The sequence below is a fragment of the Acinetobacter sp. genome, from assembly GCF_036666595.1.
In the GTDB taxonomy this organism is placed as follows: domain Bacteria; phylum Pseudomonadota; class Gammaproteobacteria; order Pseudomonadales; family Moraxellaceae; genus Acinetobacter.
Window position 1 is genome coordinate 173015 of record NZ_JAVWVO010000003.1, and the last position, 115343, is coordinate 288357.

Consider the following 115343-nt stretch of genomic DNA (forward strand, 5'->3'; position numbering starts at 1 on the left):
CGAAACCGTAATTCAAAACTTAATTAAACAGTTTGATATTAGTCTCAATATCCTGTTTGCCAACATGATTGAAATTGATGGCCATGTGATTGGGCAAATGTTTGTTCAGCTCTTGGGCGATGAAAGCCTGATCGCTGAAGCGGTTGCGTTTTTAAAACAACATGGTGTGGCTGTTGAACAATCAGGAGAGCTGGCATGAGAGATTTAATTGTCCAGTGGTTAACTCAAATCACAGCACCTTTTTGGAAAAGCTCTTTATCGATTGATCAGTTTATTACTGCTTTGCAAGAAACATTTCATATGGTGTTTTTTGCAATGCTGTTCGGCTGTATTTGGGGCTTTATTCAGGCCATCATTTTATTGGTCACACGTCCTGATGGTATTTTGCCCAACAAAGCGATTTATCACAGCCTGAACCCGATTGTGAATGCTCTACGCTCTCTGCCCTTTATTATTTTGCTGATTGCGGTTTTACCTTTGACCAAACTCATCGTCGGCACATCGATTGGCACGTGGGCTGCGATTGTTCCGCTCACCATTTATGTTGGACCATACATTGGTCGTTTGGTGGAAACTTCATTACTTGAAGTGAATGAGGGGATTATCGAATCTGCACAAGCAATGGGTGCAACGCCACTACAAATCATCTTCAAATTTATTCTGCCTGAAGCACGCAGTTCATTGATTTTAAACTTAACCACAGCCACGATTAGCTTAATTGGTGCAACCGCGATGGCCGGGGCCGTGGGTGCAGGCGGTATTGGTGACCTTGCTATATCTTATGGTTATCAACGTTTTGACACTAGTGTCGTGATACTCACAGTGATTGTGCTGTTGATCATGGTGCAAATTGTACAATCCGTTGGCGATTGGCTGTCTAAACTACGCTAACAAAATTAAGCTCTCAATATTGGGAGCTTTTTTTCAGGTCTCAATTTTATATAATCTGGCAAACAAAACTTTTAAAAGCTATAACGATGAAAATAACAACTCTATTGATCAGTCTAAGTCTTTTGCCGATGCTCAGCCATGCAGCTTCAAATCCCTATAACTACGTCACCAGTGTGAAAGTGAATCAGGTTGAACTCAATGCACCTGTGACAGCACATCAAGTCAGTCAATTACTCGCTCCTCCGAATGGAAAAGCCAGCAAACAATATGCCGAATGTACAGGCAACTATGAATACAGTATTACAAGTGCCCAACCCAAAACCCTAAAATTTGAGATTTTTAGCGAAGATAATCCCAAGATTCAGGCTGAAAAATTCTATAAAGACAAAGCGAATTTCAAACAACTCGGTCAAACCAAAGGCCGTGTTTGGCTTGACTGGAAAAGCACTCAAGCGATGAGCGAAAACATACGCGTGCAAAATATTCAGATCACACCGAATTATACTTTACAGCAGTTTAAACAAGACTTTAAATACAGTGCACAAGGTATGGCAGCATCAGGTCAAGCCCAAGTTTTGCTCTTGCAGCCAAATGAAATCAAAGCATTTCTGAAAGAACCGCAAGACTTTGCCCCACCCTACACGGCTTATCTCAACTTTGGTTTTAAAAATGGCCGTTTAAGCAGCTTTGCCATTCAGCAAGCAATGGCCTGTTAAAAGCTTTTTATACCAAGAAACAATGCGACAGACATTGTCTTTTCTAAGTCGTTTTGAACTTACTGACAATAAAATAAACAGTCCAAACACTGTGTGCTATTAAATTTTGCCAATTCATTTGAATCGCACTCAGAATCGCAACAGAGCATGTTAAACTATTCAGCGGTTTTTGCAGGGACTCACTTATGCACTTTGTACATCTTGGTATTCATACAGAATTTTCAATCACAGAATCAATTGTACGTATACCTGATTTAGTCAAAGCTGCTAAGGCAGAAGGTATGCCAGCCCTTGCCATTACTGACTTATCTAACTTACACGCTGCTGTAAAATTTTATGGTAAATGCTTAGATAATGGCATCAAACCGATTATGGGTTCAGAAGTTCGCTTGAATGATGCTGAACATCGCGTGACTTTATTAGCAATGAGCAATGTTGGCTGGCGTAATCTAACCGAACTGGTTTCAGAAGGTTTTATCCGTGGTCAACAGCTTGATATTCCTTGCGTTGCAAAAGACTGGATTTTAGAACAAAACCATGACCTGATTGCGCTACTTGGCATGCGATCTGATGTCGGCAAAATGCTCTGTACATCGAATCCACAAAAAGCCGAACCTTTACTCGAAGAATGGATTGCAAAATTTGGCAATCGTGTTTATTTGGCTTTATGTCGAACAGAGCGCTCAGGTGAAGATGACTTCAATTATGAAGCCTTAAAACTGGCTAAAAAATATAATATTGGTGTAGTTGCACACAACGATGTGCACTTCATGAAAGAAATCGACTTTGAGGCACACGAAGCTCGGGTCTGTATTGCCGATGGTTATGTATTAGGGGATAACCGCCGACCAAAAAATTACTCTCCAGAGCAATATTTTAAATCTGGCCAACAAATGGCGGAATTATTTGCAGACATTCCATCTGCAATTGAAAATACTTATCAGATTGCCAAACGTTGTAACGTCACGCTGCAATTAGGTAAATATTTCCTGCCTGACTACCCTATTCCTGAAGGCCATACCATCGACACCTACTTTGCACATTTATCCAAAGTAGGTTTAGAAGAGCGTTTAGACTTTTTATATCCACCTGAAACGCGTGATGAATACTGGCCTGAAAAACGTAAAGAATATGATGATCGTTTAGAGTATGAAATCGGGACCATTCTTAAAATGGGTTTCCCAGGTTACTTCTTGATTGTCATGGACTTCATCCAATGGTCCAAAGGTAATGGCGTTCCGGTTGGTCCAGGCCGTGGTTCAGGTGCAGGTTCACTTGTTGCCTACAGCTTAAAAATTACGGATCTCGATCCTCTCCCATACGGACTACTTTTCGAACGCTTCTTAAACCCAGAACGTGTTTCAATGCCCGATTTCGACGTCGATTTCTGTATTGCTGGTCGTGATCGTGTGATTGACTATGTAGCGCGTACATACGGACGCGATGCAGTATCACAAATTGCCACTTTCGGTACCATGGCAGCCAAAGGTGCCATTCGTGACGTGGCACGTGTCTTGGGTAAATCCTATGGTTTGGCAGACCGAATCTCAAAAATGATTCCGACCAAACCTTTAGGTTTAAGTCTCGAAGAGTCGATTGAAGCAGAGCCACAACTTAAAGACATTGTCACCAACCCATCCAACCCTGACAATGACGATGCGGCTGAAATTTGGGAAATGGCATTAAAGCTCGAAGGCATTACCCGTAACACAGGTAAACACGCAGGTGGCGTGGTCATTTCCCCAACTAAAATTACCGACTTTTCTGCCGTCTTATGTGACGCAGATGGTACAGGCCGTGTTGCGCAATACGATAAAGACGATGTTGAATCTGCTGGTCTAGTGAAGTTCGACTTCTTGGGTCTGCGTAACTTAACGGTCATTGAAGATGCCGTCAAGAATATCAATAGGCGCATTCAGCTCGATGTGCCTTTAGACATTGCTTTCATTCCGCTTGACGACAAAGATGCATACCTTATCTTTGCCAATGCCAACACCACAGCAGTATTCCAGTTTGAATCCGTGGGCATGAAAAAAATGCTCAAGGAAGCACGTCCAAGCAAATTTGAAGAAATTATCGCCTTCGTATCTCTTTACCGTCCGGGTCCGATGGACCTGATTCCAGACTTTATCCACCGTATGCATGGTGGCGAGTTTGAATATCTCCATCCCCTACTTGAAGGTGTACTTGAACCGACTTACGGCATTATGGTTTACCAAGAACAGGTAATGCAGGCAGCACAGTATTGTGCGGGCTATAGCTTGGGTGGTGCGGACTTACTTCGTCGTGCGATGGGTAAGAAAAAGCCCGAAGAAATGGTCAAACAGCGCCAAATTTTCACGGAAGGTGCAGCGAAGAAAGATATTGATGAAGCCACTGCCAACCATATCTTTGACTATATGGAAAAGTTCGCAGGTTATGGCTTTAACAAATCGCATGCTGCAGCTTATGCCTTAGTGGCCTATCAAACGGCATGGCTCAAAGCGCATTATCCAGCTGAATTCTTAGCAGCAGTGATGTCATCAGAAATGCAAAACACCGATAACGTGGTGTTCTTGATTGATGACTGTCGACACAATGATATAGAAGTCCTGCCACCTTCGGTCAATATGTCTATCTATCAATTCCATGCTTCGGACGACAAAACGATCGTTTATGGACTTGGTGCAATTAAAGGCGTCGGCGAAGCAGCGATGCAGTCGGTCATTGACTCGCGTATTCAAGATGGGCCGTATCGTGACTTATTTGATTTCTGCCATCGTATTGATCTGAAAAAAATCAATAAACGGACTTTAGAAGCATTGATTCGCTCAGGTGCTTTAGACTGTCTCGGTATTGAACGCTCAAGCCTAATGGCGCAGCTTCCTGAAGCGGTACAAGCGGCGGATCAAGCTCGATCAAACCGTGAAACAGGCATCATGGACTTGTTTGGGGAGGTTGAAGAAGTACAACGTAAACCTGCCAAACCTGTTAAGCCATGGTCAGATGAAGTCCGTCTCAAAGGTGAAAAAGACACCCTAGGGTTGTATTTAACAGGTCACCCGATCGATGTCTATCGCACTGAGTTGAAAGCGTTTATTCCGAACAAAATTAATGAACTTACCCCAACCCGTCGCGGTGTCACTACCGTTTTTGCTGGTCTTGTGGTTGATGTAGCCAACTTCCCGAACCGAATGATGGTGACCTTAGATGATGGTACCTCACGGATTGAAGTCTCTGCGAATCATGAACGCTTTATGCGTTTTAAAGACATCATTCAAAATGAAAAAGTGGTGGTGATTGAGGGTGAAATTTACGAGCGTGAAGGTTTTGACCGCCCAATGGGGCGCTTAACCAAAGCATTTACGCTGAATGAAATTCGTCAAAAACGGGCCAACTGTATTCAAATTCGTCTCGACCCAACACACAGCACAAAAACACTAAGCCAAGATTTAAAAAATATTCTTGCACCCTTTTGTAATGTCGATATGTGTAATCACATCCCGCTGCAATTGCTGTTGGACTACCCGTATGCCACGGCTGAATTACACTTAGGGATTAATTGGAAAGTGGCACCGCAGGATGAACTGCTTTCTAAACTCCGTGACTATTTTGGTAAAGAAAATCTTCATGTGGAATATCAAGTCAAATCCAAAGCAGCCAAAGCGGTGAGCTATGAAGAAGCCAAACCGATAGATGTACCACCGCCACCTGCGGATATGAGCATGGATGATGCCATGGACTTATATCAAGCTGAAGTCGGTCAGTTCTCTTAATTATTTAAATTTTAAAGATTCATTGGAAAAATCATGAGCCAATTTGACAATGCCGCTGTTTCAGCGCATCTCTCCCATGTGCGTATTGTCATGGTCAATACTACACTCCCTGCGAACATTGGTAGCGCACTGCGTGCTATGAAAACGATGGGACTCTCAAAACTGGTTTTGGTTTCGCCAAAAACCTATCCGCATCCCAATATTGATGCTTTGGCTGCAGGTGCAACGGATTTAATCGAGCAGATTGAAATCGTTGAAACCCTTGCCGATGCCATCAAAGACTGCCATTTAGTGTTTGGTACGAGTGCACGTAGTCGTACCATTCCTTGGCCTTTGCTAGACGCACGCCCTGCGGCTGAAAAATCAATTTCAGCAGTGGTGAATGATCAGCAAGACGTTGCTGTTGTATTTGGCCGTGAAGACCGTGGACTGACCAACGAAGAACTGGCCATGGCCAACTACCATGTCACCATTCCTGTAAATACAGACTATGGTGTACTGAATGTGGCTCAAGCGATTCAAGTGATTTGTTATGAAATGCGTATGGCCACACTGGCTGCTGTGGAAAGCGGTGAAGATGAAGCTGCAACCATGCCTGTAACAGATACTGAATCTATGCAGTGGGATGAGCCTTTGGTCACCCATGAGCAAATGGAACAGTTCTACCCGCACATTGAAAAAATGTTGGCCGAGATTGAATTTTTAGATCCAAAAAATCCTCGATTACTGCCTTTACGCTTGCGTCGTCTTTTTGGACGTATACAATTAGATCGTATGGAATATCATTTACTTCGTGGTATTTTTAGTCGTGTACAAGCTTTAAATAACGGCACATGGAAAAAGTCAAATACGGATCAAACAGAGGATCAATCTAATGCTTAAACAGCTCAAAGAAGATATACAAGCTGTATTCGCGCGCGATCCTGCGGCACGAAACACTTTAGAAGTTCTAACCACATATCCAGGCATTCATGCCTTGATCATGCACCGTATGGCGCATGAGTTATGGAAAAAAGAATGTAAAGGCTCAGCACGTTTATTGTCTTCTTTTAGCCGTTTTGCAACAGGTATTGAAATTCACCCAGGTGCTAAAATTGGTCGTCGTTTTTTTATTGACCATGGTATGGGCGTCGTGATTGGTGAAACCGCTGAAATTGGTGATGATGTGACCCTATATCACGGTGTCACTTTAGGTGGAACCACATGGAATAAAGGCAAACGTCACCCGACACTAGAAGACGGTGTAGTGGTTGGTGCTGGTGCTAAAATTTTAGGCCCTTTTACTGTCGGTAAAAATGCGAAAGTCGGCTCAAATGCAGTCGTCACCAAAGCTGTTCCAGCCGACACCACAGCAGTTGGTAACCCTGCACGCTTTATTTCTAAAGATAAACCGAAAGATGAAGCAGAAACACGTCGTCGCGATTATGCAGAAAGTATTGGTTTCCAACCTTATGCTGCAACGCAAGACCAGTCTGATCCAATTCTTGAAGGTATGCGTGTTCTACTTGACCGTATTCAGCTGAATGAGAAAAGGATGAATACCCTATGCCAACGTTTGTCTTTGCTTGATCCAACCTTTAAAAAGCAACAACAAAATGAACAACCCTTTAGTGCTGAAGAATTGAAAATTTTGGAAGATGTACGCCGCGAATGTGAAGCTCAAAGCCTGCCATCCAATGACTAAACATGAAAAGTGTTAGTTTTTGAAAACCTGCCTATAGCAAACCTTGCATGTTCATCAGAGTTTTTTTAGACTGACGGACATGCCTTTTATACCACTTCTTAAAATAATGAATGGATGAACCTTATGATGCTTAAACCCTTAGCGGTTGCTGTTCTTGCTGTCTCGTTTTTAACAGCGTGTAGCTCAAACCCAACGAAGAACAATAGCGATACCATCGTTTTTACAGAGCCTGAATTAACTGCACCATTTTATGCACTCAATCCATTTAATTATGATGCGCCACCTCCATTTGAAATTAACTTAAAAAAAGCAGCGGCTCAACCCGTGACCAAAATGGAAGTGACTCGCTCTGACGACCCATCTAAAAAGCTGGTTTTAGACACTAATAAACTGATTATCCCAACCGTAAACAGCAAAGATCGTCAGTTGAAGTTTGCCGTACTGGCGGGCGACAATGAAGTCGACATTACTGAAATTGATGACTTCTTACAGTTAGTTGAAGGCAAAGCACGTCACTACCCACCGCGCTTTACAGAACGCCAAGAACGTAAAGGTTTTGAGTTAAAACTAAAAGAAGTGACACAACAGCTCGATACGTTAGCGTCGAAAGACAATGCTTCTTTTGATGTACTGGTTCGTGCTTTCAAAGCCAGCGTTATGGCACGTAATTTAGACCTCGGTTCAGTCTATACCACCAAGTCTTTGGCTTATGCACAGCGTATTTTAAAAATTAATAAAGAAGACCCTGAAGCAAACTTCTGGTTCGGTTTTGCCTTGTCTGAAGGTGGTGGTCAACGCGAAGCGATGCCATACCTCGATAAAGCAATGAAATCTGGTGTTCAAGAAGCCTATTTAGTGACCGCAAATAACTATATCGCGATGGAACAAAAGAAAAATGCGGTGCAGACTTTGAAAAACTACAAGCTGAAATATCCACAAGAAGCTGAAGTTGCGGATCGCTTGATTAATGAAATAGAAAAACAAGGCCGTTGGAATGTTTGGCAAGTTCTAAATACTGCAAAATAATTCCATCGCTTATGATGTAAATAAAAATAGACCGAATTTTCGGTCTATTTTTATTTTAGGCGAATTGATAAATCCGAGAATTATCGTATGATTTAAAAAATTCAAAAGAATAAACGGTAGTCGACGCTTTCTATGCCTAAATACATCCGTAGCACCTTGATGATGACCACTCTCGTTTCGTTTTTGAGTGGTTGCCAAGTGGTCAGTGTGAAAAATCAATCACTGAACGTCACGATTACCAATGAGCGTGAGAGTATTTTAACGCGGGATAAGCTCAGTGAAGCGAGTCTAAACGTGCTGTCTATGACAGGTCGAGAAGCCAAAATCTGTTCAGAGCAACCTGAAGAATGTGTCAGCGAACTCAAACAAATTCCACAAATTCAAGATGAACAACTGCTCTCTACTGCCAGCGAGCTATATCTCGCTAAAGCACTTTCATTAGAAAAATCATCTGCCTGTAAAGTCAGTATTTTAGCCAAGACACAGTCTGAAGAAAAACAGGCGCTACAAAAACAAAACTACCAAAGCTGCCTAGATCAACAACTCGGCATGCTAGATAAAAGCATTCGCTATAGTTATGCCTACATGTTTAACACCAAACGTGGCCCGCAAGACCGTATTTTTGATAACCGACAAGTCCAACTGCGTGACTTTTATAACCAAGCTATCGCTAAACTTGTAAATAGTTATGGCTTACGCCATGGACCAGCAGAAGTTGGTAATCAAATAAAAGTGGGACAAAGTATTTACCGCATAAATTATGATAACTACCCACTTTTAAAAAACCGTCAAGTTGAACAACTGATGTCAACTTACAATATGAACTTTTCAGGCCTGCGCTCTATCACACGTCGCGATGGTTTTGGTTCAGAGTTTCTGATTGTCCTCCCACCCGAGCACAACGACACCTCACCCGAAAAAGCCAAATATATTGTCGATCCACTGCATTATCAGTATACCAATGGTCGTAATCCCAACATTCACAATGCCCGTTATTTGGCGGCAACCATTACCGCACAGCCACGCTCTGCATCCAGTATCGATGAGATCTTAAACAACCCTGAGTTTGAAATCTCAGCTTATGATCCCTATAAGTTTGAATCTGCGAAAATTGCAGGCAAAAGCTATCCTCTTGCTGCAAACTTTTCTGCACCTTATGGCTTATGGTTAGCACAGAACAACTTAGGCAAAGCCGCGTATCTATCACTGATTGATCGTGACGCACGTCTCACCATGCCGCACCTATACATGCTTGAGCCTTACAATCCAAATAAAAAAGTGGTGGTACTCGTCCACGGACTAGCCAGCAGTCCAGAGGCATGGGTTCGTCTGACGAATGATGTCATGGGTGATCCCGTACTACGTGAGCACTATCAAGTCTGGCAAGTGTTCTACTCGACCAATATGCCAATTTTAGAAAGCCGTTTTCAAATCTATGCAATCATTCAACAAAGTTTTAATTTGGTCGACAGCAAAGCGCCTGCCAAAAAGGATGCCGTGCTAGTGGGTCATAGTATGGGCGGTATTATTGCGCGGCTTTTGGTGAGCGATGCTGACTTAACCCCTGCTGCAATGAAACTGCTACCCAATCGACGTGCACAACAATTTAAAAATGACCCTCTGTTTAAATCACGCCTCGACATTCAACCGATTCCAAACTTTAGTCGGGCCATTTTCTTGGCAGCGCCACATCGTGGGACAGAGTTTGCTGACCGCTGGTTTACCCTTGCGGCACGTAAAGTCATTCGTCTACCGGGTGCGTTTTTGGGGGCACTGACCGATGTCATACAAAGTAGTGACCCTGACCTACAAGAGTTTATTAAAGATGTCGATAATGGGCTTATTCAAAATGGGCCCAGTGATCTCAGCAAAAACTCTAACTTTACTCGGTTAACTAAAAACGTCGTTCCATACAAAGGCATTAAATTCCACAGCATCATGGGTAATGCGACCAAAAGTGATGACCTCAATATCATTACAGACGATGTTGTGCCTTATACTAGTGCGCATCTGGATGGTGCATTGTCTGAAAAGATTATTAAAGGTGGACATTCTATTCAAGAAACGCCTGAAGCCGTTCTTGAGTTACGTCGTATCCTACGGTTGCACCTGACTGAACTCGGTCTATATAAGCCTTAAATCTTAAAAAGCCTAAACAGATGTTTAGGCTTTTTTATTTTTGCTTTACGCCTAACACCTACAGCAATAATCACTTGGCTGTTTAACAACTGTTCGCTTTATAGATGATTTATTGTTTAGTCGTTTTCAATTTTGCTAAGATATTGCCATTCATACAATAGCTGTTCATAGCGCATAAATACACACGGTAAGCGGTGTCGCTCGGTCTATTTTTATATTGTGCATTTTCAAAGATTTAAGGATTTCACCTACATGAGCAATTCGGGAATCATAACTGATTTGTCCACCCTCACTCCCATGATGCAACAGTACATGGGCGTCAAAATGCAACATCCGCACTCTTTGATGTTCTATCGTATGGGAGACTTCTACGAGCTGTTTTTTGAAGATGCACACAAGGCCGCTAAACTTCTCGGGATTACCCTGACCCATCGTGGCAAAGCCAATGGTGAACCCATCCCTATGGCAGGTGTTCCTTACCATGCAGCTGAAGGCTACCTTGCTCGCTTGGTGAAAAAAGGCGAAACCGTCGTCATCTGCGAGCAAATTGGTGAGGTTACAGGTAAGGCCCCTGTTGAGCGTGGCGTTGTCCGGATTATTACACCGGGTACGCTGACAGATGATGCCTTACTGACTGCACATCAAAGTTCAAACCTTGTGGCGCTTTGCGTACAACAAAACGAAATTGGTATTGCATTGTTAGATTTAAGTGCGGGGTTATTCAAAGTTCAGCAACAAGAGTTTCAACTTGAACAACTCGGTATTGAACTGTCTCGCCTCATGCCAAGTGAAATTTTGGTCGATGAAAATATTGTCGACCCCAACATCATTGAACACATTAAAAAACTGCTCGACTGCCCTGTAACACGCCGTCCAAATGTCGACTTTAATTTAAACAATGCACAAAAAACCTTATGTGATCAGTTTACTGTATCCACGTTAGCTGGTTTCGGTATTGACCATTTGCCACTTGCCAAAGCAGCAGCAGCATCCCTAATTCATTATGCCAAAGAAACGCAAAAGACTGCCTTACCACATATTCGCTCTATTCAGCTTGAACAAAGCGGTGATTTCATTGCGCTTGATCCTGTGACACGTAGAAACTTAGAGTTGGTTGAGCCTCTGTTTGAACACGGCACGTCATTATTCCAACTCATCAATGACTGTCAAACAGCAATGGGTGGACGTTTACTCAGCCGTACGCTGATGCAACCGTTACGTGATACCAAGCTCTTAGACGCACGTTTAGATGCCACCAAAAGCCTTGTGGATGGTTACCATGAATCGCCAGTCCGTTTAGTATTAAAAGAAATTGGAGACATTGAACGTGTTCTCAGCCGTGTGGCTTTAGGCAGTGCCCGTCCACGTGACTTAGTGCAGCTGCGTCAAGCCTGTGCGCAAGTCCCTTATTTACGTCATGCCATTCAACCCGTGATCCAAAGCAAACAGTCCGCACTCATTACCCAATTGAATGAGGAATTGGGTGATTTCCATGGCTTACATCAACGTTTAATGTCTGCCATCGTTGAACATCCACCTGTGCTTTTACGAGATGGAAATGTAATAGCGGAAGGTTTCGATCATGAACTCGATGAACTCCGTAAAATCCGAGATCATGCAGGACAGTACTTGATCGACCTTGAAATTCAAGAACGTCAAAATACTGGAATTTCGACCTTAAAAATTGGCTATAACCGTGTCAGTGGGTACTACATTGAACTGACCCGTGCGCAAGCCGAGCAAGCGCCTGATCACTACATTCGTCGTCAAACCTTGAAAAATGCTGAGCGTTATATCACCCCTGAGCTAAAAACCTTTGAAGACAAGGTGCTTTCGAGTGAATCCCGTGCATTAGCTCGCGAAAAAATGCTGTTCGAAATGCTTTTAGATGAACTCCGCGCCGACATTGGTCATTTACAAATGATGAGCAGTGCTATTGCGCAGATCGACCTCTTAGCTAACTTTGCACATCAGGCTCGCTTACGCAATTGGTCACGTCCTGAGTATAGTCCAGAAATTGGGGTTAAAATTATTGCTGGACGTCATCCAGTGGTTGAGGCTTTGAATAAGGCCACATTTACACCGAATGACACGACGCTTGATTTCAACCACCGTATGGCCATTATTACTGGTCCTAACATGGGTGGTAAATCAACCTTTATGCGCCAAACAGCTTTAATTAGCCTATTGGCCTATTGTGGCTCATATGTACCAGCCCAATCGGCAGTATTAGGTCCTATTGATCGAATCTTTACCCGTATTGGTTCTGCAGATGACCTATCTACAGGCAAATCGACCTTTATGGTGGAAATGACCGAGACCTCGCAAATCCTACATCATGCAACCAATCAGTCTTTGGTTTTGATGGATGAAGTTGGTCGTGGCACCAGTACTTATGATGGTTTATCTTTAGCATGGGCTTGCGTACTTGACTTAACCAAACGCATTAAATGTTTATGTTTATTTGCCACACACTACTTTGAACTGACCGAGCTGGCCAAAGAAACTGCTATTGATAACTACCATGTCACCGCAAAAGAACTCAATGGCAACCTCATTTTGTTACATAAAGTCCAACATGGGCCAGCGAGCCAAAGTCACGGCTTACAGGTAGCAAAATTGGCGGGTATTCCTGCCAGTGTGATCAAAGAAGCACAAAATCGTCTAAGAATTTTAGAGAAGCAACAACTGCAAAAACCTAAAGTCGTTCAAAATGATTTGTTTGCTGCAATAGAAACACCTGAACTTGAAATTATTGAGCGTGTAATCGAAATTGAGAAACCTTCTGCCGCACTTGAACTACTCAAAAGTATTGATGTCGATAATTTAAGTCCACGTGAAGCCTTACAGCAGCTTTATGCATTGAAAGATCAGTTACATTCATAGTGGTTTTCTATTTTTGTAACCCATTTAGACCGTCAAAATGACGGTCTTTTTTATTGTCAAAAGCCGTTTTCAGCAGAATATTCAGTTTTTATTAAATTTAACAGCCGTGCATATAACAAATATCAATAAAAGCAATTGTTAGTTGGTGCTGTTTTTGCCTAAAATACACATTAGTTATTAGAACCATATTTTTAGGTAGCCTTCGCCATGACCTTTGTTGTCACTGAAAATTGTATTAAATGTAAATATCAAGACTGCGTAGAAGTTTGCCCAGTAGACTGTTTCTATGAAGGTCCAAACTTTCTAGTGATCAATCCAGATGAGTGTATCGATTGCGCACTGTGTGAACCTGAATGTCCAGCAAATGCAATTTTCTCTGAAGATGAACTGCCAGAAGGTCAAGAAGTATTTATTGAACTAAATGCTGAGTTATCACAAACTTGGCCGAACATTACCCAGATTGGTGACCAACCTGCTGACCGTGAAGAATGGAACGGTAAAGCAGATAAGTTACAATTCTTAGAAAAGTAAGCCAGAAAAAGATCAGCATAGGCTGATCTTTTTTTATACCTAAAACACACATTTGATTGCAATATTTCCAATTTTTCCTCACAAATTTGGATTAAAATAATAGGCGTATTTTTTAAATATTTGATTTCTATAATGAAGAAATTTTTAAAGGGATTATTTGCGGTTAGCATAATCCCCTTGGTGATGATTGGCTGTACGACTTCATCTCACAAAGGCAAGACCATCACCACTCCTGATGGAAAACGTATTTTTATCCCACAAGAGAAAATTAGTTTTGACCGCCCTGCTCCACCTAAAATTATTCCTTATACCTACAATTCATGGATGTCTGTCGGTGACACGCTAGCACGCGTACGTGAGTATGAAGTTTTTCTTGAACGCAATGGTGTGGGAAATATCATCCCAAGCTTTGAACTGCTCAGAACAGCGCGTGATTGGCAAAAATGTGGTCGTTCACAGTACATGATTCCAAACCGTGAACTTTGGAAAAACCAAATTGCGACCTTAAAAGTTTTTAAATACTTAGTTGCAGCCAAAGTACTGACCGATTTTGAAGTCACTTCAGTTTATCGAGATCTGCCTTTAAACCAATGTGCTGGCGGTGCAAACTCGTCACGCCACTTATTCAATTCTGCCATCGATTTTCGAATTGGGTCTGAAAACCCGCAACCCGAAGATTATGCTTATATTGAAAATACAAAATATCGTCTATGTCAATTTTGGACCCAACATGGTCAGAGCTTGAACATGGGCTTAGGTTTATATGCTTCTGGCCAGATTCACATTGATACTCAAGGATATCGTACATGGGGCCCAGACCTCAGTCGCAATTCTTCGATGTGTAGTTACTAATCTTTAAAAATTAAAAGGGGTCAATATGACCTCTTTTTTTTGAGCATTGATTTCAACAAATATGGTCGGAAAAATTGCACTCTGAAAATAAAAGTTTAAAATGCTCCACATCGCAACCAAGGTGAACATGCTATGCAACAAATGTGGACAGAGATTGATAACTATATCGATGCACATTTAATTCCTGAAGACTCCATTCTACTGCAAACTTTAGAAAATACAGAGAAGCATGGTTTTCCAGATCACTTAGCTGTTGCACCGAACCAAGGCATGCTTTTACAAATGCTGATTCAAATGAATCAGTGTAAGCGTGTACTAGAGCTCGGCACTTTTGCTGCCTATAGCACCATGTGGTTAGCGCGCGCTTTACCTGAAGACGGTTATATTTTAACGATTGAAGGGCGTGATACGCATGCCGCGATGGGTCAAGAAAATATCGACAAAGCTCAGCTCAAACAAACGGTTGAACTCAAATGTGGACGTGCAGCAGATATCCTTAAATCACTGCCCACAGACATTGAACCTTTCGACTTTATTTTTATTGATGCCGATAAACAAAGCTACCCAGAGTATTTGGAATTAAGCCTGAACCTATCGCATTCAGGTACTTTGATTTTCCTCGATAACGTGATTCGTGCAGGCGATATTATCAATCCTGAAAATCACAAACCAAGTATTGAAGGGATTCGAGATATGTTCAAAGCGATGCAAAACCATCCGAAAATTTTGTCGTGCACCGCACTTCAAACGGTCGGTAGCAAAGGACATGATGGCTTTGCCTTAGCCATTGTAAAATAAGCCAAAACTTAGATTAAAAAACAATCGATTAATTTAAGCTTATATAAATTATAAACTTACATTTACTGTCCATATAGTTATCCACAATTAATGCGGATAACTATGGATAAAACAGTTCCAATTTAGAGAAATCACTCTAAATTAACGGGCGACCAGTAAGGGAACTTTGGCATTCCTAAAAATGGTGGTTGCAATACTGCCCAAGAAGAACTGATGAATTTTACTGTGGCTGAATGCACCGAGCACAATCAGTTGTATGCCATGCTCATTTTGGTATTCCAGAATATTTTCAGCCACGTCGCCATAACGATATTCTGTAATCACATCCAAATTTGCATCTTTCAAATATTGTTCAGGCTCTCTTAAAATTTCAGGGTGGTCACCGACATAGACCAAATGGCATTGTAAGAGGCGCAGTAGATCACTTTGCGCAATCCGTTTCATCATCTTCACACACGTCGGTGAATACTCGTAAGCAAAGATAAAGCGCGTAGGTGGCTTAAAGCTATCACCTACCGTCATGACGGTACAGTTTGCGCCACGAATAAAGTTCTCGACATTACTACCCAATGGTTTATTGCGTTCAGCCGATTTCTCACCCACACGGCCAATCACCACAATGTCATCTTCATGCAATAAGTTAAAACTTTGCTCTAGAAAATCACCTTTTTCTTGAATATGCGTCGTATGCAGGCCATGCGTTTCGAGAATGAGTTTCGAAATATGATCGAGTAGATTATTGCTGTAACTGAGCGCAAGTTCACTTTGTTTTTGCTCTAATTCAGCCAGCTCTTTGAGCAACATTGCATTGCTTTCAAATCCAATTACCCCACTAATTTCACCTAAGTGATAACTTGCAGGATAATAATCCAAAACTTGTAAAAGGACCAATTCCCGCCCCGTCTGTTTTGCAATCCACGCCGCAGCTTCTGCTAGGGCATTGATACAAGGGGAAGAATCAATACATGCAATGACTCGTTTCATTCTCGCCTCTCATTACACCGCATTTGGTATAAGGTCTCATTGTTGTTCTAAACTTAGCATATCTTTTTTTTTGATGGCAGGTTTTTATGTAATTAAGTATTGATAAATGTTCAATATTCTTTGATATCTTAATCACGTAAACGAATAAACTGAGCAGGATTGCCAGCAACAATCGATTGCTCAGCGATATCTTTGGTCACCATGCTATTCATCCCCACCACAGCATGTGCACCAATTTTCACCCCATCTTTCACGCCCACATGTGCACCTAACCAAACATCCCGACCAATTTCTATCCCTTGTGAACGCACAGGTTGTTGATAAATCGGATCACTGAGCGCCATGCCATGATCAAAGGCATATAAGTGACAATAAGCCGCAATACGCACTTGATCATGTAACTTAATCCCCACACGACCACCATCTAAAATACAATGATGGTTGATCGCGACTTCGCTGCCAATCTCTAAAGGCCCATGCAAAGTACAATCGGCAGCAATAAAAGTGTTGTCCCCAATGACAATTTTACGACCAGGCTCTGCAAATATGTGTGCCAATGGAGAAATAAAACAGTTTTGACCAATTTCAACGGTTTCCATTTCCATTAGATAAGCTTGGTATTCTTGCTGCCATGCTTCAGCCCACACACGGTTTTTAGGCTTGAGTGACCAATATAACCAGGGCATATAGTTTAAGCGATGCTTATGCTGCTCACGATATTTTAATAAGGGATCAGTCATGATGGTCATCCACAATTTTTAACGCTTCACGCCCACGGGTTACGTCTTGTATTTTAAGTCTGAGCGCTTCAATCTGATGCACTTGTAATAATGCTTCTACAAGTACGCCATCAGCAGTATATTGCTCATTAAACTCAATCTGCTGGCTATTCAGCTCGTACTGGAAAATTGCCCATTCATTAAATTGGCAGGCAAAATGCACTTTTTTCTTCTCAATGAGTTCTATTTTTTCAGCCAACAGTAAACACTGACCTGCTGTTCCACCATAAGCACGTACCAGCCCGCCTGTGCCTAACTTGACGCCACCATACCAACGATTGACTAAAACCAAAATATTGGTTAGTTCATTGCCTTCAATGGCCGCTAAAATAGGACGACCTGCAGTACCTGAGGGTTCACCGTCATCATTAAAACGAACATTGTGACCAATTTTCCATGCCCAGCACTGATGCGTGGTGCTGATATCTTTATACTGCTCTAGGAAATCTTTAACAACTTGTTCATTTTCTACAGGCACAGCAAAAGCTTGAAAACGACTTTTTTTAATGTCTTCTTCATAGCTCACTAAACTAGAGATGGTAAATGGCATAGCATAATTTTTAAAAATTTCACAAAAAATTATAACGTATTTTCAATCAGCTATCGTATGAAAATAGCTTTTCGCTTTAAGCCCACACGAAATTAAGAGATATGCATACTATGTAGCATGCTAAAAAAAGCAATTTCAAAAGGATAGTAGAGCGCGCAGTTTGAATATAAAGGAATGCCCTATTCTTAATTCAATGCAAAGCGATGGATTAAAAATATGAGAGGGATATCTGCGCCAATTATTTTCATTGGCGCAGAACAATCTTATACAGTGAAGTCGTCACCAAGGTAAACTTGACGCACGGTTTCATTGGCTAAGATTTCATCTGGAGAACCTTCAGCAATCACCGCACCCTCACTCACGATATAAGCACGTTCACAAATCGCCAAAGTCTCACGAACGTTATGGTCCGTAATGAGAACGCCAATACCACGGTCTTTTAGAGTACGAATAATATCTTTAATGTCCCCTACTGAAATTGGGTCAACCCCAGCAAAAGGTTCATCGAGCAACATAAATTTTGGATCGGCTGCCAGTGCACGTGCAATTTCAGCACGACGACGTTCACCACCAGACACACTCATACCCAATGAATCTTTAATATGGCTAATTTTGAAATCGGCCAGCAACTCATGCAGACGCTGTTTACGTTGTTCTTTGTTCAGGTCTTTGCGCGTTTCCAAAATCGACATAATATTTTCAGAAATGGTGAGTTTTCTAAAAATTGAGGCTTCTTGAGGTAAGTAACCAATGCCTTTACGCGCACGTTCATGCATGGCCAAATCAGACATGTCTAGGTCATCAAGATGAATTTCACCTTTATCCATACGCACCAGTCCAACCACCATATAGAAGCTGGTGGTTTTCCCTGCACCATTGGGACCAAGTAAACCTACAATTTGTCCGCTTTGCATGCTAAAAGATACATCTTTCACTACCCAACGCTTACTGTAGTTTTTCGCAAGATGCTTAATACATAGGGTTTGTGGCTGATTGAGAGTTTGCTCCATTAGTCACGCGCTCCCGGGAAGGATTGAGAACCTGAAGGTGGAATCACAATTTGAACACGACCGCTCGACGAACCACTGTTATTTGGTGTGCCAATCGCTTCGATATCCCCTTTATTCATACTATAACGCAATGTATTACCGCGAATACTGGCACCATCTTGTTCTAAAAGTGCACTTCCCGATAAGGTAATAATGCCTGTTTCTGCATTATAAATAATTTTTTGCGCCTGACCTTTGGCAATGCCTTTATTGGTACTGACTTGCTGCTGGAAACGCGCAGGCTTACCATTGGCCGTAATGGTGCTAATTTGACGGGTTTGATTTAAATTGGCAACAATCGAATCCGCTTGTAGTTTCATCGTGCCCTGTTCAATGATGACATTGCCGGTGTACGTCGTTACACCCGTTTTTTCATTAAAAGTTGCACGATCCGCCACCAACGAAATTGCTTTACTACGGTCACTTGGCAGTGCCAAAGCAAAAGTTGAAACAGCCACACCTAAACTCAGTGCAAGAGTCTGCTTGAGGAAAGTTTTCGAAATAGAAAATTTTGGATTATGGTTCATACTTTCCTCGAATATGGAAAAAGTCATATTGACCCGTATTTAAATTCGCTTTTAAGCCCTGACTAACAAATTCGGCTTGTGGTGTCGTAACAACCACTTGATGTTGAGATTCAAGTTCACGCGTCTGTGGAAACGCAGTCAGTTCTGCGGTCTCAAACTGCATCTGACCTTGATCCAACATTTTCTTTGCAACCACTTGGTTTGTCAGAACGACTTTTTCGTTGTCATTGATCCCATTGGCTTGCTTGGCATAGAAAGTCGCATCCACTTTTCCATCTTTATACATCTCAGCATTTAAGTTCTCTAACTTAGAGGTCTTCTTTTGCATGTCCTGCTCAAGACGATCTACTTTTGCGCGGACGTATAAATTACCCTGCTCATCTGTTTGAGTCAGTTGGATCTGCTCAGCAGAATAGGTCATGCTTTGCGCACCATCGACCTCGAGCTTTTGCCCTTTTCCGCTGTAATAGTAATAACCACTACTGATAGCTGCAATGGCTACAGCAGTGATATATAAAACTTTAGTATCCATAAATGTTAACTAAACTCTCATGCATGCATACAGATTAATGCGGGACTGCGGTGTACTTTTCAAGTAAAGTTTCGTATACGCCTTTGGCTTGTAAAATCATATCGCAGATTTCGCGTACCGCGCCACGTCCACCCATCGCTTGAGTCACCAAATCGGCACGACGACGCACTTCTAAATGACCATTTGGCACGGTTACTTTCATGCCTGCAATAGCAAATGCAGATAGGTCAGGCCAGTCATCACCCATGTATAAACAGTCTTCTGGTGAAATATCAAATTTTGCACAAGCCTCGCGCAGTGCAACACCTTTGTCTTCACGGCCTTGATAGACAAGGTCCACACCCAAATCAGACATGCGTTTTTCTACAATCTGACTTTTACGACCCGTGATAATAATCACTTTCACACCAGCTTGCTGAACCAGTTTCATGCCTAGACCATCACGGATATCAAAAGATTTGATTTCGTCTCCCGAGTTGGTCAAAGTCACAAAACCATCACTTAAAATACCATCGACATCCAAAACTAGAGCTTCTACATAACGCGCTTGTTCTAACAAAATATAAGAAGCCATTTTTTAATTTACCCCAGCTTGAATCAGGTCATGCATACTCAAAACACCAATGACTTTATTGCTCTCATCAACGACAACAAATTGGTTAATTTTCTTTTCATTCATTCGCTCTAATGCTTCAACAGCACGCGCTTCAGGTGAAATGGTGAGCGGGCTCTTAATCATCACATCAGACACCGCTAAGTTCACATCAAAACCTTGCTGTTTATCAATCAAACGGCGTAAGTCACCATCAGTAAAAATTCCTAATAGATGATCATTGTCATCCACAATTGTGGTCAAACCTAGGCGTTTGTTAGAGATTTCGTACAGAACTTTGTTCATTGCTGTATCTGGAGACACTTTCGGTAGTTCGTCTCCAGTGTGCATTAAATGCTTCACATGTAATAACAAGCGTTTACCCAAAGCACCCGCAGGATGCGAGCGTGCAAAGTCATCGGAAGTAAACCCGCGTGCATCTAACAGTGCAACAGCCAATGCATCACCCAAAGCTAAAGTCGCCGTTGTACTCGATGTTGGTGCTAGACCTAATGGACACGCTTCTTGGATATTACCTAACGTTAGCGCCACATCAGCATTTTGTGGCATCGGCCCACGCTCATCACCACTGATTGTAATTAAAGGCACACCCAAATATTTGATCAAAGGCATCAGCATCATGATTTCATCACTCTTGCCTGAGTTTGAAATCGCAATCAGCACATCACCTGCAACCAACATCCCCAAATCACCATGCCCCGCTTCACCTGGGTGCATAAAGAATGATGGCGTACCTGTAGAGGCAAAGGTGGCTGCCATTTTTCGGCCAATATGCCCTGATTTACCCATGCCAGTAATGACTAAGCGACCTTTGCACTTTAAGATAATTTCACAAGCACGGCTAAAACGATCATCGATTTGCTTAGCAAGTACCGAGAGTGCCTGACGCTCTATCTCTAGTGTTTCTAAAGCAACTTTTTGGAAATCAATGGGATTTGACATATTTTCAGAATTCAACGTTGTTTTACCTGAACCGTGTGACGAAATGAAACGTCAGCACATAAAAAATAATTTTCGCAATTTTATCATATCTCTGTAGACAACTAGCGCGGAAATCTTTGGATTTTCACAACATATCTACAAATGTGTTTTGCTGATGATGGAAGACCTTTGTTTCAAGTGCATATAGCTCGTTACCTTTTTATTATTTTTTCTTTCGGCCACGTATGACTGCACACCTTTCACACTAAGAGGCTCTTATTTATTCCGTAACTTAAGTGAAATAAAAAGTAGCTATCACAAAACTAAACAATGTCGCTAATTCAATTATTTCAATGCTTGCACCAATGGTATCTCCCGTCACACCGCCAATACGCTGTATAAATTTATACCGTAAATACCACAGTACAATATAAAAAGTGGCAATCACCACAGCACCAATCCATGCCCAATACAAAGCCACCAAAGGCGTAAGCAGTAAAATTGCTATTGCGATTGGTCGTGCTAAATGTTGGCTCAATTGGCTGCCGAGTCCTTTAGCACGCACATAGTCTGTACTTAAAAAGAAAAATAGCGGCACGAGACGCCCTAAGACAGGAAATAGAATGAGTACGATATAGCACTGCTGCTGCAATAAAACATACAATGCTGACCATTTTAATATGCACACAATAACAAGACTGAGTACACCTATAGGCCCACAACTCGGATCTTTCATGATCTCAAGTGTACGCGCTTTATCGCCAAAACCACCGACCCAAGCATCTGCGGTGTCGGCTAAACCATCCAGATGTAAACCACCCGTCAGCCAAATCCATAGCACCAGAACCACACTGCTTAACAGCACAAGTGGCAAAGCATGCAATAACAGGACAATCCCATACAGAATGCCGCCTATGAGCAAGCCCACCACAGGATAAAATAACAGTGCTTGCGCATTTTGCTGAGGTGCTGGCATTGTGCTTAAACGAACTGGAAACATCGTTAAAAACTGCAGTGCAATCCAAAAAGGCGTCATTACGCGCCCTCACTTTGAATAACCTGAAGTTGCCCTTGATCGAATACAAAGCTGTTCAACTGCCCCAACTCCGCAGACATTTTTAAAAGATCGTTATCATTTTGCTTCAGCGCTTGGCATTTTAATAATTTGATTACGCCACCATGGGAAATAATCAACGCCCGTTGCCAGCCTTGCACATGCATTTGCTGGGTTAACGTCTCTACAGACTCTAGAACACGACTTTTAAATGTCAATAAGCTTTCTGCCTGAGGCGGGGTAAAGCTTAACGGTGTTTGCCAAAATTGAGCCAATTCATCTGGGTAGAGTTGATAGAGTCGCTCAGTCGACTGAGCCTCCCATTCCCCAAAATCCATTTCTTGCAAATTCGGTTCTATAAATAAAGGAAGCTGTGTTTGCCCCGCCCATTGCTCTGCAAACAAACGGCAGCGCTGTAATGGTGAGCTATAAATGACATCCCACGCCTGACTAACCTGCTCAGCCTGAGCGATAGTAGACTGCATTTGCATCCATCCTTTCTCCGTCAAAGCATCGTCCGTTTTACCCCGTAGGGTATGACTTAAGCTGGTTTCGCCGTGGCGCAGAAAATCTAAATACAACATCTCTAAACTTTCTCACCAATCACTGCTGCTTCAGCAAATGTTGCCATCTCATTGTGTAAGCGGCAGGCTAGCTTGATCAACCCCAGTGCAGCTCCTGCTCCACTGCCTTCACCTAAACGCAGATTCAGCTTCAATAAAGGCATCGCTTTAAGTTCTTCTAACAAACGGACATGACCATATTCAGCCGACTGATGCCCAAAGAGCATCCAAGCACGAACCTGTGGATTTAAGCATACTGCGAGCAATGCCGAAACAGTACTGATAAACCCATCCACCACTATCGGTAGACCCAATTGCGCACAGCGAATATACGCAGCTGTCATGGCTGCAATTTCAAGTCCACCCACTGCACATAAGGCTTTAAATGGATCGTTCCCGACATATTGGGCATGGAGTGAAAGTGCTTGATCAATCACCTGTTTTTTATGTATCAATTGTTCAGTACGGATACCCGTTCCAACACCTGTTAACTTTTCAGCGGGTTCAGCCAATAAAAAACAAGCGACAGCTGAGGCTGAACAGGTATTTCCAATGCCCATCTCACCCGCAACATAGATATCTGCCCCATAAGCGATGGCATCTTCCACACTTTTTTGCCCCAAAGCAAAAGCAGCTTCACATTCAGCTTGAGTCATGGCTTGAGTTTGAGCAAAGTTCGCCGTCCCAGCACGGATGCAGTGGCGTTCAACCCCGACATATTCATAAGCTTCACCGACCGAACCACAGTCGATGACTTGTAACTTGGCTTGATACTCTTTGGCAATCACACTAATACACGCCCCGCCAGTTGCGAAGTTCTGCAACATTTGACGTGTCACCGCTTGTGGATAGGCAGAAATATTTTCTTCCATCACCCCATGATCACCTGCAAAAATCGTAATCCATGGGTGGTCAATCTTGGGTTGTACAGTGTTTTGCAAACTGGCTAAGGTCACTGCAACCGATTCAAGCTCCGACAACGATCCCGTTGGCTTAGTCAACTGTGACTGGCGTGCTAGGGCTTGAGCCAATACAGACTCACTCGGACTTTGACATGCTTCTAACCACCAACTCACACTTGTTCTCCTTTTAAAATCATTGGAAATCCTGCTACGCAGAACACCACTTTTTGAGCAATTTGACCTAACTGCTGATGCAACCGCCCTGTTTCATCGACAAAGCGACGGCTGATTTGTCCCATTGGAACCACACCTAAGCCTGTTTCATTGCTCACTAAAATTAGCTCGGACTGTAAACTTCCTACAACATCTAACAACTTCTGGCATTCTTGAACTTGCAAATCTGGGTCAGTATGCATCAGTAAATTACTCATCCATAAAGTCAGACAATCGACCAAAATGGTTTGGTTTGAGCGATCTAATTTGACCAACTGCGCTGCAAGATAAATGGGTTCCTCACACAGTCCCCAATCTTCGGGTCGTTGTTGCTGATGGTGTTGAATACGCGCTTGCATCTCCCCATCCAAGGCTTGTGCAGTTGCCACATAAACCACAGGCTGCGCCAACTGTTGTGCAATTTGCTCCGCCAAGCGGCTTTTCCCCGAACGTGCACCACCTAAAATCAGCTGCATTGCGCACTCCCCAACTCAATTTGTGCATGTGAAACCAATGGCCCTTGTAGGACATGTGCCTGATAAAACCCAAACGTGAGCTTTGAGATATTTAAGCTATACTTGATAGCTTCAATTTCAGCCATACGTGTCAATACATGATCACTGCACACTGCTTCACGGTATAGACCTAATGTAATATGTGGACAATAACTTAATGCCGCGACTTCCTGCGAGGTTTGCAGCAATGTTTTTCTAATTTTATCCAACACGCCTGCGGTATCATCCACTTTTAAAAATAAGGCACTTTCAAAACTATTTAATTCACCCATCTGTAACTGAAAAGTTTCTAGCTTTAAATTTTTAAGGCGTTCAAGCTGCTGATTCAGTTGCACTCGACTAAAGTCATCCGACTGTGTTGCCTGTTCAACCCAAAAACCTGCAACAAATAAGGTGATATGAAACTGCCGTTGGTTTGGTTGATAAAGTAGATCTAAAAACTGCTCACGAAGCTTTGTTAAATAGCTGATCAAAACGGGATCATCCACTTCAATATACCAAAGTGCATAGCGCTCTCGTCCCAAATGCCATTCAGGATAGTCTCGAACTTCGGTCGGTACTACAGTGCTATGGGGTTGAAGAAACAAAATTTTATTCACAAATTAGGATGAATAATTTAAGCATATTTTTGTCAAAATTATGGGCTGAAACACCGAGATAATTTCACATTTAAATGAATTATTTTCAACACACTCAAATTACAGACATAAAAAAACCCCAAGTTGAACTTGAGGCTTTTTAAATTTTGGAGCGGGAAACGAGACTCGAACTCGCGACCCCAACCTTGGCAAGGTTGTGCTCTACCAACTGAGCTATTCCCGCAATATGGATGTGCATTATAGAGAGTTTCATCAAACTGTCAACACTCTATAATGCAATTGCTGAATTAATCAGCACGGCGCCAGATTGTCCCTTGGCGAGTGTCTTCCAAAACAACGCCCTGATCCAACAAGGACTGACGAATTCCATCCGCTTTGGCAAACTCTTTGGCTTTTTTCGCATCTTGACGTTGTTGAATCAAATCTTCAATTTGTTCTTCAGACAAAGCCAAAGCCTCTTGCCCAATATCAGACTTTAAGAACTCTTCAACATTGTGCTGAACCAAACCTAAAATATTGGTTAAATGACGTAAAGTTGCATAGTAAATCGCCGCTTGTTTCGCTTGTTGCTCTTTCACGGCACGGTTCAATTCTTTGTTCACTTCAAACAATACCGCAATGGCTTCAGCGGTATTGAAGTCATCACGCATGGCACTGTTGAAACGCTCAAGCAATGTTTCATCTAAGGTATCGACTTGTGTATCGCCATAGGCTTGTTGATAAGCTTTAAATGAATGATAGAAACGTGACAGCGCTGTTTTTGCTTCTTTTAAAGCAACATCAGAGAAGTTCACAGGGCTACGATAGTGTGATGACACAATGAAGTAACGAATCACTTCAGGATGGAACTTATCCATCACATCACGAATGGTAAAGAAATTGCCCAATGACTTCGACATTTTCTCGCCATCAACGTTGATGAAACCGACATGCATCCAGTAGTTGACATACTGCTCGCCAGTTGAAGCCTCTGACTGTGCAATTTCATTTTCATGGTGCGGGAACATCAAGTCTGAACCGCCGCCATGAATGTCAAAATGGTTCCCTAGGCAGCATGTCGACATTGCAGAACATTCAATATGCCAGCCCGGACGACCTTTGCCCCACGGGGAAGCCCATGCAGGTTCATTTTCTTTGGCATGTTTCCAAAGTACAAAGTCAAAGGGATGTTTTTTCTCAACTTCAACATCGACACGTTCAGATGCACCCGCTTGCATATCTTCCAGTTTACGTCCTGAAAGACGACCATATTTAGCGAATTTTTCCACTTGGAAATACACATCACCATTGGCAGATGGATAAGCTGTACCCTTTTCAACCAGATTACCAATCATGCTTTGCATTTGATCAATATAATCCGTTGCACGCGGTGCTTCATCTGGATGTAGGCAGCCTAGATTTTCAGCATCTTCATTCATAGCTTGAATAAAGCGGTCTGTCAGTTGAGTAATCGACTCGCCATTTTCATTGGCACGTTTAATGATTTTGTCGTCAATGTCGGTAATGTTACGTACATATTTAACGCTCCAACCTTGGCTACGCAGGAAGCGAATAATATAGTCAAATGCAACCATCACGCGCGCATGTCCAATATGACAGTAGTCATACACCGTCATACCGCAGACATACATATCAATATGCCCCTCAACACGAGGTACGAATTCTACTTTTTTGCGTTGCTCTGAGTTATATAGAACAAATGGTTGCATAGCGATTCAAAAGACTTCAAATATAAGAATGGATCATCTTAACCTAAGCATTATTTTTCATAAAGTTTTCAGAAGATTTTTCTTTCAATTATCTTGCCACTTTTCATTCATACGCAACTGTTACTAAATTTCCTTTATTCAAATCTTAAAGAGGTTTATTGGCAGTACATGACGCACTTTGCTAGGGATGAACATGTGCATGCTCGCAATGCTCATGGCTATGAGGTTTTGGCGTTTCATGATCTGTTCGGATACAGCAACCTTCGACATACTGACTGGTACCGTCCATATAAAATTCCTCTTTCCATACAGGAACTTCATGCTTCACCCGCTCTACCGCTTCCTCACAGGCTTGAAAGGCTTCACGGCGGTGCGCAGCGTAAGCCATTGCAACAATCGCAGTAGCACCAATATCTAAAGCACCAATGCGATGCACCACCCGAACGTAGGACACACCATATTTTAATTGGATATCTTGTTCAATTTGACGAATCATTTTTTCAGCGACAGGTGCATAAGCAGTATATTTCAATGCTTTTACAGCTTTACCTTGGTGATGATTCCGCACCGTACCAATGAATATACTAATGCCACCACATTCAGGAAAATGCTGAATATCATCAAAATCATTTTGGGTAAAAACCACTGTTTGAATCCGCGGAAATTGTTTTAATTCCATATCAACCTCCTGCCACTGGGGACAACAACACCAAAGTACAATCTCGACTTAAAATAGTCTGCCTTGGAACAATGTCTTCACCGATTGCACAGGCACAGCGCTCCAATAACGTGTGGACAGCTGGGTATTGAGCAACGATATCCTTTAATACCGCTGCAACCGATGAATCAGGCTCGCATTGCAGCGTTAAATTGGGTGGTAACTGACGTTCAATCGCACCAAAAGCTTCAATCTTCACTCTAATCAAGTTATTTAACTCCTGAGTCATCCTAACCTCCAATCATATGCATACTGATTTTTCGCACGGGCTGATGCAACTGCTGTTTTTGAATAGTATGAAAGCCTTGCTCTTTATGCCAAACATAAGTTGAAAGTTTACTTTCTAAAACAAAGGGTTCGTGCTGATTGAGCAGAGTAAGTTGCTGAATGTCTGACTTTAAATTTAAACCTTGCTTGGCAAAAAGACAATTATAAAACTCACCCTGTGCATTCAACCGCAGTCGATCACACTCCCCACAAAACGAGTTGCTAATGGTGGAGATAATCCCAACCTTCTCACCATCTACCCGATAACTACGTGCTGGATTGGCGCCTTGTCCTTCAAGCACTTGCACCGTAAATTGCGAGCTGAGTTGGGACAAAATCTCTTGTTCAGTGACGACATCGGCTTGCGACCAATTTTGATCGCCATCCAAAGGCATAAACTCAATAAAACGCAGTTCTACCTTTTGCTGCTTTGCCCACTGCACCAAAGGAACAATTTGATCGTCATTGATACCTTTCATCAGCACGGTATTGACTTTGATATTAAAACCAAGCTGTTGTGCAGCCTGAATGCCTTCCAGCACAGTATGTAGTTGTTTCTTGGTGAGGTGTTGAAATTGCTCGGCATCTAGACTGTCTAGACTAATATTTAAATCATCTAACCCTGCTTGCTTTAAAGCAACGGCATATTGTTTTAAATAATGACCATTGGTGGTCATGGAAATACGCTTCAGCCCCTGTTTTTTTAGGCTTTGTAGTTGTTCGATAAAATGCACCACACCTTGGCGCATCAACGGTTCACCCCCCGTGATACGAATTTGCTCAATGCCATGCTGCACCATCAATTTGCAAAAATGATAAAGTTCTTCAAAACTGAGCAAGTCGTGTTTTTTCATCCACTCGGGATGTTCCGGCATGCAATAGACACATTTAAAATTACAACGATCCGTCACCGAGATTCGTAGTTTGCGCTTTTCACGTCCAAACTGATCTTGGAATACTCTAACTGCGGATACATGGGTCATGCTGTTCATCTGTCTTGCCTATGCGTCCTTTGAGCGGTGTGGGTGCAGTTCATATTTCACGCCCTATTTTCTGAAGTATATTTTGCAATAACTGTTCCAACTTTGTGCACTTTCTAAATTTTGAGTATTTTCAGTTCACCGCCGTAATGAGTGATCACTGCTACATACGTTCAAAATCTATATAAGATAATGCCTTCCCTTAAAACCATTTCAAATGATTGTTTTTATAATAAATTTAATATCAACATGAATACTTATTTCGTTCTTTTATAGATTTTTATTTAAACAGTCAAATCAGTTTATGGCAACATCTGCTACTCTCAACACAAACCTCCTCTCTTCAATATCTGAGGTATTTATAAAAAATTGAGTTGGCGGTGCTGTTGTAACTCATCCAACGAGTTAATGCTGTGAAAAAACAGTGCGTGATTTTTAAATCGTGCCACTTGTGGGTGCAAATCTGCAAAACACTGCCTTAAGCTGCGCTGATTTTGTTCAAGGTACTGAATCAATGTCGGTAGACTGCTCCGTTTTAACAAACAAAACGGATACAGTGCACGGTCATTGATTTCTACAATAACAACACCACAGTTCGGATCTTGTTGCATCGCCTGATGTAACCGTGAAAACACTTTTTTCGGAATAAAAGTTACATCACAGGGTACGAACAGCACATAGTCTGATTGCACATGTGTCCATGCACTTTTCATCCCCATCAAGGGCCCTTGAAAGCCTGTAGCCTCATCTTCAAAAAAGCCAATCGACGGAATCAATCGCTCATAAATGGAATGATCACGATGGCTGTTGACCCATACCTTGGTTGCACGTGACTTTAACTGCTGATGAATTTTGATAAGTTGAATTTCATCATCAAATTTTTGCAAAAGTTTATTGATGCCATTCATACGGCGCGCCTGACCACCCGCCAAAATGACAACTTCAGTTTCTGGATAGCTCACGGGTTTGAATATTTTTCTTTTCATTCTACATCCTCCGTTTGACACGCTTTGATCAGACCTCGAATTTCAGGTAAGCAGGAACCGCAATTGCCTCCTGCCTTTAAGCATGCAGTCACTTGTTTTTCATGGGTGATATTTTTTTCTTTAATGACATCGATAATACGATTCTTCCCAACTTTAAAACAGCTACAGACCAGTGGGCCATCACTATTAGTCATTGACATGGCTTGCCCTGCCAATAAAGCCTTCCGATGCATAGCACTTAAGCGTTCGCGCTTAAACAGACTTGCCACCCAGTCTCGATCTGGCAATAACGCTTTGGGCGCAATATACAGACTTGCAATAAGGTGGCCATCTTGTAACACCACACTATGACTGATATGGGCGGTTTGATCTTCTACATTGAGCCATTCAAAACTTTCATCATCAAAAGGCAATAAAGCTTTGAGTTGTTCCGTGGTTTCCGTAAAACGTCGACGGTCTGCCAGCTCATAACGAATAGCTTTGGACGTTTTGATTTTTGTCCACCAAACGCTTTGTTCAATGCTTTGTTGCACCAAATGTTCAAAGCCCGTTCTGACATAAAATACGCCCTGCCATTGCGTATAAAATGGATGAATCATCACAGGGGTATGTTTGAACTCAGGTTCTCCTGAAATCGCATCCACTACAGGATTCACCACTTTGCCAATCCGTGCATCAGATGCGAATTGATCACTCCAGTGAATCGGGGCAAAAATCTGTCCACGACGGATATTATCACTGACTGTGGCACGCAGCACACAATTTCCCCAAGCCGATTTGATCTCCACCAGTTCCCCATCTTTCAGACCATATTTCAGGGCATCATTTGGGTGAATTTCACAATAAGGTTCTGCTTTATGTGTACTTAAATTGGCTGATAAACCTGTACGCGTCATGGTATGCCATTGATCGCGGATGCGTCCTGTATTCAGCGCCAATGGATATTCACTGCTGGTTGGATTTACTGCACCAACTGCTGTTGTTGCAATAAACTTTGCTTTACCATCTGGGTGACTAAACTGACCATCTTTAAATAATTGGGCAAAAGTGTTTGGCTTGGTTTGGCCATTTTTCAAAGGTGCAAGCACAGGCCATTGCGTCGGTTCAAGTTCTTGGTAGTCGTCAAGTGAAAGATTCGTCAGACCTGCCAAATTGAAATAGCGGAATGTTTCAGTCGATGAACGCAAATCAATCTCTGCATTTTGATAAGCTGAAAGCTGGGCATGTTCTTTGAAAATGTCATGACTACTTTCAAAGTCAAAACCGTCAAAACCTAACTTTTGCGCCACTTGTGAAACCGACCACCAATCGGCTTGTGCTTGTTCTGGAATGTCTAAAAAAGCACGCTGTCTTGAAATACGGCGTTCAGAATTGGTCACCGTGCCGTCTTTTTCACCCCAACCTAATGCAGGCAGCAACACGTCGGCATATTGCGTGGTATCGGTATCTAGACAAATGTCCGACACCACCACAAACTCGCATTTCTCTAGTGCACGTTTCACCTGATCGGCATTGGGTAAACTCACCACAGGATTGGTCGCCATAATCCAAATGGCTTTAATTTTACCGCTTTCGACCGCTTCAAAAAGGTCGACAGCTTTTAAACCCACTTGCTTTGCAATGGTTGGACTATGCCAAAACTGTTGAACCAATTGTTGATGCTTTGGATTATCCAAATCCATATGGGCAGCCAACATATTGGCAAGTCCACCCACTTCACGTCCGCCCATTGCATTCGGCTGGCCCGTCATCGAAAAAGGTGCAGCGCCCAATTTCCCAATTTTGCCAGTTAACAAATGACAGTTGGTAATGCTATTGGCTTTGTCTACCCCACGTGAAGATTGGTTGACCCCCATTGAAAACAAGCTCATCACTTTTTCAGTTTGAGCAAATTTTTCAAAAAAGAGTGCTAATTTTTCAACAGAAATCCCCGTCCGTTCGCTCACACTCGCTATTGATGCTTCAGAAGCACTGCTTTCCAGCGCCTGCTCTAAGCCTTGAGTATGCTTTGCAATAAAATCGGTATCGGTATAATTATTGGTTGCTAAATACTGTAATAGACCATTGAACAGCGCAACATCTTGACCCGGTAAAATCGGTAAATGTAAGTCAGCCGCCTCACAGGTGGCTGTAAAACGCGGGTCAATCACGACGACAAAAAGATCTCGCTCCTCTTTGGCTTTCATGATGCGTTGATACAGCACAGGATGACACCATGCGGTATTTGAACCCACCAAAACCACCATATCGGTATGTTCAAAATCGCTATAACTGGCTGGGACTAAATCTTCCCCAAAAGCGCGTTTATGCGCAGCAACGGCTGAAGACATACACAACCGTGAATTGGTGTCGATATTGGCCGTACCCAAGTAGCCTTTAACAAATTTATTGACCACATAATAGTCTTCAGTCAGCAGTTGACCTGAAACATAAAAAGCAATACTTTCAGGCCCATATTGATCGATATAATGTTGAAATTTATTGGCGATTAAATCTGTTGTAGTATCCCATGTACTCACCTCACGTTGCGGTTTACGCCCTAACATGGGATGTAAGACGCGTGTTTCTAAACCTACCGTGTCAGCTAAATTACTGCCTTTAATGCACAACTTTCCAAAATTAGATGGATGCTGAGCATCACCCACCACAGAGACTTTATGTCCTAAGGCAGTTTCTTCAACAGTTGCTGTTACCCCACAACCCACCCCGCAGTAGGGGCAGGTGGTTTGTGTGGTTGTAATCATTTTTTCTGTGGAGCTATGCAGTTCCATTACAGGGATACTATTCATTTCTGCTTCGCTCCTATTTGCCTTTCATTTATTTTGAATCACTCACAACGGCGTCTTTTCTTTTGTGTTTAGATTTAGGATTAACCTTCGGTTCGACCTACTTTTCTTTTTGGAAAAGTAGGCAAAACCATTGTCATTCACAAAACTCGTCCCATACCACCTTCATCCCAACTTATTCGCAGAAACATTAATTTTCATAAGTAACCCTGCCTCAAACAAGTTGTGAATGACGTTTCCGCGTATCAAATTAACTATTAGAAAATCTATCCCCCTCCTTTCAAGAGGAAGTTTTTACCCTGCTTTTTTTAATGCAAAATCTTTACCAAATAACAATTTATTTCGAATTGAAGAAATTGGAGTTTGATCCGAAATAAGTTCTGCATACCAAACTCCATCTTCAGTATCCCCAAACAACACTGCACCAACAACCTTATCCTTTTGAATAATAATGCGTTTATAAATCTGACGTTTTTCATCATTTAAAATGATGTCTTCAAAGTCATCCTTCGGTTCAAAATTACCCGCTGAGAACACATCACAGCCACTTACCTTTAACTGTGTTGGAACAGTTGGTGCTTTGAACGTTAAGCTGCCATGCTCTGCCAAATGTGAGGCACAAATAAAGGCTTGTCCCCATAGCGGCTCAACCAAGCCAAAAGTCTGGCTACGATGTTCAATACACTCTCCCACGGCGTAAATACTTGGGTCAAAAGTCTGCATGGTGTCATTCACCAACACACCACGGTTACAGCGCAGTCCTGCACTTTGTGCAAGTGTCATGTTCGGACGAATACCGACTGCAAAAACCACAAGATCCGCCGCTAAGACTGTACCGTCTTTCAAGCGAATTTGAGTGACATGACCATCTACACCTACCAATGCTTCAGTATTGGCCTCAGTGATAATGGAGATACCCTTTTGTTCAATACTATGGCGTAGCATTTGGCTGGCTTTACTGTCTAGTTGGCGCTCCATAATGCGATCCATCAGATGTAAAACTGTGACATTCATCCCGCGTTGTTTGAGGCCATATGCAGCTTCAAGTCCCAACAAACCACCGCCGATTACCACGGCGTTTTTCTTGGTCTTGCAGTAATCCAACATAGTGTTGATGTCATAGATATCTCGGAAACTAATGACACCTTTCAAATCCGCTCCAGCAATTGGAGGAGTAAACGGTTTCGAACCTGTCGCTAAAATTAAACGATCATAATCGACCACTTCGCCTTTTTCGGTATAGACCTGCTTACGAGGACGGTCTATACGTACCGCAGGATCACCCGCAATGAAACGAATTCCTTTGTCGCTATACCATGCATGTGGATGCAACATGATGTCGTCAATGGTTTTATCCCCTGACAATACAGGCGATAACATAATACGGTTGTAGTTCCCCCAAGGTTCTTCACCAATCACTGTCACTTCATAACGTTCTGGTGCCATGTCGAGCAAATCTTCTAAACAACGCATCCCCGCTAGACCATTACCAACTAGCACTAACTTCATTTTTTCCTGAGATATGCCTGTGTTGGTGATATAGGTTTTTTGTGGTGTCGGACTAATCCACACTCGGCCATTTTCAATTTTGCTTGGAAAAACCAACAGTTTTTGATCTTTATCTTCTAAACAGCGTCCTGTCGCCAAGCTAAAATGCTGTTTATAAATCGGGGACGCCACCACCCGCTCACCTTGTAAATCACCAATAATGCCGCGCGACATCACAAAAGCTTGGCTAAATGGGTCTTGATTGCTCAAGGCATATACCCGCTTTTCAGCACCAACACGAAAAATAGCAATTTGCTGATGTTCAATAAGTGCACCTACGCCTGTATTTGGTGTTAGATCATCTAGCGCACAGACATCAACCCAATCTAGCTCATTCATTTCTTTTAAAATTGTCATCGTCTTGATCCTTTTTAAACTTATTCATTCATTTAGTCCCTCTATTTTTGCTGTTGAGAGAATGCTGAAGAAAGAAGTTTGAATACCCTAATTTGTTAAGCTTCAACCACTGGAATACGGCTACGGTCTCGTTCAGCCTCAGTTTTAGGACGAATCTGGCCACGAACTTCTGCAAACTGAATATGTGGATCTTGTTGTTGCTCAGCTTTGGCATTAATGAAAGTCACGAAGCGTTTACGTACTTCTGGGTCTTCAACAGCCGTACGCCATTCATCTTGATAAGTCCCCACCACATGACTCATCCGACGTTCCAGTTCAGCAGCTAGACCTAAAGAGTCATGCACAACCACATCTTTGAGATAATCTAAACCACCTTCCATGTTGTCGCGCCATACCGAAGTTCGTTGTAAACGGTCTGCGGTTTGCACATAGAACATAAAGAATCGGTCGATGTATTTAATTAAAGTTTGGGTGTCAAGATCCGAAGCCAATAACTCGGCATGGCGAGGCTTCATCCCGCCATTACCGCAGACATACAGGTTCCAGCCTTTTTCAGTGGCAATCACACCGACATCTTTACTTTGCGCTTCGGCACATTCACGGGTACAGCCTGAAACAGCCATTTTTAATTTGTGCGGTGAGCGCAGTCCTTTGTAGCGGTTCTCTAGGAAAATAGCCAAGCCGACAGAATCATCAACGCCATAACGGCACCATGTACTGCCGACACAAGACTTCACTGTACGCAACGATTTCCCATAAGCATGACCTGACTCAAAGCCCGCCGCGATGAGCTTTTCCCAAATTTCAGGAAGTTGGTGAATTTGCGCGCCAAACATATCGACACGTTGCCCACCAGTGAGCTTGGTATATAAGCCATATTCTTTAGCAATTTGCCCCACAGCAATTAAGCCGTCAGGCGTCACTTCACCACCTGCCATCCGTGGAACTACAGAATAAGAACCATCTTTTTGAATATTCCCTAGGTAGTAATCATTACTATCTTGTAAACCTGCATGGCTTGGTTTCAAAACAAAGTCATTCCAACACGACGCTAAAATATTGGCTGTAGTTGGCTTACAAATATCACAGCCCAAACCATGACCATGTTGTTGAATCAAGTCATCAAAAGTTTTGATTTCATTGACCCGTACCAAGTGATACAGCTCTTGACGTGAGTAAGCAAAGTGCTCACAAATATGGTTATTCACGGTCACGCCTTGGCGTTGTAATTCAGACTTCAGCACTTGAGTGACCAGTGGCGCACACCCCCCACAGGCAGTGGCTGCTTTGGTACATTTTTTTAGGGCACCTAGAGACGTTGAACCCTCGGCAATCGCACTGCAAATATCGGCTTTAGAGACATTATTACATGAGCAAATGGTTGCACTGTCTGGCAGTAAATCGACTCCACTGCCGCCAGATTTACTTGAGGATTGTGCATAACCTGGCATGATTAAACTTTCAGGATTTTCTGGAAGCGCTAAACCATTCAGCATCATTTGTAGTAAGTCGCTGTATTCTTTTGCACAGCCCACTAAAACTGCGCCAAGTAACTTGGTTTTTTCGCCGTTCACCACGATTTTTTTATAAACTTGTGTATCTTCGTCGGCATAGAAATAACTGAGTGCATTCGGTGTCATCGCATGTGCATCACCGACCGAAGCAACATCAACACCCATCAGTTTCAACTTGGTGCTCATGTCTGCACCCGCAAATTCAGCACAAACTTGTTCAGTGACATGTTTTGCTGCAATACGTGCCATGTCATAGCCCGGTGCCACCAGACCATAAATTTTGTTTTGCCACAGTGCACATTCACCAATAGCATAAATATCTGGATTTGAAGTTTGGCAATAATCATTAATCATGATCCCGCCACGCTCTCCAAGCACTAAACCACTTTGACGCGCCAACTCATCACGTGGACGAATACCCGCTGAGAACAAAATAATGTCAGTTTCAAGCTCAGAACCATCTCCAAATTTCATGACATGCTTCGTCGTAGCACCGTCCTCAATCGATGAGGTCGCTTTTTGGGTATGGACTTTTACGCCTAAGTTTTCAATTTTTGCACGTAGAACCTTTCCGCCCAAGTCATCAATTTGAACCGCCATAAGACGCGGTGCAAACTCAACTACATGTGTTTCTAAGTTCAAATCACGTAGCGCCTTAGCGGCTTCTAGGCCCAGTAAACCACCACCAATCACCACACCTGATTTCGCATTGAGACTTGCAGCACGAATTGCGTCTAAGTCTTCAATGGTTCGATAAACAAAGCAGTTTTCACGGTCATTACCCGAAATAGGCGGAACAAAAGCATATGAACCTGTTGCCAAGATTAATTTGTCAAAACTAAGAACATCACCATGATTCGTCGTCACCGTTTTATGGCTTTGATCAATTGCAACCGCTTTGGTGTTTAAACGTAAATCTATGCCATAAGCATCAGCAAAATCTGCACGACAAAGGGTTAAATCCTTTGCTGATTTACCACTGAAATATTCAGTCAAATGTACGCGGTCATAAGCCAAGCGCGGCTCTTCTGCCAAGATGGTAATTTCAACATCATCACCCACATGTTCGAGTACTGATTCGATAAATTTGTGGCCAACCATGCCATGACCAATCATGATGATTTTCATATTCTTTCTCCGCAATATTTCATTTGTTCTGCCTGAGCCTTGAGGCTTGGGTTTAATCTCTTTATTTAGTTTTGCGCTTCAGCAATGCTACGATCATGTACTGCTTGTTCGAATAAGCGCTGTTCCTTTTCTTTATGCTCAACAGAGAACCGAATCATAAGAACAAAACTTGCAGCGATGACCACCAAGCCACCTAAAATCATTAATGTAGTTTGAATATCCAACATACCTTTGAGTAGGAAACCTGCTGCCACTGCACCAACGTTACCCCCTGCACCAATGATGCCTGCCACACCGCCTAAGGCATCGCGGTCAATGAAAGGTACCAAGGCATAAGTTGCACCACATGCCATGTGTGTGAACAATGCAAAGACTGTCATTGCGAGAATCGCAAAGATAGGGGTATTCATTTGAGAGAATAGGACGAGGAAGAGACCTTCCAGCAAAATCATGCCAAACAACACTTTGGTACGACCATCAAGCCCTTTTTTGGTTGCGACTTTGTCTGACACAATGCCACCCAGAGCACGAGCAAACAGCGCCAGTAAACCGAAAATACCTGCCGCCAGTCCCGCTTCTTTTAAACCAAAGCTAAAATGGTCGACGTAGTACATCGCGACAATGTTGTGAATAAAGATTTCGATTCCGAAACACGCGGCATAGGCACCAAATAGAATCCAAACACGGTAGTTTTTCGCAGCATGCATCAGAATCGCTACACCACCTTTTTTATCTGAACCAACACTGACGCCCTCTGCACGAAGTTCTTTGAAGTTGCCTTGTGGACAATCTTGAGTAAATTTCCAATACATCAAACCCACGATCAGCATCAAGACACCCGGAACGATCAGTGCAATTCTCCAGCCCATCGCTTGCTCTACACCAAACATCACCAAGGCACCGAGCATTAATGGCATGAGCACTTGTGTTGCACCACCGCCTGCATTTCCCCAACCTGCCGTCGCTGCGTTTGCAGTCCCGACTACGTTTGGCGCAAACATTATGCTGGTATGATATTGAGTGATAACAAAGCTTGCCCCAATCGCACCAATCAATAGACGGAAGAACAAGAAAGATTCATAGCTATTTGCAGACGCGACTCCAAAGACTGGAATGCTGCCGAGTACTAGAAGTGCGGTATAGGTTTTACGCGGGCCGTATTTATCACACAGCGGCCCCACAATAAGACGAACCAGAATGGTGATGGCTACGGCCGCAATATTAATATTGGCAATTTGATCTTTGGTTAAATGAAATTCACCTGCAATCACAGGCATTAACGGTGCACAAGCGAACCAAGCAAAGAAGCAGACAAAAAAGGCGAGCCAACTCATATGGAAGGCTCTCATTGCTGCACCGTTAAAACTGAAAAGACTTATTTTTGTTGCTTTTTTAGCATGTAAATTTGAAGACATAACCTTCTCCAGACTGAACTGAGCGTATAGTTTTTCTACAGCACAAACACTTGCGATGTAGAAGCGATCAGAACGGACGTCGTTGGCCGTCTTACAAATTTGATTTAGAGTCGTCTTTGACTCATTAGGGATAATGCAACGAGTGTGCCAATATTTATAATTTAATCTTAATCTGTTGTTTTTTATTATTTTATTCAAAATAAAATCTTATACTTCGATATAAATAGCTCTTTTTATTTTTAAAGCACAACAGCTATTTTTTTCGACTTTTCACAACCTTGCTATCTCTTGGTGCATTTTGCGTTATCGCTGAGCATCTGTTTTATCTACTGTCTCAAATAAACGACATTGCTTTGTTCTAAGCACGACATCTAGAAATTTTCCCTTTATGTACAAGTCTACCGAGAATATCACCACTTCAATTTACTGAATCCATCTCCGTAAACTCTTTCATTAAAACTTCGATCACAACATATGCAACATGCATACTTCATCTGTAATCGCGACCATAAAGATTGACTGCCTGATTCGAGATAAAGCTGGAATTTATTAAGTTTGGCATTTAAATTGCTTGCACACTTTTAGATCTCATTTTTCAGGTTTTCCTGAGCACCGTACAGTATGCCTAAACTGAAAATTGCATTGATTGATGACAATCAAGAACGCGCACAATATATTCGAAGTTCCCTCATCGAACATGATTTCGATGTGGTTGCCTGCCTGATTATCGATCACATCAATATTAGCCGTCTTGAACAATTAAGTGCTGATGTCATTTTGTTAGATATGGACCATCCGCAACGTGACATTATTGAAAGCTGTGTAAGCCAATTTAATCTACCCACTGTTTTATTTACTAAAAATAGCCATAAAGACACCATTAAAAGTGCCATAGATGCTGGAGTGACAGCTTACATTGTGGATGGGATAGATCCTTCAAAGTTAGAAAATATTTTAGAAATCTCGATCGAACAGTTTCGTAAACACAAAAAGTTGCTCACAGACTTACAAGACACCAAAAATAAACTCGCCGATCGTAAAGACGTAGAGCGTGCGAAAGTCTTACTGATGCAATTACATGGACTATCTGAAGACGATGCCTTTCAATTGCTGCGTAAAAATGCCATGAGCCACCGTATGACCATCGGTGAAATGGCAAGACGTCTGTTGGATGCTCAACAGCTTTTACAATCTCAACTCAAGGACTAAGTCATGGCTCAACTCGAAAAGTCACAACTTCATCTGGGCTATATTCCACTTTTAGACTGTGTTGTTTTACTGTGGGCTAAGCAACGTGGTTTTTTTGAGGACGTGGGCTTAGACGTGAGCTTAGTCAAAGAAGCGTCTTGGGCAAGTTTAAGAGATCGTTTGGCTTTTGGTTTTCTAGACGCAGCACATTCCTTATCTGCCATGTTGCCTGCTGCCGCACTCGCTCAAGATCAACTCGGTATTCCGCTACAAACCCCTCTCGTATTAAGCTACAACAGTGCTTTTATCAGCTTAAGCCAAAAACTATGCTATGCGCTCGATATCAAAAAAACTGACGATGCAGCTACCACTGCACAGAAATTTTTTAGCGCCATGCAGCATGAACAGTATCTTCCGATTGCCCATGTGTTTAAGCAGTCTATTCATCATTATTGTTTACGTGAGTGGTTGGCGTTGGCCAATCCTGAATTTGCCAAACGCGTACATTTACGCACTTTACCGCCACCCTATATGGTGGAAGCCATTTCAAATCAATTGATCGATGGTTTTTGTGTTGGGGAACCTTGGAACACACAAGCGGAAATTCAAGGCTATAGCCAAATCATTGCGACTGGCTCAGACATTATTCCTCGAGTCGCAGACAAAGTGCTGGCTGTCACTCAAGAATGGGCTATGTCTAATCCCAATACGCTTGCAGCCCTCGTCCAAGCCATCCAAAAAGCACAAGTTGAACTTAAACAAATGCAGGATCTTGAACCTGTTTGGCAAGTCTTGGTCGATTACAACATCATTCGCTTTGCATGTTCAGCAAGTGTTCACGTCGAAAAATATCACCTGATTCAGAATATCATTCGTGGTTTTATTCCCGAACAAACCCAGCCTCAAGTTTCAGATTTTGTTTGGCTCACACAGCAAATGCAAAAATGGGATGATGTAAATTTAGATAGTGATAAAATTCGCAGTATTAGTGAAAATTGCGTCCTTCAAACAAATACTTGATTTTTAAATTATTACTATATGTTACTTAATACGTAATTACGCACTATTTTTAAACATTTATTCTGAATAATATTTTGAAGTAAATCTGTGATCTAACTTTACTGCCACTTTATTGGGCATTTTTCTTTAGCTTCCATTTATCTGAGCGCGCTATTTACTCATGCGAAAAGCACGCTAAGATCTTTTAAAACATGAAAACAATAGATAAATAATCTTCATCACAACTTCTTTTTAAACGTCAAACCAACCCAAGGACAGCGGGGTGTATTATGTTTACCGAGGAAAATCGACATGTTTCTTTATTACATGCGATTAACAAAATACTGATTAAAGACTGGGATCCACTGCGGATCTATCGTAATCCTGCACTACAAGATGAATATGAGGAATACTTACCCAATTTATTTCGGTTCATTTGTGAACAAGCCAGTGAAACTGAAATTTTTGAATATTTATGGTGGGTGGAAAATAAGGTTATGGAAATCAAAGGGAATAAGACCCATACTTTAAAAATTGCACATTTGTTGAAAGATTTACAGAACAACTAAGCTGATTTTACGCCTATAAATGCTCAATCAAATCGGTCACCATGTTGCTGTTGACGCAATACTCTTAAGTCTGCAAGCCCGGTATAAATTTCTGCTGCAATCAGGTCTCGGAACTGCTGTAACTGTTCTAAGTTTTCAATATGCATCAAACTTTGTTTAGGCATAAACTTAAAATAAAAGGGCAAGCGTTTCGGAATCAAATGTTTCGGCAAAGATGGGATCACCTCCCCTTTACGCAGTAAGCGATTTAACTGCGGCACTTGTAGCAACTTTTGAAAATATTGGTGCTGAACAACTTTATTAGCATCAAAACCAATATCAAAGACTTCATCTCCGCCTAACGCGGCAAACGGCACGATGTCATAGCCAAATTCTTGAGCGAGCTTTAAAAAGCCGTAGCGCTGTTTCCAAATCAGTTGATACTGTTCGCCCTCACGTTTTAGAACTTCGCGTCCGCCACCAGGAAAAACCAAAATGGAATAGCCTTGTTGCATGGCTTCACGTACATAGGCTGGAACGCCATCAACCGCACCGAATTTTTTCACCACACTGCGCCACAGTGGCAAATAAAAATGGCTATGATCAGCAATACTGACCACAGCCACTTGATGCTCATTGTAGAGATAATCAATCAACATAGGTGAATCAAGCACACCATACATAGAATGATTTCCTACATACATTGCAGGTTGTGATGCATCTAACTGTTCAGCACCGATAAATGTCGGTGTGAAATAAACTTTGGATAAAGCACTCAGACGTTTAATCCATTTTGCATCATGCTCAACCTGCAACATACGGGCTTATGCGACGTGTTTTTTCACAAGCACAGCTCCAACAGAGTAACCTGCGCCGAATGAACACAAGACACCGTATTCACCGTTATTGACTTGGTCTGCTGTGCGGTGCAACGCAATAATGACACCTGCTGAAGAGGTATTTGCAAACTCATCTAAAATGATCGGCACTAAATCAGGCTGAGCATTTTCTTTGCCTACGACCAATTTCAGAATCAGCTCATTCATGCTGGCATTGGCTTGGTGTAACCAGAAACGCTTCACATCAGTCGGTGCAATGTTGTTTTTCTCAAGTTGCGCTGTAATCATTTTGGCAACCAGTGGACAAACTTCTTTGAACACTTTACGACCGTCTTGAGCGAAACGATTATTTTCAATGTCTGCATCGACTTCACTTAAGTTTAGGAAACCAAAGTTATTGCGGATGTTGTTTGAGAACTGGGTGAATAAGTTAATGTCTTCAATTTCAAAACCAGTTTTGCTGTCGGTTTCTTCAATGATTGAAGCCGTTGCAACATCACCAAAGATAAAGTGGCAATCACGTGAACGGTAGTCGGTATGACCAGAGGTGATTTCTACATTCACCAATAATACACGGCGTCCGCCCGCTTTGATCGCATCATAGGCTTGTTTAATGCCAAAGGTTGCGGCCGAACATGCCACGTTCATGTCGTAGGCATAGCCTTGAATACCCAATGCTGTTTGGATTTCAATTGCAACAGCAGGATAAGCACGCTGTAAATTAGAGCACGATAAAATTACGACATCGATATCTTCAGCAGTCACGCCTGCATTTTCCATCGCTTGTTTTGCAGCGATCACACCCCATTCGGCTTGAATCGAGAGTTCATCATTTGAACGTTCATGTAACAATGGACGTAAACGCTTCGGATCTAAGATCCCTGTTTTCTCAACCACATAACGACGTTTTACACCAGACGCTTTTTCAATAAACTCTGCGCTTGACCCACGACGGGCTTCCGACTCGCCCGAAGCAATTTTGTCAGCATTGTCTAGGTTATACTGTTCCACATAAGCATTTAAACTTTCAACTAACTCTTCATTGGTAATGATGTCTTCAGGATGATAAAGACCCGTACCTGTAATGCGGATGCCCATGTAAAACTCCTTCTTTAAATTACCTATATCTTAACTGATTCCAAGCTTTTCCCATACTTTTTGCAAGCGAGTCGGAGAAATGGGCATCTTTGTCTTCATCGGTTGAGAGAATAAAGAAATCCGAAACTCCTCAACCATGAAATACAATTCTTTAAGGCGAGTGTCATTTTTAAACTTAAATAATTTTTCCATCCACGGGTCAACTTGATCAATGGCAGAATTATCCCTCTGTAGGTTATTGGGCAGGCGCTCCAAACGCAAGACCAATGCTTTCAAATATCGAGGAAATTCAAGCCAAATATCGGAAGATTTCACATAAACAAAATTTGATAAGCACATCAAATCTAGCTGATCTTCAACATCATCAATATTTTTCCCAAACACAGCATCATCTAAGACCAACAACTTTCGACGTATATCCTGCCATTGAATATAGATCTCTGTCACATCTGCCAGTGCTTTTTGCCCATGGGTCAGAAAAGTTTTTTTGACATTTGCAACCAAGTTTTCAAACTCTTGTGCATTAACAGGCAGTTCATTGATCGACATTTGCAGTGTGGCATAAACTAACATTTGCTCCAGCTGCGCCTTATCGCCCAAAGGTGAATACGCCAATGCCAAAGGTTTGGAAATTTGTTTTTTTAACTGACGGACCAAATCACCCAGTTGTATATGCACCAAACGAAGTACACCCTCGCGGTGCTGTTTAGTTGCCTCAGCTTGATCATTAAAGGTCTGAATCACCACACCAGACTCATCCTTTTGTTCCAATGCTGCAAATGTCTTGGTTGGGACCAAAGCTTGATACTGCTTCACCACCACGCCCGTGACTTTTTGTGACGCTTCAAACACAAAATTTTCAGGAAAAGACTGGAACTCACCTTTGAGCTGTTTGACTGGACTATGAGTCTCTGTTCTGCAGCGCGCTTTTAACTCAGATAAATCACGACCTTGTTCAATCACACGGCCTTTGTCGTCAATGACTTTAATCAATGGCAATAAATATTGTTCAATCCGCTCAAAGCTAAAGTCTTTTTCAGTGATTTGTTCGCCACGTAACTGGAAGGCTAAAAAACTAAAAATATGCTGTTGCAAATGCATCGCATCTACTTTCGCCATTAGCTTTGCAGCCGTATCAGGGATAGGCACCAAGTGACGACGTTTATCTTTAGGCAGTGCTTTGAGTAAGGCTTCCATTAAATCCTGACGCCAACCGGGAATACCCCAAGACCACAAGTTTTCATCCACCTGAGGCAAGGCTTGCAACGGAATTTTTACTGTTGCACCATCTTCATCATGGCTTGGATCAAAACGGTAACTGGCTGCTAGGCGCAGTTCGCCATTGCGTAAAAAATCGGGAAATTGCTGTGTGGTTGGACGGTCGTTCATCCACAGCGCATCATCATCTATAAATAAATAACGTGGGTTTTGCGGTTCAACCGTTGCGCGCCAGTCTTCAAAACTACGACGGCTTGCGACTTCTTCAGGAACTTTAGCCGCATAAAACTGGTAAATGGTTTCTTCATCCACCACCAAATCACGACGGCGTAGCTTATCTTCGACCCGCTCTACTTCTTCAAGTTTAAGCAGGTTGTGTTTTAAAAATGGTGGCGTAATGCCTAAATGTCCTGTCGTCAGTGCATCTCGAAGGAAAATTTCATGTGCTGCAACATGGTCGACTTTTTCATAGTTGATTTGACGTTTCGGCTCAATAATTAAGCCAAACAATGAAATTTGGTCATAGGCATTGACCACACCTGCTTTTTTCGACCAGTGCGGCTCAAAATAGTGGTGCTTCAGCAAATCACCTGCTGCAAGCAAAATCCACTCAGGTTCAATTTTTGCTAGTGTACGAATGTAGACCTGAGAGGTTTCTACCATCTCAAAAGCCATGACCCAAGGCGTATTGGTCTTATGTAAAGTAGATGCTGGAAAAATGCGGGCCTTTTGCTGACGCACCGCCATAAACACATTGCGTTCATCGGTTTTATTGGCAATAAAAGATAGTAGACCTGTTAAAAGCGCACGGTGTAAATTTTCATAACTGGCTTTTTTCTCATTAAAAGACAGCTTTAAGCCTTTTGCCAAATCGACCAATTGCTCATGAGTTTTCTTCCATTCACGTAAACGCAACCAGCTTAAAAAGTGATTACGCGCAAAAGTACGACGTTTGTTTTCACTCATATCCCGGTTGGCAACCAGTGCTTCCCAAAGTTTGATATAAAATAAAAAGTCAGAGTCGGCTTCACGGAACAACGCATGTTTTTGATCTGCCTGCATTTGTTTATCCGCAGGGCGTTCACGTGGGTCTTGTACTGCCAAAGCGGCAACAATCACCAAGACTTCATTCAACACTCCAAAATGTGCCCCACCCAAAATCATACGGGCCAAACGTGGATCAATTGGCATTTTGGCCATTTGTTGCCCAATCTTAGTTAGTCCACCTTGTACGCCTCCTTTACCTACAGAAGAAGATGTTACGGACTGCTTTTCATCTGTAACTTTTGGCGGATTCTTATCAGACATTGCCCCAAGTTCAACCAACAACTTACGACCATCGTTGACTAAGCGATGATCTGGCGGCTCAATAAAATCAAAATCTTCTAAAGCACCCAGCCCTAAACTTTGCATCTGTAAAATCACTGAAGCTAAGTTCGTTCGCTTAATTTCGGGTTCAGTAAACTCTGGGCGACTTTGAAAGTCTTCCTCAGAATACAAACGAATACATACACCTGGAGCAATACGACCACAACGACCTTTACGCTGATTTGCTGCGGCCTGAGAAACTGCTTCAATCGGTAAACGCTGTACGCGTGAACGATAGTTATAGCGAGAAATACGCGCAAAACCACTGTCAATCACATAACGAATATTGGGTACAGTCAACGCTGTTTCTGCAACGTTGGTGGCAATAATAATGCGTCGCCCGCCACCCGATGGATTAAAGATTTTTTGTTGTTCCGCCAAAGCCAAACGTGCGTATAAAGTCAGAACTTCGGTATGTCGAGGCCCATGCTTTTGCAAAGTTTCTTGTAGCTCTCGAATCTCTTGTTCAGTACTGGCAAAAATAAGAGTATCTGCATGTTCAGGATGGCCTTTTTCTTGTGCATCCCGAAAACACTCCTCCACAGCTTGTACGACAGCACGAGGCAAGTTTTCTTCAAAGTCATCAAACTCATCATCATCACTACCAACAATGCTCATTTCAGACACAGGACGGTAACGCAGCTCGACTGGAAAACTACGACCTTCTACTTCAAAAATAGGCGCTTTGTTAAAGTACTGACTAAAACGGTTTACATCTAAAGTTGCCGAAGTGATGATGACTTTTAAATCTTTACGGCGAGGCAAAAGCTGTTTGAGATACCCCATGATAAAGTCAATATTGAGCGAACGTTCATGCGCTTCATCGATAATAATGGTGTCATATTTATTGAGATAACGGTCATTGGTCAGTTCTGCCAGCAAAATACCATCCGTCATTAAACGGACAATAGAATCCTGCGATCCTTGTTCATTAAAACGAACTTTAAAGGAAATTGACTCGCCAAGTTTCTCACCAACTTCTTCAGCAATACGCTGGGACACACTACGTGCAGCCAAACGACGTGGCTGTGTATGACCAATCAGACCGGTTAAACCCCGACCCGCCAACATCGCAATTTGCGGTAGCTGTGTGGTTTTACCTGAACCTGTTTCCCCTGCAACGATAATCACTTGATGCTCTTGAATGGCATCAATTAACTTATCTGCATACTGCGTAACAGGTAAATCTTGATTCAGTTTAATATTCGGAATGCGTTCAATACGCTCTAAAACTTTTAAATGCGACTGCTCAAATAATGCTTGATATTGCTTTTCGTTGGCATCTTTTCCTTTTTTGAGTCGGTTTAAACGATGACGGTCTTTGACCATCACCAATTGCTCTATATTTAAAGGACGCTGCACAGAAAAAACACCTACATCAAAAACATCAATCGCTTAGTTTACGTGGTAATACAGCGAAGCGAAAGTACAGCATAATTTTTTAATTTTAACTTTTTTTCAAATATCCCCTTGAATTTTAAGCCTAGGGACATCATGTCTGTAGACGAGTTGCGGAATAGATGATTTTGTCATTTGGTCATCATATTTATCATGCTAAATGAACAGAATGATCACATTCGCTGAAATAGTCTGGAGTCAGATTCGGTTTTTCCGATTCTTGTAATGTAAAAATACTGTTTCAGCAATAACAAAAATTTCGATACCCTATTCAACATTAAATACAAACCCCAATCATGGAGACAATGATGAGCTTGATTAATACTGAAGTAAAACCATTCGCAGCTACTGCATATCACAACGGTCAATTTGTTGACGTAACTGAAGCAGATCTTAAAGGCAAATGGTCTGTAGTATTCTTCTACCCAGCTGACTTCACTTTCGTTTGCCCAACTGAACTTGGTGACCTTGCTGACAACTACGCTGAATTCCAAAAATTAGGCGTGGAAATCTACGGTGTTTCTACTGACACTCACTTCACTCACAAAGCTTGGCACGACACTTCTGAAGTTATTGGTAAAATCCAATACCCATTAATCGGCGACCCAACTTGGACTCTTTCTAAAAACTTCGACGTTCTAATCGAAGCTGCTGGTCTTGCTGACCGTGGTACTTTCGTAATCGATCCAGAAGGTAAAATCCAGATCGTTGAAATCAACGCTGGTGGTATTGGTCGTGATGCTCAAGAATTACTTCGTAAAGTTAAAGCAGCTCAATACGTTCACGCTCACCCAGGTGAAGTTTGCCCAGCTAAATGGAAAGAAGGCGAAGCAACTCTTGCTCCTTCAATCGACCTAGTAGGTAAAATCTAATCTAAATTAGATTGAACACATAAAAAACCACGCTTTTTAGCGTGGTTTTTTATGGCCAAGATAACAGCACAATATGACAAGAAAGAGAAAAACCCTGAATAAGAAAGAGCTAACCTTTATGCGCTGTACATGATTCATGACTGGAATTCAGTGCGTGTACCCGCTACAGTAGAATGAATACATGCAGCTCTTTGAAGAAGAAAAATGACTTATCAAGTTCATATGATTGATGTGAAAAACCAACTCCAAAACTATATTTGGCTACTGGAACACACCTCATCAAAGCAAGTCGTGGTGGTTGATCCAACTGAGGCTGGATTAGTTGAAGATTATTGCACTGAACATGGCTTAAGCATTGCTCAAATTTGGCTGACTCATTGGCATAAAGACCATATTGGCGGTGTCGCTGACCTGATCGCAAGTCGGAGTATTCCTGTGTATGGGCCACGTGAGGAATTATCTAAAATTCCATTCATCACCCATGCATTGATGGATGATGACTATTTCTCATTTCATGATTTACATGTCGACGTTTTAGCAGTTCCTGGCCACACACTGGGCCATATTGTGTACTTTATTGAATCCATCCAGACTTTATTTTGCGGTGACACCCTGTTTGCTATGGGCTGTGGGCGAGTGTTTGAAGGCACACATGAGCAGATGTATCATTCGCTCAACCGTTTGGCGGCTTTGCCTGCCGAAACCAAAGTCTATTGTACTCACGAATACACGCTCTCTAACGCGAAGTTTGCGAACCATGTTGAACCAGACAATATCGTCATTCAAGAACGCCTAGACCGTGTGGAAACCATGCGCTATTTGGGTCAATGTACCCTTCCTAGCAGTATTGAGATCGAACTCGAAACCAATCCTTTTTTACGTACAGAAAATGTGGAAGAGTTTAAACGACTGCGTGATCTGAAGGATCAATTTTAATTGGTCTTCCCCTTCTAGAGACTGCTAACTAATGCAGTCTCCCATTCATGCTACATGTTCCTTTACTTGAGGTAATTAAAACGATCAGTTGGAGCTTCTACCCTTAACCTTTGAGCTCTCAAAATTTCAACCTACGCAGTTTCAACCCACACAATGCCTGAATCAAATGATCACGAGCAAGGCTGTTTGAAAATACTGTCTCAAAAGATCCAGCCTTTGAAAAAAATCATTACATTTCTATTTACGACAAAATATTTCTCTACAACGAATGCACATAATTCTAAAGTATTGAGACTCATCTCAAAATATTATTATTTTTCATCATGATAAAATTATTTTAAACAATGAAAGACTCTCGTTTATGCTTTATACACGCTTTCACCTTAGTTTAGATTGCTTTAAAAAGAGACAAAAACAAAAATATATAAAAAAATCCCCTTTAAAAAAGCGTGAAATATCCCTATTAATAATTTATCAGTGAAAAAGGAATATCCTCGTGAAAAAAGTAGTGAAAGCAAAAAACCTCATCGCCTTTCGTATTTGGCTAGAGAAATTAGGTTATTCAGTTAAAACCTTAGCAGACAACCGTGGCTTTACTTTTAGCTTTAAAAAAGAATATGGGCTGGTGACTTGCGACCTAGCGGGCAATAACTTAGCCATGCAGCTCGGTGAAGAATTCGAAGACCATTTGAAAGCCTAAAATTGCTCCATACTTACTTCGCGTGATGAATCAAAATTTAGCCCCTTAAAGGGGCTTTTTTTATATATCAATCATCTATTAAATTTTAGGCAATAAAAAAGCAAGGCTTAATACCTTGCTTCATTACTGATGGTGGGGACGGAGAGACTCGAACTCTCACACCTTGCGGCGCTGGAACCTAAATCCAGTGCGTCTACCAATTTCGCCACGTCCCCATCAGGGTGCTAACTTTGCGTTAGACTTTAAGTTGGCAGAGGATCAAGGACTCGAACCTTGACGAACGGTTTTGGAGACCGTCATGCTACCATTACACCAATCCTCTATTGCCTTATAAACCATCTTAATTCAAATGATTTATGGTGGGGACGGAGAGACTCGAACTCTCACACCTTGCGGCGCTGGAACCTAAATCCAGTGCGTCTACCAATTTCGCCACGTCCCCAATGGCTGTGTATATTATAGCGATAGACACTATATGACAAGCGCTTTTATAAGCAATCACCCGCTTTTCTGTCATAAAATCGGCAGTTGAATCTATTTTTATGCGCTATCTGTATAAATAGGCTATTCAGTTCTTCACTAAATTTTAGGCAATAAAAAAGCAAGGCTTAATACCTTGCTTCATTACTGATGGTGGGGACGGAGAGACTCGAACTCTCACACCTTGCGGCGCTGGAACCTAAATCCAGTGCGTCTACCAATTTCGCCACGTCCCCATCAGGGTGCTAACTTTGCGTTAGACTTTAAGTTGGCAGAGGATCAAGGACTCGAACCTTGACGAACGGTTTTGGAGACCGTCATGCTACCATTACACCAATCCTCTATTGCCTTATAAACCATCTTAATTCAAATGATTTATGGTGGGGACGGAGAGACTCGAACTCTCACACCTTGCGGCGCTGGAACCTAAATCCAGTGCGTCTACCAATTTCGCCACGTCCCCAATGGCTGTGTATACTATAGGGATCATTTTCGCATGACAAGCAATTTTTAAGAAAAACACACTCATTTGATTAAATAAGAAACAAAAACTTTATACTTGGCTTTTTCTTATTCAATTTCAGTCATTAAGCATCGTTTTGCAGCCATAATATTTTGCCATCTTTGGCTTTTTTGCTTGGCCAAAAGTCCATGTAAAAGTGGACTAAAACCCTGAAAAGGTTCTGGAAGCGCTATATTCAAAGACTGACAGTGTAAATACGCCCAATCTTGGTAGCTTACTGCCTGCAAACGTTGATCAGTCAACCATTCAAGTAGAATGATCCCGAGTCCATACAGGTCTGTTTGTACGGTCTTTGCTTCACCATGAAATAACTCAGGTGCCATATAGCGTGGTGTCGCTGTTAAAGCCTTTTGACGCGCAGCTTCACCAATTCTTTGGCTCTGCTCAAAATCAATTAATTTACATGTAGAACCGTCTAACAAAAAATGCGAAGGTTTTAAGTCAGCATGAATCCACCCCATCTGATGTAATTCTTCAACGGCATTCAGCATTTTAAAAATGATATGAATGACATGAGCTCGACTTAACTGACGGGAATTCACCATAAGTAATGATGGAACATTTTTTAAGATGAGTGCGGCTTTCACCTGTTCTGAGTGAAACTCAAAATTTTCAAGGATTTGAACTTCAGGCAAGAACTTTGGCAGTTGCAACATCGCAAGTGCATGTTGATAAAAACTAAGCTCAGCGTCAAAGCCGCTAATTAGCACCGCATGCCCTGATACCGACTGATACTTTAACCAATACCCCTGCCCTGCAACTTCAAAGCGATAGAGCCTTCGCCCCCAACCCAAACGCTGAGTCGGAGTATGAAGCGACAACGCGAGAGCATTTAATTCTTGACGATCAAACTGCCAAGAATTCGGATTCATTCATCTCTGCCGTATCCAATGCAGTTAAGACCTCTAAACAATGTTGAATGGTTTTCCCTACACGAGCATGTGTTTCAATCATTGAGATTTTTGGCCAAGTTGCACGTTCACCTTCACGTTGTAAGAGTTTAAATAAGTGTGGTCTTGGATTTTGCAGCATATAACTATAATGGCGCAGGCCATATTTCCCTACAATGTTCACATCGCCATAATAACGCTGATCGACCACACCATAACCATGATCCAGTAAACGGCGGATCGGTGGAATCATCCCCACACGCTCACGGGCAAAGTCCATCACCCCTTTACTAATCACTTTGCCTTGTCGGCGTACAATCCGTTCAGGCCAGCTCAACATATCTTTACGAAACCGCGCTTCATCTGACTGCATAAACGGCACCACATGCGGGTTCACTTGACTGGCAATCGTGTAGTTTAAGTTGTATAAACGCGCCATTTTTTCCTGCGGGAAATCACTACGCACACTACCATCAACCCAACGAGTAGAAGACATATAGGGAGTATATAAGCCATCATGTCGCTTACTGGTGAGCTTGACTGGCGGAAATAGAATCGGCACTGCACAAGACGCGAGCACCGCACTCCACACCAACAAGTCAGGTGAAGTAAAGGTATTCATAATGCGCGGATTTTGTGAGGCGTCATAAGGCGCAACCGCGATATTGTTATACAAGCCTGACTGCTTAAAGGCCTCTTCAAAGGTAACGTCACCCAAATTTGCAATTAAAAAGTTTTTTAGATGTTTTACATCCGCTAAGCCGCCATTGCCCTTTAAGACCTCACGAAAACCACGAAACTGAAATGCGTCGGTGAAAAAGTTTTCACCATTTAAGATGCTTAGCATTTCTGCAGGCGTTGCTCGCCCCAGCATCGCTGTCATAATGGCGCCAGCACTTGAACCAGACAGTACTTTCGGCATCAGGTCTTGCTCAAGCAAAGCCTTGCACACACCTGTATGAAACAGTCCTAATGTTGCACCACCTGAAAACATCATGGCCGGTTGTCCAAAAGCTTTTTGGCAGTGCTGAAAAAATTCAATTTTTTGCTGTTTATCTAAACACTGGCAATCCGTAGATGCTACAAATGCTAAACCTAGGCTGACTTCTTCAATATAGTCTTCAATAATTTTTTTGGTGCCGACATAGGTTGCGGTAAACAACATAGGGTGAGCAATATTGGCAATGTCATAACTCAGACCTTCACGTAGCAGGTACATTAAATCGGTCGTACGCTTTTGTTGGCGATAACGCTTCAACAACCCTAAACGATGAGTAATGACTTCTGCATCGAAATAAGGTGAACAGTTATCATACTTCCACTCTTGCGCCCCTGACTCTTCATCAATTCTAAGCGCAATACTTTTCCACTCAGTATAGTTGTCTGCCTGAGCCAATTGGTTTTTCAGTTTTTTGATTCGATAGGCTTGGTGCGGGTTGATTTCCCGTGTGAAATCTTTAAACAACATATTCATCCTCACCCACTTTTTTTGTTTTCCTAAAATTTCACTGACACATTCATCCGCCAGTCTAACTGACTATGTGTAAATTATGTGAGCATTACAATTGCCATTTCAACCCTAAAATTGGCAAATCTGCACCACTTTAAGGGTTTGATGCGACTAAATCGGATGTTAAGATCGACGACAAGTGTAATTATAAGCTGATTAATCATGGCGACCATTGACCTACCGAACAATATCTTAGAAGCACTATCGACTGTACTCCAACAACTACAGCAAAGCCTACCAGAAGTTAAACAAGCACCTGATTTTTCAGCGATTGCCTTTAAATGGGAAAATAGCGAGTTAAAAGCCATTCATCAGCTCAAACGAATCGAATTAAATGATTTAAAAGGCATTGAGCGTCAAAAAGAAAAAGTACTGCAAAATACAGAACAGTTTCTCAATGGTTTACCTGCCAATGACGTCCTGCTTACAGGCTCTCGCGGGACAGGTAAATCCTCTATTGTTCGTGCTTTATTAACGGAATATGCAGATCAAGGCTTAAGGCTGATTGAAATTGAACGTGATGATTTATCCGAACTACCTGAAATTCAAAAGCTGATTGCAGAGCGCCCTGAAAAGTTTATTGTGTATTGTGATGACTTGGCTTTTAACGCCGAAGATGAAAATTATCGCAGTTTAAAAAGTGTGCTGGATGGGTCTTTGCAGTCAGGTTCAAGTAATTTTATTATTTATGCCACCAGTAACCGTCGTCATTTGCTGCCTGAGTTTATGCATGAAAACACGCCAGTGACTCGGGTCGATGTACCGCAGTACACTGAACTGCATCCACAAGAAGCGATTGAAGAAAAAATTTCACTCTCCGATCGTTTTGGATTATGGCTGTCTTTTTATCCAATGGATCAAAACTTATATTTGGACATTGTGCAGCACTACTTAGCAAAAGCTCAAATCGCCATGGACGATATGGTACGAGCCGAAGCGCTTCGTTGGTGTCAGGCGCGTGGACAACGCTCTGGCCGTGCAGCGTATCAATTTTCTAAACACTGGGTCGGTTCACAACAATTAAAACAGCTTTAGGATAAAAATACTGATCGGCGCTTAAGTATCTATTTTAGTTTAATTATTTTTATATTTAATAGTTCAGACTGATCAAAGAAATAACCCAAATTCCGCATTAGAATTTGGGTTATTTCTTTGAAAAAATGAGGGATGAATATTTGTTCAAAGAAGTTTGATCTGATTATTGATATTTATCTAAGTTTGTTTCTGGCCCATCTTTGACCACAGCTTGCGCTTTTGCATAACTCTCCATTAAGCATTTATATTCAGGGCAGACATGATCTGAAAGAATTTCGGCAAAACGGGAGCCTTCAGGACGATTCCAAGTACGCATTAACTCAGCCACAATCGCAAAAGTATCGGTTGGAATTGCGCCCGCTTGAGTCACACGAGCAATCGATGTATCTGTGGCTAATTTGCTCCAGTTACCTGATGCATCCACAACACAATAGACGTTATAACCTTCTTTACGTGCACTTACAGCAGGAAATGTCATACATACACTGGTCAGCGTTCCAGCAATAATCAGTGTCTTCCTACCCGTTTTTTTAACTTCATCTACAAATAAGGGATTGTCCCAAGTATTAATTTGTCCAGTCCGTGGTACATAAACTGCGTGCGGAGCAAAGTGGTGAATTTCAGGGATTAGAGGACCATTTGGGCCGTCAGGTACAGAAGCTGTAGTAATTACAGGTATATTTAATAAAGTTGCTGCTTTTGCAATTGCAATCACATAATTACGTAAGTCGGGTACAGGTACATCGCGTACGGTATTAAAAAGTCCACTTTGATGGTCAATCAGTAGAATTATCGAATCATCAGGGTCTAGCATTCCATTAGTAGCCGCCATGGGTAACACCTCTAAAATTTTCTTCTAATTATGTACTTCCATTGTTGTAATGAAAGTTCCTAAGACAGACCGTCATAGCTTTGAGATTTATACGACCAAGATATTTTTTAAGAAAATCTATATCTGCCTTTCATATAAACTAATGAATAATTTTGCGCTCAGAAAGCTAAATCATGTTACGACTTGTAATTGCAATTCATGGTTATACACTTATTAATGAGCACTCATAAAATCTTACAAAGATTATTAAATTAAACATATTAATCAAATATTTAAAACCAAATAAAAAATAGACTTCCAATTTAATTTATAGGTTTTTATAGTTTCAACATTTCATGAGTCATCTAAAATTACACATTCCATACTTATCCCCAATTTCTATGGATAAACCTATGGGTAAATACTTTTAACTTGATGCTAAGCTACATTTAAGTGAGTCAAAAAATATTCTTAAAGTCTAAGCAGCGCATTTTTAACAGCCCTTTGGAAAGACCTAAATGTAAAAAAGCCCAACATTTAGTCGGGCTTTAAGCTTATCAAATGAAAGTCTTAGACTTCACTGGGATTGGTCAACTCAGTCATTGGCCAGCGAGGTGTTGTCGTTACAGCCAAACCGTCATGCTGCCCTGCTTTTAACCGCTGATAACCAGCAAAAGCAATCATAGCGCCATTGTCCGTACAAAGTGCAGGTTCGGCATAGTAAACCTGAGCACGAATCTTGGTTAAATCTACTTCTAAACGCTCACGTAAACGTTTATTGGCACTGACACCACCAGCGATCACTAAACGTTTTAAACCTGTTTGCTTCAACGCTTTCACAGATTTTTTAACTAAGGTATCCACGATGGCTTCTTGAAAACTCGCTGCAATATCCGCATCACGGTTTTCATCACCTAATTTTTTCATTTGCACAGATACGGCTGTTTTTAAACCACTAAATGAAAACTCCAAACCTTGATGCAGCATTGGGCGTGGGAAAGCAAAGGCATTCGGATCACCTTGCTCAGCCAGTTTTGAAATATTTGGACCACCTGGATACGGTAATCCCATCATTTTCGCAACCTTATCAAAGGCTTCACCTGCAGCATCATCAATCGACTCCCCCAACAATTCATACTGTCCAATCCCATAGGCAGCCATCAGTTGAGAATGTCCGCCTGAGACCAAAAGTGCTACAAAAGGAAATTCTGGCGGCGTTTCCGATAAAAGTGGTGCCAACATATGCCCTTCCATATGATGCACACCAATTGCAGGTTTATTTAAAGCAAAGGCCAAAGTTCGACCAAACAGCGCGCCTGTCATCAGCGCACCCATCAAACCTGGGCCACGCGTATATGCCACGGCATCAATTTCAGATTTTTTTACACCACTTTCTTCAAGCAGTTGATTCATCAATGGAATCAGCTTACGCACATGGTCACGCGATGCCAACTCCGGCACCACACCACCATACTCTGCATGCAGTTTAATTTGGCTGTACAGCACTTGCCCACGTAAACCCGACTCGCTGTCATAAAGGGCAAGTCCTGTTTCATCACAAGATGTTTCTAAGCCTAAAACGATCATTAAACTGCCTATAACCTGTATCAAATCTATTGCGTGAACCATTATAGACTTGTGGTATGAGATGTAAATGAGTAAAATACTGACCTTCACTTGTGATCAGGGCAATATCGCCCAGATCTTATCCATAACTTAATGAGGATTCTTCATGCCACAAGTTAAATTGAAAGAAGGCGAACCAGTAGACGTAGCTATCCGTCGTTTCAAACGTTCATGCGAAAAAGCGGGCGTTTTAGCTGACGTACGTAAGCGCGAATTCTACGAGAAACCAACTCAAGAACGTAAGCGCAAAAAAGCTGCTGCTGTTAAACGCTACCAAAAGAAATTGGCGCGTGAATCAGTACGTACTACTCGCCTTTACTAAGATTAATTTGTGATTGACTGCCTGGACTAAATAATGACTACTTTAAAAAGCCAAATAACTGAAGTTTTGAAAGCCACTATGCGTGCTAAAGAAATGGATAAGTTAACGGTAATTCGTGGTCTACAGGCGGCAATTAAGCAAATCGAAGTCGATGAGCGCAAAGAACTTGACGACGCTCAAGTTCTTGCGGTCATTGAAAAACAAATTAAACAACGTAAAGAATCGATCAAAGCCTTTGAAGGCGCTGGTCGAGAAGATTTAGCTAGTAAGGAACAAGCCGAACTTGAGGTTTTATCTCAATTTCTACCAGAAGCTATGACTGAGGAAGAACTTGATTCCATGATTGCGCAAACGATTGCAGCGCAAGAAGCTACTAGCATGAAAGATATGGGTAAGGTGATGAATTCTCTGCGTCCGCTCATAGCCGGGCGCGCCGATCCTTCTCAAGTTTCAGCAAAAATTAAAGCAAAACTGGCTTAATTTAAAAATCTTTAAATCGATTACGTTGAACTGACCTTAAAAAAGGCAGTTCAAAGTTTTAGTTTCTATAAAAATTACTCTTCTTCTTATTTTATCTATTCATTCTTAGCTTTAACATAGATCCTGACTCATCTCTGTTTTATCCCTCTATTTGCAATACCACTTTTCTAAGCTCTAAATTGTCGATCCTTTTGCATTTGGGTTAATCGCGTTTTAATAGTCGCTGACATCGCTTCATTATCTTTCGCTAAACGCTGGGCATGTAACAAAGATTTAATCGCCTCTTCTTCAAAGCCTGACCAAAACTGCACTTCAGCCCGATAGCGCAAAACATTAATGGTATGGATTGGCGACTTTTTATCCAAACTCGCTGCTTGCTGCATCAGTCTCCACGCATTCACATCACGCGGATTATTTTTCAAAAACCGATTGAGTACAGGCTGCGCAAGCTCAGGTCGATTCTGACGAATGTAAACTTCAGCCAACTTATAATTTAAAGCCCGATTTTCAGGCATGATACTCGCAGGCGATTGAATCACTGCTAAAGCCTCATTCACCCGATTTTGTCCAAGCAAGATATCAGTTTGAATTAAGGTTTGTAAATTATGTAATTTCTGATGTGACTTGGCCTGATCTAACACCTGTTGAGCAAGTTTATAGTCACCTTGTTTGAGGTAAAAACTGGCCAAAGCCAGTTGTGCTGCATAGCTGTTACGACTCACCAACATCTGTAGTTGCTGTTCTGTCGCCTGATTCGAGATCACCATGGTATACAGCTTCAAGATCTCAAAGTCTTCATCACGCCAAGTAGATTCCACTTTAGGCAACTGATTCGCTCTAAGCCTCGCCTCACTCATCCGCTCAGTCGTGAGTGGGTGTGTAAACCAAAAGTCAGGTAAAAAACTCACTCGACTGGTTGCACGGTGCATTACTTCAAAAAAATCAGCCATACTTTGTGGGTTATAACCAGCACTATACATGTACTGCATCCCTATACGGTCAGCTTCACGCTCTTGGTTACGACTATAAGACAGCTGCTTGTCCATGAGTGCGGCTTGCGTACCAACCATGACTGCAGAACCGACATCACCATCGGCTTGAGACGCAACCAAAGCACCAACCAAAATCCCTGCCAGCGCGAGTAACCCCTGCCCCTTAAACGCCTCTTGTGAGCGACTGTAATGACGCTGTGTGACGTGGGCAATTTCGTGCGCCATTACGCCAGCAACTTCATCCATATTATTGGCATTGGTAATCAAACCAGCATTTAATGCAAACAAACCACCCGGGACTGCAAAGGCATTAATTTGCGGGTCATTAATAACCACCAGACCAATCGGTTGACCAAGCTGAGTTTGACTCAAAATGCTTGAAAAAGCATTCATCAGTTGATCTTCTAGCCACGGATTTTGCGTAACAGGTAGCTGACGCTGTACTTCACGATAAACTTTTTCACCAATATAGCGCTCATTATATTGATCAATAAAACCTATACCTGAACCAATTTCGGGCACATTGAACTGTGGGGCATTTGTAAGAAATTGACCTTCTGCAAAACCAACAGTCGAAATAAGACTTAAACTGCACGCACACAGAAAACGCTTCAACCCTCACCCCGACTTTATTTAAAGGAATCGAATGACTATAACATTGATAATTGAATGAAAATGCAATGAAGTGTTATCAAATTTTTATCTAAATTCAGGATTCACCACATATTGAGGCTGACCACCTTCCAACGCTTTCACCAAGTTCTGGTAAGCCAACTCTGCCATTTTTTTACGTGTTACGGAGGTTCCAGAACCAATATGCGGCAACGTCACCACATTATGTAGTTGGAACAGTGCCGAATCTTGCAAGGGTTCTTTTTCATAAACATCCAGCCCAGCTGCAAAAATTTGCTTTTGCTCCAAGGCCTGAATAAGTGCTTGTTCATCCACCACAGCACCACGCGAAATATTTACAAAAACTGCATGCGATTGCATTTTCTTAAAAGCTTCCGCATCAATTAAATGCTGCGTGTGCGCGTTTAGATCAACCGCCACAACAACGAAGTCCGATTGCTCCAGCAGCTCATCTAATTCGCAAAAACGTGCATTTAAGGGTTGTGCCAATTCTAATTTTTCTCGACGCCCGTGATACAAAATATTCATATTGAAACCATGAAAACCACGTCGCGCAATTGCCGCACCAATATTCCCCAAACCAATAATACCCAATGTTTGACCAAAAATTTCCTGACCAAATTGTGCCTGTCCGACAGTACGCGACCACTGACCTGTTTTGGTCCATTGATCCAAATAAGGCACTTGACGCGCCGCACTCATCAACAACGTAAAGGCCAAATCAGCAGTCGTTTCAGTCAACACATGAGGGGTGTGGCTGAGCCAAATTTTTGCTTGGTTTAAGTAGTTCAGATCATAGTTGTCATAGCCAACACTAACACTAGATATAATTTTGAGCTGTTTCGCAGTTTCTAGGTTGTTTTGATTCAGTAAACGCCCTGCACCAATCATGGCATCCGCATCCGCAACTTGCTCACGGATTTGCGTATTTACATCACCTGCTTTCGGGTTGATGACCACCACATGATAACGCTGCTCTAGGCGATGTAATACTTCTGTATCTATTTGACTAAAAACAACGACCTTCTGCTTCATATCTATTCCATAGTTTGTTATTTTGCTCGCATCATGTGCCACAGGGCTTTTTTAAGTAATGGCTGATCAAGCATTTCTTGTAAGCTTGCTGCTTGTGTGACTTTTATACCATTAGCATTTGGTATAGAGCCCAATGCAATAACAGTTTTACCCTGACTTAAACCATCAAAGAAACCTTGAATATAACTCTGAACACCACGCCCATCTTGTAAGTTCAACAAAGGAAAAGGCCAATTCAGCGCATACTTTTGCGCAGGTAAAGCTTGCACAATATTTTGCCACAGCTGTTGCTGCTCCACGCTCAATTGTGTCGCTCCAATCACCAAGGCGCAGTGCTCCAAGGCAACAGCTTGCAACTGAAAAGCCTCAACATGGATTGCCTCTCGGACAATCTCCTCTTTTAATATTGCAACAACTTCTTGCTTAATCGGTTGTGCCACGATTTCAGCAGGAGGCGCAGGATGTGGAAGCTTATGCTGTGCAGGTGGATGTTCAGGAATACTTTTGGCTTCGGGCTGAGACTGAGGTCGCACAATTTCAGAAATGATCTCTGTCGTGCTTTGATCTCGCCAGATCGATGTGGCTACATTTTGTTGAGACGGCAAAAAATCAGGAACCCACAAATCAATTCCTAAACTCGCCAAAACCTCACGCTGATGCCCGATCATCTTTTACCTTCACACTTCATTCAGTGCATATTCTATCGAGAAATGCCTAGAGATGCTGTTCTTTTCACATTTTATTCGTATAGACACTAGACAAACATCAAGAACAGGCTCAACGTCAAATTCACCACCCAATTAAACGATCATCAAGCGATTCTTCTTTTGCATTTGCTCAACGATCTCTTCACTATCAAAACCGAGACGCCAATAAAGCAACTCCAAAACATCCTGCTCATCTTGGGTAATAATGCGGTCATTCCATAGACAAATTTCAGCCACCCCCAAAATACTCAAACGATCTCGCAGCAGTAGCCCCGCCATATCATTTAAAATTTCGGCCAAATCAATCGGCTCATCTGAAATTTCCGCATACTGCTCCAACTCTTGCACAGTTAAAACTCGACGTAAAATTTTCTCTCGTACTTCCAACTGTGTTTCACTATTGATTTGTTGCACATGTAACAAAGCATCAATTAAACGCACAATCTGCGGTTTAACTTCATCTAGGGCCGCAGGTGTATGCACAGGCAACAAATTCAGCTCAAACTTAACTCTTTCGAGTAACAGCGCATCCAACAGTCCAATTTCTCCATCTTCCTGAATAATCCTCGCCAACTTTAATAGAAACTGACGTGCAATTGTCGCTGGCATGCCACCAATATTTCGGCATGCCTCATGGAAAATTGAAATATGAACACGACCATCTAGATTTAACAATGAATCAACAATAGCACGGCTGACTTCAGCCTCAGCAGGAATAAACTCACGGAATTGACGAATCATGAGAATCGCGACCATCAGCTCGCGTGAACCTGTTGCGGTCTGTAAAGCACGCTGAATGAGCTCTGGACGTTCAATATGCGCACGTACTTCAGGGTTGAGCGGTTTAATCGCATCTTTAATGGCAAAACTAATCGGAGACAGTCGTAATAAAGGCAAAGGTTGTGGTGAAGTCCAAGGGGCTTGGAAATCCGCGTACTGCTCTTCTAAAGAACGAAACAAACCAAATAGCGGACGGTTGCGCAGTTTTTCTAGGTTTTCCAACTGTATGTCTTGAACCAAATTCGGATTCATTTCATAAATACGCTCTTCAATGCTTGGATGAATATTCATCCAACTTTGCGCACTTAATGAGTTGGCAAAACACATGTGTGCAATCGACTCAGAATATTCGCTGTGAATTTGTGAACCTGCGTGATGCACATAGATACGCATCAGGGTTTGAATATTGGCATCATTTTGCATCAGGCGGCGTGTTTTCATATCATTTTTTAAAGTACGCCCTCCCAACGTCAGAAATTTAATACAGCGGGTAACCAGCACCCCCAAACTTCCGACCAACCAAATCAAACCACCTGTTGCAACAAAAGTGGTTTCAAAACTTTGCGACTTTTTATGATGGGTTGAAAAGCCTAATTTAGCAATTTTACTGCCCCACTGACTGAAGGTCGTAAGTGCACTATATAAAATTTTTAGCCGTGTATTTTCAGCGGTTTCACCCGATAAAATTTGATTAAACTCATGATTCAATAACCCCGTCAGCTCAAGTTCATCGAGATTTTGCAGGGCGCCCCACGTTAAAATAATCGCAATATCTTTAGGATAAAAACCAGCGGTTAAGGCATTCACCCCCACCTCATCGGGCAAAACATACACAGCAGGCGTTTCAATTAAAAAAGTATCCGCTAGTTTTTCTGTAATTTTCAGTGCAATACTTTCTTCTGGTGTACTTTCAATCAAACTTAAACGTCGTGCACGTAGTTGCTTGGCCAGACTGTGTCCACCTGAACGGAACACATACAGCTCATATACCACGGAATAGCCCATAATCAGGAACAATAAACCAATGATATAAATACTCAAGCTATGCCAAAAAATGCTTTGACTCGAATCAAAATAAAAAACCAGCAGTCCAGCCACAGTATTTAAAATAAATAGCGACAAAAGCACCGCAAGCAAGCAGATACTTGCAGACCACAACATGTTTTTATTCTTTATGATTGAATAGCTTACACCCTTCAATGTAAATCCCTTTTCTTACATTGTTTGAATCAATCCATCATAAATGAAAAAAGCGGGAAACTCCCGCTTTTCTCAAATCTAAATCAATTAGACTTCTTTCACTCCCGTCAAATCAACGGAAGCTGCATCAATGTTGACATCAATATAGCTGTCTTTCTTTTTCGATGTTTCACGACGTTTCGCCTGTAATTCATCTAAATAAGCTTCATCAATACCGCCAGCAACATATTGACCATCAAATACCGAGCAATCAAACTCTTGTAAATCTGGTACTTTGCTGGTGCGCACAGCTGCTTTTAAGTCTTCCAAATCTTGGAAAATTAGACGATCTGCACCAATAATTTCACGAATTTCTTCAACGGTACGCTCAGATGCAATCAGCTCTTCTTTTGCCGGCATATCAATGCCATACACGTTTGGATATTTCACCATCGGCGCAGCAGAAGCAAAGAAGACTTTTTTCGCACCCGCATCACGCGCCATTTGGATAATTTCGTTGCACGTCGTACCACGTACAATCGAGTCATCCACCAAAAGTACATTTTTACCTTGGAACTCAAGTTCAACAGGGTTCAACTTTTGACGAACTGATTTTTTACGTAATTGCTGACCTGGCATAATGAAGGTACGGCCAATGTAGCGGTTCTTCATAAAGCCTTCACGGAACTTCACACCCAACATATTTGCAAGTTCAAGTGCAGAGGTACGCGAGGTATCTGGAATTGGGATCACAACATCAATATCGTGCTCTTCACTCCACTCCGTCAAGATTTTCTGAGCAAGTTTTTCGCCCATTTTTAAACGTGCTTTATAGACTGAGATGCCATCAATGATCGCATCTGGACGCGCAAAGTAAACATATTCAAAAATACATGGGCGGTATTCAGGCGCTTCAGCACACTGCTTGGTAAACATCTGCCCTTGTGAGTCGATAAAGATCGCTTCACCCGGCGCAATATCACGCTCAACCTTAAAGCCGAGTGCCGTAATAGCGACAGACTCAGATGCAATGATATATTCCATACCTGCATCAGTCTCACGCGAACCATAAATCAGTGGACGAATACCATTTGGATCACGGAAACCCACTAAGCCATGCCCAGTAAGCATTGCAACCACGGCATAACCACCTTTACAGCGCTCATGGACTTTACTAACCACATGGAAAATATCGTCTGCTGTAGGCATCAATTTGCCGCGTTTTTGCAACTCATGCGCGAACACGTTTAACAGTACTTCTGAGTCTGAATCCGTATTCATATGACGTAAGTCTGTTTTAAACAGGTCGTCATGAATTTCTTCAGCATTGGTTAAGTTACCATTATGCGCTAACGTGATCCCGTAAGGTGAGTTCACATAGAAGGGCTGCGCTTCAGCGCTGCTCGATGAACCCGCAGTAGGATAACGTACATGCCCAATACCATAGTTACCTTGTAATGCACGCATATGGCGAGTGTGGAACACATCACGAACCATACCATTGTCTTTACGTAAAAATAAACGACCTTCGTGGCAGGTTACTATCCCAGCTGCATCTTGCCCACGATGTTGTAACATCGTTAATGCATCAAACAACATTTGGTTAACAGCTGATTTACCAGCTATACCAACTACTCCACACATAGCAACCTCGCAGACAAGCTAGGATTAATAAAAAGGATTATTTGTTGACTCACCCTGTCCCTCAGCATTTTTCGAGGAAATTTTCGGTGAAGAATCTGAAGATACATGTGTATCTTTAGACTTGATATGTGACATCGCCTCGCTTGCAGCCTCTTTAGAAAGCTCCATCGCCCAAGGCGCGTAAGGCAAAAGTGTTTGGACAAACTTGGATTGTCTCCAATATGGAGAGCTTTCAACCCAAGAACCCACACCTTGCATCGTAATCAGAACAATTAACAACCCTTTTAATGAACCAAAAGCACCGCCGGCTAATCGATTCAAAGGCCCGAGTTTTAAACTCTTCAATATGTTATTCAGTAATGCCGTGACAATCCACGTCAAAACCACAATAACCAATACAATAAATGCAAAAGCTGCAATTTTTTGAACCACTGGATCTTCACTGAGTGAGACCATCGAAGGTGCTAGGACACTTGCAAATTTAGCACCAACAATCAGCGCTAAAATCCATCCTATCAAGTTCGCAAAGGCTTTAACAAATCCTTGACGCAAACCGTTGAGCCCTCCAATGAGCAATACAATCAATATGAAGATATCAATAGCATTCATGTTGTTTTCATTGCAGAGACGCAGTCTTGAATTAAGGTTGGTCCTGTATAGATGAGGCCACTATAAACTTGTACAAGGTTTGCCCCTGCATTTTGTTTTGCAAGCGCCTGCTCACCCGACAAAATCCCACCCACACCAATCAAAGGAATCTGACCTTTTAAAACCTCAGCAAAGGCTTTTAAACACGCTGTACTTTTCTCAAACACAGGCGCACCAGATAAACCACCCGCTTCATCACCAAAAGGTAAGTTTTCCACCCCTTCACGAGACAAAGTCGTATTGGTCACAATCAGACCATCAATTTTAAACTGAAGCAGTTGTTTCGCAATAAATTGAATATCTTCCGCTTCCAAATCTGGCGCAACCTTCAGCACCAAGGGTACATAGTGCTGTTGCTCTTCAGCCAACTCTAACTGGCGTTTTTTCAGCGTCTCTAGCAGCTCGGTTAAAGCATCACCACTTTGCAAACTACGCAGGTTTTTAGTATTTGGAGAAGAAATGTTGACGGTAATATAAGACGCATAGTTATAGACTTTTTCTAAACAAATGAGATAGTCATCTACTGCGTTTTCGACTGGGGTATCCGCATTTTTGCCGATATTAATCCCCAAAACACCTTTAAACTTTGCCGCTTTGACATTTTCAATCAGTTGATCCACGCCAGCGTTGTTAAAACCCATACGGTTAATAATGGCTTTAGCTTGTGGAATACGGAATAAACGCGGTAGAGGATTGCCCTGCTGCGGACGCGGAGTAATGGTTCCAATTTCAATAAAACCAAACCCTAGACCTGCCAGTGCGTCAATATAAGCACCATTTTTATCTAGACCAGCAGCTAAACCTACAGGATTGGGGAACTCGATGCCCATACATGTCACCGGTTTAGCCGCTATATTTTGACGCATTAAGCCGAACTTATGCGTTGATTTCAATAGCGATAGTGTTAGCTCATGTGCACGCTCTGGTGCTAAAGTAAACAACAAAGGGCGGGCAAGAGAATACAACATATCTGTAAAAGTCTACTGCTTTTTAAGTCGCCATATTATAGGCATAGCCTAGCTAAAACACCATGCTTCGTCTGGCTTTATTTTTAGCGATTATTTCACGCTAGCCGATAATTTAATCTGCCCTGCGTCTGAGACCAACTCCATTTTTTCAATACTCAAACCATTTTGCGTTAGTTGAGTCAAAAAGTTGGCTAACACCACATAGTTTGCATGGCTTACCACCAACTGAATTTGTTCAGCATTCTGCTGCGAAGCAACCGATAAACCTTGCTGCTGTGCAATACGCTGGATCTGCTCCATTGGAGTCAGTTGTCCATCTGAGCTCGATTTCATGGTGACTGCATTGCTCTGCATCCATGTCATGGTTTCTTTAAGCTGGTTCACGCGTTTTTGCTGTTTCTCTGCCGCAGCATGGGTATACCAAAGTGCAGCCCCTATCGAGCTCACCAAGACGAAAATAACCAAGAAGATGGCTAATACACGGTCGCGCGGTGTAAGACGATCAAAATAAGTACTGATCAGCTCTAAACGCCGATCTACAACTGTTTGTAAATTTTGCATGGCTTTCATTATTGTATTTTCACCATTCCAATTGCCCCACCCGTGGTCGGCTGAATATTGCCTAATTCAACCTGAAAACCTTGTTGATTAAGCTGCTGAGTGAGTGTCTGTAAAGCCTCTGCCGAGTTGGCTTTAAGTTGCATATTTAGGCTATTCGCTTCATACACCACCTGATTCGCCACAATTTGCTGTTGCATGAGCACAGGCCCAACGCGACTCAATAAAGACAAAGCTTGCGCATCCGCTTGTTTATTCATATTCAGTTGATATTCAAACTGGCTTCGCAGGGTTTGCTCGGTCACAGGATAGTTCGCACCAAACCAATATTTAAATTGATCGACCGCCTGAACAGCCACTTGCTCTGCAAGCTTTTTATTTTGATACCAACGCGTTGCATCATAGGTCAATTGCGTCACAATCAATGCAGCCAATACCGCTGCACAGGCTTTCCAATAGCCCGTTGAAACATGTTGCTCTTTCACCTTCGGCAAAAGATTCCATGGATGTTGTTTTGCTCTTGGCAATGCCGCCCATTCATAATGGAAAGACTCAAGCTGCTCCTGCGTCACACTGGCGTTTAAGCTATGCATGTGCGAAGCACTAAAGTTACAAATTTTATATTTTTGGTTGACTGCTTGATAATCTAAAAATACAGCAAGATCATCAATTGATCCGCCCAACCAAGTATTAGCGCGAAACAGAAGTCGCTCTTCAACATAGCCCAAGATTACCTGTTCTGCGTCAGGTACAGGTAAAATCAGAAAATCAGGCAATAGGCTGACCAGCTTCACAGGAATCAAACTCAAGGCATGCTGTAAAGTCTCTAAACGATGCTTTGAAATACCTAAAACAGTGAGTTGCTCAGGCGCTTGAAAGTGATGTAATACTTTCATCTGATCGATTGAGCTCAATACATATTCTTCGAGCAAATACTTCACACCTTCAGCCCCCAACTGCTTGTATTGAGCCTTAGGCATATTTTGCTGAATAATTTGCACATCACGGCTTGGAAAGAAAACAGTTGCTTCCTCACCATGATGCGCTTGTATATCTTGGATCAATTGCTCAAGTGTATGAGCAGATTGCCATCTTTCCCCTATAGACCAGTGCCATGTTCCATCGGCTTCGGGCATCCAAATTTGCAACATGTATTATATTCTGCCGTTTTAATTGGTTTTTATATGCTAGGTATAAATGCTTTTGTTTGTGTCGACAAGCCTTCCGCGATAACTGCTTGCTCATAAATCCGCGCTTCAGCCAAAGCATAAGGATTAAAAGATTCCGTCACCAAAATCGAGGCCATATGTGCCACCACATTCATATGGCACACCACCACAATAGACTCATACGGCAAATGTGATAACCATTCCACAGCCGCTTTTGCATCATCATCTGGCTTAATAGTATTGCAAATTACAACAGGCACATCCGCAAAGTGCTGTTTAATGTGTGCCAATGTTTCTTGTGCACGCAGCAATGGGCTAACCACAAAGACATCAGGTTGGATCCGTGACTTTAAAAAGTCAGCAGTTTGCTCTGCCTGTGCATGCCCACGTTCGGTGAGTGGGCGTTTAGTGTCATTCCCCATGATCGGTGGCGCAGCTTCGCCATGACGTACCAAAGTCAGTTGCATAAAAAATCCTTATTCAAATCCTGATTATTTTAATTAATTTTTATGACAATTCAGTCATTATACCCACTTAAACGCTCATTTTATTTCGGTTTTTAAGTGACTTTAAACCTCATGATGCGGCAAAACAAACTCCACATCACTGCGGTGTCCATTTTTCATTAAGGATAATGCAATTGTCATTGGTGGCGCATTTTCAAAAATAACACTGTATAACGCACTGGTAATCGGCATATACACATCCAACTCTTCGGAACGTGCTTTGACTTGCACAATCGTGTTAATGCCTTCTGCTGTTTGCCCCAATTCAGTGGTTGCCTGTTCCAAGCTCTTACCTTGACCCAATGCAAAACCGACTTGATAGTTGCGACTGAGTGGACTGCTACACGTTGCAAATAAATCACCGACACCAGACAAACCCAAGAAGGTCAGTGGATTTGCCCCTAACTTCACAGCAAAACGACTCATTTCTGCTAAAGCACGAGTCAAAATCATACTCTTGGTATTTTCACCGACTTTGTATGCAGCAGCCATTCCCATTGCAACCGCATAAATGTTTTTAAGTGCACCGCCGAGTTCCACACCATGCACGTCATCGCTGGCGAACACACGAAACAAGGCACTATGCAAAGCTTGTTGTACCGCATAACGCACTAACTCAGACTGGCTTGCAATGACCGTCCCAGCTGGCTGTCCTGCCACAATTTCCTTGGCCAAGTTTGGCCCAGATAACACACCATAAGGCACTTCTGGTAGCTCTGAGCGAATAATGTCACTCATAAAACTAAAAGTATTCGCTTCAATACCCTTAGTTAAAGACACCACTGCTTGCGAAGTAATAAATGGTTTAATTTGTTTAAGGACATCACGGAAAGAATGACTCGGAATCGCCACCAAAATAATGTCGCGATCACGAACAGCCTCTTCTATATTTGAAACTGCACGTAAACCATCTTCAAGTTTAAAATCGGGCAAATAGCGTTTATTCACATGCGTCGCATTGATATCAGCCGCAACGGCTTCATCACGAATCCAAATCATGGTATCGCAGCCATTACGAACCGCGGTATTCGCCATAGCTGTTCCAAAACTACCACCACCCAAAACGGTAATTCGTAGTGCCGTTTTTTGATCTACCGCTACAGGTTCAACCAAATCTGAAAACTTTAACTCTGACATTATTTTTATATCCTAAAATGGAACTATTGATTCCAATAACTTACATAATCTTGGGTTTGAATTTCGGCACGTGGCGGAATCACTTTAACTGCCGTGCCAATATATAAAATACCTGAGATCAAATCATCTGCGGTGAGGCCTAAAGCCTGTTTGAAATGCACCGATTCCACCACTGCCCCACTACGCCACATACTCGAAAAACCTTGAGCTTGTAAGGACAATATAAAATTCTGAATAGCAGCCCCACTACTTAAAGTCTGCTCAAAATAAGGAACTTTCGGATGCGGTTGAAATTTGGTCAGCGCCAAGACCAATAATGGGGCACGAAAAGGATGATTTTTAACACGCTCTAACTGTGCTGCCTCAGTCTCACCCAAATCAGCCAAGGCTTGTGATAATAACTCACCAAATGCCTCACGTTGATCTTCAGAAATCACGATAAAACGTGTCGGTTTTAAACGATGATGATCTGGCGCAGTCAATGCGGCTTGAAATGCCCGCTCTAATTGTTCTGCATTGGGAGCAGGTTCGACCAAATGGCCAATCGATTGACGTTGATGCATATTCTGGTGAACGATATCTACCGCGAGTTCCGTCATTAGGCTCTTAATCTTTCAAATTAAACAATACGTTTTAGAGTAGCACACTCTGAAAAGTTTGCTCTAGCGCTTCAGTATGAAATACTCAGTTTCGGCAAAACTAATTTTAAAACCCTGTACGCTTTTTAAACTGTCCGATAAGACTGCATTTTTCATACATTTCTTACATAATTCATCCGACAAGCTATGTTCCAATAAACAATGATTTAATAAAACATGACTGGGGTATGAAATGAAAAAGAATATTGCTATCGTCGGAGCAGCAGCACTAACACTACTTCTAAGCGCTTGCGCATCGACACCAAGCAACTCTTTAGCAATCCAAAAAGCTGACAATCAATACGAAGTTACAGGTATTGGTAAAACTGCATTGATTGCAAAAAACAACGCCATTGAAGCAGCAGCTAAAACGTGCGGCTCTAAAGCAACAGCGATTGTGAGTGATGAAAAAACTGAATATCAAGGTGCTTTAAAAGGCGTAGTGAGTGATGAAACTGGAAAAATGATCCAAGCAGCCGCTTCCGTACTGGGTTCTATTTCAGGTACAAACTCAGGCATTAACCAAGACAGTGACTATCAAACAGTTCTAACTTTTTCTTGTAAAGCAAAATAAAAATGCCATCAAAAAACCGCTCAGATGAGCGGTTTTTTTACACCAATCACGTCAAACGATTAGCAATAGCCATCTAAACGTGTCAGTGGCAGTTTTTGCCCAATGGCTTTTTCAATTTCTGGTAGATAGAATGCATCATCTTCAGATAAGAAACTAATACTCACACCACGTGTACCTGCGCGACCCGTACGACCAATACGGTGTACATAGTCATCCGACTGTTCAGGTAAGGTGAAATTCACCACATGCGATACACCATCCACATGGATACCACGACCTGCAACATCGGTTGCAATCATAATGTTATGTTGACCATTTTTAAATTGGTCTAACATTTTCAAACGTTTGTCTTGTGCGATTTCACCTGACAACATCACCACTTTATAGCCATCACGCTTTAAGTTGTCATAGAGCTTACGCACTTGATCGCGACGATTTGCGAAAATCATCACTTTTTCAATGGGCTCATCGCGCAGAATGTCTTGTAGCAATTTATATTTATCAGACTTTGCGACCATGTAGACACGTTGCTCAACGTCCGCATTGGTCTTTTTCTCTGGCTCAATTTCAACAGTTACTGGTTCAAACAGCCATTGCTGCGCAAGGTTTAAAACATCGTAACTAAACGTTGCAGAGAACATCAGAGTCTGACGTTGTTCCTTACGTGGTGAGAAACGGACAATACGTTTGACTGAAGGAATAAAGCCCATATCCAATAAGCGATCAGCTTCATCAATCACCAAAAACTCAATCTGGTCGAGCCAAACTTCTTTTTGCTCAACAAAGTCAATCAGACGACCTGGCGTCGCCACCATAATGTCTACAGGTTTTTTATCGAGTTGTGCTTTTTGTTTATCAAAGTCAACACCGCCTAAAAGCGTCACGACATGTAAATCTGAGAATTTTGTGAGTTCTTTCGCATCGCTTTCGATTTGCAGTGCAAGCTCTCGAGTCGGTGCTAAAATCAAGGCACGAGGTTCACCGCGGTAGCGCTGCTCTTGAATTGGGTTATTCAGCAAGTCGTTAATCACGCTCACCAAAAATGCCGCTGTTTTACCAGTCCCTGTTTGCGCACGACCAATTGCATCATGTCCCGCCAAAGTGAATTTTAAAACCTTTTGCTGAATAGGCGTCATATCCTTAAAACCTAAAGCATCAATAGCTCGTTTAAGTTGAGGATGTAAATTTAAGGTTTCAAAACCTGATGACATATAAGTGCGCTCTGACGAAAAATCACGAAAATTGATCTGTAGTATAAACAAAAACGCCCCAATTTACATTGGGGCGTTTTAAAGTACGTTCAGACAATTAGTCTAAAGGTTGTACTTCTTCAGCTTGGAAGCCTTTTTGACCTTTTACAACGCTGAATTCAACGCGTTGGCCGTCACGTAGTGAACGGTGGCCGTCGCCTTGGATTGCACGGAAGTGAACGAATACATCGTCGCCGCCATTGCGTTGGATAAAGCCGAAGCCTTTAGTGTCGTTGAACCATTTAACTACGCCTTGTTCACGAGCTGTCATAAGTTAATCCTCATTGTATCTAAAAGAAGGACCACCCGGTGTTGCAAACAGCAGACCAAACAAGGTTTAAAAATATTTATTATTTCTAAGCTTGTAATCATTCTGTATAACTATTAACAAAATCCCGGTTACATCCATTTGTAAAATAGGATTTAAAACAATTTATGGTTGTGTTAAATCCCAGTACGCGACGAGCTTAACATGGGTTAAAAACAATTCATACCCTTTTTTTTGATTAATCGTCTTTTTAATTCAGCATATTTTTTAACTAGTTATTTGTAATTTTAGATATAGCGACTATAGGCCTATAACACATGAAATATTTGGGTTTTGGCACTGAATTTGCTAATATTTCTACCCACCTAAATGTTGTGAAGCCCGCCTTAGCTATATGAGTGATATCGAACAAAATACCAACATTATTGATGCAATGGGGCAACCATGTCCTATGCCTCTGTTGTTGCTTAAACGCGCACTTAAGAAGAGTCCGGCGCAGCATTTTCTATTAAAATCGTCTGATCCGCACAGTCAGATCGATATCACGCGTTATTGCGAAATCCATCATTTAACTTGTGTTTTGAAACAAATTAATGAACATGAATTTCACTACTTCATTGAATCTTAATTCTTTTCAATTACACTAAGTCTATTCACATTTGCATAAAAGTTTACATTTCTATACCCAATTTTCCATTATTCAGTGGAAGATTGGATTAAGATAAATTCAATTGTTGGGTAAAAATGAAATCCCTAAGGAGAACACATGAGTGACAGCAGCAATCAATTGATGCCCCTGTCATTATCGGCACCAGGTGTAAACTTGGGCGCTTATATTAGTACTGTCAACCAAATCCCGATTTTGACAGCGGAACAAGAAAAAGAGTTAGCTGAACGCTACTATTATGACCAAGACCTCGATGCTGCTAAACTTCTAGTCATGTCGCATCTGCGTTTTGTGGTTCATATTGCCCGCAGTTATGCAGGCTACGGCTTACCTCAAGGTGACCTTATTCAAGAAGGTAACTTGGGCTTAATGAAAGCCGTTAAACGCTTCGATCCAAACATGGGCGTACGCTTGGTCTCTTTTGCGGTGCATTGGATTAAAGCAGAAATTCACGAATATGTGATTCGTAACTGGCGTATTGTCAAAATTGCGACAACTAAAGCACAACGTAAACTGTTCTTTAATTTACGTAGTCTAAAAAAATCGTCTAAAAAGCTCACTCTAAAAGAAGCTCAATCGATTGCGAATGACCTCAATGTGACACCTGAACAAGTGTTGGAAATGGAAGGTCGTTTAACTGCTTATGATGCGGCGTTTGAAGCTCAGGGCGATGATGACGATGAAGGTTCAGCCCATGTTGCACCTGCGCTCTATCTTGAAGATAACCGCTACGACCCAGCGCGTTTGGCTGAAGAAGAAGATTACGAAGAACAAAGCACAAATGCTCTGCATGATGCCATGGAACTGCTTGATGACCGTTCGCGTAATATTTTACAGCGCCGTTGGTTAGATGATGAAAAATCGACGCTGCACGAACTGGCTGCTGAATATAATGTTTCGGCTGAACGTATTCGTCAGCTTGAAAAAAATGCCATGGAAAAAATTAAAGTGGCGATGTCATCAAACTAAGATGATAGCAATGCTGAAAAGGGCGAAATGCCCTTTTCTTTTTACCAATAAATGAGGCTTTTTGTCTTTTAACCTGTCTTCAAAATATGCTACTTTGTTGCGCACAGTGATATAAGTAAAGCATTGCATATGTGGATTGCGATTTCAGCGCTGAATTTAGCGTTTGCCGTTATATTAGGTGCCTTTGGCGCACATGGTCTCAAAGCACGTGCTAGTGAAGCCCAATTGGCTTGGTGGCAAACTGCAACTGATTACTTTTTTTACCATGCACTTGGTTTACTGGCGCTTGGCATTTTGGCCAAAGTTATTCCCCAACTTCCCATCAAAACCAGCTTTTTACTGATTCAAATCGGCATCTTCTTTTTCTGTGGTTCCCTCTATGTCATGGCATTGGGCTTACCGCGTGGTCTAGGTGCGATTACCCCAATTGGTGGCGCATTGATGATTGCAGGTTGGTTAGTTCTGGCATGGAATGCCATGAAATATGCCAAGTAAACAACTAGAGATAAGCACGATGCAGATTTATTTAAACGGCGAACTACAGCACACCGAATGTAAAAACCTGCTTGAACTGGTGCAAACCTTTGCACTTGAAGGTAAACGTTTTGCTGTTGAGCAAAATGAAAACATTATTAGTAAAAGTAAATTGGAACACACTCCAATTTGCGCAATGGATCGAATTGAAATTATTCATGCCGTCGGTGGCGGTTAATACGGAGTTCACATGCAAGACAGCCCTCTCATCATTGGTTCTAGATCATTTCAATCTCGTCTGCTGGTGGGCACAGGTAAATATAAGGACCTGCAAGAAACCGATTTGTCCATTCAAGCCAGTGGCGCAGAAATCGTGACGGTTGCGATTCGTCGCGTCAATATTGGTCAACACCCCGACCAACCAAACTTATTGTCCGTGGTCCCACCTGAAAAATACACCATTCTCCCGAATACAGCAGGCTGTTTTGATGCCAATAGTGCAGTGCGTACCTGTATGTTAGCGCGTGAATTATTAGACGGTCATAACTTGGTCAAGCTTGAAGTATTAGGCGATGAAAAAACGCTGTATCCAAACATTACCGAAACATTGAAAGCGGCACGTACCTTGATTGACGATGGTTTTGAAATCATGGTCTATACCTCGGATGACCCAATTGTGGCTCAAGAGCTTGAAAGCATGGGCTGCGTTGCCATCATGCCTTTAGGCAGTTTGATTGGTTCTGGTCTAGGGATTTTAAATCCACACACAATTTCTATCATTAAAGAAAATGCCAAAGTCCCTGTGTTAGTAGATGCAGGTGTGGGAACTGCAAGCGATGCAGCGATTGCCATGGAACTTGGCTGTGATGGCGTGTTGATGAATACTGCGATTGCTGCCGCTCAACAGCCAATTTTAATGGCTTCTGCAATGAAAAAAGCCGTTGAAGCGGGTCGTGAAGCATTCCTCGCAGGTCGTATGCCTCGCAAACGTATGGCCAATGCAAGCTCACCAGAAACAGGTTATTTCTTTAAATAATCTCTTCATCTGTATTAAGTAATCAAAAAGGATTCTTCGGAGTCCTTTTTTATTTATTTCAACACCAGGACAACACTTTATGATGACCTAAGTTGTTGGGACATTTCGCCACACGCTTTGATACACTCAGCAATATCCACCTTCAAACATCTATAACCATATAAGAATGAGAGGAAATGATGCCCATGCAAAAATGGATCAGACCAACACTCATAGTCAATGCCCTATTTTTCATAACTTTTACCAACAGTACTTGGGCCAAAGTAGAGGCAAAACCTACTCTCAAAACGAGCTACCAATCTTTTGTACCAAAAAACTGGAAGATTTTAGAAAAAGTCCAAGGTGATTTAAACCAAGATGGTCAAGCGGACATAGCGCTGATCATTGAAGACACCAATCCTGAACATCTCGTTAAAAATGATCGCTTAGGGAGTGATGTGCTTAATACAAATGAACGAAAGCTTTTGGTTTTATTGAAGCAAATGCATGGTTATCAACTTGTGGCGACTAATAGCACTTTGCCGACAGAAGGCGATATAGAGTCCCCTTGCCTCGCAGATCCACTCGGTGAGACTGAAGCGTTAAGCATTCAAAAAGGCGTGCTCAAAGTTCATCTGCACTACTGGTTAAGCTGTGGTTCGTGGTATGTGACCAATCACACGTATACCTTTCGATACCAAGACCGTGCATTTAAAATGATTGGTTATGATGTCGATGATTTCCACCGTGCATCGGGCGACATCACGGCACAAAGTATTAACTTTATGACAGGCAAAGTAAAAAATACGACAGGTGAAAATGAGTTTGCTGAAAGCACTCAACCTGTCAAAGTTCAATGGGCAACACTCAAACAGCATTACGCATTGAAACTCGAACAGGTTCAGTTCAATGAACCACTTGAGTTTAGATAAGCAGCTCATTAAAAATACTTTCAAATGCAAATTTATCGCTTACTGTGCTTCTAAAATGCGAATTTTCACATGAGCAACTGCACCTTCAGTTGCTTGAGCATGTTGCTGCATATTGACACTCTGCATGTGTGTTTCTAAATGCTGCATGCTTTCCCATTTTTCATACATCATGATTGAAAACGGTACTTTGGTTTGTAATGCACTCTCAACAGCAGGATGATCGATATGCACATCATAGAGATGGCAACCGGGCTCTTGTAATACTTGCTCACGGATGTTGTTGAATGAATCAAGAACCGTTGTAAAATCTTGCTCTGAATGACAAATAATTTCAGCAATGACAGTTAACATGGTCACATCTCCCGATTAAGCAAAAACTTGCGTCAAATGGTCACGGTACTGTGCCATATAGGCTTCAACTTCAGGTGCTTTAATCACATCATTGACAATAAACGTCGGTAAGGTTTGCATCCCTAAAAATTGATTGGCTTTGTGAAAAGGTAAATAAACCCCGTCGACCCCAACCCCATGAAAAAATTGTTCAGCGTCGTTAAATGCATCCATCGGTGCATTCCATGTCAACGACAGCATATATTTTTTATCGTGAATCAGACCGCCTGAGCCATACTTTTTTGAAGCATCTGCACGTGAGCGACCATCATTGGCATACAGACTACCGTGCCCTTCGGTAAAGACATCATCGATATACTTTTTCACAGTCCATGGTGCACCCATCCACCAACCTGGCATTTGGTAAATCACGGTGTCTGCCCACAGAAATTTCTCCACTTCAGCTTTTGCATCATATTCGCTGTCAGCGCGTGTCACTTGAACCTGATGTCCTAAGACTGACAAGACCTTTTGCGCAAGTTCAGTTAGGGTATCGTTTAACTGACCATTCGAGTGTGCAAAAGTTTTCGCACCGTTAATTAATAAAATATTTTTCATGGGAAGAGCCTAAAAGCCAAAATCTATGCAGGCACTATAAAGACTCTGTTCTGCGCTAAAAAGTAGTGAATCTGCAAAATATTATTGACTAAATATCAATAATAAATTTTAAAGTATGAAAAAAAGCGCCTGTCGGCGCTTCTTCAATGCATCAAAATTAAGGAATTAGACCTTCATCTCGCATTGCAATTTGTACTGACTGACGTTCAGCCACTTTATTACGGATAAAGATAATATTTTTATACGGCGATAAATCATGTTCGATGCCATTTGACCAATTGGTAAGGACAAATAAATACGCATCTGCAGGGCCAAAATTATCATCGACCAAATAGTCATGATCCGACTCACCAATTTGTTTGTCGATATAACTGAGTAAACGATCAATCTCTGTATAGGCTTTTTCTTTAGCAACAGCGTCTAATGGCGCACCGAAGAAAACAGCATAAGCATCATGTAATTCAGAGTTTAAATAACCTAGCCATTCTAAAACTTTGGCACGCCCCAAACCCGATGGCGGAATAAGGTCTTGTTTTGGATCATGTTGTGCTAAAAATGGCAAAATGGCTACATTTTCAGTCAGAATCAAACCTGGATTAATTTCTAAAGCGGGTACATATCCTTTTGGATTAATTTCGTAATAATCAGCACCTTTTTCTGTTTTATGTGTTTTTAAATCTACTCGGACTAAATCAAAGTCAACATTAATTTCATTGAGGATAATGTGCGCCGCAAGTGAGCACGCACCTGGTGCATAATAAAGCTTCATATCTGATCCTTGTTATAACTCTATTCTCTGTTTTAAATGGCTTCTAACAAACTTTCAAGTGATCAAAACCTGTAAATTGCAAAAAAGCGTAAACGAAAAATCATTCGTTCGCCTATTGAATATTGTCTAATTCACATTTTTTTTCAAGTACAACAACACTGCAATTTGCAACAGAGTTGTTTTAACATAGCCCCTTGACCCTAAAATGAATTTGATCTGTGATTAGCCTTAAAAAAGATGAATGGTTTTCTAACATTCGTACCGATGTTTTAGCAGGTTTAGTGGTAGGACTTGCACTGATTCCCGAATCTATTGCTTTTTCAGCAATTGCAGGGGTAGACCCTCAAGTCGGACTTTATGCCTCCTTTTGTATCGCAGTGAGCATTGCTTTTTTTGGTGGTCGTCCAGCCATGATTTCAGCAGCAACAGGTGCCATGGCACTACTCATGATCACACTAGTCAAAGAGCATGGTTTACAGTATTTACTGGCGGCAACCATTCTCACTGGTGTCATTCAAATCATTGCGGGTTATTTTAAAGTTGCCAAACTGATGCGTTTTGTGTCGCAGTCGGTGGTGTATGGTTTTTTAAATGCGCTGGCGATTTTAATCTTCATAGCACAACTTCCAGAGCTCAGCCAAATGAATTACTGGGGCTATGCATTTGTCGCTCTTGGCCTCTCTGTAATTTATCTGTTTCCCTATCTGCCTACAGTGGGAAAAAACATTCCCTCACCGCTCATTTGCATTCTTGTCCTGACCGCTTTGGCACTGTTTTTAGGCACAGATATGCGTATGGTCAGTGACTTAGGTCATTTCCCCGATACTTTACCTATTTTTCTACTGCCTGATATTCCACTAACCTTTGAAACGCTGCAAATTGTCTTCCCTTACGCCATCACATTAGCGACCGTCGGTTTGCTTGAAAGCATGATGACCACCACAGTAGTGAATGAAGTCACAGGCACTGAAGGTGACCGTCATCAAGAATGTCGCGGACAAGGTATGGCAAATATTGTGAGCGGTTTTATGGGCGGTATGGCAGGCTGTGCCATGATTGGACAGTCTATGATTAATGTCAGCTCAGGTGCACGTACTCGACTTTCAACCTTAGTGGCTGGTGTGTTTTTACTGTGTTTGGTGGTGTTTTTTAAAGACTGGCTGTCCTATATTCCAATGGCAGCTTTGGTTGCCATTATGATCATGGTGGCTTTTACAACCTTTCAATGGGACTCAGTTAAAAACATCGCTAAACACCCGCTACAAAGTAATGTGGTGATGTTGAGTGTAGTGATGATTGTCTTAGCCACACATAATCTTGCCTTGGGTGTCTTTGTCGGAGTTTTACTGTCCGCATTATTTTTCATCAATAAACTGGAAAGTACGGTTCATGTTCAGTCTGAACTACATAACCATACCCGTCGCTATGTGGTGAGCGGTCAAATTTTCTTTAGCAGTTCAGAGAAGTTCTTTCAGTTTTTTGACTTTAACGAACACATTCAGAAGGTTGAAATTGAACTCAGCCATGCACATATTTGGGATATGACTTCAGTTCATATGTTAAATGCTGTGGTTGAAAAGTTTGCAGCCCAAGGTGTTGTGGTCGAGGTGTTAGGCTTAAATGAAGCCAGCACTACCCTCATTGACCGTATCAGCTCATAAAGTTGAAACCATAGACAAAATAAAAGGGCGATGACGCCCTTTTATTATTATCCATAAAGCAAGTTAAGACTGATTCTTGCGGCGTCTTAGGCTGCTATACAAGGCCAAACTAATTAATCCTAAAGCAGACCACAGCCCTGTACTTCCCGCACTGGTTTTATCATCATCGTTAAGCACTGCATCGTTTAAGTCTAAATCCACAATCACAGGATCATGGTCAGAAGAACGGTAAGCATCGTCCGCATAGAATGCAGCAATTTGCTCCTCCGTTTTATATTCTTCGTTATAGTCCAGTGCAGTTGGTTCATCCGCATTGATATGCCATGCAAATGCTTTTTTCACCAAAGGATAAAGTGCTGCATCAGCGATCGCATGATCTAAATTGCCTGCACCACCATAACCTTGAGTATTACTGGCTACGCCAAAGACATAGCTATAAGCACTTTTACCTTGACCAATTTTTTCATCATTCAACAGCACTTTATAGTTGGCTTGTTCAAGCGCCAGAATTGGATCTTCTTTGGCATAACTGTTCAGATCACCCAACAGTAAGACATTCGGTTTACTCACCTGTGTTGGATTTTTCGCGACCCATTGCATTAACGCTTGTACCGCTTTAACGCGGGTTGGATTCCAGCAACCTTGACCATCGCCCTGATCTGCCTCTATCGAGGTTTTATCATCTGGACAGCTACCTTTAGACTTCAAATGGTTGGGAATAACTGTAAATGTCTTCCCGCCTGATAAGGCTTGAAAGGTTTGCGCCATCGTGACTCGGTTTTTCTGACTCTGGTCATCAAAGACTGCGGCGGCATTGATTGGTTTGACCCGCTTGGCATTATAAATAATGGCAACAGCAATCGCATCGGTTCCAAGTTTGTCAGCATTCGGAGGCGTTACATATTTCCAGTCACCCCCCAAAGCTTGGGCTAAATAAGCAACTGCACTACGCTCACCATAACCATTGTTGGCAATTTCCATCAGACCATAAACATCTGCATCAATCGCTTTTAATGCACTGACAATTTTCAGATGTTGCTTTTTAAACTCAGCCTCAGAACTTGCACCACGTTCCGTAGGAAAACCTTGCGCCAAACCATTGTCATAATTCAGTACGTTAAATGCTGCCACACGAACTTGCTGTGTGGCCTTTGCTGGAACGCTTACACGTGGGTTTGTCGTGTCTAAGACTTGCGGCGCTGTTGCACCAAGCACAGGTTGAATTCGCCATTGGTTATAACGGTATTCTAAAATGCCTTGTACATTTTGCAGTTGTGCGCCTGTACGTAGGGTGTTTTTAGCACTAAAGGTCGTTGGCAACCACGGTGTTCTGTTCTGATTATTATAGCCATCATCCAAAACAAGTTTAGACCGTAAATTTTGTTGTGCCAGTGCTTTGGCTTCGGTTGAATGAGCAGGATATAGATTGGTTGGGATATATAAACGCGCGGGGCTTAAAGCCAGTTCTCCAAAACGCCCATAGTTATAGTTTTCACTGACCGTGAGCGTTTGAGGAATATTGACCAACATACCCTGATAACGTTTTGGTGCATGACCTGACATTTCAGTCAAACTATCAAAAGGCAAATTGATCGCCATTGGTTTAACCCAATCACTTGCCGAAGGATTACAGACATTAATATCACTGCTTAAATCTTGAAGCTGCAGTTGGTTTTGATAGGTTTTTAACTTGCCTTTGAAAATGACTTCCTGCCCGACTTGCCCACCTGTCACGCTACTTGAAGCGGGAACATAGACAAACACCGCATTACTGGTATTTGCAGTTGCCTGAGTATCTGGGGTTTGAACAAAGAAACCTGAGAAACCATTGTTATAACGATAATCTGCCGTGATTACGCCTTTCACCACATATTCCGCATCTTGCGCTGCACTTTGCAATGTCGCAATTGGGGTAGCTGTCGTACTACAGCTCACGGTGTTCAATGGTGGTACCACTGTATTTCCAGCAAGATAACTGGAAAATGCATTTCGATCTGACCACTTTTCCCATGCCGATGCCAAGTCAAATGGTGCGGTAACGTCTATCCCCGTACTAGAAACATTATTGCTTAATAAAGTGCGTTTAAAGCTATTTCCCTTTGCAACACCACCCCATCCAGTGCTTGGGCGTTCACCCACTGTACCAAAGCGGTCAATCGCAATGCCATTATGATAAAGCACCAAAGTGTCGTCACCATTAAAAGCTAAGTTCGCCTGCTGTTGCACCGCATCGCCCAGAGCTTCTTTTAAAGCAGAATGCCCGACTAGATAATGCCCCTTTGCCGCTAATTGACCTGTCAAATTCACCGTCAAATTTGCACTGGTCTCACCATTTGCGTATTGCTTGATCTGATATTCTGCCAAGTTGACCGTCGTCGGATCTGGATTATAAATTTCCAATCCTTTCTTATTTAAAGTTCCATCTACATACTGACTAAACAATAGCTGTGCATAGGCAGGAAAGGAACAACCTGCCAAAATCAGGCTCAGGCTTAATATCTGTGGCTTAAAATTTTTCATCATTTTTTATCAGTTGGTTAAATCAGCTGGCAGGTTAATTTTTATTCGTTACATCATGATTAATAAATGATGACAATTTCTAGGTTGCGCAAACATGGTGGTGCTGAATTTAATAAATTCTGAGTAAAAAATTTGACTTGTCCTGCTCAGGACTTACAATACCGCTTTCGAATTTCTACATCTGCCAAAATTATGACGAATGATCAATTAGACCAGCAAGTCGTCGAGCTAGACAACTTAAATGAACACCGCGAAATTGTGACATTTATGCGTCGTTCATCTCCGCTGAACACCTCGCAACGCACTGCGCTTGAACAATATGGTCACATGATTTTGGAATATCCTGTAGGTGACCTACGTCAGCAGTTTGAGCATCCAGAGCGTCCGCTCACGGTTGAAATTGGCTTTGGTATGGGACGTTCATTGGTCTTGATGGCACAGGCCAACCCTGAACGTAACTATGTCGGGATTGAAGTGCATGTTCCGGGGATTGCGCAATGTGTGTATGAAGCTGGAATTGCAGGTTTAACCAATCTTCGTCTTTTAGATGCCGATGCCATTCAAGTATTACGTGAAATGCCAGATAACAGCATCAACGCTGTGCAACTGTACTTCCCAGACCCATGGCAGAAAAAACGTCACTTCAAACGTCGTTTTGTGTCACATGACCGTATGCCACTGGTTGAGCAAAAGTTGGAAATGGGTGGCACATTCCACGCAGCGACAGACTGGGAACCGTATGCAGAATGGATGATTGATGTACTCGATAACCGTCCAAATCTTGAAAATATGGCAGGTAAAGGCAACAGCTACCCACGTCCAGACTGGCGTCCACAAACTAAATTTGAACGTCGTGGACTAGAAGAAGGTCATAAGATTAACGACTTCTTATTTAAGAAAATTAAATAAATTTTAGATCTCATAAAAATAGGGCCTAGTGCCCTATTTTTATGTCCGATGTTTTAAAACACATGCCTAATTTCAACCGTTGGATCATATTCATCCAAACGTTTTGCCAAAATATGTAAACGTCGTGTGGGCACTGCGGGAAACAAATGATGTTCTACATGATAAAACATGTTGTAGGTCACGACCCGTTTAAACTCATTACGCACTGTACGCGCCATATACACATGATCTTCCGTATCATGATGCACCGTCCATACCGCAAAAAATGCTGTCATACATTGTCCAATCAACATGGCACTGACATGGTATTTTAAAATACTAATATCCAAGATCACAAAAACCAAAAACAATACAATGACGTTGGCAACCAGTTCAGCAGACATCCATTTTTTCTGGGTTTTAGTCCCAACCTCAAAGGCTTTTTTATGCAACATCCATGGAAAAACAGGGCCAAAAAGTAAGGCTTGCCACCACTTCATGATTGCACTTTTCGCTTCAATATCCTCTTCTTGCATACAGTGATGATGGTGTCGGAGGTGATTAATTTGTACCGCATGCATCGAACCGAGCATGACGATGCTCAAAACAAACATAACCCAATGGGTCGCAGTTCGGCTAATGCCTAAGGCAAAATGAAAAGCGTTATGCACCTGCCTGAGCCCTGTTAAGAAAAACATAAACGAGCAAAACAGCGCCAAGACATACCACTGTAAACCTGCAAAAATGAAAGAGACAATCAACCATGGCAAAGAGATAAATAATTCACTGATCACATCGGTACGGCCTAAATGAACGAGATCTTTCCACTGCACTTGTTCTAATAATGAATGTGAACGCATATACCCTCTATTTGTTTGTATTTATTTTAAGCAACACTGTACCGAATCTTAGGGCATAAAAAAAGCCACGTTTTCAGTGGCTTTGCTTGTTCTTTGTGACTCACTTCTTCGTTTATTATATTGAATGTCAACTGTGACGTTGACTGATCTGCTGACTCATTAAGGCATATACGTCAGCAAGATCCGCTCGTTGATCTTGCGCAAGCATCTGTTGATGCATCTGTAGAATATTCTGATCCTGACGCATCGCAGGACCAGTTTGCATCTGCTTCGGGTCATTCTGTGTAGCTTTCTGTGCGGTTTCTAAGATCAATGGTTGTAGCAGATTAAAATCGACCTGCTCTGCATCCACCACTTGTTTCGCCATGTCAAAACAATAATTACTAAAATTACAGGCAAAAACGGCCGCTAAATGCAAACTTAGACGCTGCACAGAGCTATAGCTATACACGCGTTGGCTCAGGCTTTCTGCAAGTGTATGTAGTCTTTGAAGATCCGTATTTTCAGTGGCTTCTACAAACAACGGTGTATTTGACCAATCAATATCACGTTCCAAGCTAAAGGTCTGCAAGGGATAAAAAACCCCTGCACGTGCGTGCCGTGTAGACAAAACTGAAAGCGCTGTACTCCCCGAAGTATGTACAATCAACACATTCGGCATATATTCAGTCAAGGCCGAAATTACACTCGGAATAGACTGATCACTTACCGCAATAATCACCAAATCAACATCAGCATTTAACTGGTTAAAATGACTGACCGCCTTTGCATGTACGACTTGTGCCAAATCTGTAGCTTTGTCGAAGCTTCGGCTATAAATATTGACGATTTCATGCTGAGACATCAGGGCTTTGGCCAAATGATGAGCCACCCGCCCCGCTCCAATTAAACTGATCCGCATCTTCATTTCACTATTTTAAAGTACCTACAGCATGCCAATAAAAAAAGGATGAAGCAATTCATCCTTTTTTATTAAATTGACACTGACCCACTAAAACTTACGAAGAGTCAAAATCTGTTCACTACGGCCAAATGGCCCTTGTTCATCGTGCAAAACCGCACTGGTTAAACCGATACCATCATCACCATATTGCTGAGTCGCTTCCAAACCTAACCATTTCCCTTGGGGTAAACGGTATAAATGCAGTTGTAGGTCTAAATTGGGAAAGCCCCATCCAGATGCTGGATTTTGACGTGGGACAATACCGTTGGCTGTATCCACCATACCCAATAAGCGCACAAAACTTGATGTTTCCTGAGCTTCCACCATGTCCAAATCATTATGTAACCAGACAATGCCTTTACCAGCACGGTGCCCTTCTGCCGCACGTGTCTCAATACTCTGGATATAACCACCCGGCCAACATTTCATCCCATCCCATACTGGCAATGTTTCAGGATGTATAATTGATTGATCTTCTAGCCCTGCAATTACACTGGTATCTTGCTTCATCATTTTCCAAGCACGAGCCACAATACAGGTCTTCCCGTTTGCCTGCATTTCCGCCTCGATCAGTTCAATGGTTTTTCCAGCACGAATGACACGGGTATGCACCGTAAACTCACCAAAAGCGATCAGTCCAAAAATATCTAAACTCACACGTCCAATACGCATCTCATCGCGTGGTTGAAACTGCTCTAACTCCGCACACAAAACCCCTGTTGCTGGCGCCATGTGCTGTTCATGCGGGTTCCATGCACCTTGTGCATGAATATTGGAAAGATAAGACGCCGTACAGCTCCCATCACTGTGCTGTTCACGATTTAAAAGTTGATAATAGGCTGCCATGTGTATTCCTTCATTCTTATCCTTAAAATGTATCTTTTTACTGCCATTGGTTTTTACTTTTGTGCAAAAAAACCATAATAATTCAACAGTTGACTATAAGTTCGTACTTCATGAAATCCAACTTTAGTCAGAAGCTCTTGCATCTGGCTGGCAGATATCAAATAAAAATCTTGTTGCAGGCGCTCAATCATTTTTTCACTCTGTACCACCGTCAAACCATTGCTCTGACATAAGGTTTGTAGAACCTTGAGTTCAGTGTCATCACTAGAGTTCATCAGATCATAGCTCAGTAAAATAGCTTGTGTTTTAAGACAGCGTAAAATGTCGGCAAAGAAGAATGACTTTGCTTCAAGTGGAATAAAATGCGCCACCAATATGGCTAAAGCGGCATCAAACTGTGCACTTTCCTGTAATGCCGTCGTATCACCATGAACAAAGTGAACCCGCGTTAAATCACTATGGGTCTCGCTCAATAACTGCTGCGCTTTTTCAATCATGGTCAAAGACGGGTCGACAGCGGTAAAACGCCACGTCGGATGCTGCGCCAACAAATATGAAAGCTCATAACCTGTACCACATCCCACAATCAATACGTGCGCATATTCTGGTAAATGTGTTTTTAAAATGGCTTGAATTTGCAGATGAACCAACTCATATCCTGGAATGAGCTTACGAATATGTTGATCATAACCATCTACTACAGTTTGACTCTGAAAGTCTTTCGCCATTTTATTGTTCACTCATCTACTTTTAATCGTCGCCCTAAATCTACACGTTCATGACCGCATGTTCTAGCATTTAAGCCACAGCCATAGCATCGACTGTTAACTCAGCAAGTTGCGGTTTGGCTTTTTCTGCATGTAGCCCCAGTTTGTGAAAGAGTTGTTGATCCTTGCCTTGTGCTGTATTTGGCGTAGTCAGCAATTTTTCACCAGAAAACAGTGAGTTTGCACCGGCCATAAAAGCCAAAGCTTGGTCGGTATCGGACAACGATTCACGTCCTGCGGACAGACGAATATAGCTTTTCGGCATAATGATGCGCGCTACTGCAATAGTGCGAATCCACTCGGTCACATCTAACTTTTCAACTTCTGCCAAAGGCGTACCTTGCATTGGAACCAACATGTTGATCGGCACAGATTCGGGATGTATCGGTAAGGTCGCCAATTCAAACAGCAATCCAATTCGATCTTTGGTCTCTTCACCTAGGCCAACAATACCGCCACTACACACTTTTAAACCTGCCTCTCGAACATGACTTAAGGTATCTAGACGGTCGTCAAAACTACGGGTACTAATCACATTTGGATAGTACTCACGCGAAGTGTCTAAGTTATGGTTGTAATAATCGAGTCCTGCACCTTTTAAACGTTCGGCTTGTGAAGCATTTAACATACCTAAAGTCATACAAGTTTCTAAACCCAATGCTTTCACTTCACGCACCATATCCAAGACATAAGGCATATCGCGCTCATGCGGATTTCGCCATGCCGCGCCCATACAAAACCGTGTAGAACCAGAGGCCTTCGCCTGCTGTGCTTCACTAATGACCTTTTCAACCGCAATTCTTTTTTCAGCTTCGAGCTTTGAGTCATAACGCGCAGACTGTGAACAGTATTTGCAGTCTTCAGGGCATTTGCCTGTTTTGATCGATAGTAAAGTACTGACTTGAATCGCATTCGCTTCAAAGTACTGACGATGAATTTTCTGTGCTTGAAAGACTAAATCTAAAAAAGGCTGTTGGTAGAGTGCTTGTATTTCAGCGCGAGTCCAATCATTTCTCAGGTGCATATGCTATTCCTTTTGCTTTTCACTTCGGACTTTCCTTTGGCTTCAACCCAGCAAAAGAAAGTCCGTCTTCAACCTTATGCGATTTCTTTCAAATCCAGTTCATTACGCATAAATTCCTGCAATTTAAACTTCTGCGCTTTGCCCGAAGCCGTCATTGGGAACTCATTAAAAAACCGTACATAACGCGGAACTTTATTGTGTGAAATGTGTTCCGCACAGTACTGACGGATCGACTCTTCAGTAATTTCATGATGCTCATGTAAAATAATACATGCGCACAACTCTTCACCATAACGTGCATCTGGCAGACCAATGACTTGGACATCGCTGACATCAGGATGGGTATATAAAAAGTCTTCGATTTCTTTCGGGAATAAGTTTTCCCCGCCACGAATGACGACATCCTTAATCCGGCCTTTAATTTTCACAAAACCAGCTTCATCCATTTCTGCGATGTCACCTGTATGCATCCAGCGTGCCGAATCAATCACTTCTTGTGATTTTTCATGGTCTTCCCAATACCCCAACATCACCGAATAGCCGCGAACACACAGTTCACCCAACTGACCACGTGGTACGACTTTGCCTTGTTCATCTACAATTTTAATTTCAAGATGTGGATGGACGCGCCCCACGGTTCCGACCCGTTGTTCAACTGAATCCGAGGTTGAACTTTGTGCACTGACAGGTGCCGTTTCAGTCATACCATAGCAAATGGTAATTTCGGACATATGCATCCGATCAATAACACGTTGCATAATTTCACGTGGACAAGGACTGCCCGCCATAATGCCTGTACGTAAACTGGAAAGATCAAAATCATCGAACTGTTCATGCTCTAAAATAGCAATGAACATGGTCGGTACACCGTATGCAGCCGTACATTTTTCTTGCTGAATGGCTTTTAAAGTTTCTAAAGGATTAAACACCGCCGATGGATAGACCATGGTTGAACCATGCGTAATGCAGGCCAAATTACCCATCACCATACCGAAACAGTGAAAGAGTGGTACAGAAATACAAACACGATCAGCAGGACTTAAGTGAATGGCTTCACCAACAAAATAACCATTATTGAGAATATTATTATGCGTCAGCATTGTGCCTTTCGGGTTACCTGTGGTGCCCGAAGTAAACTGGATATTGATGGTTTCATCAAACTGCGATTCGCTTGCAACGAGCTCTAATTGATTGAGCTGTCTCTTGCTGGGGGGAGTAAGCAAATCGCTAAAACGATGTAAACCCGTATGTTCTTCTTCATCAATTTTAATAATATATTTCAAATGCGGCAGTCTTTCTGCCTTTAATACTTTATTTTCAGCACCTTTAATTTCAGGTGCAATTTTCATTAGAATATCTTGATAATTCGTGCTTTTAAATTGCGATGCAATGACCAAGCCCTTACAAGAGACTTTATTCAACACATATTCGAGCTCATTACTTTTATAGGCAGGGTTCAAGTTGACTAAAATGATGCCCGCTTTAAAAGCAGCAAACTGGGTAATCGTCCATTCCACACAGTTCGGTGACCAAATCGCAAGTCGATCGCCTTTTTTCAAGCCCAGTTTTAGTAAACTACAGGCAAACGCATTGACCTGAGCTTGTAATTCCTTATACGTGAGTCTGACATTTTGATGCAGACTGACAACAGCATCTTGTTCCGCATACTGCTGACACGCCTGATCAAATTTCTCACCAATCGTCATTCCTAATAGAGGCTGACTGCTCGTTCCATAGGCATAACTTAACCGTTCTTGTGTCATCGAATCGATCTCCTTGATTCATTGTAATCTTGTTATTCAACTTTAATTGTTCTATGACTACTTCCCTTCAAACACCAAGCCTTTGTGTTCACACCTGCTACTATTTTTCCTCCTGAACCTGAACTGCATTGACACAAAATTCGGCAATTTGTTTCACAAAGTAGTCTTTATAGTTTTGATCAAACATCACATTTCGAGACGGATTTAAAGGCTCAATCACCACAAAAGTCATGGCACCGACCACACAAAGTGCTGCGGTATTTAAATCTTCAAATCCAAACTCACCGTTAATTTTCCCTGCGGCCAGTATTTCTTTGATGCTCTGTTTAATCAGCTGTTTACTGCGAAAACGTTCATGTTCTAACTCAGCATCGACTGGTTCAAACATGAGTGAATACGCAAGTTGGGGGCTATTCATGGCACGTTTCACAAACGTGGTTACCGCCTTGTCCAATTTCTGTTTTGACGTAAGCTCACTTTCAGCAATGTGATTTAAAATTTTCACCTCATGCTGAATGGCCTCAGACAAAACCTCAATTAACACTTGGCTTTTGTTATCGAAGTATCGATACACCAAACCACTAGATACACCCGCGCGTTCAGCTATTGCTTGAATTTGCGCGTCTTTAATCCCCCCTTGAGCAATAAGTTCACGAGCGGATTGCAAAATCGCTTCACGATTTTGTTCCATTCGTTCTTGCATCAATGATGATCTTTTATAACTCATAATTCTATTCTCAACCAGATAAAATGAATTGTAAATCAATTTGTGAATTTTAGTTCACTTTTTTGAAAATTCGATGTATTGTAAAAATCAAGCACAACAAAAATGCTTTATCAGGAACAATAAATACACTCATAGGACGAATGAAGAAATGACCCTACAAAGCTTAAATTTCGGTTTAGATGAAACACTCATTGCGCTGCGTGATTCCGTTGCGGCTTTTTGTGCCAAGGAAATTACTCCTATTGCTCAACAAGTCGATCAGAACAACGAATTTCCGGCTCAGTTGTGGAAAAAATTTGGCGATATGGGCTTACTCGGTCTAACCGTCAGTGAAGAATATGGTGGTACAGGCCTAGGTTATTTAGCGCATATCATTGCCATGCAAGAAATCTCACGTGCTTCCGCTTCGATTGGTCTTTCTTATGGTGCACATTCTAACCTATGTGTGAATCAAATTAACCGTAATGGCAGCGAGGAACAAAAGCAGCGCTATTTACCGAAGCTGATTTCAGGTGAATATGTCGGTGCACTTGCCATGTCTGAACCAAACGCAGGCTCAGACGTAGTCAGCATGAAACTCAAAGCTGAAGATTGTGGCGATCACTTCCTGTTAAATGGTTCAAAAATGTGGATCACCAATGGCGGTGATGCTGATGTACTTGTGGTGTATGCCAAAACTGATCTGCATGCAGGTGCTAAAGGCATGACGGCTTTCCTTGTAGAAAAAGACATGGAAGGTTTTAGCCACGGCACACATTTAGACAAGTTAGGTATGCGCGGTTCGAACACTTACCCTCTGTTCTTTGACAACGTGAAAGTGCCAAAAGAAAACGTAATGGGCGGTGTTGGAAACGGCACGAAAGTACTCATGAGTGGTTTGGACTATGAGCGTGCGGTTTTAAGCGCAGGTCCTTTAGGCATTATGGATGCCTGCATGGACACCGTGATTCCCTATATCCATGACCGTAAACAATTCGGCCAAGCACTCGGTGAGTTCCAGTTGATGCAAGGCAAAATTGCCGATATGTATTCGACTTGGTTGGCATGTAAAGCGTTGGTTTATGCCGTGGGTGCTGAGTGCGACAAGGCTGACCATAGCCGTAGCCTACGTAAAGATGCAGCCAGTGCAATTTTATATGCTGCTGAAAAAGCCACATGGATGGCAGGTGAAACCATTCAGACCTTAGGTGGAAATGGTTATATCAATGAATTTTCTGCAGGCCGTCTATGGCGCGATGCAAAACTCTATGAAATTGGCGCGGGAACTTCTGAAATTCGCCGTATGTTGATTGGCCGTGAACTGTTTAATGAAACAGCTTAACCCTCCACAACAATAAAAATGACAAGGATGTTCGTGATGAATCAATTACATAGCAAGATCAATATTCGAAGTGAAGACTTCAAAACCAACCAAACCGCAATGCAAAGCTTAGTCCATGACTTAAAACAAAAAGCAGAACAAATTGCTTTAGGCGGCGGTGAAGCGGCGCGACAAAAACATTTGGCACGCGGAAAACTGTTAGCACGTGATCGTATTGATCAGTTAATTGATGCAGGCACGGCATTCCTTGAAATTGGTCAGTTGGCGGCACAAAACGTCTATGCAGACGATGTGCCTGCGGCTGGTGTCGTTGCTGGTGTAGGTCAGGTCAATGGTGTGACCTGCATGATCGTCGCCAACGATGCTACGGTTAAAGGTGGCACGTACTACCCACTGACTGTTAAAAAACACTTACGTGCTCAAGAAATTGCGGAGCAAAACCATCTGCCCTGTATTTATTTGGTGGACTCAGGTGGTGCCTATTTACCGATGCAGGACGAAGTTTTCCCTGACCGTGATCACTTTGGCCGTATTTTCTATAATCAAGCACGCATGTCGAGCATGGGAATTGCCCAAATTGCGGTGGTGATGGGTAGCTGTACAGCTGGTGGTGCATATGTACCTGCCATGTCTGATGAAACCATTATTGTGCGTAATCAAGGGACGATTTTCTTGGGTGGCCCACCACTGGTGAAAGCGGCAACAGGTGAAGTGGTCAGCAGTGAAGACTTAGGCGGTGGTGATGTGCATACTCGCTTGTCTGGTGTAGCGGATCATTTGGCTGAGAACGACGAACATGCCATTGCCATTGCTCGTAACATCGTAGCGAACCTGAATAAAACACCACATACGCGTGTAACAGAGATTGAAGAACCGTTATTTGATGCAACTGAACTGTATGGTGTTGTGCCAAGTGATGCACGAAAGCCATTCGATATTCGTGAAGTGATTGCGCGCATTGTCGATGGTTCACGTTTTGATGAATTCAAAGCCCGCTTTGGCACCACCTTAGTCACAGGTTTTGCCAAAATCTACGGCATGCCCGTTGGCATTATTGCCAACAACGGTATTTTATTTTCAGAGTCTGCACAAAAAGGGGCTCACTTTATTGAACTCTGTACGCAGCGCAATATTCCCCTACTGTTCCTCCAAAACATCACTGGCTTTATGGTCGGTCGCCAATACGAAAATGAAGGCATTGCCAAAAATGGCGCTAAACTGGTCATGGCTGTTGCAACTGCGAACGTACCGAAGCTTACCCTTGTGATTGGTGGTTCATTTGGTGCAGGCAACTACGGTATGTGTGGTCGTGCCTATTCTCCACGCTTCATGTGGACATGGCCCAACTCGCGTATTTCGGTCATGGGTGGTGAACAAGCGGCAAGTGTATTGTCGACCTTAAAGCGTGATCAAATTGAAAAACGTGGCGAGTCTTGGTCTGCGGCAGAAGAAGATGATTTTAAACAACCCTTCCGTGACCAATTTGAACGTCAAGGCCATCCATATTATGCATCGGCGCGTTTGTGGGATGACGGTGTGATTGACCCTGCACAAAGCCGTCAGGTGCTCGGTTTAAGTTTAGCCGCAGCCTTAAATGCACCCATTCAACCGACCAAATTTGGCGTGTTCCGCATGTAGGAGATGAGCGATGAGCTTTCAATATTTACAACTCGAACAACGCGACCAAGTGGCAACGGTATGGATTAATCGTGCAGAAATGCATAATGCCTTCAATACTCAAGTGATTGAAGAACTGCACCGCTGCTTTAGCGAGCTCAACACGCGTGATGATGTCCGTGTCGTGATTTTAGCAGGACGTGGCAAAAGTTTCTCAGCGGGTGCTGACCTGAACTGGATGAAAGAAGCAGGACAAGCCTCACAGGCTGAAAATGAAGCCGATGCATTGAAACTAGCGAAAATGCTACAAAGTTTAGCGACTTTAAAACAGCCGACCATCGCCCGTGTGCAAGGCATTGCTTTTGGTGGTGGCATGGGACTGGCTTCTGCCTGTGATATTTGTGTCGCAAGTAGTGATGCTAAGTTTGCGACCTCTGAAGTGCGCTTAGGTTTAGCCCCTTCAACTATTAGCCCTTATGTGATTCGTGCGATTGGTGCACGTCAAGCTTCACGCTACTTTTTAACCGCAGAACGTATTTCTGCGGAACAAGCCCTGCACATTGGTCTGGCGCATGTAGTGGCCGATGCTGAACAGTTAGATGAAAAAGTCGCAGAAATAGTCGATGCCTTACTTTTGGGTGGGCCAGAAGCACAAACTGCTTCAAAACAACTCATCCAAATAGTCGACCAGCAAGTGTTAACCGAAGCATTATTGTTGCAAACCGCACAACATATTGCCCATGTACGCCAAGGATCAGAGGCGAAAAATGGCTTAAATGCTTTTTTAAATAAACACAGTCCAGTCTGGATCAAGACGACGGCATAACAACAAGAAAGGATATCGATATGTTTAATAAAATCTTAATTGCAAACCGTGGTGAAATTGCTTGTCGTGTGATCCGAACTGCAAAAAAAATGGGCATTGCCACCGTTGCAGTCTATTCAGATGCTGACGCTCAAGCACAGCACGTGCAACAAGCCGACGAAGCCATTTATATCGGCGAATCCCCTGCTGCACAAAGCTATCTACAAATTGAACGTATTATCCAAGCTGCCTTAGATACAGGCGCAGAAGCAATTCATCCAGGTTATGGCTTTCTATCTGAAAATGACCAATTTGCCAATGCCTGCCAAAAAAACAACATTGTCTTTATTGGTCCACCTGTAGATGCCATTTTAGCCATGGGCCTAAAAGCCACCTCTAAATCTTTAATGGAAAAAGCAGGCGTACCACTGACACCGGGCTACCATGGCACTAACCAAGATCCTGACTTTTTAAAACAACAAGCCGATGCCATTGGCTACCCTGTACTGATTAAAGCCAGTGCTGGCGGTGGTGGTAAAGGCATGCGCTTGGTTGATCGCGGCGAAGACTTTTTAAGCCATTTGGCTTCATGTAAAAGTGAGGCACGTTCAAGCTTTGGCAATGACGATGTACTGGTTGAACGCTATGTAGTACAACCGCGCCATATTGAAGTACAAGTTTTTGGTGATACACATGGTAACTATGTGCACCTATTTGAACGCGATTGTTCGGTACAACGTCGCCATCAAAAAGTACTAGAAGAAGCACCTGCACCCCAAATGGCAGAGCCAAAACTCGAAGCCATGCGCCAAGCCGCTATTGATGCAGCACGTGCAGTAGATTATGTCGGTGCAGGGACAGTTGAATTTATTGTGGAGCAAGACGGCACAGCGTATTTCATGGAAATGAATACCCGCCTGCAAGTTGAGCACCCTGTAACAGAAATGATTACAGGGCAGGATTTGGTGGAATGGCAACTACGTGTAGCTTTTGGTGAACCGCTGCCTAAACAACAACACGAGCTCAGTATTCATGGTCATGCATTAGAAGCGCGTGTCTATGCTGAAGAACCTGAAAAAGGTTTCTTACCTGCGATTGGGAAAATCCACTACCTGCACTACCCTCAGCAAAATGAACATGTCCGCGTAGATAGTGGCATTGTTGAAGGGGATGAAATTACGACTTTTTACGATCCAATGATTGCCAAATTAATTGTTTGGGCAAAGAATCGTGAAGCAGCACTCACCCAAATGCACCATGCTCTCAGTCAATTTCATGTCGATGGCTTGGGCAATAACATTGCATTCTTAGACCGTTTGGTCCGTTCAGAGTCTTTTAAAACCGCCAATCTAGACACCAACTTAATTCAACGTGAAGAAGCATTTTTACTGCAACACAATGAAACAGCCTCTTCAGAGCTCATCATCACGGCGGCATTGATTGAACTTTTGTCCCGCTTTGCCAGCAATAAAACAGCTGCAAATCCTGTATGGCAAGCCGAGTCTCTATGGCGTTTAAATATTAATGCCAGCTATGCCATTAAACTGGCACTGAACGATGAAGAACATAAAGTCTATTTCAGCCCAACGGCAAAAGGCTTTACAGCAAAGTACAATGGACATAGCGTTTTCATTCAAGGTGAATTGTTAGAGGCACATTTAGCTAAAATTGAATATGCAACAAGCAAAAAGACCTATGCTTATAGTTCAAATGCACAGGGCCTAACCCTATATGCAGATGGTCAAAGCTATAAATTTGCACATATTAAGCCTAACTTTAATACTGAAGATGATGCTTCTGATGCCAACAACTTAAAAGCACCAATGCCAGGTGTGATCACGCAAGTCTTGGTACAAAACAACAGCGCAGTGAAAAAAGATGATGTATTACTCACGCTGGAAGCGATGAAAATTGAATATTCAATTCGTGCTCCACATGACGGCATTGTCTCTACGGCTTACTTCCAAGTCGGTGATCAGGTCAAAGCAGGCGATGAATTGGTTGAGTTTTCAAGCTTGGAAGGTGCCGCATGAGTAAATTTGTCAGAATTGTTGAAGTCGGGCCTCGAGATGGTTTGCAAAATGAAAAGACACCGCTCACCGTGGATGACCGTCGTAAACTGATTTTAGATTTAATGCAGACAGGACTCAGCGCCATTGAAGTGGGCTCTTGTGTCTCTGCAAAGTGGGTTCCTCAAATGGCACAGAGTGACGAACTCTTTGTCAGCTTACCCAAAGATCCGAATATCAGTTTTAGTTTACTGACTCCGAACTTAAAAGGGTTTGAGTCTGCTTTGGCCGTCGGCTGTCAGGAGGTTGCCGTTTTTACCGCAGCCTCCGAAAGCTTTACCCAAAAAAACATCAATTGCTCCATTGACGAAAGCTTTGAAAAATTTGCAGACATCATGACTGCGGCGAAAGCCCATAACATCAAAGTGCGTGGTTATGTGTCTTGTATTGTCGACTGTCCCTATGAAGGCGCAATTGCACCGAGCAAAGTTGCACAAGTCAGCCAACGTTTGCTGGACATGGGCTGCTATGAAGTGTCCTTAGGTGAAACGATTGGTACGGCAACACCAGACCGCGTGAAAAAAGTCTGGCAGGCATGTTTAGCTGAAATGGATGCCGCGCGTTTAGCAGGACATTTTCATAATACCTATGGCATGGCGATTGCCAATATTTACCAGTCTTTAGAGCAAGGCATTCGTGTATTTGATTCTTCCATTGCAGGCTTAGGCGGCTGCCCTTATGCCAAAGGTGCATCGGGCAATGTCTCCACAGAAGACCTTTACTACCTACTCTCCAACATGGGTTATGACACAGGGATTGATCTTGATGCACTGATGGTTGCCAGCCAAAACATCAGCCAAGTACTGCAACGCACCAATCCATCTAACTATGCCAATGCCTACTGGCAAAAGCGCTGTGCCTAAGCCATTCAATTGATAACGAGAACACTATGGTCAATAAAGTTTATTCAAGTGCAAAGGATGCACTACAAGATGTGGTTCAAGATGGTCAAACCTTAGCGGTTGGTGGCTTTGGTTTATGCGGTATTCCAGAAAGTCTGATTGCAGCCTTAAAACAAACGGGCGTGAAAAACCTCACCTGTATTTCAAACAATGCAGGAGTTGATGGTTTCGGCTTAGGGCTCTTATTAGAAAGCAAACAAATCAAAAAAATGATTGCCTCTTATGTAGGTGAAAACAAGGAATTTGAACGTCAGTTCTTAAGTGGTGAGCTTGAAGTGGAACTTACCCCTCAAGGCACACTGGCAGAAAAACTTCGTGCTGGGGGTGCGGGTATTCCCGCCTTCTTTACCGCAACAGGTGTCGGCACACTCATTGCCGAAGGCAAAGAAGAGCGTGTATTTAATGGCAAACCTTATATTCTAGAAAACTCGCTCACCGCTGACATTGCACTCGTGAAGGCATACAAGGCCGATACTGCAGGTAACTTAATTTTCCGTAAAACCGCACAAAACTTTAACCCTGTATGTGCGATGGCTGGAAAAGTCTGCATTGTCGAAGTTGAGGAAATTGTTGAAATTGGCGCTTTAGACCCAGACCAGATTCACCTGCCGGGTATTTATGTCAATCGCATTGTACTGAATGTAAACCCTGAAAAACGTATCGAACAACTCACATTAAAAGAGGAGGCTTAACCCATGGCTTGGTCTCGTAATGAAATGGCACAACGTGCAGCGCTCGAGCTGGAAGATGGTTTTTATGTCAATTTAGGCATCGGCTTACCCACACTGGTGGCCAACTATATTCCTGAAAACGTCAACGTCTGGTTGCAGTCTGAAAATGGATTATTGGGTATTGGCGAGTTTCCAACAGCCGAAACAGTGGATGCCGATTTAATCAATGCTGGAAAACAAACTGTTACTGCACGTCAGGGCGCCGCATTTTTCTCTAGTGCAGATTCTTTTGCCATGATCCGTGGAGGTCATGTCAATATTGCTATTTTAGGGGCAATGGAGGTCTCACAAAATGGCGATTTGGCGAACTGGATGATTCCGGGTAAAAAAGTCAAAGGCATGGGCGGCGCAATGGATTTGGTGGCTGGAGTGCAAAAAGTGGTGGTGCTTATGGAACACTCTGCAAAAGATGGTACGCCGAAAATTGTCGAGCAGTGTAGTCTGCCCCTGACAGGTAAAAATGTCGTACATCGAGTGATTACTGATCTCGGTGTCATGGACATTACGCAGGAGGGTGTGAAATTGGTTGAACTGGCGAAAGATGTCAGTTTTGAAGACATTCAAAAAGTGACAGGTGTTGCTCTGATCCGTTAATTCAACATCATTTATACAATAGAAAAAATAATCCAATGCCTTTAAAGCAGCGATCCTGTTTTAAAGGCATTTCTATCAGCACGGATAGGCTGAATCAAAAATTCATACCTCATAGATAAAAATGGAATCAATGCATGGAAAACTCTCAAAATATTTTGCAACGTTTTGCACTACGTGTCAGTGATTGGTCGGAGAAATGGTTTCCAGACTCTTATATTTTTGCCCTATTGGGTGTCGTGATCGTCGCGATTGCTTCGATCAGCATTGGCGCACCTGCCAAAGATGTCGCAGTGTCCTTTGGTGATGGTTTTTGGAGTCTGATCCCTTTTACCTTACAAATGTGTATGCTGATTGTGGTTGGTTACGTGGTTTCTGTTTCAAAGCCTGTAGAACTGCTGATTCAAAAAATGGCCCGAATTCCCCATAGTGGACGTGGGGCAATTGTACTTGTTGCCACGGTCAGTTTATTAATTTCGCTGATTAACTGGGCCATGAGTACAGTACTGACCGCCCTGCTGGTGATTGCTTTAGCTAAACGCAAAGAACTGAATATGGACTATCGTGCTGCCGCTGCCGCCGCGATTATTGGTATGGGAGCGACGTGGGCCTTAGGTATTAGTTCTTCTGCGGCACAACTGCAAGCCAACAAAGCCAGCCTGCCCGAATCGATTTACAATCTAACGGGCGTGATTCCCTTCACCGAAACCATTTTCTTGCCTCAGTCGATGATCATGACTGCTGTATTGATTATTGCCTCGATTGCTATTGCATTTTGGTCTGCACCCAAAGGCCAAGACATTAAAACCATTGATCAATTCCCCATCCAGTTTGAGGAAGAAGCTAAACAGATACCAACCACAAAACGTCCAGGAGACTGGTTAGAGAACTCGCCTTTATTGAGTATCTTGATTGTGCTCTTGGGTCTGGTTTGGATGTTCAATGAGTTCAGCAAAAGTAATCCAATCTTGGCCATTTCAAGCCTAAATACCTACAACTTTATTTTCCTGATGCTGGGTATTGCACTGCATGGTACGCCGCGAAATTTCCTCAATGCCGTCACCAAAGCCGTGCCAGCGGTCTCGGGTGTTCTGATTCAGTTTCCGCTGTATGGCAGTATCGCCTTTATGATGACACAAGCGTTAAACAGTCATGATTTATCACTATCACATTATATTGCCGAGTTTTTTGTTTCAATTGCCTCCAAAGAGACCTTTGCCATTGTGATGGGCTTATATTCTGCCATTTTAGGCTTTTTCATTCCTTCTGGCGGCGGTAAATGGATTATTGAAGCACCCTATGTCATGCAAGCTGCACATGATTTAAAAGTGCATTTAGGCTGGTCGGTGCAAATCTATAATGCTGCGGAGGCCTTACCGAATTTAATCAACCCATTTTTTATGCTGCCAATGCTTGGCATTCTCAAATTAAAAGCCAAAGATGTGATCGGCTTTACCGTCACTCAATTGGTTTTCCACCTGCCTTTGGTGCTGTTCCTACTTTGGATTTTAGGCCGTAGCCTGACCTATATGCCGCCTACCTTCTAAACGAGGGACAAAAACACAATCTAAATAAAAAAGGACGAATCATATTCGTCCTTTTCTCATTCTATAAATATTCAATAAAGCGTATTTTTTACCTAGCCCAATTAATTAAACACATTATTTAAATACACAATGCGCTCATTGGTTTTTTGGTTAAAGCACTTGGTATATTGCAATTGTTGATCTTGCGCACGTAAAGCATCATCCCAATATTGCGACTGCTTTTGGTAGGTTTCTTTTTCACTATCCGTCATTTGGTAGACACTTTTTTGAGAAATCACTTTACAGTCTACATCACGTTTTTCAAACCAATCCGTTTGGTCTTGTTGTAGCTGCTGTTTTTGTTCCTCGGTCAAGTTATCCCAAGTTTGGTTCAGACGTTCCACCACTTTGACTTGGTCAGTATCCAGTTCCTTCTTACGAATATTCATGGCTTTCTGTGCCAGTTCCATCTGCGCAACTTCTTGCTCATTATATTGTTTGATGTTTTCTTGCTGCTCTAAATTGGCTTTTTCATAGGCCGCAAACTGCACCGCATGCTGAGTCACCAAAACCACACCATCAATCACGCCATTTTGATTGGGTACATTGAGGCTAATGCCCTCTTTATCCGTTTTAATGATGTTATAGCTAAATGCACCTTGTAGCTGGTCATTGTCTAAGTTGAGGGAATATTCACCCTCTTCTAAGACATCACGTAAAGTACTTTGATAACCGTCCTCACACTCTTCGCATGGACGCGCTAAAAACGCATTTTCAGCACGTTTTTGTAAACCTTTCGGGAAAATCACCACCAACTGGCTTTCACAGTCCAATTGCTTCGCAGTTTCGGGCTTTTCTGTGGTTGTTGAAATCCCTTTAATTTCAAAGCGAATACCGTTATTAATCTGCGTTAATAATTTTTCATCGGCCTCATATTCACGGCTATCACGCAGACGGCGGTCTAGGGCTTTTAAGTATTCAGCTTTTAAATGCGCTTGAATTTGTTCGACATTGGCAGGAGCCGTACAACTCCAATCTGACATTTCTTGCGGTTCAGCAACCGTTTCTGTTTTATTCTCGGTTCGGTTACAAGCACTTAAAAATAAACTGCTCAAGATTAGACTGGCAAAAATTGTTTTCTTCATCATTGTTATAAAACCATAAGGCTGTTGTTTTTCGCAGCGTATTTAACCAAAAAATAAGCTTTTATGCGAGTAGCTATATAAAAGAACCCTGCCGTAGCAGGGTTAAAATATCGCTTAATTAACCTTTTCAACACCACGATCATCCACTTCACGCACCACACCCGAGTCTGTATTTAAAACCTCAAACTCAATACGACGGTTTTTAAACTTGCCTTCATCAGTTTGATTGTCTGCAATTGGCTTTTCTTGGCCATAGCCAATCGCTCTCAACTGCGCAGGATCGACGCCTTTAAAAATTAAGTAATCCACCACCGCTTGTGCTCGATTTTGCGACAAGGTTTTATTGACTGCGGCATCTCCCGTTGCATCTGTATGCCCCATCACGGTCAGTTTGACTTGAGGTGCTTTTTGCATCAGCGCCGCGGCCTGATCCAAAATCGACTTATTGACATCAGGTATCGCCGATGAAGCTGTATCAAAGTTAATAATTTGCAAATTCAATGCCGTGGCAACGTCTAGTGCTCGAACTTGCTCAGGATTAATTTCTGCCAGTGCACGCTCAGCATCACTAATACTGGTATCCACGGCACGGTTTACATCCAGTGGTTGCTGAGTCACAACTGTCATATTACGCAGTAAAGGTTTAATTTGATTTGCCACTTTAAGTGCATTGGCTGGATCTTGCGATTGAATCGATAACTGATTGCCAAACCATGTTAAATTTACATTCGGCACACCTTTCAATGCACTGATTACACTGGGTATCGCATCTTGGTCGATAAATTCAGTGTGATACATACTCTGCATATCTGCACCACAGCCGATGCTGTTATTAAAAATTTGCTTTACTTCTTTTTGTAAAATTTCAACATAAGCCGCATTGGCTGAGAAAATCTGGCAAGTGACCAAGTCTCCTGTTGCCCCTGTGGTGATTTGAAACTTAGCGGGTTGGCTGGCATTCATATTTGCAGGAGGTGCTGTTTCAGTGGTGGCTTTGTCGGTACAGGCCCTAAAAATAAAAGCAAACAATGCCGCAAAAATAATTAAAGCCAAAATTGGGAGTAAAAATGACCGTTTCTCATCTACTTTTGTGGCATGTACACTTGTAGGCGCGACATGTGTAGCCTGTCCTTGTAAGGTATTTACCCCCAAGCCAGCCAGTAATGCAGTTGCCCACTCAGGTAAGGCACGGCTAATTGAATCAGCGTTGACCTGTAGTAAATGGGAAATCGCTTCAGGTTCTGAAGAGCCTGCCTCAGTGGCTAAAAATGCTAATGCAGGTGTAATCGAACGGCTCAAGGTACTTTCAATTTCATCTGCGGACGCTGCCCCGCGGACATGATCCAAAAACTGTTGCTTGAGACTGACATTCGATGCAAAAGCATCATTGAGACGTGGATTCAACTGCTGTTGAAATGCAGGAATCAGTTCAGACTTTGACTTTAATATAGACAGTAAAATTGGTAAAAAGTATTGAATTGCTTGATTTTTTTCAAGTAAATGTTGTGTATCACCCTCTAAAACAATTGCAGAGACATTTTGTTTTAGTAAATTCATAAAATCGACATTCATGAAGTCTTACCCCACTTTTTCTCATTGTTTTCATCGTCATTTTTCAGTTTATCTATTCATTTTTTATACTTTGTAAAATATTGTATTTGCATCAGTTTTACCTAGGCCCAATAAAAAAGCCAGCCGAAGCTGACTTTTTAATCCACATTTAATGTAATGTTTAAGCTGCAAAAATTTTTAGAACTTTTCCTTTCACCACTTGATTGATTAAAGGTGTATTTTTACCTTGCGACAAAATATTGTCTTTATTTACAATCCAGTCTAACTCAGGATCAACCAATACCCAGCCTGCTTCAGCAGTCCAACGTTCAAGCATATTGGCTACCGTTGCTGGTGCAATCGTGACTTTTTCGACCCATTCCAAAGGGCTAAATAAACCTTCACGCACCAATTGCACACCGAAAGCTACATAGGTATCAAAAGCGGTAATACCTGGCTGTGTTTCAGCAAATGGTGCTAGCTTTGCAGAGCTGCTCAGCGGTTCGTGATGCGTACAAATCGCGTCGATCACGCCACTTTTCACACCTTGGCGAAGGAGCTCTTTATCCAACTCAGCACGTAGTGGTGGACGGACATGTGCAAGTGAGTTGAAGCCATCAATCAGCTGATCTGTTAAATGCAACTGATGCATTGCTACATCGCATGTGACTGGCAGGCCTTTATCTTTAGCGATTTTGATCAAATCGACAGAAGCACCTGTAGACAATAAGCCAAAGTGAGCACGAACACCCGTCGCTTCAATCATTAACAAATACTTGGCAATCGCAATAGTTTCAGCAATCGCAGGGATAGTCGGTAACCCCTGACGCGATGCCACAAAACCTTCATGGACACAGCCATCTTTGGCAATTTGCGGTTCTTCGGCATAAAACACTACAGTCATATCAAGACCTGCTGCGTATTCTAAAGTGCGCAGCACCACATCATCGTCTGCAAAAGGCGCATTGGCATTTGAAACGGCTGTACAACCGCCCTTTTTGAGACTCGCCATATTTGCAGGTTGGTTGCCTTGTAAACCTTGGGTCTGAGCACCAATCACTTCAAGATAAATACCGCCATCCAGCATTGCTTTTTCCATCAGACCATGAATCAAAGCACCATTGTCTTGCACAATCGGTTTTGAGTCTGGTGGTGTAAACACATGCAAAATACCATTTTCACGCGCAGCACGACCTTCTGATTTTAATGTCCCGTGCTGTTGCTGACCTGGCTCACGTAAACGTGCACATAAGTCCACCATGGTTGGCATCAACCACTTGCCTTGACCATCAATGGTTTCAGTGACATTGGCTGTTTCAGCAACCAACTTGCCATTTTCCACATAAACCGTTTGAACCGTATCTGTTTGATGAATTGGGTCAAGAACACGTACATTTTCAATTTTTACCACAGTCATGACTTATTCCTTATCCAGCAATCGCGTCTAACAAACCTTGCTCTTGCAGTTGACCTTGCATTGCAAGCGCCAAAACTGCCATACGTACAGCAATCCCATTGGTCACCTGATTTAAAATCACAGACTGTGGACCATCGGCAATACTAGAATCAATCTCTACACCACGGTTCATTGGCCCCGGATGCATCACGATGCAATCAGGTTTTGCCATTGCAAGACGTTCTTTGTTTAAACCGTACATTTTGTAGAATTCAGCTTGAGATGACAGCGCAGGCGAATCAATACGTTCATTTTGAATCCGTAAAGTAATAATCACGTCGCAGTCTTGAATCCCCGCTTCCATGTTATTAAATAAACGTACGCCTTCACCGTATTCATCAAAACCATATGGCAGCAGTGTGTTCGGTGCAATTACGCGAATGTCTTTACAGCCCAATGTTTGTAATGCAGCAACGTCTGAGCGCGCCACGCGTGAATGTTTAATATCACCAATAATGGCAATTGAAATATCTTCAAATTTCTTTTTGGTTTCACGGCGAATGGTCAGCATGTCCAACATAGCTTGTGTTGGATGTGCATGACGGCCATCACCTGCATTGATAATTGCGACATGCGGACAAACGGTTTGGGCAATAAAATGTGCCGCACCCGACGAAGAATGACGTACCACAAAAATATCCGCAGCCATCGCTTCTAAGTTCCATAAAGTGTCTCTGAGCGTCTCCCCTTTGGAAGTACTTGAACGTGCGATATCAATATTTAATACATTTGCAGAAAGGCGTTTTGCCGCTGCTTCAAAAGTGGTACGAGTACGGGTTGAGTTTTCAAAGAAAAGATTCATTACCGTTCGACCTTCTAAGAGGTTGTTGGTAATCAGCTGATTTTGGTCATTAAAAAAGGACTGCGCGGTGTCCAATATTTTTGTAAGAGTTTCTTTAGAAAGACCTTCGATGGTGAGGAAGTGTTTGAGATGACCATCTTGGTTGAGTTGAATCTGACTCGGAGTATGCAATGCTGCCAAGTGCATGAGAGATTCCTTGTACGTTAAGTTAACGCATTATACAGATTTTCTTTTTGATTTGGACCTCAGTTTAAAACAATTGCCTTAATTATCATCGGCTTCAAAACTAAGATTATGAAATTCTTATCTATTATTTCAACCAGTTAAATTAAACCATTAAAGGCTAAATTAGCCAAATTCAGAGTTCATCAAATTGCTATAAATATCAATTCTATAGAGTTTCTTATCTCATTTACCCCAAGCGAACATTTTAAAAAGCTCTCTTGCGAGAGCAGTCCAACTTCAGCCATTCTTATCGTAAAGCGCCAATATAGTGATGTGACACTTGGGCACGGTAGATTTCTTCTTCAGTGGCTTCCAACTCATGTCGTGTCGTGTCGACCTGTTTAGGTTTTTCGATCACGGCGGTTTCTTCATAGTTAAAAACATCCATGACACTGTCTAAACGACTCACCAATCGAATCAGTTCAGCATCTTCTGTACTTAAAGCAAGCTCTGCCATCTGACGTGCATAACTTGGATTTTCCACCAAATACATCACATCAATTACACGCCCCGATACACGGCGCAGACGTGCATAAAGTAAAGTTGCAATTGAAAAAGCATCAGCATGACTTACAACACCGCGATCTAACTTGGTCGACATATTCATCCCCTTTCAAGTGAAAAATATTTACTGACGATCTAGTAGAAATCAGTCAGCAAATTAAACTTGTAAGGATTTAGCAAAATACGTACCAAAAACGTTATTGTTCACATGGTGATTCATTTATTTTGATATTTCCGCTGAGTAGAAGCATATTTAAAAAACCATTCAGAGGCAAAATACGTTAAACTTTAGCGAGTTTATTTTGTTTTATTTTGGTCTCTCAAATTTATGAAAACCGCTTCGCGTTTAAGCAGCTATTGGGTTACGTGTGCCGATGGCTTAGAAACCTTACTCCAAGAAGAATTAGAAGGTTTAGGTGTTCAAAACATTGAACGTTTTCCTGGGCGTTTAGTTTTCAAAGGTACACTGGAACACGCCTATCGCATTTGTATGTGGTCGCGTCTTGCGTCGCGTGTACTCACACCAATTCATGTCCATGAGCTGGAATTTAGCCATGACGCACGTGATGTTGCTGAAGAGCTCTACGAAGGTGCAATGAACTTTGATTGGTCGCTGATTTTTGCACCACAAAGCACCTTCGCCGTTCGTTTACATATTGAACGTGAAATCAAGGTGAACAGCCAGTTTGCAACTTTACGTGTAAAAGACGGTATCGTGGATTCATTCATGGAAGCTGTCGGTAAGCGTCCAAGTATTGATATTAAGCAACCTGAAATTACCATTTATGCACTCGCAGGAAAAACTGAACACACCTACTGTTTAGACTTATCTGGTGATTCACTGCATAAACGTGGCTACCGTCGTTATATGACCGATGCCCCAATTAAAGAAAACTTAGCCGCTGCGATTTTACAAAAAGCCAAGCTCCTTGCAAAAAGACCCGATATTTTCCTTGACCCAATGTGTGGTTCAGGGACGTTCATTATTGAAGCATTAATGATGCTGACTGACCGCGCACCTGGTTTAGTTCGTCGTTTCGGTTTCAATGGCTGGAATGGCCATGACCATGATCTGTGGATGAGCATTAAAGCGGAAGCAGCTGAACGTCATCAAACAGCATTAGAACAACCGCTTCCTAAGTTCTACGCATTTGATGCAGACTGGGAAGCAGTAAAAGCCACCAAGCAAAACATTATTGCTGCGGGTTTTGAGCGCCTACTAGACCAGATCCAAATCGAAGAACGTACTTTGGCAGACTGGCCAAACTTTGAAGCCGAAGGCAAAACAGCCTTTATTGTGACCAATCCTCCTTATGGTGAGCGTTTGGGTGATAAAGCATCAAACCGTGCTTTATATTTAGGCTTGTCCGCATTACTGCAAAAGAACTTCCCAAATCAGACCGCAGCGGTTATCGCAGCAGCCGTTGAGCAAGCCGATGTATTGGCGCTGAATGACCCACAAACCATGCGTTTGATGAATGGTAAACTCCCTATTTACGTGCGTTCAGGTTCAGTTAAACCTGTTGCAGTAGTCAAACCGTTCTTGGAAACTTGGCAGCCACAACAGTTTGAGGCGATTGAAGGTGCTGAAGACTTTGCCAACCGTTTGCAAAAAAATATACAGACCTTAAAAAAATGGGCTGTGAAAGAAAGCATTCACTGTTTACGTCTATATGATGCTGACCTCCCTGACTTTAATGTCGCGGTTGATTTGTATGGCGAACGCTTACATGTACAAGAATATGCGCCACCGAAAACAATCGATCCTGAAAAAGCCAAGAAACGTTTCAACCTTGCTTTACAGGCAATTCGTGCAGTAACTGGTCTTGGTCGTGACGCAATCTTTATCAAAACGCGTGCTCGCCAAGAAGGTAAAACTCAATATACCAAGCAAAGTACTGCTTCTAAGCGTTTTATCGTGCAGGAAGGCAAAGCGAAAATTTTAGTCAATCTAACCGATTACTTAGATACCGGCTTGTTCTTAGACCACCGTCAAATGCGTTTACGCATTGCACAAGAAGTGCGTGGTAAGCACTTCTTGAACCTGTATAGCTATACCTCTACAGCCAGCTTACATGCAGCTTTAGGCGGTGCGGCAAGTACCACCAGCGTCGATCTTTCAAATACATATTTGAACTGGTCTAAAGAGAACTTCGTCTTAAACGGCTTAACGGTCGATCATGCCGATGAACAACATCAGTTCTTTGCCAGCGACTGTTTTGAGTGGTTAAAAGAAGGTCATGAACAGTATGAGCTGATCTTTATTGACCCACCAACCTTCTCAAACTCGAAGAAATTCTACGGTACCTTTGACGTACAACGCGACCATTTATCATTGCTTAAACGTGCAATGAACCGTTTAACCACGGACGGTACTTTGTACTTCTCAAACAACTACCGTGGTTTTGAAATGGACGAAGAAATTTTGGCGTTCTTTGATGTCGAAGAAATTACCAATGAAACTATTGGGCCTGATTTCAAGCGCAATCAAAAAATCCACCGTGCGTGGAAAATTACCCATCCAAAAAACTAATGCACTGAAGATGAAATACCCGCTGGCATTTCATCTTCGCTAAATTTGCATTAGACAATTTTCAGATATAAAAAAGGGACGAAATGCGTCCCTTTTTTATATGTTATACCATCATATTTTGCATTATTCAGTCAGGAAATTGGTTTGCCCATATTTGTAATCAACTGACATTTTCATGACATTCCCTTCACGTTTCACCTGCCCTGAACTCTGCATCGTCGAAAGCATGGTTTCGATCTCTTGATCAGACATGCTGATGCCACCTTTTTGCAGATAATTATTCATGATGCGCGAGATCATATTTTTATCAAACTGAACATCTGCTTTGTATTCCATTAAACTTGGCATCATTTTTACCATACCCATCACCGTCGATTGATGACTCGGCATAATACGCCCCGTCACATTCGCCTGCGCAACACCTTCCCCAATAGCAAATTGGTTCTCTTTGGATTCAAAACGGAAACCTTCATTGATCACTGCCAATAAAGCAGGCTCCATATCTTTTTCCATTGCCTCTTTTGCCAAACAACTGTTTTCACTTTTCGCCAAAATATCAAACAGCGTCTGTAATTTTTGTCGGTTTACATCGAGCACATTAAAATTAAACTGTACGTTTTGGACAGCGGGCGCTGAAGGCATTTTCATTTCATCTAGACGCAACAACATTTCAGTATTTACAACTCGGTCTGTCAGCTCACTTTGTGTTTCTATACTAAAATTCTTCAGTTCGGCATTGGTTGGTTTATTGATATCACGATCTGACATTTTCAGCAGATCCATCTGAATTTTGGTTTCACCCGCCTCAAGATATTCACCATTCAACCCTTGGTTACTTTCTAACTTTAGCCCCACCATTTGCAAATGTATATTTGGATCGGTGACTGTTAAATTCGGAATTTCAAGCTGCAAATCCAGTATCTTTAGCTGTTGTTCGATCGGTTTTGCACGAAACTTTAATGTCATCGGGTCCAATCTAGACTGAAGTTGAGCTTCATTGCGAGTAATCACTGGCGTAGTCAAAGTACTATTCAAAGTCCCTAACCAGTTCACTTTGCTTTGTACTTTAAGCGGCTCCTTCAACAAGGACTGAAGTGCACCAGGTGCTTGAGTAATGTTAATATCTGAACGAATCGCATATCCATTCCAACTCCGTTGAATATGATCCTGCCCCTTCAATTGAATCACTTCTTTCGGTTTGCATGGGTCTAGTACTAATTCAGCGGTCCAGTTCGCACTGCCATTTAAAGCCCCCATGTGAAATTGTTGATATTGCAACTTTAAATCATTCGACTGTTTGGTGCTGTGTTGATAATAAGCCTTCAAGCTTTTATCCGCATAAAGATTACCCCCTACTGCGACCACAGCAAGCGTAAGTACGCCTCCAATACCCCACTTCAATTGAGTCATTTCTTCTATCTCAAGTTGTTTGTTTTTTATTAAAATAAATTATAAAGAGAATCTTCAAATAAAGATAATTGTTTTGCAAATAAATCACTTAGATGCCATACCCATCACATAAATGTGAAAACTTACGTCACATTTTTGCTTAAAAGTGTCATCTTTTAACATTTCTATCCCGCAATAAAAACCCAGCCGAAGCTGGGTTTTTTAGTTTCAATGAACCGTTTAAATGATTAACTCATTTTCACTTTGTCAAAGCTCAACTGACCATCTTGTGCAGTGATCATAATATTGTCTCCAGCCACATAGTAACCCGACAATATTTTTTGCGCTAAGTTGTTTTCAACCTGTTGTTGGATGGCACGTTTCAATGGGCGAGCACCGTATACAGGGTCAAAACCAGCGTCAATCAATAAGTCAAAGGCTTGATCATCCACCGTTAAGCGCATATCTTTTTCAACCAAACGATCACGTAAACGATCCAATTGAATATCCGCAATACCACGAATTTGCGCTTTTTTGAGTGAATGGAAAACCACTAACTCATCAATACGGTTGATAAATTCTGGACGGAAATGTTGCGTCACGGCATTCATCACCACTGCTCGCACTTCTTCATCCAAAGGATTATCACCCAACTCACGCACATCACTCGAACCTAAGTTCGATGTCATGACGATCACGGTATTTTTAAAGTCAACCACGCGACCTTGCGAATCCGTTAAGCGACCATCATCCAACACTTGGAGCAAGATGTTAAACACATCAGGATGTGCTTTTTCTACTTCATCGAACAGCACGACACTATACGGTTTACGGCGTACAGCTTCGGTTAGCACACCACCTTCTTCATAGCCGACATAACCGGGAGGCGCACCCACCAAACGGCTGACAGAGTGTTTTTCCATAAACTCGGACATGTCGATACGAATCATGGCATCGTCACTATCAAACAAGAAGTTTGCCAGTGCTTTGGTCAACTCTGTTTTACCAACACCCGTTGGACCCAAGAATAAGAACGAGCCGCTTGGTCGGTTCGGGTCAGATAAGCCAGCACGCGAACGACGAACCGCATTGGATACTGCAACCACAGCATCATCTTGCCCAACAACACGGTTATGCAAGAACTCTTCCATATGAAGAAGTTTCTCACGTTCACCTTGCATCATTTTAGCCACAGGAATGCCCGTAGCAGCACTAACGACTTCTGCAATTTCATTGTCAGTGACTTTGTTACGCAGTAGTTTCGGCTCTTCTTTTTCCTCAACGACTTCTTCTTCATTGAGACGTTTTTCCAACTCTGGAATCACACCATACTGAAGACGCGACATTTCACCCAAGTCATTTTCACGCTGCGCTTTTTGAAGTGCAATACGCGCCTGATCCAATTCGGCTTGGACTTGTTTGGTACCTTCAACTAAGGTTTTTTCAGCTTTCCAAACTTCTTCTAAATCATTGTATTCATGTTGAACTTCACTAATTTGCTTTTCAAGATGTGCGACTTCCGCACGACTACCCGCATCTTCATCTTTTTTCACTGCTTCAAGTTGCAGTTTCAATTGAATCAAACGACGCTCAAGTTTATCTAAAGCTTCTGGCTTAGAGTCCAGCTCCATTTTGATACGAGAAGCCGCTTCATCAATTAAATCAATCGCTTTATCAGGCAATTGACGGTCGGTGATATAACGATGTGACATTTTCGCTGCTGCAATGATGGCAGAGTCTAAAATTTTCACACCATGGTGCACTTCGTAGCGCTCTTTCAACCCACGTAAAATCGCAATAGTGTCTTCCACACTCGGCTCATCAACCAAGACTTTTTGAAAACGGCGCTCTAGCGCAGCATCTTTCTCAATGTACTGACGATATTCATCTAATGTGGTTGCACCAACGCAGCGTAACTCACCACGTGCGAGAGCAGGTTTTAGCATATTACCTGCATCCATCGCACCATCGCCCTTACCCGCGCCCACCAGCGTGTGTAATTCATCGATAAACAAAATGACTTCACCATCTTGTTTAGACAAATCTTTCAGTACTGCTTTTAAGCGCTCTTCAAACTCGCCGCGATATTTAGCACCCGCAAGCAAAGAACCCAAATCTAAGGATAAAACACGTTTACCTTGTAGGCTTTCAGGCACTTCACGGTTAATAATCCGCTGTGCTAAGCCTTCAACAATGGCTGTTTTACCCACCCCAGGTTCACCAATCAACACTGGGTTATTTTTGGTACGACGCGACAAAACTTGAATGGTACGACGAATTTCGTCATCACGCCCAATCACAGGATCTAACTTACCTGCAAGTGCGCGTTCAGTTAAATCAATGGTGTATTTATTCAGAGAATCACGTTGATCTTCATGATTGTTGCTCATGACTTTCTCATCACCTCGAATTTTTAAAATGACTTTGCGTAAGCTTTCTGCTTGCACGCCCGCGCTGTTGAGTAACGTTTTAGTTGCCCCCACTTCGGCTAAGGCTTGCATCACCCAATCGGTAGACAAAAACTCATCGCCTGCTTTTTGCGCGAAGCTATCTGCCAAATTCAGCGCTTTGACTGCCTCTGAACTTAAGTTGACGTCCCCTGTAGGATTCGTCAGTGTTGGTGCATCAGCTAGCGATTGTTTTAATTTGCTTTGTAAAGCAGGTAAATTGGCACCCGCTTGTTGCAACAAACTCAGATTGGAGGTTTCTTCTAACAATGTTGATAAGATATGAATACCTTCAATTGCGGTATGGTCTTTCCCCACTGCAAGTGATTGAGCATCTGAGAGAGCTTGCTGTAAGCGGTTTGTGAATTTTTCAAATCGCATTCTTGTTTTCCTCACAACAAATTTTGAACTTGATGGATATATGGGAACAATTGCTCAAAATTCAATTCAAATTTAATTAATTTTTCTACATTTTAGCTTATTTTTCATTAGTTTATCTTAACAATAAACCAATAAAACTTGGTTATAAGATGGGTCTTCTCTGCCTTATTTTCAAGCGTCAGCCCACATTATTTATGTATTAAAGACCACGACTACATATGAATCGGTGACAACTAAAATCATTTGATCAATTATTAATCAAATAAACAACGCATTTTTCTATTTATTCGTGTGATGAATTGTGTCCCAGTTTACGGAATCAAAACAAAAGCGTGAAGCATGAAAAAGGCCGATCACCAGATCAGCCTCAAATGACTTAAAAGTCAGTGTTTAATTTGCTTCAAAAATCTCAAAATCATGGGTGATTTCAACCCCACCATCCATCAACATTTTGCTCGCAGAACAGTACTTTTCTGCCGATAATTCCACAGCTTTTGCGACTTGTTTTTCCTTCACCGCATGCCCCGTAACCACGAAATGTAAGTGGATTTTTGTGAACACTGCAGGGATGCTATCTGCCCGCTCTGCCTTGAGTTCACAGCGTACATCAGTAATTTCTTGGCGTGATTTTTTAAGTATGGTCACGATGTCAAAAGAGGCACAACCACCCAGTCCTGTCAGGATTAATTCCATTGGTCTTGGACCACGGTTTTCACCACCATATTCTGGCGATCCATCCATGATAACACTGTGACCACTTTGAGTTTTTGCTTCGAAAGCAACATTCTCTAACCAATGAACAGTTGTTTGCATTGCAAGTACCTAAAAAAAGCTATAGATTGACGAAGTGACTGTACACTAACATAAATTGAGTTGATAAGGAATTTCAGCTCTGACTGTGTGACAAGTTCACCCTAGGTCTGTGCGATCTATATTTTATCCATTTTCGGAACCGTTAGCATGACTTCAAGCTTTTCACAATTAAGCACTGATGCGCTGTCTCCAGGTCAACTCCCCGAGTCAGTCAAAGCATTATTAAAACGCGCATATATTAATCGTTATCCTAAGCGTACCACCATCGTAGATGCAGGCTCAGAATCTAAATCTTTATATTTGATTTTAAAAGGTTCGGTCTCCATTATTCTGCGTGAAGACGATGAACGTGAAATCGTGGTCGCTTATTTAAATGCGGGTGATTTTTTTGGGGAAATGGGTCTATTCGAAGCAAACTCACAACGTACTGCAGAAGTGCGTACCCGTGATGTCTGCGAAATTGCTGAAGTGACTTATGAAAACTTCCATGAACTCAGCAAACAATACCCTGACCTGAGCTATGCAGTATTTGCACAGCTGGTACGCCGCCTAAAAAATACCACTCGTAAAGTGACTGACCTTGCATTCATCGATGTTTCAGGTCGTATTGCACGTTGTCTAATCGACTTATCTTCGCAACCTGAAGCGATGATTTTACCAAATGGCCGCCAAATTCGTATTACACGTCAAGAGATTGGACGTATTGTCGGTTGTTCACGTGAAATGGTTGGTCGTGTTTTAAAAACACTCGAAGAGCAAGGCATGATTGAAACTGATGGTAAAGCCATCTTAATTTTTGATGCCTCTTTAGAAGAGTCAAAAGCGAATACTGATGACTATGAAGACGAAGAATAAGACTTTTTTCTTGGTAGCTGATACAGCCAAAAGCAAATCTTAGGATTTGCTTTTTTTATGCCTTTAAATCTGCTTCTGTTTTCACAAAATCCAACTTTGACAAAATCATGACAAACTTTTTAAAAATAGTGATTTAACCTACTAGGCATAACTGTGTAACCTAATTCGACCGAAAAAACGCAGTCCATAAAAGGAAATGTTGAATGCAATTTAAACCCTTAGCCAATACAGGTATTTTGGTTCCTGAAATTTGTCTCGGCACCATGACCTTTGGTGAACAAAACACCCAAGCGGAAGCTTTTGAGCAACTTGACTACGCTTTGGCACAAGGCATCAACTTTTGGGACACTGCGGAAATGTACCCTGTTCCTCCAAAACCTGAAACCCAAGGTGCAACCGAAAGTATTATTGGCCAATGGATTGCCCAGCGCGGCGGTCGGGACAAGCTATTTTTAGCCTCTAAAATTGCGGGGCCATCTCAAGGTGGTAGTCATATTCGTGATGGACAGACTCGTTTTAATGCAACCGACATTTCTTCGGCCTTAGATGGCAACCTAAAGCGTTTACAGACCGATTATATCGATTTATATCAGCTACACTGGCCACAGCGCCCAACCAACTTTTTCGGCAAATTAGGCTATGAAAACAGTGAAGCCCATAACACGCAAACCGTGACCTCTTTGCAAGAAACACTACAAGCATTAGAAGCTGAGATTCAAAAAGGGCGTATTCGTTATATTGGCTTATCTAATGAAACACCTTGGGGCACCATGAAATTCCTGCAGATTGCAGAACAGCTTGGTCTATCTAAATTTGTCAGTGTGCAAAATCCATACAGCCTACTGAACCGTACTTATGAAATTGGTATGTCGGAAATTGCGAAATATGAAGGCGTTGGTTTACTCGCTTACTCCCCACTCGCTTTTGGCTATCTCACAGGTAAATTCCGTAATGGTGCACGCCCAGCCAATGCTCGAGTGACGCTTTTCAGCCGTTTTAGTCGTTATAGCAACCCAGAGAGTGAATGGGCAACGGAACAGTATGCGCAACTGGCTGAGCGTCATGGTTTAACGCCGACACAACTGGCTTTAGCCTTTATCAAGCAGCAATTTTTTGTGACCAGTACGATTATTGGGGCGACCAACTTAGATCAGTTGAAAGAAAATATTCAAGCTTTTGAGATTGATTTATCGGAAGATGTTTTACAGGGTATTCAAGCTATTCATCAGCAACAACCTAATCCTGCGCCCTAGATATTTCTTAATTAGCTATTCAGGTGAAGCACCACTTTACTTGTCACAAATAATTTATGATTTTCAAAATCATAAACTGACAGTAAAAAAGGACGCCTTAGCGTCCTTTTTTAGTCAAAACAAATTAACGTCTTTGATTATAAACCGCTTGAGCAGCAGCTAAGTTCTTACGCATTGCTTCAATACGTTGACTGTTTGATGGGTGCGTCGAGAGAAATGAAGAACCACCTGCTCCATCGAGTTTATTCATTTTTTCCCACAGACTAATCGCAGCTTGAGGGTTATAGCCTGCTTTAGCCATCAACATTAAGCCACCTTGGTCTGCACGACTTTCTAGGCTACGTGAGTATGGCAAGCCAATACCAATTTGACTACCTAACTGCGCTGCTGCTGAACCCGTTTGACCTACACCTGCCGCACTTAGACCAATCCCCAAAGCCAAATCCGTCAATGCCTGTGCACCAACCTTACTCTTCGAGTGTTCTTCTAAAGCGTGCACCATTTCATGTCCCATCACCGCTGCAATTTCAGCATCAGTTAGGTTCAACTTATCTACAATACCTGTGTAGAACACCACCTTACCACCAGGTGCAACATAGGCATTGACCTGATTTGACTTAAGTACTGCCAACTGCCAGTC

104 protein-coding genes and 7 tRNA genes (2 of these 111 running past the window's edge) are annotated in these 115343 nt (G+C 42.2%); 41 read left to right on the forward strand and 70 right to left on the reverse strand.

Annotated features, from left to right (window positions below; all coding sequences use genetic code 11):
• The 12 genes from RR876_RS06025 to RR876_RS06080 all read left to right on the forward strand — a co-directional run.
• Positions 1 to 199: the end of a methionine ABC transporter ATP-binding protein gene (locus RR876_RS06025; protein WP_332476822.1), read on the forward strand. 827 nt of this gene lie to the left of the window's left edge; only the last 199 of its 1026 coding nucleotides appear in the window; its start codon lies beyond the left edge, outside the window; the stop codon is at positions 197 to 199.
• Entirely contained in the window at positions 196 to 891 is a 696-nt protein-coding gene (locus tag RR876_RS06030; RefSeq protein ID WP_004696373.1) for a methionine ABC transporter permease, read from the forward strand. The genes RR876_RS06025 and RR876_RS06030 overlap by 4 nt, the downstream gene beginning before the upstream one ends.
• Before the next feature lie 86 nt (positions 892 to 977).
• On the forward strand, positions 978 to 1607 hold the full coding sequence (locus tag RR876_RS06035) for a hypothetical protein (RefSeq protein WP_332476823.1): 630 nt from the start codon (positions 978 to 980) through the stop codon (positions 1605 to 1607).
• Positions 1608 to 1792: 185 nt separating this feature from the next.
• Positions 1793 to 5362 carry a DNA polymerase III subunit alpha gene (gene dnaE, locus RR876_RS06040; RefSeq protein WP_332476824.1) on the forward strand — a complete coding sequence of 1190 codons (3570 nt, stop codon included), beginning with the start codon at positions 1793 to 1795 and terminating at the stop codon, positions 5360 to 5362.
• 33 nt (positions 5363 to 5395) lie between these two features.
• Entirely contained in the window at positions 5396 to 6244 is an 849-nt protein-coding gene (locus RR876_RS06045) for an RNA methyltransferase (protein WP_332476825.1), read from the forward strand.
• Positions 6237 to 7046 (forward strand): serine O-acetyltransferase, encoded by an 810-nt coding sequence (cysE, locus tag RR876_RS06050; protein WP_004696365.1) that lies wholly within the window; start codon positions 6237 to 6239, stop codon positions 7044 to 7046. Before RR876_RS06045 ends, cysE begins: the two co-directional genes overlap by 8 nt.
• 123 nt (positions 7047 to 7169) lie before the next feature.
• Positions 7170 to 8072, forward strand: coding sequence for a hypothetical protein (locus RR876_RS06055; RefSeq protein WP_332476826.1), 903 nt, complete (start codon positions 7170 to 7172; stop codon positions 8070 to 8072).
• Between the two features lie 132 nt (positions 8073 to 8204).
• On the forward strand, positions 8205 to 10211 hold the full coding sequence (locus RR876_RS06060) for an alpha/beta hydrolase (RefSeq protein ID WP_332476827.1): 2007 nt from the start codon (positions 8205 to 8207) through the stop codon (positions 10209 to 10211).
• 252 nt (positions 10212 to 10463) lie between these two features.
• Positions 10464 to 13097: a DNA mismatch repair protein MutS gene (mutS, locus tag RR876_RS06065; protein ID WP_332476828.1), complete on the forward strand. Its 2634-nt coding sequence runs from the start codon at positions 10464 to 10466 to the stop codon at positions 13095 to 13097.
• 207 nt (positions 13098 to 13304) lie between these two features.
• Positions 13305 to 13628 carry a ferredoxin FdxA gene (gene fdxA, locus RR876_RS06070; protein WP_332476829.1) on the forward strand — a complete coding sequence of 108 codons (324 nt, stop codon included), beginning with the start codon at positions 13305 to 13307 and terminating at the stop codon, positions 13626 to 13628.
• Positions 13629 to 13760: 132 nt separating this feature from the next.
• Positions 13761 to 14480: a D-Ala-D-Ala carboxypeptidase family metallohydrolase gene (locus RR876_RS06075; RefSeq protein WP_332476830.1), complete on the forward strand. Its 720-nt coding sequence runs from the start codon at positions 13761 to 13763 to the stop codon at positions 14478 to 14480.
• Positions 14481 to 14612: 132 nt separating this feature from the next.
• A complete protein-coding gene (locus RR876_RS06080) occupies positions 14613 to 15278 on the forward strand; it encodes an O-methyltransferase (protein ID WP_332476831.1) in 666 nt (221 codons plus the stop codon).
• Between the two features lie 141 nt (positions 15279 to 15419).
• Here the strand turns inward: RR876_RS06080 and RR876_RS06085 are convergent, their stop codons facing one another.
• The 23 genes from RR876_RS06085 to RR876_RS06195 form a co-directional block, all read right to left on the reverse strand.
• Positions 15420 to 16262: a universal stress protein gene (locus tag RR876_RS06085; RefSeq protein WP_004696353.1), complete on the reverse strand. Its 843-nt coding sequence runs from the start codon at positions 16260 to 16262 to the stop codon at positions 15420 to 15422.
• A 128-nt stretch (positions 16263 to 16390) separates the two neighbouring features.
• A complete protein-coding gene (locus RR876_RS06090; protein ID WP_125273462.1) occupies positions 16391 to 17002 on the reverse strand; it encodes an acyltransferase in 612 nt (203 codons plus the stop codon).
• Positions 16995 to 17591, reverse strand: a complete 597-nt coding sequence (locus RR876_RS06095) for a YigZ family protein (protein WP_332476832.1) — start codon at positions 17589 to 17591, stop codon at positions 16995 to 16997. The genes RR876_RS06090 and RR876_RS06095 overlap by 8 nt, the downstream gene beginning before the upstream one ends.
• 263 nt (positions 17592 to 17854) lie before the next feature.
• Positions 17855 to 18601, reverse strand: coding sequence for an LPS export ABC transporter ATP-binding protein (gene lptB, locus RR876_RS06100; protein ID WP_004696348.1), 747 nt, complete (start codon positions 18599 to 18601; stop codon positions 17855 to 17857).
• On the reverse strand, positions 18601 to 19167 hold the full coding sequence (lptA, locus tag RR876_RS06105; protein ID WP_004696346.1) for a lipopolysaccharide transport periplasmic protein LptA: 567 nt from the start codon (positions 19165 to 19167) through the stop codon (positions 18601 to 18603). The genes lptB and lptA overlap by 1 nt, the downstream gene beginning before the upstream one ends.
• Complete coding sequence (gene lptC, locus RR876_RS06110) at positions 19157 to 19699, reverse strand: LPS export ABC transporter periplasmic protein LptC (RefSeq protein ID WP_004696345.1); 543 nt, start codon at positions 19697 to 19699, stop codon at positions 19157 to 19159. The genes lptA and lptC overlap by 11 nt, the downstream gene beginning before the upstream one ends.
• Positions 19700 to 19733: 34 nt before the next feature.
• Positions 19734 to 20273 carry an HAD-IIIA family hydrolase gene (locus tag RR876_RS06115; RefSeq protein ID WP_332476833.1) on the reverse strand — a complete coding sequence of 180 codons (540 nt, stop codon included), beginning with the start codon at positions 20271 to 20273 and terminating at the stop codon, positions 19734 to 19736.
• Positions 20274 to 20276: 3 nt separating this feature from the next.
• The gene (locus tag RR876_RS06120) at positions 20277 to 21254 is read right to left on the reverse strand and encodes a KpsF/GutQ family sugar-phosphate isomerase (RefSeq protein WP_004982125.1); all 978 of its coding nucleotides are present in this window, start codon (positions 21252 to 21254) and stop codon (positions 20277 to 20279) included.
• A 271-nt stretch (positions 21255 to 21525) separates the two neighbouring features.
• A complete protein-coding gene (locus RR876_RS06125; protein ID WP_332476834.1) occupies positions 21526 to 22269 on the reverse strand; it encodes an adenosylcobinamide-GDP ribazoletransferase in 744 nt (247 codons plus the stop codon).
• Positions 22269 to 22871, reverse strand: coding sequence for a histidine phosphatase family protein (locus tag RR876_RS06130; protein ID WP_332476835.1), 603 nt, complete (start codon positions 22869 to 22871; stop codon positions 22269 to 22271). The genes RR876_RS06125 and RR876_RS06130 overlap by 1 nt, the downstream gene beginning before the upstream one ends.
• 2 nt (positions 22872 to 22873) lie before the next feature.
• Positions 22874 to 23926, reverse strand: a complete 1053-nt coding sequence (gene cobT / locus RR876_RS06135; RefSeq protein ID WP_332481870.1) for a nicotinate-nucleotide--dimethylbenzimidazole phosphoribosyltransferase — start codon at positions 23924 to 23926, stop codon at positions 22874 to 22876.
• The gene (cobU, locus tag RR876_RS06140; protein ID WP_332476837.1) at positions 23923 to 24441 is read right to left on the reverse strand and encodes a bifunctional adenosylcobinamide kinase/adenosylcobinamide-phosphate guanylyltransferase; all 519 of its coding nucleotides are present in this window, start codon (positions 24439 to 24441) and stop codon (positions 23923 to 23925) included. Before cobU ends, cobT begins: the two co-directional genes overlap by 4 nt.
• Positions 24432 to 25079, reverse strand: coding sequence for a 2'-5' RNA ligase family protein (locus RR876_RS06145; protein ID WP_332476838.1), 648 nt, complete (start codon positions 25077 to 25079; stop codon positions 24432 to 24434). The genes cobU and RR876_RS06145 overlap by 10 nt, the downstream gene beginning before the upstream one ends.
• A 147-nt stretch (positions 25080 to 25226) precedes the next feature.
• A tRNA-Gly gene (locus tag RR876_RS06150) sits at positions 25227 to 25302 on the reverse strand.
• Between the two features lie 64 nt (positions 25303 to 25366).
• Positions 25367 to 26788 (reverse strand): cysteine--tRNA ligase, encoded by a 1422-nt coding sequence (gene cysS / locus RR876_RS06155; RefSeq protein WP_332476839.1) that lies wholly within the window; start codon positions 26786 to 26788, stop codon positions 25367 to 25369.
• 181 nt (positions 26789 to 26969) lie between these two features.
• Positions 26970 to 27467 carry a molybdenum cofactor biosynthesis protein MoaE gene (locus tag RR876_RS06160; protein WP_332476840.1) on the reverse strand — a complete coding sequence of 166 codons (498 nt, stop codon included), beginning with the start codon at positions 27465 to 27467 and terminating at the stop codon, positions 26970 to 26972.
• Position 27468: 1 nt separating this feature from the next.
• Positions 27469 to 27735 carry a MoaD/ThiS family protein gene (locus RR876_RS06165; RefSeq protein WP_332476841.1) on the reverse strand — a complete coding sequence of 89 codons (267 nt, stop codon included), beginning with the start codon at positions 27733 to 27735 and terminating at the stop codon, positions 27469 to 27471.
• Between the two features lies 1 nt (position 27736).
• Positions 27737 to 28765, reverse strand: coding sequence for a GTP 3',8-cyclase MoaA (gene moaA / locus RR876_RS06170; protein ID WP_332476842.1), 1029 nt, complete (start codon positions 28763 to 28765; stop codon positions 27737 to 27739).
• Positions 28766 to 29112: 347 nt separating this feature from the next.
• Positions 29113 to 29739, reverse strand: a complete 627-nt coding sequence (locus tag RR876_RS06175) for an NTP transferase domain-containing protein (RefSeq protein ID WP_332476843.1) — start codon at positions 29737 to 29739, stop codon at positions 29113 to 29115.
• A complete protein-coding gene (locus RR876_RS06180) occupies positions 29736 to 32528 on the reverse strand; it encodes a molybdopterin-dependent oxidoreductase (RefSeq protein ID WP_332476844.1) in 2793 nt (930 codons plus the stop codon). The genes RR876_RS06175 and RR876_RS06180 overlap by 4 nt, the downstream gene beginning before the upstream one ends.
• Positions 32529 to 32819: 291 nt before the next feature.
• The gene (gene nirD / locus RR876_RS06185) at positions 32820 to 34430 is read right to left on the reverse strand and encodes a nitrite reductase small subunit NirD (RefSeq protein ID WP_332476845.1); all 1611 of its coding nucleotides are present in this window, start codon (positions 34428 to 34430) and stop codon (positions 32820 to 32822) included.
• Between the two features lie 95 nt (positions 34431 to 34525).
• Complete coding sequence (gene nirB, locus RR876_RS06190) at positions 34526 to 37072, reverse strand: nitrite reductase large subunit NirB (RefSeq protein ID WP_332476846.1); 2547 nt, start codon at positions 37070 to 37072, stop codon at positions 34526 to 34528.
• A 65-nt stretch (positions 37073 to 37137) separates the two neighbouring features.
• Entirely contained in the window at positions 37138 to 38487 is a 1350-nt protein-coding gene (locus RR876_RS06195) for an MFS transporter (RefSeq protein WP_332476847.1), read from the reverse strand.
• Between the two features lie 621 nt (positions 38488 to 39108).
• Between RR876_RS06195 and RR876_RS06200 the strand changes: the two genes are divergently transcribed.
• From RR876_RS06200 to RR876_RS06210, 3 genes are all read left to right on the forward strand, one after another.
• Positions 39109 to 39696 carry an ANTAR domain-containing protein gene (locus RR876_RS06200; RefSeq protein ID WP_004696311.1) on the forward strand — a complete coding sequence of 196 codons (588 nt, stop codon included), beginning with the start codon at positions 39109 to 39111 and terminating at the stop codon, positions 39694 to 39696.
• 3 nt (positions 39697 to 39699) lie between these two features.
• The gene (locus RR876_RS06205) at positions 39700 to 40695 is read left to right on the forward strand and encodes an ABC transporter substrate-binding protein (protein WP_332637065.1); all 996 of its coding nucleotides are present in this window, start codon (positions 39700 to 39702) and stop codon (positions 40693 to 40695) included.
• A gap of 269 nt (positions 40696 to 40964) precedes the next feature.
• The gene (locus RR876_RS06210; RefSeq protein WP_332476849.1) at positions 40965 to 41243 is read left to right on the forward strand and encodes a hypothetical protein; all 279 of its coding nucleotides are present in this window, start codon (positions 40965 to 40967) and stop codon (positions 41241 to 41243) included.
• Between the two features lie 23 nt (positions 41244 to 41266).
• On the opposite strand, the gene RR876_RS06215 is transcribed toward RR876_RS06210, so the two are convergent.
• From RR876_RS06215 to hrpA, 3 genes are read right to left on the reverse strand one after another with little or no spacing between them, the layout of a single operon-like run.
• Positions 41267 to 42040, reverse strand: coding sequence for a 1-acyl-sn-glycerol-3-phosphate acyltransferase (locus tag RR876_RS06215; protein WP_332476850.1), 774 nt, complete (start codon positions 42038 to 42040; stop codon positions 41267 to 41269).
• Positions 42041 to 42046: 6 nt separating this feature from the next.
• Positions 42047 to 43159, reverse strand: coding sequence for a beta-ketoacyl-ACP synthase III (locus RR876_RS06220; protein WP_332476851.1), 1113 nt, complete (start codon positions 43157 to 43159; stop codon positions 42047 to 42049).
• Positions 43160 to 43189: 30 nt separating this feature from the next.
• On the reverse strand, positions 43190 to 47107 hold the full coding sequence (gene hrpA / locus RR876_RS06225; RefSeq protein WP_332476852.1) for an ATP-dependent RNA helicase HrpA: 3918 nt from the start codon (positions 47105 to 47107) through the stop codon (positions 43190 to 43192).
• Positions 47108 to 47451: 344 nt separating this feature from the next.
• On the opposite strand from hrpA, the gene ahpC reads away from it, so the two are divergent.
• The 3 genes from ahpC (at position 47452) to RR876_RS06240 (ending at position 49651) form a co-directional block, all read left to right on the forward strand.
• Positions 47452 to 48015 (forward strand): alkyl hydroperoxide reductase subunit C, encoded by a 564-nt coding sequence (gene ahpC / locus RR876_RS06230; RefSeq protein ID WP_004982189.1) that lies wholly within the window; start codon positions 47452 to 47454, stop codon positions 48013 to 48015.
• Positions 48016 to 48219: 204 nt separating this feature from the next.
• On the forward strand, positions 48220 to 48951 hold the full coding sequence (gene gloB / locus RR876_RS06235) for a hydroxyacylglutathione hydrolase (protein WP_332476855.1): 732 nt from the start codon (positions 48220 to 48222) through the stop codon (positions 48949 to 48951).
• Positions 48952 to 49447: 496 nt separating this feature from the next.
• Positions 49448 to 49651: a hypothetical protein gene (locus RR876_RS06240; protein ID WP_004696295.1), complete on the forward strand. Its 204-nt coding sequence runs from the start codon at positions 49448 to 49450 to the stop codon at positions 49649 to 49651.
• A 130-nt stretch (positions 49652 to 49781) separates the two neighbouring features.
• Here the strand turns inward: RR876_RS06240 and RR876_RS06245 are convergent.
• The 8 genes from RR876_RS06245 to RR876_RS06280 all read right to left on the reverse strand — a co-directional run bounded on the left by RR876_RS06245 (position 49782) and on the right by RR876_RS06280 (position 53012).
• A tRNA-Leu gene (locus RR876_RS06245) sits at positions 49782 to 49866 on the reverse strand.
• 33 nt (positions 49867 to 49899) lie between these two features.
• Positions 49900 to 49973, reverse strand: a tRNA-Trp gene (locus tag RR876_RS06250).
• Between the two features lie 35 nt (positions 49974 to 50008).
• Positions 50009 to 50093 (reverse strand) — tRNA-Leu (locus tag RR876_RS06255).
• Between the two features lie 189 nt (positions 50094 to 50282).
• A tRNA-Leu gene (locus tag RR876_RS06260) sits at positions 50283 to 50367 on the reverse strand.
• A gap of 33 nt (positions 50368 to 50400) precedes the next feature.
• A tRNA-Trp gene (locus RR876_RS06265) sits at positions 50401 to 50474 on the reverse strand.
• A 35-nt stretch (positions 50475 to 50509) separates the two neighbouring features.
• Positions 50510 to 50594, reverse strand: a tRNA-Leu gene (locus RR876_RS06270).
• Between the two features lie 107 nt (positions 50595 to 50701).
• Positions 50702 to 51526 carry a protein kinase gene (locus tag RR876_RS06275; RefSeq protein WP_332476856.1) on the reverse strand — a complete coding sequence of 275 codons (825 nt, stop codon included), beginning with the start codon at positions 51524 to 51526 and terminating at the stop codon, positions 50702 to 50704.
• Complete coding sequence (locus tag RR876_RS06280; protein WP_332476857.1) at positions 51501 to 53012, reverse strand: DUF3336 domain-containing protein; 1512 nt, start codon at positions 53010 to 53012, stop codon at positions 51501 to 51503. Before RR876_RS06280 ends, RR876_RS06275 begins: the two co-directional genes overlap by 26 nt.
• 204 nt (positions 53013 to 53216) lie before the next feature.
• Between RR876_RS06280 and RR876_RS06285 the strand changes: the two genes are divergently transcribed.
• The gene (locus RR876_RS06285) at positions 53217 to 54089 is read left to right on the forward strand and encodes an ATP-binding protein (protein WP_332476858.1); all 873 of its coding nucleotides are present in this window, start codon (positions 53217 to 53219) and stop codon (positions 54087 to 54089) included.
• 163 nt (positions 54090 to 54252) lie between these two features.
• Here the strand turns inward: RR876_RS06285 and RR876_RS06290 are convergent, their stop codons facing one another.
• Positions 54253 to 54921 (reverse strand): isochorismatase family protein, encoded by a 669-nt coding sequence (locus tag RR876_RS06290; RefSeq protein ID WP_010327090.1) that lies wholly within the window; start codon positions 54919 to 54921, stop codon positions 54253 to 54255.
• Between the two features lie 549 nt (positions 54922 to 55470).
• Positions 55471 to 56487: a tRNA (adenosine(37)-N6)-threonylcarbamoyltransferase complex transferase subunit TsaD gene (tsaD, locus tag RR876_RS06295; RefSeq protein WP_332476859.1), complete on the reverse strand. Its 1017-nt coding sequence runs from the start codon at positions 56485 to 56487 to the stop codon at positions 55471 to 55473.
• Positions 56488 to 56632: 145 nt separating this feature from the next.
• Here tsaD and rpsU point away from each other — a divergent pair, with 145 nt between their 5' ends.
• Both rpsU and RR876_RS06305 read left to right on the forward strand, forming a co-directional pair.
• On the forward strand, positions 56633 to 56848 hold the full coding sequence (gene rpsU / locus RR876_RS06300) for a 30S ribosomal protein S21 (RefSeq protein ID WP_001136722.1): 216 nt from the start codon (positions 56633 to 56635) through the stop codon (positions 56846 to 56848).
• A 33-nt stretch (positions 56849 to 56881) separates the two neighbouring features.
• Entirely contained in the window at positions 56882 to 57328 is a 447-nt protein-coding gene (locus RR876_RS06305; protein ID WP_004982206.1) for a GatB/YqeY domain-containing protein, read from the forward strand.
• A 167-nt stretch (positions 57329 to 57495) separates the two neighbouring features.
• Here RR876_RS06305 and RR876_RS06310 read toward each other — a convergent pair whose 3' ends face one another.
• From RR876_RS06310 to RR876_RS06365, 12 genes are all read right to left on the reverse strand, one after another.
• Positions 57496 to 58935: a M48 family metalloprotease gene (locus RR876_RS06310; RefSeq protein WP_332476861.1), complete on the reverse strand. Its 1440-nt coding sequence runs from the start codon at positions 58933 to 58935 to the stop codon at positions 57496 to 57498.
• Positions 58936 to 59019: 84 nt separating this feature from the next.
• On the reverse strand, positions 59020 to 59988 hold the full coding sequence (locus RR876_RS06315; protein ID WP_332476862.1) for a D-glycerate dehydrogenase: 969 nt from the start codon (positions 59986 to 59988) through the stop codon (positions 59020 to 59022).
• Positions 59989 to 60005: 17 nt separating this feature from the next.
• Positions 60006 to 60656, reverse strand: a complete 651-nt coding sequence (locus tag RR876_RS06320) for a hypothetical protein (RefSeq protein WP_332476863.1) — start codon at positions 60654 to 60656, stop codon at positions 60006 to 60008.
• 132 nt (positions 60657 to 60788) lie between these two features.
• A complete protein-coding gene (locus tag RR876_RS06325) occupies positions 60789 to 62675 on the reverse strand; it encodes a M48 family metalloprotease (RefSeq protein WP_332476864.1) in 1887 nt (628 codons plus the stop codon).
• 87 nt (positions 62676 to 62762) lie between these two features.
• Entirely contained in the window at positions 62763 to 64298 is a 1536-nt protein-coding gene (gene purF / locus RR876_RS06330; RefSeq protein WP_062033868.1) for an amidophosphoribosyltransferase, read from the reverse strand.
• Between the two features lie 24 nt (positions 64299 to 64322).
• Positions 64323 to 64907 (reverse strand): CvpA family protein, encoded by a 585-nt coding sequence (locus tag RR876_RS06335; RefSeq protein WP_004696270.1) that lies wholly within the window; start codon positions 64905 to 64907, stop codon positions 64323 to 64325.
• Entirely contained in the window at positions 64904 to 65914 is a 1011-nt protein-coding gene (locus tag RR876_RS06340; protein ID WP_332476865.1) for a quinone-dependent dihydroorotate dehydrogenase, read from the reverse strand. Before RR876_RS06340 ends, RR876_RS06335 begins: the two co-directional genes overlap by 4 nt.
• A gap of 90 nt (positions 65915 to 66004) precedes the next feature.
• Positions 66005 to 66484: a type II secretion system protein GspM gene (gene gspM, locus RR876_RS06345; RefSeq protein WP_332476866.1), complete on the reverse strand. Its 480-nt coding sequence runs from the start codon at positions 66482 to 66484 to the stop codon at positions 66005 to 66007.
• A complete protein-coding gene (gene gspL / locus RR876_RS06350; RefSeq protein WP_332476867.1) occupies positions 66484 to 67623 on the reverse strand; it encodes a type II secretion system protein GspL in 1140 nt (379 codons plus the stop codon). Before gspL ends, gspM begins: the two co-directional genes overlap by 1 nt.
• A gap of 29 nt (positions 67624 to 67652) precedes the next feature.
• Positions 67653 to 68108 carry a phosphoglycerate mutase family protein gene (locus tag RR876_RS06355; protein WP_005400615.1) on the reverse strand — a complete coding sequence of 152 codons (456 nt, stop codon included), beginning with the start codon at positions 68106 to 68108 and terminating at the stop codon, positions 67653 to 67655.
• Positions 68109 to 68210: 102 nt separating this feature from the next.
• A complete protein-coding gene (locus RR876_RS06360) occupies positions 68211 to 69284 on the reverse strand; it encodes an NAD(P)H-dependent glycerol-3-phosphate dehydrogenase (RefSeq protein WP_183172863.1) in 1074 nt (357 codons plus the stop codon).
• Positions 69285 to 69307: 23 nt separating this feature from the next.
• On the reverse strand, positions 69308 to 69883 hold the full coding sequence (locus RR876_RS06365; RefSeq protein WP_332476868.1) for a nitroreductase: 576 nt from the start codon (positions 69881 to 69883) through the stop codon (positions 69308 to 69310).
• Between the two features lie 232 nt (positions 69884 to 70115).
• Here RR876_RS06365 and RR876_RS06370 point away from each other — a divergent pair, with 232 nt between their 5' ends.
• Positions 70116 to 70496, forward strand: coding sequence for a hypothetical protein (locus tag RR876_RS06370; protein WP_332476869.1), 381 nt, complete (start codon positions 70116 to 70118; stop codon positions 70494 to 70496).
• A gap of 59 nt (positions 70497 to 70555) precedes the next feature.
• Here the strand turns inward: RR876_RS06370 and rhlB are convergent, their stop codons facing one another.
• Positions 70556 to 71707, reverse strand: a complete 1152-nt coding sequence (rhlB, locus tag RR876_RS06375) for an ATP-dependent RNA helicase RhlB (RefSeq protein ID WP_140402869.1) — start codon at positions 71705 to 71707, stop codon at positions 70556 to 70558.
• 97 nt (positions 71708 to 71804) lie between these two features.
• Complete coding sequence (locus tag RR876_RS06380; protein WP_004648643.1) at positions 71805 to 72017, reverse strand: cold-shock protein; 213 nt, start codon at positions 72015 to 72017, stop codon at positions 71805 to 71807.
• 391 nt (positions 72018 to 72408) lie between these two features.
• Here RR876_RS06380 and RR876_RS06385 point away from each other — a divergent pair, with 391 nt between their 5' ends.
• The 6 genes from RR876_RS06385 to RR876_RS06410 all read left to right on the forward strand — a co-directional run bounded on the left by RR876_RS06385 (position 72409) and on the right by RR876_RS06410 (position 76071).
• Entirely contained in the window at positions 72409 to 72642 is a 234-nt protein-coding gene (locus tag RR876_RS06385; protein WP_004696251.1) for a sulfurtransferase TusA family protein, read from the forward strand.
• A gap of 138 nt (positions 72643 to 72780) precedes the next feature.
• Positions 72781 to 73650, forward strand: coding sequence for an RNA polymerase sigma factor RpoH (rpoH, locus tag RR876_RS06390; RefSeq protein WP_332476873.1), 870 nt, complete (start codon positions 72781 to 72783; stop codon positions 73648 to 73650).
• A gap of 129 nt (positions 73651 to 73779) precedes the next feature.
• Positions 73780 to 74145, forward strand: coding sequence for a DUF423 domain-containing protein (locus RR876_RS06395; RefSeq protein ID WP_332476874.1), 366 nt, complete (start codon positions 73780 to 73782; stop codon positions 74143 to 74145).
• A 19-nt stretch (positions 74146 to 74164) separates the two neighbouring features.
• Positions 74165 to 74362 carry a sulfur carrier protein ThiS gene (gene thiS, locus RR876_RS06400; protein ID WP_004696245.1) on the forward strand — a complete coding sequence of 66 codons (198 nt, stop codon included), beginning with the start codon at positions 74165 to 74167 and terminating at the stop codon, positions 74360 to 74362.
• A gap of 12 nt (positions 74363 to 74374) precedes the next feature.
• A complete protein-coding gene (locus tag RR876_RS06405; RefSeq protein WP_332476875.1) occupies positions 74375 to 75160 on the forward strand; it encodes a thiazole synthase in 786 nt (261 codons plus the stop codon).
• Positions 75161 to 75345: 185 nt separating this feature from the next.
• Positions 75346 to 76071 carry a hypothetical protein gene (locus RR876_RS06410; protein ID WP_332476876.1) on the forward strand — a complete coding sequence of 242 codons (726 nt, stop codon included), beginning with the start codon at positions 75346 to 75348 and terminating at the stop codon, positions 76069 to 76071.
• A gap of 39 nt (positions 76072 to 76110) precedes the next feature.
• Here RR876_RS06410 and RR876_RS06415 read toward each other — a convergent pair whose 3' ends face one another.
• The 3 genes from RR876_RS06415 to RR876_RS06425 all read right to left on the reverse strand — a co-directional run bounded on the left by RR876_RS06415 (position 76111) and on the right by RR876_RS06425 (position 77788).
• A complete protein-coding gene (locus tag RR876_RS06415; RefSeq protein ID WP_332476877.1) occupies positions 76111 to 76422 on the reverse strand; it encodes an antibiotic biosynthesis monooxygenase in 312 nt (103 codons plus the stop codon).
• A gap of 15 nt (positions 76423 to 76437) precedes the next feature.
• Positions 76438 to 77019, reverse strand: a complete 582-nt coding sequence (locus tag RR876_RS06420) for an NAD(P)H-dependent oxidoreductase (RefSeq protein ID WP_332476878.1) — start codon at positions 77017 to 77019, stop codon at positions 76438 to 76440.
• A gap of 157 nt (positions 77020 to 77176) precedes the next feature.
• Positions 77177 to 77788 carry a glutathione binding-like protein gene (locus RR876_RS06425; RefSeq protein ID WP_159127406.1) on the reverse strand — a complete coding sequence of 204 codons (612 nt, stop codon included), beginning with the start codon at positions 77786 to 77788 and terminating at the stop codon, positions 77177 to 77179.
• A 218-nt stretch (positions 77789 to 78006) separates the two neighbouring features.
• Here RR876_RS06425 and RR876_RS06430 point away from each other — a divergent pair, with 218 nt between their 5' ends.
• On the forward strand, positions 78007 to 79449 hold the full coding sequence (locus RR876_RS06430) for a SulP family inorganic anion transporter (RefSeq protein ID WP_332476880.1): 1443 nt from the start codon (positions 78007 to 78009) through the stop codon (positions 79447 to 79449).
• Between the two features lie 63 nt (positions 79450 to 79512).
• On the opposite strand, the gene RR876_RS06435 is transcribed toward RR876_RS06430, so the two are convergent.
• The gene (locus RR876_RS06435; protein WP_332476940.1) at positions 79513 to 81969 is read right to left on the reverse strand and encodes an ExeM/NucH family extracellular endonuclease; all 2457 of its coding nucleotides are present in this window, start codon (positions 81967 to 81969) and stop codon (positions 79513 to 79515) included.
• A gap of 192 nt (positions 81970 to 82161) precedes the next feature.
• Between RR876_RS06435 and trmB the strand changes: the two genes are divergently transcribed.
• Positions 82162 to 82878: a tRNA (guanosine(46)-N7)-methyltransferase TrmB gene (trmB, locus tag RR876_RS06440; protein WP_005400603.1), complete on the forward strand. Its 717-nt coding sequence runs from the start codon at positions 82162 to 82164 to the stop codon at positions 82876 to 82878.
• A gap of 53 nt (positions 82879 to 82931) precedes the next feature.
• Here the strand turns inward: trmB and RR876_RS06445 are convergent, their stop codons facing one another.
• The 7 genes from RR876_RS06445 to RR876_RS06475 all read right to left on the reverse strand — a co-directional run bounded on the left by RR876_RS06445 (position 82932) and on the right by RR876_RS06475 (position 89787).
• Positions 82932 to 83717, reverse strand: a complete 786-nt coding sequence (locus tag RR876_RS06445) for a fatty acid desaturase (protein ID WP_332476881.1) — start codon at positions 83715 to 83717, stop codon at positions 82932 to 82934.
• 127 nt (positions 83718 to 83844) lie between these two features.
• Complete coding sequence (locus tag RR876_RS06450; protein WP_332476882.1) at positions 83845 to 84618, reverse strand: F420-dependent NADP oxidoreductase; 774 nt, start codon at positions 84616 to 84618, stop codon at positions 83845 to 83847.
• Between the two features lie 90 nt (positions 84619 to 84708).
• Positions 84709 to 85506 carry a thioesterase family protein gene (locus RR876_RS06455; RefSeq protein ID WP_332476883.1) on the reverse strand — a complete coding sequence of 266 codons (798 nt, stop codon included), beginning with the start codon at positions 85504 to 85506 and terminating at the stop codon, positions 84709 to 84711.
• Between the two features lie 53 nt (positions 85507 to 85559).
• Positions 85560 to 86234 carry a class I SAM-dependent methyltransferase gene (locus RR876_RS06460; RefSeq protein ID WP_332481867.1) on the reverse strand — a complete coding sequence of 225 codons (675 nt, stop codon included), beginning with the start codon at positions 86232 to 86234 and terminating at the stop codon, positions 85560 to 85562.
• 70 nt (positions 86235 to 86304) lie between these two features.
• Positions 86305 to 87297 (reverse strand): biotin synthase BioB, encoded by a 993-nt coding sequence (gene bioB, locus RR876_RS06465; protein ID WP_332476885.1) that lies wholly within the window; start codon positions 87295 to 87297, stop codon positions 86305 to 86307.
• A 74-nt stretch (positions 87298 to 87371) separates the two neighbouring features.
• Entirely contained in the window at positions 87372 to 89060 is a 1689-nt protein-coding gene (locus RR876_RS06470; protein WP_005400597.1) for an AMP-binding protein, read from the reverse strand.
• A 100-nt stretch (positions 89061 to 89160) separates the two neighbouring features.
• Positions 89161 to 89787, reverse strand: a complete 627-nt coding sequence (locus RR876_RS06475; RefSeq protein WP_029575068.1) for a TetR/AcrR family transcriptional regulator — start codon at positions 89785 to 89787, stop codon at positions 89161 to 89163.
• Between the two features lie 148 nt (positions 89788 to 89935).
• Here RR876_RS06475 and RR876_RS06480 point away from each other — a divergent pair, with 148 nt between their 5' ends.
• From RR876_RS06480 to RR876_RS06515, 8 genes are all read left to right on the forward strand, one after another.
• On the forward strand, positions 89936 to 91108 hold the full coding sequence (locus RR876_RS06480; protein WP_234304752.1) for an isovaleryl-CoA dehydrogenase: 1173 nt from the start codon (positions 89936 to 89938) through the stop codon (positions 91106 to 91108).
• A 36-nt stretch (positions 91109 to 91144) separates the two neighbouring features.
• Positions 91145 to 92746, forward strand: coding sequence for a carboxyl transferase domain-containing protein (locus RR876_RS06485; protein WP_332476886.1), 1602 nt, complete (start codon positions 91145 to 91147; stop codon positions 92744 to 92746).
• A gap of 10 nt (positions 92747 to 92756) precedes the next feature.
• Positions 92757 to 93551: an enoyl-CoA hydratase/isomerase family protein gene (locus tag RR876_RS06490; RefSeq protein ID WP_332476887.1), complete on the forward strand. Its 795-nt coding sequence runs from the start codon at positions 92757 to 92759 to the stop codon at positions 93549 to 93551.
• A gap of 20 nt (positions 93552 to 93571) precedes the next feature.
• Positions 93572 to 95563 (forward strand): acetyl/propionyl/methylcrotonyl-CoA carboxylase subunit alpha, encoded by a 1992-nt coding sequence (locus RR876_RS06495; RefSeq protein ID WP_332476888.1) that lies wholly within the window; start codon positions 93572 to 93574, stop codon positions 95561 to 95563.
• Entirely contained in the window at positions 95560 to 96462 is a 903-nt protein-coding gene (locus RR876_RS06500) for a hydroxymethylglutaryl-CoA lyase (protein ID WP_332476889.1), read from the forward strand. Before RR876_RS06495 ends, RR876_RS06500 begins: the two co-directional genes overlap by 4 nt.
• Before the next feature lie 26 nt (positions 96463 to 96488).
• Positions 96489 to 97193, forward strand: coding sequence for a CoA transferase subunit A (locus RR876_RS06505; protein ID WP_332476890.1), 705 nt, complete (start codon positions 96489 to 96491; stop codon positions 97191 to 97193).
• A gap of 3 nt (positions 97194 to 97196) precedes the next feature.
• Positions 97197 to 97826 carry a CoA transferase subunit B gene (locus RR876_RS06510; protein WP_078426227.1) on the forward strand — a complete coding sequence of 210 codons (630 nt, stop codon included), beginning with the start codon at positions 97197 to 97199 and terminating at the stop codon, positions 97824 to 97826.
• A 134-nt stretch (positions 97827 to 97960) separates the two neighbouring features.
• Positions 97961 to 99370 carry a TIGR00366 family protein gene (locus RR876_RS06515; RefSeq protein ID WP_332476891.1) on the forward strand — a complete coding sequence of 470 codons (1410 nt, stop codon included), beginning with the start codon at positions 97961 to 97963 and terminating at the stop codon, positions 99368 to 99370.
• Positions 99371 to 99471: 101 nt separating this feature from the next.
• Here RR876_RS06515 and RR876_RS06520 read toward each other — a convergent pair whose 3' ends face one another.
• The 5 genes from RR876_RS06520 to RR876_RS06540 form a co-directional block, all read right to left on the reverse strand.
• On the reverse strand, positions 99472 to 100497 hold the full coding sequence (locus tag RR876_RS06520; protein ID WP_332476892.1) for a DUF1311 domain-containing protein: 1026 nt from the start codon (positions 100495 to 100497) through the stop codon (positions 99472 to 99474).
• Positions 100498 to 100608: 111 nt separating this feature from the next.
• Positions 100609 to 102066, reverse strand: coding sequence for an OmpA family protein (locus RR876_RS06525; RefSeq protein WP_332476893.1), 1458 nt, complete (start codon positions 102064 to 102066; stop codon positions 100609 to 100611).
• Positions 102067 to 102226: 160 nt separating this feature from the next.
• On the reverse strand, positions 102227 to 103462 hold the full coding sequence (locus RR876_RS06530) for a dihydroorotase (protein WP_332476894.1): 1236 nt from the start codon (positions 103460 to 103462) through the stop codon (positions 102227 to 102229).
• A gap of 10 nt (positions 103463 to 103472) precedes the next feature.
• The gene (locus tag RR876_RS06535; RefSeq protein WP_004696193.1) at positions 103473 to 104489 is read right to left on the reverse strand and encodes an aspartate carbamoyltransferase catalytic subunit; all 1017 of its coding nucleotides are present in this window, start codon (positions 104487 to 104489) and stop codon (positions 103473 to 103475) included.
• 286 nt (positions 104490 to 104775) lie between these two features.
• Positions 104776 to 105129 (reverse strand): hypothetical protein, encoded by a 354-nt coding sequence (locus tag RR876_RS06540; RefSeq protein ID WP_004696191.1) that lies wholly within the window; start codon positions 105127 to 105129, stop codon positions 104776 to 104778.
• Between the two features lie 231 nt (positions 105130 to 105360).
• Between RR876_RS06540 and rlmKL the strand changes: the two genes are divergently transcribed.
• Positions 105361 to 107565, forward strand: coding sequence for a bifunctional 23S rRNA (guanine(2069)-N(7))-methyltransferase RlmK/23S rRNA (guanine(2445)-N(2))-methyltransferase RlmL (gene rlmKL, locus RR876_RS06545; protein WP_332476895.1), 2205 nt, complete (start codon positions 105361 to 105363; stop codon positions 107563 to 107565).
• A gap of 123 nt (positions 107566 to 107688) precedes the next feature.
• On the opposite strand, the gene RR876_RS06550 is transcribed toward rlmKL, so the two are convergent.
• The 3 genes from RR876_RS06550 to RR876_RS06560 form a co-directional block, all read right to left on the reverse strand.
• Positions 107689 to 108975: a DUF945 family protein gene (locus RR876_RS06550; protein ID WP_332476896.1), complete on the reverse strand. Its 1287-nt coding sequence runs from the start codon at positions 108973 to 108975 to the stop codon at positions 107689 to 107691.
• A gap of 227 nt (positions 108976 to 109202) precedes the next feature.
• A complete protein-coding gene (gene clpB, locus RR876_RS06555; protein WP_332476897.1) occupies positions 109203 to 111782 on the reverse strand; it encodes an ATP-dependent chaperone ClpB in 2580 nt (859 codons plus the stop codon).
• 390 nt (positions 111783 to 112172) lie between these two features.
• On the reverse strand, positions 112173 to 112595 hold the full coding sequence (locus tag RR876_RS06560; RefSeq protein WP_224468737.1) for an OsmC family protein: 423 nt from the start codon (positions 112593 to 112595) through the stop codon (positions 112173 to 112175).
• A 147-nt stretch (positions 112596 to 112742) separates the two neighbouring features.
• On the opposite strand from RR876_RS06560, the gene crp reads away from it, so the two are divergent.
• A complete protein-coding gene (crp, locus tag RR876_RS06565; protein WP_332476898.1) occupies positions 112743 to 113450 on the forward strand; it encodes a cAMP-activated global transcriptional regulator CRP in 708 nt (235 codons plus the stop codon).
• 203 nt (positions 113451 to 113653) lie between these two features.
• On the forward strand, positions 113654 to 114703 hold the full coding sequence (locus RR876_RS06570; RefSeq protein WP_317454932.1) for an NADP(H)-dependent aldo-keto reductase: 1050 nt from the start codon (positions 113654 to 113656) through the stop codon (positions 114701 to 114703).
• A gap of 124 nt (positions 114704 to 114827) precedes the next feature.
• Here RR876_RS06570 and RR876_RS06575 read toward each other — a convergent pair whose 3' ends face one another.
• Positions 114828 to 115343 carry the 3' portion of a M48 family metallopeptidase gene (locus RR876_RS06575; protein WP_004982314.1) on the reverse strand. The gene runs 258 nt beyond the window's last position, so 516 of the gene's 774 nt are visible here — the last part of the coding sequence; its start codon lies beyond the right edge, outside the window; its stop codon occupies positions 114828 to 114830.

Coding starts and splice junctions, on each gene's coding strand:
- RR876_RS06030 (WP_004696373.1), top strand. CDS start 196: ATGAGAGATTTAATTGTCCAGTGGTTAACTCAAATCACAGCACCTTTT.
- RR876_RS06035 (WP_332476823.1), top strand. CDS start 978: ATGAAAATAACAACTCTATTGATCAGTCTAAGTCTTTTGCCGATGCTC.
- dnaE (WP_332476824.1), top strand. CDS start 1,793: ATGCACTTTGTACATCTTGGTATTCATACAGAATTTTCAATCACAGAA.
- RR876_RS06045 (WP_332476825.1), top strand. CDS start 5,396: ATGAGCCAATTTGACAATGCCGCTGTTTCAGCGCATCTCTCCCATGTG.
- cysE (WP_004696365.1), top strand. CDS start 6,237: ATGCTTAAACAGCTCAAAGAAGATATACAAGCTGTATTCGCGCGCGAT.
- RR876_RS06055 (WP_332476826.1), top strand. CDS start 7,170: ATGATGCTTAAACCCTTAGCGGTTGCTGTTCTTGCTGTCTCGTTTTTA.
- RR876_RS06060 (WP_332476827.1), top strand. CDS start 8,205: ATGCCTAAATACATCCGTAGCACCTTGATGATGACCACTCTCGTTTCG.
- mutS (WP_332476828.1), top strand. CDS start 10,464: ATGAGCAATTCGGGAATCATAACTGATTTGTCCACCCTCACTCCCATG.
- fdxA (WP_332476829.1), top strand. CDS start 13,305: ATGACCTTTGTTGTCACTGAAAATTGTATTAAATGTAAATATCAAGAC.
- RR876_RS06075 (WP_332476830.1), top strand. CDS start 13,761: ATGAAGAAATTTTTAAAGGGATTATTTGCGGTTAGCATAATCCCCTTG.
- RR876_RS06080 (WP_332476831.1), top strand. CDS start 14,613: ATGCAACAAATGTGGACAGAGATTGATAACTATATCGATGCACATTTA.
- RR876_RS06085 (WP_004696353.1), bottom strand. CDS start 16,262: ATGAAACGAGTCATTGCATGTATTGATTCTTCCCCTTGTATCAATGCC.
- RR876_RS06090 (WP_125273462.1), bottom strand. CDS start 17,002: ATGACTGATCCCTTATTAAAATATCGTGAGCAGCATAAGCATCGCTTA.
- RR876_RS06095 (WP_332476832.1), bottom strand. CDS start 17,591: ATGCCATTTACCATCTCTAGTTTAGTGAGCTATGAAGAAGACATTAAA.
- lptB (WP_004696348.1), bottom strand. CDS start 18,601: ATGGAGCAAACTCTCAATCAGCCACAAACCCTATGTATTAAGCATCTT.
- lptA (WP_004696346.1), bottom strand. CDS start 19,167: ATGAACCATAATCCAAAATTTTCTATTTCGAAAACTTTCCTCAAGCAG.
- lptC (WP_004696345.1), bottom strand. CDS start 19,699: ATGGATACTAAAGTTTTATATATCACTGCTGTAGCCATTGCAGCTATC.
- RR876_RS06115 (WP_332476833.1), bottom strand. CDS start 20,273: ATGGCTTCTTATATTTTGTTAGAACAAGCGCGTTATGTAGAAGCTCTA.
- RR876_RS06120 (WP_004982125.1), bottom strand. CDS start 21,254: ATGTCAAATCCCATTGATTTCCAAAAAGTTGCTTTAGAAACACTAGAG.
- RR876_RS06125 (WP_332476834.1), bottom strand. CDS start 22,269: ATGACGCCTTTTTGGATTGCACTGCAGTTTTTAACGATGTTTCCAGTT.
- RR876_RS06130 (WP_332476835.1), bottom strand. CDS start 22,871: ATGTTGTATTTAGATTTTCTGCGCCACGGCGAAACCAGCTTAAGTCAT.
- cobU (WP_332476837.1), bottom strand. CDS start 24,441: ATGCAGCTGATTTTAGGTGGTGCACGTTCGGGGAAAAGCCGCTTGGCG.
- cysS (WP_332476839.1), bottom strand. CDS start 26,788: ATGCAACCATTTGTTCTATATAACTCAGAGCAACGCAAAAAAGTAGAA.
- RR876_RS06160 (WP_332476840.1), bottom strand. CDS start 27,467: ATGGAATTAAAACAATTTCCGCGGATTCAAACAGTGGTTTTTACCCAA.
- RR876_RS06165 (WP_332476841.1), bottom strand. CDS start 27,735: ATGACTCAGGAGTTAAATAACTTGATTAGAGTGAAGATTGAAGCTTTT.
- moaA (WP_332476842.1), bottom strand. CDS start 28,765: ATGAACAGCATGACCCATGTATCCGCAGTTAGAGTATTCCAAGATCAG.
- RR876_RS06175 (WP_332476843.1), bottom strand. CDS start 29,739: ATGAAAAGAAAAATATTCAAACCCGTGAGCTATCCAGAAACTGAAGTT.
- RR876_RS06180 (WP_332476844.1), bottom strand. CDS start 32,528: ATGAATAGTATCCCTGTAATGGAACTGCATAGCTCCACAGAAAAAATG.
- nirD (WP_332476845.1), bottom strand. CDS start 34,430: ATGACAATTTTAAAAGAAATGAATGAGCTAGATTGGGTTGATGTCTGT.
- nirB (WP_332476846.1), bottom strand. CDS start 37,072: ATGAAAATCATCATGATTGGTCATGGCATGGTTGGCCACAAATTTATC.
- RR876_RS06195 (WP_332476847.1), bottom strand. CDS start 38,487: ATGTCTTCAAATTTACATGCTAAAAAAGCAACAAAAATAAGTCTTTTC.
- RR876_RS06200 (WP_004696311.1), top strand. CDS start 39,109: ATGCCTAAACTGAAAATTGCATTGATTGATGACAATCAAGAACGCGCA.
- RR876_RS06205 (WP_332637065.1), top strand. CDS start 39,700: ATGGCTCAACTCGAAAAGTCACAACTTCATCTGGGCTATATTCCACTT.
- RR876_RS06210 (WP_332476849.1), top strand. CDS start 40,965: ATGTTTACCGAGGAAAATCGACATGTTTCTTTATTACATGCGATTAAC.
- RR876_RS06215 (WP_332476850.1), bottom strand. CDS start 42,040: ATGTTGCAGGTTGAGCATGATGCAAAATGGATTAAACGTCTGAGTGCT.
- RR876_RS06220 (WP_332476851.1), bottom strand. CDS start 43,159: ATGGGCATCCGCATTACAGGTACGGGTCTTTATCATCCTGAAGACATC.
- ahpC (WP_004982189.1), top strand. CDS start 47,452: ATGAGCTTGATTAATACTGAAGTAAAACCATTCGCAGCTACTGCATAT.
- gloB (WP_332476855.1), top strand. CDS start 48,220: ATGACTTATCAAGTTCATATGATTGATGTGAAAAACCAACTCCAAAAC.
- RR876_RS06275 (WP_332476856.1), bottom strand. CDS start 51,526: ATGAATCCGAATTCTTGGCAGTTTGATCGTCAAGAATTAAATGCTCTC.
- RR876_RS06280 (WP_332476857.1), bottom strand. CDS start 53,012: ATGTTGTTTAAAGATTTCACACGGGAAATCAACCCGCACCAAGCCTAT.
- RR876_RS06285 (WP_332476858.1), top strand. CDS start 53,217: ATGGCGACCATTGACCTACCGAACAATATCTTAGAAGCACTATCGACT.
- RR876_RS06290 (WP_010327090.1), bottom strand. CDS start 54,921: ATGGCGGCTACTAATGGAATGCTAGACCCTGATGATTCGATAATTCTA.
- tsaD (WP_332476859.1), bottom strand. CDS start 56,487: ATGATCGTTTTAGGCTTAGAAACATCTTGTGATGAAACAGGACTTGCC.
- rpsU (WP_001136722.1), top strand. CDS start 56,633: ATGCCACAAGTTAAATTGAAAGAAGGCGAACCAGTAGACGTAGCTATC.
- RR876_RS06305 (WP_004982206.1), top strand. CDS start 56,882: ATGACTACTTTAAAAAGCCAAATAACTGAAGTTTTGAAAGCCACTATG.
- RR876_RS06315 (WP_332476862.1), bottom strand. CDS start 59,988: ATGAAGCAGAAGGTCGTTGTTTTTAGTCAAATAGATACAGAAGTATTA.
- RR876_RS06320 (WP_332476863.1), bottom strand. CDS start 60,656: ATGATCGGGCATCAGCGTGAGGTTTTGGCGAGTTTAGGAATTGATTTG.
- purF (WP_062033868.1), bottom strand. CDS start 64,298: ATGTGTGGAGTAGTTGGTATAGCTGGTAAATCAGCTGTTAACCAAATG.
- RR876_RS06335 (WP_004696270.1), bottom strand. CDS start 64,907: ATGAATGCTATTGATATCTTCATATTGATTGTATTGCTCATTGGAGGG.
- RR876_RS06340 (WP_332476865.1), bottom strand. CDS start 65,914: ATGTTGTATTCTCTTGCCCGCCCTTTGTTGTTTACTTTAGCACCAGAG.
- gspM (WP_332476866.1), bottom strand. CDS start 66,484: ATGAAAGCCATGCAAAATTTACAAACAGTTGTAGATCGGCGTTTAGAG.
- gspL (WP_332476867.1), bottom strand. CDS start 67,623: ATGTTGCAAATTTGGATGCCCGAAGCCGATGGAACATGGCACTGGTCT.
- RR876_RS06355 (WP_005400615.1), bottom strand. CDS start 68,108: ATGCAACTGACTTTGGTACGTCATGGCGAAGCTGCGCCACCGATCATG.
- RR876_RS06360 (WP_183172863.1), bottom strand. CDS start 69,284: ATGTCAGAGTTAAAGTTTTCAGATTTGGTTGAACCTGTAGCGGTAGAT.
- RR876_RS06365 (WP_332476868.1), bottom strand. CDS start 69,883: ATGACGGAACTCGCGGTAGATATCGTTCACCAGAATATGCATCAACGT.
- RR876_RS06370 (WP_332476869.1), top strand. CDS start 70,116: ATGAAAAAGAATATTGCTATCGTCGGAGCAGCAGCACTAACACTACTT.
- rhlB (WP_140402869.1), bottom strand. CDS start 71,707: ATGTCATCAGGTTTTGAAACCTTAAATTTACATCCTCAACTTAAACGA.
- RR876_RS06380 (WP_004648643.1), bottom strand. CDS start 72,017: ATGACAGCTCGTGAACAAGGCGTAGTTAAATGGTTCAACGACACTAAA.
- RR876_RS06385 (WP_004696251.1), top strand. CDS start 72,409: ATGAGTGATATCGAACAAAATACCAACATTATTGATGCAATGGGGCAA.
- rpoH (WP_332476873.1), top strand. CDS start 72,781: ATGAGTGACAGCAGCAATCAATTGATGCCCCTGTCATTATCGGCACCA.
- RR876_RS06395 (WP_332476874.1), top strand. CDS start 73,780: ATGTGGATTGCGATTTCAGCGCTGAATTTAGCGTTTGCCGTTATATTA.
- thiS (WP_004696245.1), top strand. CDS start 74,165: ATGCAGATTTATTTAAACGGCGAACTACAGCACACCGAATGTAAAAAC.
- RR876_RS06405 (WP_332476875.1), top strand. CDS start 74,375: ATGCAAGACAGCCCTCTCATCATTGGTTCTAGATCATTTCAATCTCGT.
- RR876_RS06410 (WP_332476876.1), top strand. CDS start 75,346: ATGCAAAAATGGATCAGACCAACACTCATAGTCAATGCCCTATTTTTC.
- RR876_RS06415 (WP_332476877.1), bottom strand. CDS start 76,422: ATGTTAACTGTCATTGCTGAAATTATTTGTCATTCAGAGCAAGATTTT.
- RR876_RS06420 (WP_332476878.1), bottom strand. CDS start 77,019: ATGAAAAATATTTTATTAATTAACGGTGCGAAAACTTTTGCACACTCG.
- RR876_RS06425 (WP_159127406.1), bottom strand. CDS start 77,788: ATGAAGCTTTATTATGCACCAGGTGCGTGCTCACTTGCGGCGCACATT.
- RR876_RS06435 (WP_332476940.1), bottom strand. CDS start 81,969: ATGAAAAATTTTAAGCCACAGATATTAAGCCTGAGCCTGATTTTGGCA.
- trmB (WP_005400603.1), top strand. CDS start 82,162: ATGACGAATGATCAATTAGACCAGCAAGTCGTCGAGCTAGACAACTTA.
- RR876_RS06445 (WP_332476881.1), bottom strand. CDS start 83,717: ATGCGTTCACATTCATTATTAGAACAAGTGCAGTGGAAAGATCTCGTT.
- RR876_RS06450 (WP_332476882.1), bottom strand. CDS start 84,618: ATGCGGATCAGTTTAATTGGAGCGGGGCGGGTGGCTCATCATTTGGCC.
- RR876_RS06455 (WP_332476883.1), bottom strand. CDS start 85,506: ATGGCAGCCTATTATCAACTTTTAAATCGTGAACAGCACAGTGATGGG.
- RR876_RS06460 (WP_332481867.1), bottom strand. CDS start 86,234: ATGGCGAAAGACTTTCAGAGTCAAACTGTAGTAGATGGTTATGATCAA.
- bioB (WP_332476885.1), bottom strand. CDS start 87,297: ATGCACCTGAGAAATGATTGGACTCGCGCTGAAATACAAGCACTCTAC.
- RR876_RS06470 (WP_005400597.1), bottom strand. CDS start 89,060: ATGACACAAGAACGGTTAAGTTATGCCTATGGAACGAGCAGTCAGCCT.
- RR876_RS06475 (WP_029575068.1), bottom strand. CDS start 89,787: ATGAGTTATAAAAGATCATCATTGATGCAAGAACGAATGGAACAAAAT.
- RR876_RS06480 (WP_234304752.1), top strand. CDS start 89,936: ATGACCCTACAAAGCTTAAATTTCGGTTTAGATGAAACACTCATTGCG.
- RR876_RS06485 (WP_332476886.1), top strand. CDS start 91,145: ATGAATCAATTACATAGCAAGATCAATATTCGAAGTGAAGACTTCAAA.
- RR876_RS06490 (WP_332476887.1), top strand. CDS start 92,757: ATGAGCTTTCAATATTTACAACTCGAACAACGCGACCAAGTGGCAACG.
- RR876_RS06495 (WP_332476888.1), top strand. CDS start 93,572: ATGTTTAATAAAATCTTAATTGCAAACCGTGGTGAAATTGCTTGTCGT.
- RR876_RS06500 (WP_332476889.1), top strand. CDS start 95,560: ATGAGTAAATTTGTCAGAATTGTTGAAGTCGGGCCTCGAGATGGTTTG.
- RR876_RS06505 (WP_332476890.1), top strand. CDS start 96,489: ATGGTCAATAAAGTTTATTCAAGTGCAAAGGATGCACTACAAGATGTG.
- RR876_RS06510 (WP_078426227.1), top strand. CDS start 97,197: ATGGCTTGGTCTCGTAATGAAATGGCACAACGTGCAGCGCTCGAGCTG.
- RR876_RS06515 (WP_332476891.1), top strand. CDS start 97,961: ATGGAAAACTCTCAAAATATTTTGCAACGTTTTGCACTACGTGTCAGT.
- RR876_RS06520 (WP_332476892.1), bottom strand. CDS start 100,497: ATGATGAAGAAAACAATTTTTGCCAGTCTAATCTTGAGCAGTTTATTT.
- RR876_RS06525 (WP_332476893.1), bottom strand. CDS start 102,066: ATGAATGTCGATTTTATGAATTTACTAAAACAAAATGTCTCTGCAATT.
- RR876_RS06530 (WP_332476894.1), bottom strand. CDS start 103,462: ATGACTGTGGTAAAAATTGAAAATGTACGTGTTCTTGACCCAATTCAT.
- RR876_RS06535 (WP_004696193.1), bottom strand. CDS start 104,489: ATGCACTTGGCAGCATTGCATACTCCGAGTCAGATTCAACTCAACCAA.
- RR876_RS06540 (WP_004696191.1), bottom strand. CDS start 105,129: ATGTCGACCAAGTTAGATCGCGGTGTTGTAAGTCATGCTGATGCTTTT.
- rlmKL (WP_332476895.1), top strand. CDS start 105,361: ATGAAAACCGCTTCGCGTTTAAGCAGCTATTGGGTTACGTGTGCCGAT.
- RR876_RS06550 (WP_332476896.1), bottom strand. CDS start 108,975: ATGACTCAATTGAAGTGGGGTATTGGAGGCGTACTTACGCTTGCTGTG.
- clpB (WP_332476897.1), bottom strand. CDS start 111,782: ATGCGATTTGAAAAATTCACAAACCGCTTACAGCAAGCTCTCTCAGAT.
- RR876_RS06560 (WP_224468737.1), bottom strand. CDS start 112,595: ATGCAAACAACTGTTCATTGGTTAGAGAATGTTGCTTTCGAAGCAAAA.
- crp (WP_332476898.1), top strand. CDS start 112,743: ATGACTTCAAGCTTTTCACAATTAAGCACTGATGCGCTGTCTCCAGGT.
- RR876_RS06570 (WP_317454932.1), top strand. CDS start 113,654: ATGCAATTTAAACCCTTAGCCAATACAGGTATTTTGGTTCCTGAAATT.